This is a genomic window from Paenibacillus sp. JZ16 (assembly GCF_015326965.1).
GTDB lineage: Bacteria > Bacillota > Bacilli > Paenibacillales > Paenibacillaceae > Paenibacillus_AQ.
The window spans coordinates 6,621,029-6,736,371 of the sequence record NZ_CP017659.1 but is presented as its reverse complement, the minus strand read 5'-3'; the positions used below and the strand labels follow the sequence as shown (position 1 = coordinate 6,736,371).

General features: G+C 50.2%; 108 protein-coding genes, 4 tRNA genes and 1 other annotated feature (2 of these 113 running past the window's edge). Of the genes, 23 read left to right on the top strand and 89 right to left on the bottom strand.

What is annotated here, in order from left to right:
• The 16 genes from rsgA to BJP58_RS30015 all read right to left on the bottom strand — a co-directional run.
• Positions 1–766: the 5' portion of a ribosome small subunit-dependent GTPase A gene (rsgA, locus tag BJP58_RS30090; RefSeq protein ID WP_194545113.1), read on the bottom strand. 143 nt of this gene lie to the left of the window's left edge; the window shows 766 of its 909 coding nt (coding positions 1–766); its start codon is at positions 764–766; its stop codon lies off the left edge, out of view.
• A 51-nt stretch (positions 767–817) separates the two neighbouring features.
• Positions 818–2,965, bottom strand: a complete 2,148-nt coding sequence (gene pknB, locus BJP58_RS30085) for a Stk1 family PASTA domain-containing Ser/Thr kinase (RefSeq protein ID WP_194541755.1) — start codon at positions 2,963–2,965, stop codon at positions 818–820.
• Positions 2,962–3,738, bottom strand: coding sequence for a Stp1/IreP family PP2C-type Ser/Thr phosphatase (locus BJP58_RS30080; protein WP_071223703.1), 777 nt, complete (start codon positions 3,736–3,738; stop codon positions 2,962–2,964). Before BJP58_RS30080 ends, pknB begins: the two co-directional genes overlap by 4 nt.
• A 6-nt stretch (positions 3,739–3,744) precedes the next feature.
• Positions 3,745–4,785 carry a dual-specificity RNA methyltransferase RlmN gene (gene rlmN / locus BJP58_RS30075; RefSeq protein ID WP_194541754.1) on the bottom strand — a complete coding sequence of 347 codons (1,041 nt, stop codon included), beginning with the start codon at positions 4,783–4,785 and terminating at the stop codon, positions 3,745–3,747.
• A 180-nt stretch (positions 4,786–4,965) separates the two neighbouring features.
• Positions 4,966–6,294 carry a 16S rRNA (cytosine(967)-C(5))-methyltransferase RsmB gene (gene rsmB / locus BJP58_RS30070; RefSeq protein ID WP_233355173.1) on the bottom strand — a complete coding sequence of 443 codons (1,329 nt, stop codon included), beginning with the start codon at positions 6,292–6,294 and terminating at the stop codon, positions 4,966–4,968.
• Positions 6,295–6,344: 50 nt separating this feature from the next.
• Positions 6,345–7,286: a methionyl-tRNA formyltransferase gene (gene fmt, locus BJP58_RS30065; RefSeq protein WP_194541752.1), complete on the bottom strand. Its 942-nt coding sequence runs from the start codon at positions 7,284–7,286 to the stop codon at positions 6,345–6,347.
• Positions 7,283–7,777 (bottom strand): peptide deformylase, encoded by a 495-nt coding sequence (def, locus tag BJP58_RS30060; protein WP_194541751.1) that lies wholly within the window; start codon positions 7,775–7,777, stop codon positions 7,283–7,285. The genes fmt and def overlap by 4 nt, the downstream gene beginning before the upstream one ends.
• A gap of 43 nt (positions 7,778–7,820) precedes the next feature.
• A complete protein-coding gene (gene priA, locus BJP58_RS30055) occupies positions 7,821–10,349 on the bottom strand; it encodes a primosomal protein N' (RefSeq protein WP_194541750.1) in 2,529 nt (842 codons plus the stop codon).
• A complete protein-coding gene (gene coaBC, locus BJP58_RS30050; protein ID WP_194541749.1) occupies positions 10,349–11,602 on the bottom strand; it encodes a bifunctional phosphopantothenoylcysteine decarboxylase/phosphopantothenate--cysteine ligase CoaBC in 1,254 nt (417 codons plus the stop codon). The genes priA and coaBC overlap by 1 nt, the downstream gene beginning before the upstream one ends.
• A 123-nt stretch (positions 11,603–11,725) precedes the next feature.
• Positions 11,726–11,926: a DNA-directed RNA polymerase subunit omega gene (rpoZ, locus tag BJP58_RS30045; RefSeq protein ID WP_113057127.1), complete on the bottom strand. Its 201-nt coding sequence runs from the start codon at positions 11,924–11,926 to the stop codon at positions 11,726–11,728.
• A gap of 58 nt (positions 11,927–11,984) precedes the next feature.
• Positions 11,985–12,557 carry a guanylate kinase gene (gene gmk, locus BJP58_RS30040; protein ID WP_071223696.1) on the bottom strand — a complete coding sequence of 191 codons (573 nt, stop codon included), beginning with the start codon at positions 12,555–12,557 and terminating at the stop codon, positions 11,985–11,987.
• A gap of 13 nt (positions 12,558–12,570) precedes the next feature.
• Positions 12,571–12,831, bottom strand: coding sequence for an extracellular matrix/biofilm regulator RemA (gene remA / locus BJP58_RS30035; protein ID WP_006209218.1), 261 nt, complete (start codon positions 12,829–12,831; stop codon positions 12,571–12,573).
• A gap of 53 nt (positions 12,832–12,884) precedes the next feature.
• Positions 12,885–13,772, bottom strand: coding sequence for a YicC/YloC family endoribonuclease (locus tag BJP58_RS30030; protein ID WP_194541748.1), 888 nt, complete (start codon positions 13,770–13,772; stop codon positions 12,885–12,887).
• Positions 13,773–13,810: 38 nt separating this feature from the next.
• Positions 13,811–15,682 carry a bifunctional homocysteine S-methyltransferase/methylenetetrahydrofolate reductase gene (locus BJP58_RS30025; RefSeq protein WP_194541747.1) on the bottom strand — a complete coding sequence of 624 codons (1,872 nt, stop codon included), beginning with the start codon at positions 15,680–15,682 and terminating at the stop codon, positions 13,811–13,813.
• 182 nt (positions 15,683–15,864) lie between these two features.
• Positions 15,865–16,701 (bottom strand): diaminopimelate epimerase, encoded by an 837-nt coding sequence (dapF, locus tag BJP58_RS30020; RefSeq protein WP_194545112.1) that lies wholly within the window; start codon positions 16,699–16,701, stop codon positions 15,865–15,867.
• Between the two features lie 75 nt (positions 16,702–16,776).
• Positions 16,777–19,572, bottom strand: a complete 2,796-nt coding sequence (locus BJP58_RS30015; RefSeq protein ID WP_194541746.1) for a calcium-translocating P-type ATPase, SERCA-type — start codon at positions 19,570–19,572, stop codon at positions 16,777–16,779.
• Positions 19,573–19,750: 178 nt separating this feature from the next.
• On the opposite strand from BJP58_RS30015, the gene BJP58_RS30010 reads away from it, so the two are divergent.
• The gene (locus BJP58_RS30010; protein ID WP_194541745.1) at positions 19,751–21,508 is read left to right on the top strand and encodes an Rqc2 family fibronectin-binding protein; all 1,758 of its coding nucleotides are present in this window, start codon (positions 19,751–19,753) and stop codon (positions 21,506–21,508) included.
• Positions 21,509–21,680: 172 nt separating this feature from the next.
• Here BJP58_RS30010 and BJP58_RS30005 read toward each other — a convergent pair whose 3' ends face one another.
• From BJP58_RS30005 to BJP58_RS29965, 9 genes are all read right to left on the bottom strand, one after another.
• Entirely contained in the window at positions 21,681–22,547 is an 867-nt protein-coding gene (locus tag BJP58_RS30005) for a PHP domain-containing protein (RefSeq protein ID WP_442953974.1), read from the bottom strand.
• A 38-nt stretch (positions 22,548–22,585) separates the two neighbouring features.
• The gene (locus tag BJP58_RS30000) at positions 22,586–23,491 is read right to left on the bottom strand and encodes a selenium metabolism-associated LysR family transcriptional regulator (RefSeq protein WP_194541743.1); all 906 of its coding nucleotides are present in this window, start codon (positions 23,489–23,491) and stop codon (positions 22,586–22,588) included.
• Positions 23,492–23,608: 117 nt separating this feature from the next.
• Complete coding sequence (locus BJP58_RS29995; RefSeq protein ID WP_071223691.1) at positions 23,609–24,046, bottom strand: hypothetical protein; 438 nt, start codon at positions 24,044–24,046, stop codon at positions 23,609–23,611.
• A 408-nt stretch (positions 24,047–24,454) separates the two neighbouring features.
• Positions 24,455–24,718, bottom strand: coding sequence for a YlbG family protein (locus tag BJP58_RS29990; protein ID WP_006209210.1), 264 nt, complete (start codon positions 24,716–24,718; stop codon positions 24,455–24,457).
• A gap of 47 nt (positions 24,719–24,765) precedes the next feature.
• Positions 24,766–25,203, bottom strand: coding sequence for a YlbF/YmcA family competence regulator (locus BJP58_RS29985; RefSeq protein WP_071223946.1), 438 nt, complete (start codon positions 25,201–25,203; stop codon positions 24,766–24,768).
• 102 nt (positions 25,204–25,305) lie between these two features.
• Positions 25,306–27,027 (bottom strand): helicase-associated domain-containing protein, encoded by a 1,722-nt coding sequence (locus BJP58_RS29980; RefSeq protein ID WP_194541742.1) that lies wholly within the window; start codon positions 27,025–27,027, stop codon positions 25,306–25,308.
• Entirely contained in the window at positions 27,024–28,808 is a 1,785-nt protein-coding gene (locus tag BJP58_RS29975; RefSeq protein WP_194541741.1) for a DNA repair helicase XPB, read from the bottom strand. Before BJP58_RS29975 ends, BJP58_RS29980 begins: the two co-directional genes overlap by 4 nt.
• 141 nt (positions 28,809–28,949) lie before the next feature.
• Entirely contained in the window at positions 28,950–30,119 is a 1,170-nt protein-coding gene (locus BJP58_RS29970; protein WP_194541740.1) for a M20 family metallopeptidase, read from the bottom strand.
• A gap of 33 nt (positions 30,120–30,152) precedes the next feature.
• Entirely contained in the window at positions 30,153–30,662 is a 510-nt protein-coding gene (locus BJP58_RS29965; protein WP_194541739.1) for an NUDIX hydrolase, read from the bottom strand.
• A gap of 252 nt (positions 30,663–30,914) precedes the next feature.
• On the opposite strand from BJP58_RS29965, the gene BJP58_RS29960 reads away from it, so the two are divergent.
• Together BJP58_RS29960 and ftsW are read left to right on the top strand one after the other, a co-directional pair.
• Positions 30,915–31,262 carry a YugN family protein gene (locus BJP58_RS29960; RefSeq protein WP_009589628.1) on the top strand — a complete coding sequence of 116 codons (348 nt, stop codon included), beginning with the start codon at positions 30,915–30,917 and terminating at the stop codon, positions 31,260–31,262.
• A gap of 11 nt (positions 31,263–31,273) precedes the next feature.
• Positions 31,274–32,491 (top strand): putative lipid II flippase FtsW, encoded by a 1,218-nt coding sequence (ftsW, locus tag BJP58_RS29955; RefSeq protein ID WP_194541738.1) that lies wholly within the window; start codon positions 31,274–31,276, stop codon positions 32,489–32,491.
• A 53-nt stretch (positions 32,492–32,544) separates the two neighbouring features.
• Here the strand turns inward: ftsW and BJP58_RS29950 are convergent, their stop codons facing one another.
• Positions 32,545–32,931, bottom strand: a complete 387-nt coding sequence (locus tag BJP58_RS29950) for an Asp23/Gls24 family envelope stress response protein (protein ID WP_009589611.1) — start codon at positions 32,929–32,931, stop codon at positions 32,545–32,547.
• A gap of 187 nt (positions 32,932–33,118) precedes the next feature.
• On the opposite strand from BJP58_RS29950, the gene cax reads away from it, so the two are divergent.
• Positions 33,119–34,192 carry a calcium/proton exchanger gene (gene cax, locus BJP58_RS29945; RefSeq protein WP_194541737.1) on the top strand — a complete coding sequence of 358 codons (1,074 nt, stop codon included), beginning with the start codon at positions 33,119–33,121 and terminating at the stop codon, positions 34,190–34,192.
• Positions 34,193–34,320: 128 nt separating this feature from the next.
• On the opposite strand, the gene BJP58_RS29940 is transcribed toward cax, so the two are convergent.
• The 5 genes from BJP58_RS29940 to BJP58_RS29920 all read right to left on the bottom strand — a co-directional run bounded on the left by BJP58_RS29940 (position 34,321) and on the right by BJP58_RS29920 (position 39,269).
• Entirely contained in the window at positions 34,321–34,608 is a 288-nt protein-coding gene (locus BJP58_RS29940) for an Fpa/YlaN family protein (RefSeq protein WP_009589686.1), read from the bottom strand.
• 150 nt (positions 34,609–34,758) lie between these two features.
• Positions 34,759–35,004, bottom strand: coding sequence for an HPr family phosphocarrier protein (locus BJP58_RS29935; RefSeq protein ID WP_071223684.1), 246 nt, complete (start codon positions 35,002–35,004; stop codon positions 34,759–34,761).
• A gap of 95 nt (positions 35,005–35,099) precedes the next feature.
• Positions 35,100–36,215 (bottom strand): aminopeptidase, encoded by a 1,116-nt coding sequence (locus BJP58_RS29930; RefSeq protein WP_071223683.1) that lies wholly within the window; start codon positions 36,213–36,215, stop codon positions 35,100–35,102.
• 131 nt (positions 36,216–36,346) lie between these two features.
• Positions 36,347–37,174 carry a hypothetical protein gene (locus BJP58_RS29925; RefSeq protein WP_194541736.1) on the bottom strand — a complete coding sequence of 276 codons (828 nt, stop codon included), beginning with the start codon at positions 37,172–37,174 and terminating at the stop codon, positions 36,347–36,349.
• A gap of 103 nt (positions 37,175–37,277) precedes the next feature.
• Positions 37,278–39,269 (bottom strand): sensor domain-containing diguanylate cyclase, encoded by a 1,992-nt coding sequence (locus BJP58_RS29920; protein ID WP_194541735.1) that lies wholly within the window; start codon positions 39,267–39,269, stop codon positions 37,278–37,280.
• A 533-nt stretch (positions 39,270–39,802) separates the two neighbouring features.
• On the opposite strand from BJP58_RS29920, the gene rpsD reads away from it, so the two are divergent.
• Positions 39,803–40,405, top strand: coding sequence for a 30S ribosomal protein S4 (rpsD, locus tag BJP58_RS29915; RefSeq protein ID WP_071223680.1), 603 nt, complete (start codon positions 39,803–39,805; stop codon positions 40,403–40,405).
• An 85-nt stretch (positions 40,406–40,490) separates the two neighbouring features.
• Here the strand turns inward: rpsD and tyrS are convergent, their stop codons facing one another.
• Complete coding sequence (tyrS, locus tag BJP58_RS29910) at positions 40,491–41,744, bottom strand: tyrosine--tRNA ligase (protein WP_194541734.1); 1,254 nt, start codon at positions 41,742–41,744, stop codon at positions 40,491–40,493.
• Between the two features lie 51 nt (positions 41,745–41,795).
• Positions 41,796–42,053: a binding site (T-box leader), on the bottom strand.
• 144 nt (positions 42,054–42,197) lie between these two features.
• Between tyrS and BJP58_RS29905 the strand changes: the two genes are divergently transcribed.
• Positions 42,198–45,305 (top strand): transglycosylase domain-containing protein, encoded by a 3,108-nt coding sequence (locus BJP58_RS29905; protein WP_194541733.1) that lies wholly within the window; start codon positions 42,198–42,200, stop codon positions 45,303–45,305.
• A gap of 190 nt (positions 45,306–45,495) precedes the next feature.
• Here the strand turns inward: BJP58_RS29905 and acsA are convergent, their stop codons facing one another.
• A complete protein-coding gene (acsA, locus tag BJP58_RS29900) occupies positions 45,496–47,220 on the bottom strand; it encodes an acetate--CoA ligase (RefSeq protein ID WP_194541732.1) in 1,725 nt (574 codons plus the stop codon).
• Positions 47,221–47,505: 285 nt separating this feature from the next.
• Here acsA and BJP58_RS29895 point away from each other — a divergent pair, with 285 nt between their 5' ends.
• A complete protein-coding gene (locus BJP58_RS29895) occupies positions 47,506–48,138 on the top strand; it encodes a GNAT family N-acetyltransferase (RefSeq protein ID WP_194541731.1) in 633 nt (210 codons plus the stop codon).
• A gap of 111 nt (positions 48,139–48,249) precedes the next feature.
• On the opposite strand, the gene BJP58_RS29890 is transcribed toward BJP58_RS29895, so the two are convergent.
• The 5 genes from BJP58_RS29890 to BJP58_RS33795 all read right to left on the bottom strand — a co-directional run bounded on the left by BJP58_RS29890 (position 48,250) and on the right by BJP58_RS33795 (position 51,001).
• Positions 48,250–48,951 carry a 5'-methylthioadenosine/adenosylhomocysteine nucleosidase gene (locus BJP58_RS29890; protein WP_194541730.1) on the bottom strand — a complete coding sequence of 234 codons (702 nt, stop codon included), beginning with the start codon at positions 48,949–48,951 and terminating at the stop codon, positions 48,250–48,252.
• Between the two features lie 108 nt (positions 48,952–49,059).
• Positions 49,060–50,070, bottom strand: a complete 1,011-nt coding sequence (gene ccpA, locus BJP58_RS29885; RefSeq protein WP_071223674.1) for a catabolite control protein A — start codon at positions 50,068–50,070, stop codon at positions 49,060–49,062.
• A 93-nt stretch (positions 50,071–50,163) separates the two neighbouring features.
• Positions 50,164–50,511, bottom strand: coding sequence for a bacillithiol system redox-active protein YtxJ (gene ytxJ / locus BJP58_RS29880; protein ID WP_194541729.1), 348 nt, complete (start codon positions 50,509–50,511; stop codon positions 50,164–50,166).
• Positions 50,512–50,606: 95 nt separating this feature from the next.
• Positions 50,607–50,768, bottom strand: coding sequence for a hypothetical protein (locus tag BJP58_RS33800; RefSeq protein ID WP_233354805.1), 162 nt, complete (start codon positions 50,766–50,768; stop codon positions 50,607–50,609).
• A gap of 17 nt (positions 50,769–50,785) precedes the next feature.
• Positions 50,786–51,001 (bottom strand): hypothetical protein, encoded by a 216-nt coding sequence (locus tag BJP58_RS33795; protein WP_233354804.1) that lies wholly within the window; start codon positions 50,999–51,001, stop codon positions 50,786–50,788.
• Positions 51,002–51,310: 309 nt separating this feature from the next.
• Between BJP58_RS33795 and BJP58_RS29870 the strand changes: the two genes are divergently transcribed.
• A complete protein-coding gene (locus BJP58_RS29870) occupies positions 51,311–51,838 on the top strand; it encodes a type 1 glutamine amidotransferase domain-containing protein (protein WP_194541728.1) in 528 nt (175 codons plus the stop codon).
• A gap of 158 nt (positions 51,839–51,996) precedes the next feature.
• On the opposite strand, the gene ptsP is transcribed toward BJP58_RS29870, so the two are convergent.
• From ptsP to aroA, 4 genes are all read right to left on the bottom strand, one after another.
• A complete protein-coding gene (ptsP, locus tag BJP58_RS29865) occupies positions 51,997–53,760 on the bottom strand; it encodes a phosphoenolpyruvate--protein phosphotransferase (RefSeq protein WP_194541727.1) in 1,764 nt (587 codons plus the stop codon).
• Positions 53,757–55,640 carry a glucose PTS transporter subunit IIA gene (locus BJP58_RS29860; RefSeq protein WP_194541726.1) on the bottom strand — a complete coding sequence of 628 codons (1,884 nt, stop codon included), beginning with the start codon at positions 55,638–55,640 and terminating at the stop codon, positions 53,757–53,759. The genes ptsP and BJP58_RS29860 overlap by 4 nt, the downstream gene beginning before the upstream one ends.
• A 189-nt stretch (positions 55,641–55,829) precedes the next feature.
• Complete coding sequence (locus BJP58_RS29855; protein ID WP_071223669.1) at positions 55,830–56,252, bottom strand: CoA-binding protein; 423 nt, start codon at positions 56,250–56,252, stop codon at positions 55,830–55,832.
• A gap of 51 nt (positions 56,253–56,303) precedes the next feature.
• The gene (gene aroA, locus BJP58_RS29850) at positions 56,304–57,596 is read right to left on the bottom strand and encodes a 3-phosphoshikimate 1-carboxyvinyltransferase (protein WP_194541725.1); all 1,293 of its coding nucleotides are present in this window, start codon (positions 57,594–57,596) and stop codon (positions 56,304–56,306) included.
• 167 nt (positions 57,597–57,763) lie between these two features.
• Here aroA and BJP58_RS29845 point away from each other — a divergent pair, with 167 nt between their 5' ends.
• Positions 57,764–58,072, top strand: coding sequence for a rhodanese-like domain-containing protein (locus BJP58_RS29845; RefSeq protein ID WP_174819205.1), 309 nt, complete (start codon positions 57,764–57,766; stop codon positions 58,070–58,072).
• 131 nt (positions 58,073–58,203) lie between these two features.
• Here the strand turns inward: BJP58_RS29845 and BJP58_RS29840 are convergent, their stop codons facing one another.
• Entirely contained in the window at positions 58,204–58,716 is a 513-nt protein-coding gene (locus BJP58_RS29840; RefSeq protein ID WP_259445355.1) for a shikimate kinase, read from the bottom strand.
• 206 nt (positions 58,717–58,922) lie between these two features.
• Here BJP58_RS29840 and BJP58_RS34010 point away from each other — a divergent pair, with 206 nt between their 5' ends.
• Positions 58,923–59,051, top strand: a complete 129-nt coding sequence (locus BJP58_RS34010) for a hypothetical protein (protein WP_267907845.1) — start codon at positions 58,923–58,925, stop codon at positions 59,049–59,051.
• A gap of 300 nt (positions 59,052–59,351) precedes the next feature.
• On the opposite strand, the gene gndA is transcribed toward BJP58_RS34010, so the two are convergent.
• Both gndA and BJP58_RS29825 read right to left on the bottom strand, forming a co-directional pair.
• Positions 59,352–60,761: an NADP-dependent phosphogluconate dehydrogenase gene (gene gndA, locus BJP58_RS29830; protein ID WP_194541724.1), complete on the bottom strand. Its 1,410-nt coding sequence runs from the start codon at positions 60,759–60,761 to the stop codon at positions 59,352–59,354.
• A 192-nt stretch (positions 60,762–60,953) separates the two neighbouring features.
• On the bottom strand, positions 60,954–61,550 hold the full coding sequence (locus BJP58_RS29825; protein ID WP_100536070.1) for a hypothetical protein: 597 nt from the start codon (positions 61,548–61,550) through the stop codon (positions 60,954–60,956).
• A 264-nt stretch (positions 61,551–61,814) separates the two neighbouring features.
• On the opposite strand from BJP58_RS29825, the gene BJP58_RS29820 reads away from it, so the two are divergent.
• On the top strand, positions 61,815–62,438 hold the full coding sequence (locus BJP58_RS29820; protein WP_194541723.1) for a YktB family protein: 624 nt from the start codon (positions 61,815–61,817) through the stop codon (positions 62,436–62,438).
• 374 nt (positions 62,439–62,812) lie between these two features.
• Positions 62,813–64,288, top strand: coding sequence for an aminotransferase class I/II-fold pyridoxal phosphate-dependent enzyme (locus BJP58_RS29815; RefSeq protein ID WP_194541722.1), 1,476 nt, complete (start codon positions 62,813–62,815; stop codon positions 64,286–64,288).
• A gap of 66 nt (positions 64,289–64,354) precedes the next feature.
• On the opposite strand, the gene BJP58_RS29810 is transcribed toward BJP58_RS29815, so the two are convergent.
• Together BJP58_RS29810 and BJP58_RS29805 are read right to left on the bottom strand one after the other, a co-directional pair.
• Positions 64,355–64,678 carry a DUF1292 domain-containing protein gene (locus BJP58_RS29810; RefSeq protein ID WP_071223049.1) on the bottom strand — a complete coding sequence of 108 codons (324 nt, stop codon included), beginning with the start codon at positions 64,676–64,678 and terminating at the stop codon, positions 64,355–64,357.
• Between the two features lie 95 nt (positions 64,679–64,773).
• A complete protein-coding gene (locus tag BJP58_RS29805) occupies positions 64,774–65,328 on the bottom strand; it encodes a stalk domain-containing protein (protein ID WP_194541721.1) in 555 nt (184 codons plus the stop codon).
• Between the two features lie 250 nt (positions 65,329–65,578).
• Here BJP58_RS29805 and BJP58_RS29800 point away from each other — a divergent pair, with 250 nt between their 5' ends.
• Positions 65,579–66,316 (top strand): MBL fold metallo-hydrolase, encoded by a 738-nt coding sequence (locus tag BJP58_RS29800; protein WP_194541720.1) that lies wholly within the window; start codon positions 65,579–65,581, stop codon positions 66,314–66,316.
• Positions 66,317–66,378: 62 nt separating this feature from the next.
• Positions 66,379–66,612, top strand: coding sequence for a DUF3892 domain-containing protein (locus BJP58_RS29795; RefSeq protein ID WP_194541719.1), 234 nt, complete (start codon positions 66,379–66,381; stop codon positions 66,610–66,612).
• A gap of 88 nt (positions 66,613–66,700) precedes the next feature.
• Here BJP58_RS29795 and BJP58_RS29790 read toward each other — a convergent pair whose 3' ends face one another.
• Together BJP58_RS29790 and BJP58_RS29785 are read right to left on the bottom strand one after the other, a co-directional pair.
• Positions 66,701–67,144 (bottom strand): GNAT family N-acetyltransferase, encoded by a 444-nt coding sequence (locus tag BJP58_RS29790; protein ID WP_194541718.1) that lies wholly within the window; start codon positions 67,142–67,144, stop codon positions 66,701–66,703.
• Positions 67,145–67,495: 351 nt separating this feature from the next.
• Positions 67,496–67,759, bottom strand: coding sequence for a hypothetical protein (locus BJP58_RS29785; RefSeq protein ID WP_194541717.1), 264 nt, complete (start codon positions 67,757–67,759; stop codon positions 67,496–67,498).
• A 135-nt stretch (positions 67,760–67,894) separates the two neighbouring features.
• Here BJP58_RS29785 and BJP58_RS29780 point away from each other — a divergent pair.
• A tRNA-Val gene (locus tag BJP58_RS29780) sits at positions 67,895–67,967 on the top strand.
• 158 nt (positions 67,968–68,125) lie between these two features.
• On the opposite strand, the gene BJP58_RS29775 is transcribed toward BJP58_RS29780, so the two are convergent.
• From BJP58_RS29775 to BJP58_RS33790, 8 genes are all read right to left on the bottom strand, one after another.
• The gene (locus tag BJP58_RS29775; RefSeq protein WP_074961962.1) at positions 68,126–68,266 is read right to left on the bottom strand and encodes a cyclic lactone autoinducer peptide; all 141 of its coding nucleotides are present in this window, start codon (positions 68,264–68,266) and stop codon (positions 68,126–68,128) included.
• The gene (locus BJP58_RS29770) at positions 68,250–68,777 is read right to left on the bottom strand and encodes an accessory gene regulator ArgB-like protein (protein WP_233354803.1); all 528 of its coding nucleotides are present in this window, start codon (positions 68,775–68,777) and stop codon (positions 68,250–68,252) included. The genes BJP58_RS29775 and BJP58_RS29770 overlap by 17 nt, the downstream gene beginning before the upstream one ends.
• The gene (locus tag BJP58_RS29765) at positions 68,734–69,411 is read right to left on the bottom strand and encodes a hypothetical protein (protein ID WP_194541715.1); all 678 of its coding nucleotides are present in this window, start codon (positions 69,409–69,411) and stop codon (positions 68,734–68,736) included. Before BJP58_RS29765 ends, BJP58_RS29770 begins: the two co-directional genes overlap by 44 nt.
• A 985-nt stretch (positions 69,412–70,396) precedes the next feature.
• On the bottom strand, positions 70,397–72,031 hold the full coding sequence (locus tag BJP58_RS29760) for a hypothetical protein (RefSeq protein ID WP_194541714.1): 1,635 nt from the start codon (positions 72,029–72,031) through the stop codon (positions 70,397–70,399).
• 1 nt (position 72,032) lies between these two features.
• Entirely contained in the window at positions 72,033–72,818 is a 786-nt protein-coding gene (locus tag BJP58_RS29755) for an ABC transporter ATP-binding protein (RefSeq protein WP_194541713.1), read from the bottom strand.
• 63 nt (positions 72,819–72,881) lie between these two features.
• Positions 72,882–73,421 carry a GNAT family N-acetyltransferase gene (locus tag BJP58_RS29750; RefSeq protein WP_194541712.1) on the bottom strand — a complete coding sequence of 180 codons (540 nt, stop codon included), beginning with the start codon at positions 73,419–73,421 and terminating at the stop codon, positions 72,882–72,884.
• Positions 73,422–73,442: 21 nt separating this feature from the next.
• Positions 73,443–74,069, bottom strand: coding sequence for a TetR/AcrR family transcriptional regulator (locus BJP58_RS29745; RefSeq protein WP_194541711.1), 627 nt, complete (start codon positions 74,067–74,069; stop codon positions 73,443–73,445).
• A gap of 321 nt (positions 74,070–74,390) precedes the next feature.
• On the bottom strand, positions 74,391–74,600 hold the full coding sequence (locus tag BJP58_RS33790; RefSeq protein ID WP_233354802.1) for a hypothetical protein: 210 nt from the start codon (positions 74,598–74,600) through the stop codon (positions 74,391–74,393).
• On the opposite strand from BJP58_RS33790, the gene BJP58_RS29740 reads away from it, so the two are divergent.
• Complete coding sequence (locus BJP58_RS29740) at positions 74,505–74,858, top strand: L,D-transpeptidase (protein WP_253300999.1); 354 nt, start codon at positions 74,505–74,507, stop codon at positions 74,856–74,858. The genes BJP58_RS33790 and BJP58_RS29740 overlap by 96 nt on opposite strands.
• A 54-nt stretch (positions 74,859–74,912) precedes the next feature.
• On the opposite strand, the gene BJP58_RS29735 is transcribed toward BJP58_RS29740, so the two are convergent.
• Complete coding sequence (locus tag BJP58_RS29735) at positions 74,913–75,296, bottom strand: VOC family protein (RefSeq protein ID WP_194541710.1); 384 nt, start codon at positions 75,294–75,296, stop codon at positions 74,913–74,915.
• Positions 75,297–75,325: 29 nt separating this feature from the next.
• Positions 75,326–75,766, bottom strand: a complete 441-nt coding sequence (locus BJP58_RS29730; RefSeq protein ID WP_194541709.1) for a hypothetical protein — start codon at positions 75,764–75,766, stop codon at positions 75,326–75,328.
• A 104-nt stretch (positions 75,767–75,870) separates the two neighbouring features.
• Here BJP58_RS29730 and BJP58_RS29725 point away from each other — a divergent pair, with 104 nt between their 5' ends.
• Positions 75,871–76,032 (top strand): hypothetical protein, encoded by a 162-nt coding sequence (locus tag BJP58_RS29725; protein WP_194541708.1) that lies wholly within the window; start codon positions 75,871–75,873, stop codon positions 76,030–76,032.
• A 180-nt stretch (positions 76,033–76,212) separates the two neighbouring features.
• Here BJP58_RS29725 and BJP58_RS29720 read toward each other — a convergent pair whose 3' ends face one another.
• The 10 genes from BJP58_RS29720 to BJP58_RS29675 all read right to left on the bottom strand — a co-directional run bounded on the left by BJP58_RS29720 (position 76,213) and on the right by BJP58_RS29675 (position 95,843).
• The gene (locus BJP58_RS29720; protein WP_194541707.1) at positions 76,213–78,948 is read right to left on the bottom strand and encodes an alpha-mannosidase; all 2,736 of its coding nucleotides are present in this window, start codon (positions 78,946–78,948) and stop codon (positions 76,213–76,215) included.
• Positions 78,949–78,970: 22 nt separating this feature from the next.
• Positions 78,971–82,111 (bottom strand): alpha-amylase family protein, encoded by a 3,141-nt coding sequence (locus BJP58_RS29715; RefSeq protein WP_194541706.1) that lies wholly within the window; start codon positions 82,109–82,111, stop codon positions 78,971–78,973.
• Positions 82,108–83,427 carry a glycoside hydrolase family 125 protein gene (locus BJP58_RS29710; protein WP_194541705.1) on the bottom strand — a complete coding sequence of 440 codons (1,320 nt, stop codon included), beginning with the start codon at positions 83,425–83,427 and terminating at the stop codon, positions 82,108–82,110. The genes BJP58_RS29715 and BJP58_RS29710 overlap by 4 nt, the downstream gene beginning before the upstream one ends.
• Positions 83,428–83,447: 20 nt before the next feature.
• Entirely contained in the window at positions 83,448–86,561 is a 3,114-nt protein-coding gene (locus BJP58_RS29705) for an alpha-mannosidase (RefSeq protein WP_194541704.1), read from the bottom strand.
• A gap of 3 nt (positions 86,562–86,564) precedes the next feature.
• Positions 86,565–88,862 (bottom strand): glycoside hydrolase family 3 N-terminal domain-containing protein, encoded by a 2,298-nt coding sequence (locus tag BJP58_RS29700; protein WP_194541703.1) that lies wholly within the window; start codon positions 88,860–88,862, stop codon positions 86,565–86,567.
• 26 nt (positions 88,863–88,888) lie between these two features.
• Entirely contained in the window at positions 88,889–89,785 is an 897-nt protein-coding gene (locus tag BJP58_RS29695) for a carbohydrate ABC transporter permease (RefSeq protein WP_071223071.1), read from the bottom strand.
• 53 nt (positions 89,786–89,838) lie between these two features.
• The gene (locus tag BJP58_RS29690) at positions 89,839–90,768 is read right to left on the bottom strand and encodes an ABC transporter permease (RefSeq protein WP_175320733.1); all 930 of its coding nucleotides are present in this window, start codon (positions 90,766–90,768) and stop codon (positions 89,839–89,841) included.
• A 140-nt stretch (positions 90,769–90,908) separates the two neighbouring features.
• A complete protein-coding gene (locus BJP58_RS29685) occupies positions 90,909–92,387 on the bottom strand; it encodes an ABC transporter substrate-binding protein (protein WP_071223031.1) in 1,479 nt (492 codons plus the stop codon).
• 128 nt (positions 92,388–92,515) lie between these two features.
• Positions 92,516–94,027 carry a response regulator transcription factor gene (locus tag BJP58_RS29680; RefSeq protein ID WP_194541702.1) on the bottom strand — a complete coding sequence of 504 codons (1,512 nt, stop codon included), beginning with the start codon at positions 94,025–94,027 and terminating at the stop codon, positions 92,516–92,518.
• A complete protein-coding gene (locus tag BJP58_RS29675; RefSeq protein WP_194541701.1) occupies positions 94,020–95,843 on the bottom strand; it encodes a sensor histidine kinase in 1,824 nt (607 codons plus the stop codon). Before BJP58_RS29675 ends, BJP58_RS29680 begins: the two co-directional genes overlap by 8 nt.
• 184 nt (positions 95,844–96,027) lie before the next feature.
• Here BJP58_RS29675 and BJP58_RS29670 point away from each other — a divergent pair, with 184 nt between their 5' ends.
• Together BJP58_RS29670 and BJP58_RS29665 are read left to right on the top strand one after the other, a co-directional pair.
• Complete coding sequence (locus BJP58_RS29670; protein ID WP_194541700.1) at positions 96,028–96,366, top strand: L,D-transpeptidase; 339 nt, start codon at positions 96,028–96,030, stop codon at positions 96,364–96,366.
• 99 nt (positions 96,367–96,465) lie between these two features.
• Positions 96,466–97,542, top strand: coding sequence for an AI-2E family transporter (locus tag BJP58_RS29665; RefSeq protein ID WP_194541699.1), 1,077 nt, complete (start codon positions 96,466–96,468; stop codon positions 97,540–97,542).
• Between the two features lie 99 nt (positions 97,543–97,641).
• On the opposite strand, the gene BJP58_RS29660 is transcribed toward BJP58_RS29665, so the two are convergent.
• The 3 genes from BJP58_RS29660 to BJP58_RS29650 all read right to left on the bottom strand — a co-directional run bounded on the left by BJP58_RS29660 (position 97,642) and on the right by BJP58_RS29650 (position 99,034).
• Positions 97,642–98,064, bottom strand: a complete 423-nt coding sequence (locus BJP58_RS29660) for a hypothetical protein (RefSeq protein WP_233354801.1) — start codon at positions 98,062–98,064, stop codon at positions 97,642–97,644.
• Complete coding sequence (locus BJP58_RS29655) at positions 98,057–98,743, bottom strand: uracil-DNA glycosylase (protein ID WP_194541698.1); 687 nt, start codon at positions 98,741–98,743, stop codon at positions 98,057–98,059. Before BJP58_RS29655 ends, BJP58_RS29660 begins: the two co-directional genes overlap by 8 nt.
• A 205-nt stretch (positions 98,744–98,948) precedes the next feature.
• Positions 98,949–99,034, bottom strand: a tRNA-Leu gene (locus tag BJP58_RS29650).
• A 359-nt stretch (positions 99,035–99,393) separates the two neighbouring features.
• Here BJP58_RS29650 and BJP58_RS29645 point away from each other — a divergent pair.
• From BJP58_RS29645 to BJP58_RS29635, 3 genes are all read left to right on the top strand, one after another.
• On the top strand, positions 99,394–100,158 hold the full coding sequence (locus BJP58_RS29645; RefSeq protein ID WP_194541697.1) for a polysaccharide deacetylase family protein: 765 nt from the start codon (positions 99,394–99,396) through the stop codon (positions 100,156–100,158).
• A 197-nt stretch (positions 100,159–100,355) separates the two neighbouring features.
• A complete protein-coding gene (locus tag BJP58_RS29640; protein WP_194541696.1) occupies positions 100,356–100,955 on the top strand; it encodes a TetR/AcrR family transcriptional regulator in 600 nt (199 codons plus the stop codon).
• A gap of 121 nt (positions 100,956–101,076) precedes the next feature.
• Entirely contained in the window at positions 101,077–102,282 is a 1,206-nt protein-coding gene (locus tag BJP58_RS29635) for an MFS transporter (RefSeq protein ID WP_194541695.1), read from the top strand.
• A gap of 94 nt (positions 102,283–102,376) precedes the next feature.
• Here BJP58_RS29635 and BJP58_RS29630 read toward each other — a convergent pair whose 3' ends face one another.
• Positions 102,377–102,565 carry a hypothetical protein gene (locus tag BJP58_RS29630; protein WP_071223022.1) on the bottom strand — a complete coding sequence of 63 codons (189 nt, stop codon included), beginning with the start codon at positions 102,563–102,565 and terminating at the stop codon, positions 102,377–102,379.
• Between the two features lie 762 nt (positions 102,566–103,327).
• Positions 103,328–103,648 carry a DUF3139 domain-containing protein gene (locus BJP58_RS29625; protein ID WP_194541694.1) on the bottom strand — a complete coding sequence of 107 codons (321 nt, stop codon included), beginning with the start codon at positions 103,646–103,648 and terminating at the stop codon, positions 103,328–103,330.
• 312 nt (positions 103,649–103,960) lie between these two features.
• On the opposite strand from BJP58_RS29625, the gene BJP58_RS29620 reads away from it, so the two are divergent.
• A complete protein-coding gene (locus tag BJP58_RS29620) occupies positions 103,961–104,164 on the top strand; it encodes a hypothetical protein (RefSeq protein ID WP_194541693.1) in 204 nt (67 codons plus the stop codon).
• 131 nt (positions 104,165–104,295) lie between these two features.
• Here BJP58_RS29620 and BJP58_RS34005 read toward each other — a convergent pair whose 3' ends face one another.
• The 15 genes from BJP58_RS34005 to BJP58_RS29550 form a co-directional block, all read right to left on the bottom strand.
• Entirely contained in the window at positions 104,296–104,424 is a 129-nt protein-coding gene (locus BJP58_RS34005; RefSeq protein ID WP_267907844.1) for a hypothetical protein, read from the bottom strand.
• A gap of 60 nt (positions 104,425–104,484) precedes the next feature.
• A tRNA-Ile gene (locus tag BJP58_RS29615) sits at positions 104,485–104,558 on the bottom strand.
• A gap of 55 nt (positions 104,559–104,613) precedes the next feature.
• Positions 104,614–104,690, bottom strand: a tRNA-Met gene (locus BJP58_RS29610).
• A gap of 82 nt (positions 104,691–104,772) precedes the next feature.
• Positions 104,773–104,937, bottom strand: a complete 165-nt coding sequence (locus tag BJP58_RS29605; protein WP_164817394.1) for a hypothetical protein — start codon at positions 104,935–104,937, stop codon at positions 104,773–104,775.
• Between the two features lie 177 nt (positions 104,938–105,114).
• Entirely contained in the window at positions 105,115–105,387 is a 273-nt protein-coding gene (locus BJP58_RS29600; RefSeq protein ID WP_071223018.1) for a WXG100 family type VII secretion target, read from the bottom strand.
• A gap of 42 nt (positions 105,388–105,429) precedes the next feature.
• A complete protein-coding gene (locus tag BJP58_RS29595; RefSeq protein WP_194541692.1) occupies positions 105,430–105,699 on the bottom strand; it encodes a DUF4176 domain-containing protein in 270 nt (89 codons plus the stop codon).
• Positions 105,700–105,701: 2 nt separating this feature from the next.
• Positions 105,702–106,466 carry a hypothetical protein gene (locus tag BJP58_RS29590; protein WP_194541691.1) on the bottom strand — a complete coding sequence of 255 codons (765 nt, stop codon included), beginning with the start codon at positions 106,464–106,466 and terminating at the stop codon, positions 105,702–105,704.
• Positions 106,467–106,480: 14 nt separating this feature from the next.
• Entirely contained in the window at positions 106,481–107,554 is a 1,074-nt protein-coding gene (locus BJP58_RS29585) for a WXG100 family type VII secretion target (protein WP_194541690.1), read from the bottom strand.
• Between the two features lie 69 nt (positions 107,555–107,623).
• On the bottom strand, positions 107,624–108,409 hold the full coding sequence (locus tag BJP58_RS29580) for a hypothetical protein (RefSeq protein WP_194541689.1): 786 nt from the start codon (positions 108,407–108,409) through the stop codon (positions 107,624–107,626).
• A gap of 218 nt (positions 108,410–108,627) precedes the next feature.
• Positions 108,628–109,212 (bottom strand): TetR/AcrR family transcriptional regulator, encoded by a 585-nt coding sequence (locus BJP58_RS29575; RefSeq protein ID WP_194541688.1) that lies wholly within the window; start codon positions 109,210–109,212, stop codon positions 108,628–108,630.
• Between the two features lie 205 nt (positions 109,213–109,417).
• Entirely contained in the window at positions 109,418–110,059 is a 642-nt protein-coding gene (pyrE, locus tag BJP58_RS29570) for an orotate phosphoribosyltransferase (protein ID WP_194541687.1), read from the bottom strand.
• A complete protein-coding gene (pyrF, locus tag BJP58_RS29565; RefSeq protein WP_194541686.1) occupies positions 110,056–110,793 on the bottom strand; it encodes an orotidine-5'-phosphate decarboxylase in 738 nt (245 codons plus the stop codon). The genes pyrE and pyrF overlap by 4 nt, the downstream gene beginning before the upstream one ends.
• A 19-nt stretch (positions 110,794–110,812) precedes the next feature.
• The gene (gene carB, locus BJP58_RS29560; RefSeq protein WP_194541685.1) at positions 110,813–114,022 is read right to left on the bottom strand and encodes a carbamoyl-phosphate synthase large subunit; all 3,210 of its coding nucleotides are present in this window, start codon (positions 114,020–114,022) and stop codon (positions 110,813–110,815) included.
• A gap of 1 nt (position 114,023) precedes the next feature.
• Positions 114,024–115,160, bottom strand: coding sequence for a carbamoyl phosphate synthase small subunit (locus BJP58_RS29555; protein ID WP_194541684.1), 1,137 nt, complete (start codon positions 115,158–115,160; stop codon positions 114,024–114,026).
• Positions 115,161–115,220: 60 nt separating this feature from the next.
• Positions 115,221–115,343 carry the end of a dihydroorotase gene (locus BJP58_RS29550; protein WP_194541683.1) on the bottom strand. 1,179 nt of this gene lie beyond the right edge of the window, so the window shows 123 of its 1,302 coding nt (coding positions 1,180–1,302); the start codon falls outside the window, past its right edge; the stop codon is at positions 115,221–115,223.

Below are 115,343 nucleotides of genomic sequence, written 5' to 3'. Positions count from 1 at the left end.
ATTCGGCAGCATAAGGAGCAAATTCTCTGAAACAGGTCGATAACTCCTCGACACCCAGCTCCAGAAAATCCAGCTGGCTAAAACCGGGGGTATCGGCGACATACCCCCCGTTATCAAGCTCAATCAGCTCTACATGGCGTGTCGTATGCCGACCGCGGCCAAGACGCAGGCTGATTTCACTCGTCTCCAGCGAGAGGCCCGGCATTAACGCATTCAGCAGGGACGATTTTCCGACACCGGATTGACCGGAGAAGACACTGATTCGGCCGGCCAGCCGTTTCTTCACCTCTTCGGTCCCGACCCCTTGCAGAGAGCTGGTAATCAGCACTTCGTAACCAATCTCTTCATACTGGCGCTTCACCTGCTCCAGCACATCGTCGGAGGCGTCCACAAGATCCTGCTTTGTCAGACAGATCAATGCCTCAAGGCCCTCATGCTCTATATGTACCAGAAACTTGTCCAGCAGATGCAGGCTCAGATCCGGTTCTTTGACCGAAAACAACAGCACCGCCAAGTCGACGTTCGCGACAGGCGGGCGAATTAATTGGGAAGACCGTGGAAGAATTTCGTCCACGGTCCCTTCCCCATTTTCAGTCAATGAGTACATAACGTGATCTCCAACGAGCGGAGAGATGCCTTTCTTTTTGAAAATGCCGCGGGCTCTGCATTGAACCGCTGGGTCCTCCCCGGATATAATGTTGCCATCCTGCATGGGTTTGACATAATAATATCCGCTTAGTGCCTTCACGATCAGTCCCTCTAGCATATAATAGGCCTCACCTTTCTTGTTGAAATTTAGTGTTCTCACGACTTGTTTCTAATCGTTATCATTACCTTTGCCATTCCCCTTGCCGTTTCCATTGTTGCCATTGTTGCCATTGTCCCAATGGTAAGCAGCATCATCTTCCTCATTCGAATCTTCCTCGACATTTCCTTCATCCGGGTTAGTGTCTACCGGTACATCAGGTTCAACAGGCGGCTGTTCAAAGGTCGGCTGCGGCACGGTGCCGTTCTTGACATCGCTGTAACTTACGCTGTACGTATCCACCTGGCGACCGTCACGGAAAATCATGACCGTTGCATGCTTGTCGGGAGCCAGCAGCAGCTTAACAGGTACCATTTCCGAGGTCGTTATGGTCTTGTTCACGGCTTCCTGGTTTTCTCCCAGCGCATCGGTGAAAACGACCCGTATTTTGCTTTCTTGGCCTTCCACGCTTGGTGAGACCGGTACACTGTAATTATACTCAAGCGCATCCGAAGGATAGCCTGAGCTGACGAACAGCGTGATTTCGGAGCCTGGAGCAACCTGTTGATTGGCATCATGCGGCCATTGTTCCATGACCTCGCCCTTCTTCACTTCAAAGCTGGATTTCTCCTTTATCGCTCCAACCTTAAGGCCGAATGATTCGATGGTAGCAACCGCTTTGTCTTTGTCCATACCGATCAAGCTCGGCATATTGACCGTTTGTTTGCCCTTACTGATCGTGACCCGGACCTCCACCTGTTCAGGATTAATTTCGGTGTCCGCGGTAGGACTCTGATCAAATATCTGATCGGCAGGCACAGTATCATTGTTTTCAGACGACTGCTTTATAGCGTTTTCCTTAATGCCCATTTTTGTCAGGATCTCAACTGCCTGATCAAACGTCTTACCCGAGAGGTCCGGCATTTTTTCAAGCGGCTTCGCATCCCCAACCGACAATTGAACCGGAGCCCCCTCCCTCAGCATGCTCTCTGGTTCCTTGTCCTGGGCAAACACAATGCCCTCATCGACATTTGGTTTATATTCACGAATGACTTCCTCATCCACCGTCAAGCCTTTGGCCTCAAGCTCGCGGATCGCTTCCTCTTCCGTCATACCTACAACTTGGGGCACCTTAACCTCGGGTACCTCCAACATGTTGTTCACATACATGACAACACCAAACATAAGGCCGAGGAACAGGAGCACCGAACCGATGATGATGGTCGGCTTGACCCATTTTTTCTTCGGTTTGCCGGTCGACTTTGCCTCAAACTCCTCGTCATCCGAGTCGTCGTCATCGTCATGATGATGCTGACTGCTGCGCTGCATCGTTTTGAGCGCTGGCATGACCAGTGTAGAATCGGCATCGTCCTCAAACTCCATCTTCGGTTCGTTGAGTCGCATCGGCATCAAGCACGTCTCAAGATCGTCCATCATCTCTTCCGCGGACTGATAACGCTCCTCCGGGTTTTTGCGCATGGACTTCAGGATGATGTTCTCCACGCTTTGAGGAATGAGCGGGTTTACTTCTCTAGGCTCATCAAATTCCTCCTGGAGATGTTTCAGAGCAACACTAATCGGGCTCTCGCCCAGAAAAGGAAGACGGGCCGTGAGCATTTGATATAACACAATACCAAGGGAGTATAAATCCGATTTCTCGCCCGTAACGACACCCTTGGCGTGCTCCGGCGAGAAATAATGCACAGAGCCCACAACGGAGCCTGTCTGCGTAATGGTTGTCGACGTGACCGCCCTGGCAATGCCAAAGTCCGTTACTTTGACCCTCCCATTACGGCCAATCAGAATATTATGCGGTTTAATATCCCGGTGAATGATCTGGTTATGATGAGCGTGTCCCAGCGCATCGCAAATCTGGGTAGCAATCCGCACAGCTTCTTCCACCTGCAGCGGTGCCCGTTCTTTTATGATTTCATTCAAGTTCTGACCTTCGATATATTCCATGACGATGTAATGCACATCTTCCTCTTGGCCCACATCATAGATGCTGACCACGTTGGAATGCGACAACGAAGCCGCTGATTGTGCCTCACGCCGGAAACGGCGGATAAATTCCTCGTCGTGCACAAACTGCTGGCGCAGCACTTTGATCGCTACATTCCGGTTCAGCAAAATATCCTGAGCCTTGTAGACCAGCGCCATGCCACCGCCACCGATGCGTTCTATAATTTTATAACGACCAGCCAATTCATGTCCGATCATGAATCCCACCCCTTTATACGTTGCCCGACAACTTCTTCTTGATGTTCAAACATTGCGACCGTGATGTTGTCCTCACCGCCAGCAAGAAGTGCCAGTTGAAGCAGGCGATCCGCTCTTTCTTCCAGAGGAAGGTCAAGTGAACCGGAAATCTGTCCGATCAGCTCGCGGCTGACCCGGTTGCTGAGCCCGTCACTGCAGAGCAGCAGCACTTCGCCTTCTCCGATCGTAACCGGTGTAAGCTCAACCGTCACATCCACATCCGTTCCAAGTGCCCGGCTTAATACGTTTTTCCGAGGATGGGTTTCCAGTTGATCTTCCGTAATCTGACCACTCTTAAAAAGCTCATTAACCAATGTGTGATCATCTGTGAGTCGAATCACTTGTCCGGGAACGACTTTGTAAGCCCTGCTGTCCCCGATATGTCCGATATAGCCTTCGGAACCTCGCAGCAGCACCGCTACAATCGTCGTGCCCATATTGTGAAGCCGCTCATCAGCCGAGGCTTCCCGATAGATAACTGCATTGGCATGCAATATGGCATCACCAAGCGCAGCCCGAATACTTTCCATGGACATGTCCTCCTCCAAAGAGGACAAATCCTCGGCCACGGTATCTACCGCAAGCCTGCTGGCGGTGTCACCCGCAAGGTGACCTCCCATACCGTCAGCAACCACACCCAAGGTATAGCCATGCTCCAGTGTGCTAACAAATACCGAATCTTCATTAACAGGACGAACGCGTCCCACATGGCTTACATGAACCGTCTTGATCAAATCTTCTCACCTCAACTCCATATGCTTGGCCCGGAGCTGACCGCAAGCGGCAGCGATATCATGGCCTTGTTCACGACGGATGGTCACATTGACCCCCTTGTCTGCTAACGCACGTTGAAATTTGAAAATATCGTTACGCGATGTGCGAACATATTTCCGTTCCGGCACATGGTTAACCGGAATCAGATTGACGAAGCAGTTCATATCCTTAATGACGTCCGCAAGCTCCTCGGCATGCTCAACCTGATCATTTACGCCTCCGATCAAGGCGTATTCAAACGTAATGCGGCGTCCGGTTTTTGCTTGATAATAACGAAGCGACTCAATCACATCGTCAAACGGGAACCGACGGTTAACAGGCATTAGCTTGGAGCGCAGCTTATCGTTCGGTGCATGAATGGAGATGGCCAGATTAATCTGGGTATCCTCTTCCGTGAATTTATAGATGTTAGGCACAATGCCACTCGTCGAAACGGTAATGTGGCGCTGGCCGATATTCAATCCTTTTTCATGGATCATCGTGCGCAGGAACTTCATGGTCGCTTCATAATTCTCAAACGGTTCGCCTGAACCCATGATCACGATGCTGCTAACACGTTCTCCCGTCTTATCGAGAATCTTCTGCGCCTGAACCACTTGGGCAACAATCTCGCCGGAGGTCAGATTTCGCTTCAGACCACCCAGTGTGGATGCGCAAAACGTACATCCGATACGGCAGCCAACCTGCGTTGTAACGCAGATGCTGTTGCCGTAATTGTGCCTCATGATGACGGTCTCGATCGCATGGTCATCATGCAGGCCGAACAGAAACTTGACCGTTCCGTCCTTCGACTCCAGCTTGGTGATTTCCGTCAATGTAACGAAACTGAATTCCTGCTCCAGCTTGGTCCGAAGCTCCTTGGACAGATTCGTCATTTCCGCGAAGTCGTTCACCCGCTTCACGTACAGCCAGTCATAAATCTGGGTTCCCCGAAACGCGGGCTCCCCGTTCTCTTGAGCCCATGCTTGAAGCTCTTCCAGTGAATAATCATATATAAAAGGTTTCATTCTCACCACACCTGTCTAATTTAGAGGATGTCCAGCCAGTATTCTTCCGAACGCTCCCTATTACATTCATATGCATCTCTTTTTTCATTCTTCCTATTCTAACATAAATAAAAGAGACGGTAAAAGAGGAAAACCCGCCGGCATTGGCGGGATACGACTATAGTCATGTCAGCGGAGCCCTTAAGAGGGACGTCTGCCGAGTCTTGCAATGTAAAAGCCGTCACTATGGTAATGCTGGGGCAGAATTTGAATCCCGCCTCCCCGCTGAAGCGATTTCCCTTCCAGCCGGCTTAAGTCTCCAAGACCATCTTCCGCGATTCCAAACCCGGAATGGCTATCCAGAAAAGCAGATACAACCCCTTCATTCTCCAGCGGCTCAATCGTGCACGTGCTGTACACCAAAAGCCCTCCGGGACGAAGCAACGTGGAGACCGACTCCAGCAGCCTTAGCTGCAGCGCCGCTATTTCATGGATGTCCTCCTGTGACTTGCCCCACTTCAGATCGGGCTTGCGGCGGATGACGCCAAGGCCCGAACACGGAGCATCCAGCAATATTCGGTCAAAAGACGCAGGCTCGAAGCGGTCAACCAAATCCAGCGCGTCCCCGGTCACGATCGAAATGCTGTCCAGTCCCAAGCGGCCGGCCTGATCCGATATCAGCTTGCCTTTATGAGCATGAATGTCGTTGGCGACAATGCTGCCCTCATCCTTCATCAGCTCGCCCATGTGGGCGCTCTTTCCACCCGGGGCTGCGCAGCAATCCAGCACCCGCATTCCCGGCTCAGGCTTAACAGCTTCAGCGACCAGCATGGAGCTTTCATCCTGGATCGAGATCATTCCATCCCGGTACCAATCCGTCAAGGCCATATTGCCCGCTCCCCTTACAACAATCCCGTAGGGACTCAGGAGCGATGGGGCAGCTTCATAGTTCTGGCTGCTCATTAATTTCAGCATGTCGTCACGGCTGATCATCGTGGTGTTCACTCTCACGCTGACAGCCGGCGGTTCGTTGTTTGCGGCACAGATTGCCTCTGCCGTCTCGATCCCGTACTGCGATATCCAGCGCTCCACCAGCCACAACGGATGGGAATGCTGCAAGGAAATGCGCTGGGCCGGCGGCATATTCTCAGGGATCGCCAAGCTTTCCTTCTGACGCAGAATATTCCGAAGCACCCCGTTCACCATGCCGGAGATCCCTTGATGCCCGCGGCGCTTCGCCAGATTAACGGCCTCGCTGACAACCGCGTGATCCGGAATCCGATCCAGATATATGACCTGATACAGACTGATGCGAAGCAGTGCTCTTACCCACGGCTGAAGCTTCTGTACCCCTTTGTTGACAAAATTGTCCAAAAAATAATCGAGCGTGTTGAGCCTTGAGATCGTGCCATAGATCAGCTCTGTGGCAAGTCCCGCGTCGCTCTTTGCAAGCGAGGACCTCTGCAGAGCGGAGTTGAGCAGGAGATTGCTGTACGCCCCCTCCTGCTCAACCTGAGTCAATACGTCCATCGCCAGCTCCCGAGGAGAGTCCAGGCGTCCCTTCGGCCTGCGGTTCCCGCTCACGACAACACCGTCCCGACCGTCAGGCTCGTCCCGCGCACGAATTGCGCCGCATCCATTGCCTTTTTGCCGCTGGGCTGGACGGTTAACAGCGTTAGCGTGCCATCGCCTGTTTTGACAACAATCCCCTTCTCATGAAGCTCTAGCACGCTTCCTGGCTGTGCATCGTTAGATGGGGTCTGTGCACTGTCCGGCTTAGCCGCTGCCCATACTTTGAACACATCCCCGTTCCACAGCGTAAATCCGCCGGAGTAAGGAACCAGACCGCGAATTTGATTGTAAATTTCGCGGGAAGTGCGAGTCCAGTCGATTCTTTCATCATCCCGGGTCAGGTTCGGAGCATACGTTGCCTTTGTCTCATCCTGGGGCTCGGCATCCACCTTGCCCTTCACAAGCCGCGGCAGCTCCGATCGCAGCAGCTCCGCGCCGGCTTGGCTCAGCTTCTCAAACATGGTTCCGGCCGTATCGTCATCCTCAATGGGAACCTCGGTGCGGGCGATCATGTCGCCCGTGTCGAGCCCCTCCGCCATATACATCAACGTGATGCCTGTTACGGATTCTCCGTTGATGATACTGCGCTGAATCGGAGCTCCTCCCCGGTAAGCGGGGAGCAGCGAGCCGTGGACATTGAGACAGCCCAGTGACGGCATATCCAGCACCGATTTCGGCAGGATTTGACCATAGGCGGCGGTGACAATCATATCAGGCTTATACGCGGCCAGCTCGGCCACAGCTTCCGGATTCCGCAGGCGCTGAGGCTGCAGAACAGGAATGCCGTGACGAAGAGCGGCTTCCTTAACCGGCGTTGGGGTCAGCACCTTTTTACGCCCTTGCGGGCGGTCAGGCTGTGTAACGACGGCGACAATGGAATAACCTTCGCTAATCAACATTTCAAGACTGGGTACTGCAAAGGCCGGGGTGCCCATAAATACGATATTCATCGGTTCTCCAGCTCTTTTCTCGGCTGTTCCGGAACATACTCATACACCCGGTCAGCGATTTCCGTAAACAGCACCCCGTTCAGATGATCGATTTCATGCTGAAACGCTCGCGCAAGCAGCCCGGTACCTGTAATGACAACCTCATTGCCTTCGCGGTCAAGCCCCTTAACGGTCACTTTCTCCGCACGGCGCACATCTCCGTTCCATCCTGGAATGCTCAGGCAGCCTTCCGGCCCGAATTGCTCGCCTTCGCTCTCCACGATCTCCGGATTGATCATTTTGATCAAGCCGTGCTCATCACCGGCGTCGATCACGATCAAACGCTTCAGAATGCCGACCTGCGGCGCAGCCAGTCCGACGCCTTCCGCATCGTACATGGTATCCGCCATATCGTCCAGGAGCTTTTGTACGTTCGGCGTAATTTTGGTAACTTCCTTTGCCTTTTTATGAAGAACCTCATCCGGTTCTTTAACGATAATACGAATCGCCATGTCTATGACACCATCCTTGTGCTTTTCATCATTATATGCTGTATTACATTAACATTTGCGGATCTACGTCAATACTGATCTGGAGCTTGCTGTCCCGCGCCGAATCCTGCAGCTTCTCGGCAACCGAGCGCACCAGCGTGACAGCATCCATCGTTCCCCGCCATTTTATCATACATTGAAATCTGTATCTATTTTTTAGCCGCGGAATGGGAGAAGCTACCGGACCCAATATATCGAGCGCGCTTGCGTCGAATCGGTCCAGGCTCCCAAACCATCCCCGGCGGTCGGATTCGCTTTTGATGGTCGCGGCAAAATTTTCCGCCATTCTTACCAGCAGCGGCAGCTGCTCATGCGACAGCGTCACCAGGATCAGCCTGCAATACGGCGGATAATGGAGCGCTTTGCGGTGCTTCAGCTCGTCCTTAACGAAGGATAAATAATCATGGCTGCTTGCATGGATAATCGAATAGTGCTCCGGCGTATAGGATTGGATAACCACTTCACCCGGCAGCTGATGGCGGCCTGCTCTTCCGGCAACCTGAGTGAGCAGCTGAAACGTCTTCTCGGCCGCCCGGAAATCGGGCAGGTTCAACGCCGAATCGGCCGTAATGACGCCGACCAAGGTGACATCAGGGAAATCCAGGCCCTTGGCGACCATCTGGGTGCCTAGCAGCACGTCCCCTTTTTTATCCCGAAACTGCTTCAGCAGCTTCTCATGTGAGCCCTTCTCGGTCGTGGTATCCACGTCCATCCGAATGACGCGGATGCCGGGAAACAGCTTGGCCAATTCTTCCTCGACACGCTGTGTGCCAGTCCCGAAATAACGTATATGCTCGCTTCCGCAATCCGGGCAAACCTCCGGCGCCTGGGCGGCATAACCGCAATAGTGGCAGCGCAAATTATTCGATTTCTGATGATAGGTCAGCGAGATGTCGCATTCCGGACAGCCTGCCACATATCCGCAGCTCCGGCACATGACAAACGTGGAGTAGCCCCGCCGATTCAGCAGCAGCACCGTCTGTTCCCCGCGTTCCAGCCTTGCCGAAATCGCGGCATGCAGAGACCGGCTGAACATGGAGCGATTGCCTTCACGAAGCTCCTCCCGCATATCCACGACCTGGACCTCGGGCAGCTTGTTGCCCAGTGCACGGCTCGGCATCTCCAGCAGATGAGGCGCAAAATCATCCTGAGCTTGCGATCTCGCCGCATGGTAACTCTCCAGCGAAGGCGTTGCCGAACCCAGAATGACGGCTGCGCCGGTCAGCTGGGCGCGGTGAATCGCAACATCCCGGGCATGGTACTTCGGTGTCTCTTCCTGCTTATAAGAGCCTTCATGCTCTTCATCCATAATGATCAATCCCAGACGGTTAAACGGCGCGAATACCGCCGATCGAGCGCCCACGACAACGGACGCCCGGCCTTCTCTTATTTTCCGCCATTCATCGTAACGCTCTCCATCTGAAAGCCGGCTGTGCATAACAGCCACACGATCGCCAAAACGAGCTTTGAACCGTTCCACCATTTGCGGCGTCAGCGATATTTCGGGCACCAGCACAATCGCCTGACGTTCCTGTTCGAGGCATCGCTGAATCGTCTGCAGGTAAATCTCGGTCTTACCGCTGCCCGTCACCCCGTGCAGGAGAAACACGCCATGCTTGCGTTCATCCAGCTTGTGCACGATGCTGCGATACACCGCTTGCTGCTCCGGTGTGAGCGCCAATGGGGTGCTAGGCGTGAAATGCCGCCCTCGATACGGATCGCGGAACACTTCGATATCCTCGAGGGTAATCAGCCCTTTGTCAGCCAGTCCCTTCACGGTGCCTGCGGTGACACCCAGCGTCTGGAGCAGATCCTTCTGCGATATCGGCAGAAATGCTTCCATCTCCAAAATATATTGGAGCACTTCCTTCTGACGCTGAGCCTTGGCCGGGAATGAAGCCAGTGCCTGATGAGCTTCCTCGCTTGATACGGCAAGCTCTACCGCTTTTATCGTTTTTTTCTGCAGTTTATCCTTGATTTGCTGGAATTCGCTAAGCCGTCCTCGGCCGATCAGCGCTTTAATGGTCGCAGCGCCATCCGGAAATGCCCGCGTTAACTGCTGGAGCGAAACCTCGCCTTTCTGACTGACAAAGCGGATGATCTCCTGCTCCGACTCACTTTCGGGCAGGAGCGCAAATAATCCGTCGGTTTGATCCGTCTGCAACGTGTCTGAATCGCCAATGGAAATATACCGCTCCGCCTTCCCTTTCAGCGCCGTAGGCAGCATCGACTGCAGAACCGATATATATCGGCATGCGTAACGCTCCTTCATCCATTCGCCAAGCTCAATCAGCTCAGGCGAAAGCGGCGCCATCACATCGAGGACTTCCTGAATCGGCTTCATTTTGGCCGAATCCATCTCGGGCCGGGGATGCAGAGAGACCACGAATCCCTGGAGCGTACGGTGCCCGAACGGCACGCCGACCCGGCTGCCTACCTCGACCCAGGGCCGAAGTTCCTCAGGAATCAAATAATCAAAAGGCCGGTCCGTATCCTTGGACGGCACGTCCACAATCACTCGTGCCATTTCCATCAGGATGACCTCCCGGTTAACCGATCAGCCGCCAGCGTTAACAACCTCTGGGCCACTTCCTCCTTGGACATCACTGGAAGCTGCAGGACCAGCCCTTCTGCATCAAAGATATGAACGCTGTTCGTATCCGTGCCAAAGCCCGCTCCTGCCTGTGTAACATCGTTAGCAACGATCAGATCGCAATTTTTGCGTTTCAGCTTTTCTCTGGCGAACTGCTCCACTGTATCGGTCTCAGCTGCAAATCCGATTAAGAACTGGGAGGTTTTTTGGCGTCCCAGGCTCTCCAGAATGTCGGTTGTTTTGACAAGATCCAGCGTCATGGTCTCCCCACGCTTTTTGATCTTAGATGTCGCTACCTCAGCTGGGCGATAATCGGCAACAGCGGCCGCCTTGACCACGATATCACTATGCTCGAATACGCGTTGCACCGCATCGTACATATCCTGGGCCGATTCCACTCTTTCCACCTTGATTCCCTCTGGTGGAGCTTCATCGGTATGAGCGGCAATGAGGTGAACATCCGCTCCCAGCTGCTTGGCCGCTTTTGCGATCGCAAATCCCATTTTCCCGGAAGAATCATTCGTTATATACCGGACCGGATCAATGCGCTCAATGGTACCGCCGGCTGTGACAACCACCTTTTTGCCGTGCAATATGCCAGTGGAGCTGCTCGCTTTATCCTCATTCAACGCCACAGGTCGTGCCCCGCGATCTCGGAAAAAACGTTCAACCACGTCAACAATCGTATCAGGTTCTTCCATCCGTCCCTTTCCGACATATCCGCAAGCCAGAAGCCCCTCTCCGGGTTCAATCATGGACACCCCGCGGGAGACCAGCGTCTCCATATTGGCCATGACGGCCGGGTGCGTGTACATATGCACGTTCATTGCCGGCGAGATCATGACGGGAGCCGTCGTCGCGAGCAGCGTCGTGGTCAGCATGTCATCCGCCAGGCCATGTGCCATCTTGCCGATAACATTGGCTGTGGCCGGAGCGATCAATACCAAATCGGCCAGATCGGCCAAGTGAATATGCGAGACGACCGAGGGGTCCCGTTCATCAAAGGTATCGCTATAAACCGGGTTTTTGGTCAGCGTTTGAAGCGTTAATTCCGGAATGAACTGCTTCGCGGATTCCGTCATAATGACATGCACATCCGCTCCCCTCTGGACAAGCCTGCTGCATAAAGTCGCTGCTTTATACGCGGCAATGCCACCCGTAACGCCAAGCACAATGACTTTTCCGTTCAACATGACAATCCCCCGCTTTCCATTGTATAAAGGCTACATTCTCATATCTTCTCAAAAAAATAACAACCTTTCGGTTGTCACATTTTCGCGCGCTAACGCATGTTATTCAAATATTGAAAAAAAGCCTTAGTCCTGTCCCCGCTCGATTTTCACGTAATCGCCATAGATTTCTTCCAGAGCGACACCGACAAACTTATGGGATTTAGGATGTTTCAACTCGCTGACTCCGCCTTCACGCAATTGGCGTGCGCGGCGGGAAGCTGCAACCACAAGAGAATATTTACTGTCTACTTTATTCATCATTTCATCAATGGATGGATATAACATGGTCGAAGCACCTCTTCTTCTTTTACTTGAAAGTTAGCACCGTCTATGAAAAGACAGCTTACTTTCTCACCTTACAATGTTCGGCAATAATGATAGATTGTATTCTCTCACAAGCGAGATTGATTTCATCGTTCACTACCGCATAATCATAATGCTGCAGTAAATTGATTTCGTCAACCGCTACGGACATGCGGTGGTCGATGGTCGCTTGGCTCTCTGTTCCCCGGCCCTGGATCCGATCCTTCAGTTCATCCAGCGACGGCGGCATCAGAAACACAAAGATACCCTCGGGAAACTTCTCCTTGACCTTCAGTGCGCCCTGCACTTCGATCTCCAGTATAATATCCTTACCGGAGGCTAAAGTTTCTTCCACAAAATCACGCGGGGTTCCATAATAGTTCCCGACGTATTCCGCATATTCGAGAAGCTGGTCGTTCTCAATCATATCCATGAATTGTTCCCGACTTTTGAAAAAATAGTTCACACCATGTACCTCACCGAGCCGTGGCGAACGCGTCGTAGCTGACACCGAATACACCAGCTCCGGAACCCGGCTGCGAAGTGCCGTACAGACGGTTCCCTTACCCACCCCGGAAGGACCGGACAATACAATCAATAATCCTCTAGACATAGTACTCCTCATCTTATTCGTCGTTGTCGTCATCTTTGCTGGACAGACGGTGAGCCACCGTTTCTGGCTGCACAGCCGATAAAATCACGTGATCGCTATCCGTAATGATAACAGCCCGTGTCCTTCGGCCATATGTAGCATCAATCAGCATATGACGGTCCCGTGCTTCTTGAATGATCCTCTTGATCGGAGCCGATTCAGGACTCACGATTGAGATGATCCGATTGGCCGATACGATGTTTCCGAAGCCAATATTAATAAGTTTGATTGCCATAGTGCGGTTGCTCCCCCTATACATTTGACTCTTACATGCCGATGAAGCTGCGGTCATTCCACATTAGCGGCTTGTTCACGAATCTTCTCCAGTTCCGCTTTCATTTCGACAACACGGTTTACCAGAGTCAGATGATTGGCTTTCGATCCAATCGTATTGACTTCTCTGTTCATTTCCTGAATCAGAAAATCCAGTTTACGGCCTACAGGGCTTTTCTGATGAAGCAGCTCTCTGCATTGCTCCAAATGGCTGTGAAGGCGAATCAACTCCTCGTCCACATTGGAACGTTCAGCAAACAGAGCAACTTCCATTCCGAATATATGTTCATCAACAGCAAGCGACCCGTCATCAAGAGATTCAATGCGCTGCCTCAGACGCTTCCGGTACTCTTCCGGAACTTCAGGAGCAAGTTCGGTCATTTCTCGGTGAAGCAGCTGTAATCGGTCAAGCCTCTGCTCGATATCCTTCACGAGAAAAGAACCTTCCCTGCTGCGCATCTGGATCAGACCCTCCAGCGCTTGTTCAAGACCTTGAAGAAGCGCATCATTCCATAACTTCTGCTGCGCTTCATCCATGGGAAGTCCGCTCGGACTAACAAGAACATCTGGCAGCGACAAAATATCCCGCACCGCCAGATCTCCCTTGATTCCATATGACTTCAAATCCTCGGCTGCCTGTAAATACGCCTGAACCATGGTGTGGTTCAGCACGGCACCCTGGGACTCGCCGTTGTTTTCCTTGTTAATATAAACATCAATCCGTCCGCGTCCGATTCGGCTCTGTACCGTCCGTCGAAGTGAATCCTCGAAGCAGGCCCATTCACGGGGCATACGAAAGACGATTTCACAATACCGATGATTGACCGACTTCACTTCGAAAGAGATACTGTAACCTTGAAAATCGACAACGGATTGCCCATATCCGGTCATACTCAATGACATCGGAATCACATCCATTACACTATTGTAATTGATAATTATTAATGAAACAAGGGGGTCAATCGGCGGCCCGATTTCTCCCAGACATACTCCATTAATTGTACGCTCATTTCATAGAACATAAACGGCGTCATCAAATATATGCCGTTAAAATGCTCTGTTGCAACATCCAACAGCTCCTTGCCGATCTTGACACCCATTGCCCGGCCCGCTTCGCCTTCAAGCCCGGCCATGCGGCTGCGGACTTCATCCGAGAGCTGAATGCCCGGCACCTCGTTATGCAGATACTCCGCGTTCCGTCCGCTTGCCAGCGGCATGATGCCGATAAAGATCGGGATATCCAGATGTGCCGTCGCTTCTCTCAGCCTAACCATTAACTCGGGATCGTACACGGGCTGCGTCATCACATAATCCGCACCGGAGGCAATCTTCTTCTCCAAGCGAGCAACCGCCTTGTCAAGATGCCTTACATTGGGATTGAACGCTGCGCCGACAACGAATTTGGCCTTCTGCTTCAGCGGCTTTCCGGAAAAAGCAATACCTTCGTTCAGCTGTTTGATTATGCGGATGATTTCAAATGAGGTCATGTCGTAAACCGAGCTGGAATCCGGCAAATCCCCGAAGCGTGCCGGATCCCCGGTCACCGCAAGCACATGGTCGATGCCGAGCGCATCAAAGCCCATCATGTGCGACTGCGTGCCGATCAGGTTTCGGTCACGGCAAGCGATGTGGATCAGCGGCCGCAATCCTGTCCGTGCTTGTACAAGATGGCCGAGCGCCATGTTGCTCATGCGAGTTACGGCCAGCGAGTTATCCGCAAGGGTCAGCGCATCGGCTCCCGCTTTTTTCAAAGCTTCCGCACCTTTCATGAACTTGGTGATATCCAAATCCCTTGGAGGGTCCAGCTCCACGATAACGGTATGTCGCTCCTTCACGATATCGACAATCGTCGGCTCCCCGCTGCGTTCATAAAATTGCTCCTGGGCCGTCTCGTGAATCACGATCCGGTTGACTTCAGCCTCCTCGACGATCGGAAGCGGCGCAGGCACGTAACCGGATAACGCCGATGAAATTTCAGCAATATGCTCCGGCGTCGTTCCACAGCACCCGCCAACAATCCGGGCGCCACGATCCGCAAACTCCAGTGCCGTCTTTCCGAAATACTCGGGACTCGCACCATACCGGTATTCCCCGTCCACATAGTCGGCGATCCCTGCATTCGGATAGACCGAAGCCGGAAGATTCATAATACCGTTCAAGGTTTCCAGCGCGCGCATGATGCCGTTTGGACCTGTCCGGCAGTTAAAGCCGATTACGTCCGCGCCTTCTTGGCTCAGGATGCGGTAAGCATCCGGCATCGTGAAGCCGTCCAGCGTGCGGGCAATATCCTCCACCGCAAACTGGCAGATCACCGGCAAGTCGCTTAGCATTCGAGCCTGCGCCAAAGCCAATTGAATTTCATCCACGTCATAGAACGTTTCGAGCAGAATGCCGTCAACGCCTTCCGATATGAGAACCGTCAGCTGCTCTTCGAAGTAACGCTTGAGCTCGCTCGTGGAAATGTTGCTTCTTTTGCCCGCGCGAATGGAGCCTACCGCACCCACTACATATCCGTTATCGCCAGCGGCTTCACGCGCAATTCTTACGCCTGCGCGGTTGATCTCTCCTACCTTCGCCTCCAAGCCGTATTTGGACAGCTTGTCATAATTGGCAGAGAACGTGTTCGTCTCAATGACCTGCGCACCAGCCTCAACATACTGGCGATGAACGTTCCCGATGACCTCCGGGGAGGTTAAATTCAGTTCTTCATATGATATGCCCACAGGAAATCCTTTTTGATATAAATAAGTACCCATCGCGCCGTCACCGACCAGTACCTGATTCTCCCATGCCTGCCGAAGATTCGGTTTCATCGCGTTTCTCCTCCACCCGACGTTTATTTTCAACTAATGTATCATAAAACCTCTCTAAAGATAAAGAGACAAAAGGGAGGCCTTCAGAAGGCCTCCCTACCGTGTCCACCCCTACAGGACAAACTTTAGAACATACCGTTTTTTGCTTTTGCGGGTGGGGATTGTTATGGCTGCCGGATCCTCTAACAGGCGAGCGTTCCTGCGTACACGACCTCGGCCGGCCCTGTCATGTACACATGATTGTCGGACTCCTCCCACTCGATGAACAAGTCTCCGCCTTTAAGAGAAATTGTTGCGCTGCGATCTGTCAATCCGTTCAGCACCGAGGACACCAATGTTGCGCAGGCGCCGGTGCCGCAGGCCAAGGTCGGCCCTGCACCGCGCTCCCATACCCACATATCTACTTGCCCCCGTGAGTTCACCGTCGCAAACTCCACGTTAATCTTTCTCGGGAAGAGCGGATGAACCTCAAGTTTGGGCCCCCATGCGCCGAGGTCGAAGTTAATGGCATCGTCCACATAAATGACGCAGTGCGGATTCCCCATGGATACCGCGGTGAAGCGGAATTCCCGGCCGTCCACTTCAATGGGATGATTCACCACCGGATGGAGATCGATCAATGTAGGCACGCTCAGTCCATCCAGGACCGGTTCACCCATATCGACCCGCACGCTGCTAACTTGACCGTCCTGAACCGTAAGGCGCACTTGTTGTACTCCGGCGCCGATGGTTTCAATGGTAATCTTCTCTCGGTCAATATAACCGTGATCATACACATACTTCGCGACACAACGAATGGCGTTGCCGCATTGTTCGGCTTCGGAACCATCTGAGTTCATGATGCGCATCATAAAATCAGCCTTCGCGGAAGGCAAAATATATACAAGTCCGTCTGCACCGATGCCGAAAAAGCGATTGCACAGCTTCACGGCCCGTTCGGATGCATTGGATGGAAGTTCTTGTTCGCCGTATACGACAACGAAGTCGTTGCCAAGTCCATGCATTTTCGTAAATTCCATCATAAAACCCATCTCCTCTGCAATTGCTATGCTCGTGCTTAGCATATCGCAGAGGTGATGGGCTATCCATTCAATTTATGCCGAAATATTTGCACTCTTCGTCATCATGTTGCGGCGGTTCCGGTTGCGGTTCCGTCTGCCTCCCCACACGCTTCCCGCTCCCATCAGGAAGGTAGGAATGCCGGCGGCCACGAGTGTCAGTGCCCATTCTTTCAAATCCAATGGAACGGTCTTAAAGATCGGCTGAAACGCCTCGATGTACATGACGCCGAGCATCAGCAATACCGAGGACAGCACAGCAAGCACCAACGCTTTGTTCTGAAGCGGATTGCGGTGGAAAATCGAACGCGAGCTGCGGCAGTCAAACACATGGATCAGCTGCGCCATGACGAGTGTGGCAAAGGCAACGGACTGTGCTTTGGCCAACTGGTCCGGATCATTCGGCGCGATGCGAAGCGTAATCCAAAATGCGCCAAGTGTACACAGGCCGATCAATATGCCGCGGCTGATGATTTTCCAACCAAGCCGTCTGGCAAAAATATTTTCCTTGGCTCCGCGCGGCTTGTGCTCCATCAGATCCTTCTCCGGCTGATCCACCCCGAGCGCCATAGCCGGGAGCCCATCCGTAACAAGGTTCACCCACAGAATCTGGATCGGAACGAGCGGAAGCGGCAGACCCATCATCATCGCAAAAAACATCGTCAGAATTTCGCCGACATTGGAAGCCAGCAAATAGCGGATAAACTTGCGAATATTTTCATAGATGCTGCGCCCCTCCTCAATCGCCGAAACAATCGTGGAGAAATTATCGTCACTGAGCACCAGCGACGACGCTTCCTTCGTTACGTCTGTACCGGTAATCCCCATGGCTATTCCGATATCCGCCGCTTTAATGGCTGGGGCGTCGTTCACGCCATCCCCCGTCATGGCAACCACATGCCCCTTACGCTGAAGCGACTTCACGATGCGGAGCTTATGCTCAGGGGATACGCGGGCATAAACAAAGGTCTGATCCACTCTCGCATCCAGCTCCTTGTCATCCATCCGGGATAACTCCTGGCCTGATAACGACAGGCCGTTCCTTGGCAGGATGCCCAGCTGGGCGGCGATCGCTTCCGCCGTCGTCCGGTGGTCGCCCGTGATCATGACGGTCTTGATGCCCGCGCGGCGGCATGTTGCAATCGCTTCGCGCACTTCACGGCGCGGCGGATCGATCATCCCCGCCAGCCCGACAAAGATAAGCTGGCTCTCGGCCTCTTTCTCCGTTTCCGGCTTGTCATAGGAACGCAAATCCCGATAAGCCAAACCAAGCACGCGCAGCGCGTCAGAAGCCATGCCTTCATTGGCCGCAAGCACCTTTTGACGGAGCGTAGCGGTAAGCGGCACAACGTTTCCGTCCCACATGATATAAGTGCATGCATCCAGCAGGACATCCGGCGCGCCTTTCGTGCAGAGCAAGCGCCCGCCCTGATGGCTGACGATGACGGACATCAGCTTTCGCTCCGAATCAAACGGAAACTCCTTGTCTCTCTGATAGATGGAGTTCAGGCTTCCCTTTGTCAATCCCATCTTGGACGATAGCGTCAGCAGCGCTCCTTCCGTCGGGTCCCCTTTTAATTCCCAGGCAGCAGCTGCCGGTTCTTCCTTGCTCTTGCGCTTGCTGCGCGTTTCTTCCTGCACGTTCTCATAGATTTCGGCATTGTTGCACAGCCCGCTGATTTGCAGTAATCTGCGCAGTCCCTGGTCGGACCGAAGCTCGACGGGTTTGCCCCTTTGAAGGATCTGACCCGTTGGGTCATAGCCCTGCCCGGTCACTTCCAATGAGCGCCCTCCCAGCCAAACTTGGGTTACGGTCATTTTATTCTGCGTGAGCGTCCCGGTTTTGTCCGAACAGATTACGGATGCACAGCCCAGCGTCTCCACGGAAGGCAGCTTGCGTACGATCGCTTTGCGCTTAATCATGCGCTGCACGCCGAGGGCGAGTGCAATCGTAACGATGGCCGGAAGCCCCTCAGGAATGGCCGCAACCGCAAGGCTGACTCCAGCGAGGAACATGCCTGCGGCAGGCTGTCCATGCAGAATGCCTGCTACGACAACCAGAATCGTAAGCCCCAGTGAAACGGCGATCAGGATTTTACCCAGCTGTTCCAGGCGATGCTGCAGCGGCGTCTCCTGTGACTCCGTATTCTGGATCAAATCGGCGATCTTGCCCATCTCCGTATCCATGCCGGTTCGGATGACAACGCCTTTGCCCGTACCGCGGGCCACCATCGTGCCCATAAAGCCGATGTTCTTGCGGTCGCCCAGCGGAACATCCGCATCGCGAATCGGCTCGGCATGTTTGTTCACCGGCAGGGACTCGCCGGTCAAGGCCGACTCCTCGACGCTGCAGCTGTTGATCTCGAGCCAGCGAACATCAGCCGGAATGCGGTCTCCGCTCTCCACGAGCACGACATCGCCAGGTACGAGTTCTCTAGCAGCAACTTGTACCACTTTGCCGTCCCGGATGACCCTGGACGTCGGCGCGGACAGCTGCTTCAAAGCCCGAAGCGACCGTTCTGCCCTGAATTCCTGGACGAAACCGAGGATCCCATTGATCAGGATGATGGCCACAATCGTTACGGCATCCAGATACTCGCCCAGCAGACCGGATACCAGGGTGGCTCCAAGGAGGACCAGCACCATGAAATCCTTAAATTGATTCAAGAACAGAACAAATGGAGAAATTTTAACGCCCTCGGAGAGCTCATTATAGCCGCTTTTTTTTCGTCTCTCCCCGGCTTCCTCTTCCGTGAGGCCCTGCTCCGGATGCATTTGCAGCACTTGCTGCAACTCATCCGTATCCATCTGATGCCATTGCTTTTGTTCCATGCTTCCTTTCCCTCCCGGTTGTTTTGCTCCGGCGGATGACAGCTTTTCCACCCTTTCTACGTAAATGTATTCGGACAGGTCCTGAATTATCACAGAAGGGGCCTTAAGTTTTTGAGGGAAATATGGCATCATAGAGAAGTACGATAGGAAGGGTAACAGACAGATAGGAGAATGAAGGATGGCATTAGACGGCATTGTCACACGTGCGATCGTGCATGAGCTTCAATCATGCCGGGGCGCACGGATCAATAAAATATATCAACCGAACGATCGGGACATCGTGTTTCATATACGCACCCAGCAAGGAAACGCCAAGCTGCTGCTATCCGCAAACCCCACGTATCCCAGGGTGCATCTGACGCAGGAGACCTTTCTGAATCCGGCCGAAGCCCCTATGTTTTGCATGATTCTGCGCAAGCATTGCGAGAGCGGCATCATCGAGGACATCCAGCAGGTGGGGATGGAACGAATTATCCATATTACGATCCGGCAGCGTGACGAACTCGGGGATATTTCCTCCAAGAAAATCATCGTCGAGCTCATGGGCAGACACAGCAACATCATTCTGCTCGATCCCGCAAGCGGCACCATTCTGGACGGCATCAACCATGTGACGCCAGCCATCAGCAGCTACCGCGTGGTTATGCCGGGATTCTCCTATACGAATCCGCCGGAGCAGCACAAGCTGAATCCGCTCGAAACCTTGCAGGAAGCCTTCCGGGAATCCTGTCTGATGAACGAGGAGCAGACCGTTCCATGGCTGGTCGGCGCGTTCAGCGGCCTCAGTCCGCTCGCGGCCCAGGAAATTGCCAACCGCGCAGGGGAAGGGAGTCCAGACGGGCTTGAAGGGGAAAAAGATTGCGGAAGTCTGTGGAGCGCATTTGATGAGGTCATGGAACAAGTACGAAACCATCAATATACGCCGGTTACAGGCGTCAATGCCAAAGGAAAGTCGGTGTTCTCCGTCATTCCGCTGACCTTGCTGGTGGACGAGACTACAACCTACGAGTCGGTCAGTCGATGCATGGAGGATTATTACGGGGATAAGGCGCAGCGGGATACGGTAAAACAGAAGGTAAGCGACCTCCTCCGATTCCTGCAGAATGAACGGACGAAGAACATCAAGAAGCTGGATAATCTGAACAAGGACTTGGAAGAAGCCGGGGATGCCGACCGGTATCGTATCTTTGGCGAGCTGCTCTTCGCTTCGCTCCACCAGATTCAGAAGGGCGACCGTGAGGTCCAGCTGGTCAACTTCTATGATGAAGAGCAGGCGACCGTCACCATTCCGCTGGATCGGCTCCTGACTCCGTCGGACAATGCGCAGCGCTATTTCAAAAAATATAACAAATACAAGAACAGCCTTGCGGTCATCGACGAACAGTTAATCAAAACCCGCGAAGAGATCAACTATATCGAGAATCTTCTGCAGCAGCTGTCGCATGCTTCCTTGAGCGACATCGATGAAATCCGGGACGAGCTGATCCAGCAGGGGTATTTGAGAGACCGCAATCGTAAAGCGAAGAAAAAGAAGAAAAACGACAAGCCGACGCTGCATGTCTATACTTCATCCGAAGGCATCGAGCTTTATGTTGGAAAAAACAACCTTCAAAACGAATACGTAACCAACCGCCTCGCTTCCTCAAATGATACATGGCTGCATACCAAGGATATCCCGGGCTCTCACGTGGTCATCCGAAGCAGCGAGTACGGGGATGCAACGCTGCAGGAAGCGGCACAGCTGGCGGCTTATTACAGTCAGGCCAAAGAATCCAGCAGCGTGCCTGTCGACTACACGCTCATTCGCCATGTACGCAAGCCGAATGGAGCCAAACCCGGGTTTGTCATTTATGACAATCAAAAAACGCTGTTCGTCACGCCGGACGAGCAGCGGATCAAGGCGATGCCCAGTTCGGTAAAAAACAATCGCAATTAAGATGAGCAACGAACTCGATATATCGTTCGTTTAACCACAAAACGGGTATCCGAAAGGTCGTAGGACCAGCCGGAGTACCCGTTTTTTCTTACTGTCATGCCGCGATTTCCTATACGAATCCGCCGGAGCGCGCAAACGTATTCCGCTCGAAACCCGCGCCGTGTTGTCGATCTTAGCTCCTTGCCCGCGCCTGTTGAAGCTCATCCAACACCTGGATGGATACCTGGCGGCTGCCGATATCCCCATGGAACACCTGGCCCTGCCTCTCGCCATGGTAATCGGATCCGGCGGTCACAATCAAACCGTATGCCTCGGCCATCGCCAAATACCGTTTCTCCTCTGCTGCCCCATGGTCCGAATGATAGACTTCAATCCCCTTGAAAGCAGCCTCTTCAATGACCGCTCTCACCAATGCATCATCGCCGTAGAGTCCAGGGTGCGCAAGCACCGGCACGCCCCCGGCTTCGCGTATCCATTCGCAGGCTTCCTTGGGATGAATCCGCGGCTGCGGCACATATGCAGCTGCGCCCTGTGCGAGATACCGGTCAAAGGCATCCCTTAGATCGAGGGCATGACCCTTAAGAACCAAGGCATCCGCAATATGCGGGCGGCCGATGCTCTCATCGGGTTCGAGCGGCCGCCCCAAGCCTCCGATCACTTCCTCCATCGTCAGCTCGATGCCTAGCCCTCTCAGCTTCGCCATGATCTTCTCATTGCGCTCCCCTCTTGTACGACGGAGCTCTGCCAGCCGCTTCAGAAACACGGGGTCCTGGTAATCTATGTAATAGCCCAGGACGTGAATATCCGTCCCGCCTGCCATGGTGCTGATTTCTACGCCAGGGACCACGATCATGTTGAGGCGTTCTCCGGCTTGCAGCGCCTCCTCGACACCGGCCACCGTGTCATGGTCCGTTATAGCTAGAGCCCCAAGTCCCCGCTCGAAAGCAAGCTGCACGTTCTCCGAAGGTGTGTTCATCCCGTCCGAAGCCTGGGTGTGGGAATGAAGGTCGCAGCCTGTCCGATTCATCGATTTATCTATGTCAATCAATCCCCTTTCGTTGTAAGTTCGGGTGTGCTTTATCGCTGGTTTTGCTGACGTTCCTTTAAATAGGCCAAAAACGTCATCGCCGACATCGGCAGCAGCGCGGACCGCAACTGAATGGAATAAAAATTCCGTTTAAACGAAGCATCCGCAATATCAATCATTTTGACTAAACCGAGCGCGGTTTCATGCTTGACCGTTGAGGTCGACAGCATCGTAATGCCGAGCCCTTCCTCTACCGCCGATTTCACCGCTCCCGTACTCCCAAGCTCCATGACCGTTTGGATGCTTTCGGGATCATACCCCCGCATAAGCAGCACATCCTCCATCACCTTCCGTGTGCCAGACCCCTTCTCGCGAAGCACAAACGGATACTTCAGCACATCCTCCAAATATATCGCATCTTTCCTTATTGCTAAAGGATGGCCGGAAGGAACGATCAGTTTCAACTCATCCTCCATGACCGAATCGAGAACCATATCCGGATGCTCCACAGGTGCCTCAATCAGCCCGAAATTCAGTTGATAGCCGGCGATTTCCTCGAGGATCTGCGTGGTGTTCATCACTTTCAGCATAATGGATATATCCGGATACTCCCGGCCGAAGGGCCCCAGCAATCTGGGCAGCACGTATTCCCCGATGGTCAGGCTTGCCCCCAGCTGCAGCCTTCCCTGAAGCTTATTAGAGAAAGCCGCCATCGCCGCGTCCGTTTCCTGCGACAGCTCCAGGCTCTTGCGGGCAAAAGGAAGCAGCGTCCTCCCGGCTTCGGACAATTCCATGCGCTTGGTGGAACGAATGAGGAGCTTTGTTCCAAAATACTCCTCGAGCGATTGTACCTGCATCGTCACAGCAGGCTGGCTCATATGAAGCGCCTGGGCAGCAGCGGAAAAACTCCCGCGCTCTGCTACCGTGTAAAAAATATGTAGCTGATGAAAGTTCATAACATCGGTTCCCCTCTCGCTGCCGCTTTTGTATTTATCATTGTAACGGATCGCGGCGGAGCATACAAAAAAGACATCCGCGCTTACGCTCGCATGCCATATGAAAACTCTATTTCTTTATTTACGTTTACGGCTGTTCTTAATCAGTGTCATGCGACGTGAATGGCGAAGCCATGAGTAATAAGACTTCAGGTCTCGAAGCTCAATGGTTTCTGACATACGTCCCAAAAAAGTTACAATAATCATCCGATGCAGCGGGTTGCCAATCAGATCACGTTCATGCTCCAGCTCCGAGAACTCCGCCACAACAACGAGGTCGTCGTCAATCAGATAGACATCCTGCTCGTTGCGGTAATACGGCACGATCCGGTCCTGCTTCAGGCACTCCCACATCCATGTCCCGATTTCCTCATGGGACGTGTCGTTACCTTGAACCCGGTCCGTATAACGGCTCTTGGCATGATTGGTAATGACGATGTCGGCGACCTTTTTATCATTTAACGTAATATAAAACGGCTCATAGGTGCTCCACCGCTCAGTCCCTTTGTCGCGCATGGAATATCACTCTCCACCAAATGGGTCTTTGTATCTATGTATATATACCCAACATATTACATCATTCCACTGGCATTCACAAGATTGAAACCTCGCTTCTTGTGAACAATCACCGAAAATTTAGAAATATCTCTAGTTGTATCCTGTGCGTTGGGGCGCTGACGCCCGAATGGAATGATGGGTTTGATTAAAATGTAAATTGTACCTTACTTATACTATTTTATCAAACAAGATTCCGAATTATGCCAATCTATCGTCATCAATCCATAATAAACTTTATAAAGCCATGCCCACGCTCCAACTTTATACTTACCGATAGTTTAAAAAAAGCGGCCCTACGGGGGCCGCTTTACGCTCTTCTCACTAACTTATGCGATTTGCGTTAGATTCACGATCAGGCACATCATGCTAAGGTCCGTAAAACTTCGCTTTATCCGGTCCTTTGCTGCTGTACTCCGTCTTAATCTCATTCCGGTAGGAGCGCTCGATCTTACGAACGTAGGACAATCTCCGGATGTTCTTCATTGTTTCCTCGGCGCGGTCAGCATTGACGTACATGACAACATAATGCATGCGGCGTGATATATAGTGCACACTGCCGTATTTCTCCAAATTCCTTGCTGCCTTCACATCGCTGACCCATATAATAAAACCGGTCCGTTCAGCCAACATCCTAAGCTCCTCGCCTCGCTTTCGTCTCTATCTCTAGTCTTTGCCTATTATCCGCACGAACAAGCTCCGCCGCTGCCGCAACCCTTCTTGGGAAGAGGATCGTTGCCCGGAACCTTGATGCTCTCCGAAACCGAAAAAGCAATCTTCTCCGACATCGAATGCAGCAGATCGTCCAGATTCTTCTCCGCCTGCTTGAACCGGGCTACAGGCTCGAAAGCCTCAAGCTCCGCTTCCACCGCGGCTACTTCATCCTTTGCCGAATGGTAATTCGGGTGAAAGTGACCGAACCGCTGGGTCTCTTCAAACAGCTCTTTCTTGGACTCAAGCTTTTTGATTAAAGCCTGAATCATAGGATCACCCTCAACTGCCTGCTTCCAATATAGATAATCCGCCACTTCGACGGAAGCATTAATCATGTCGCCTATTTCATAGGCATAGGTGAGCACCTCGGCCATATCGACCGTATTTATTTCCGATACGCTCATGAACTCATCCCGCTTTTCTATTAGTTTGGCCCACGCTTTGTTTGTGGACTCTTTCATCATAGCATAACGCTCGTATCTTAAGAAGGGGGAATTCATACGCTTTTACGGAATCACAAGCCGCATTTCCTTCCATTCCCCTTCGCCTAACTGCACCACGGTTTCCGTCATTTCGGAATCAGATTCGGAGTCCGGATCGTATAACGCTCCCGAAATTTTCCATGGCTGCCGCTCGAGCTGAAATGGAATAAACTCCATCCGGCTGCCATCGACCGCAATCTCTAATTTAGCTGACAATTCAAGCGCCTGCTCCATCATTTGCTTGGCCGTCGAACCGTGATAAGAGCGCCAATCCCGTGTCCACATGATGGGAATCCGGTTCAAATCCGGAACGATTGACGTTATATCCGGAAGGCTGTGGTCCAATTCAAGAGCAAGCTCGCTGCGCGCAGGGCGAATCAAACTGCTGGATGGGCTGCCAGAATAACCCGGCATGACGTAACGGTTATCTTCTTCATCACAGGCCCCGGGTACCGCTTTATCTTTCGGAGCTGCGCCGATAAATCGTGAAAGCTCATCCTTGCCCGTTCTTTCAAGCTCTTTGCCCCACTGACATAAGGCAGCATGCACGTTCTCCGGAATTCCCGCCGCAGCATACTCCGTAAAAAATGCCTTGATCGCTTCCAGCCCCATTCCTGCCATCGCCGCCTGAGCCACCGAATCCCTGGTCAGACGATAGACCGTCATTACGTCATCCGAGATGCGCTCCGTGCACAGGGCAGCCGTAAACTTGACCGTGTAAGACGCGTCAGGCGGAATCAATATGTCAAAATCCGGCTGGATAAACAGCCCCGAAGATCCGGTGTTATCCTGGCTGCTTCCACTCAGCAAGGAGCAGGGATCCATACGCCACCGGAACAGGAATTGGCCATCGTGATCCATGCCAAGATCGGTGTAACCGCAGCCGGTTAATAAACGGAGCCATGAAGCTGCGTCCTCCGCGGACAATTCCTTTCCGCTACTTGGCTCCAAGTTCTGGGGCTCCTCGCCATATGCCAATGTGTGCTGAGCATAGTACCACATCCCACCGATCCGTGATGAGTGACAAATCCGCCATGTGAAATGCTGATACTCGGCCAAACTCGGAACATAGCGTTCCATCATGCGCAACAGAACCAATCGGTCCATCGCTTCGCGCGTGAGTGCAAGCCAATGGCGCAATGCGGTCATGTTCAGTCTAAGCTCCCCTTGCTCCAGGGCGACCAGATCAAACGAAAACAGCAAATCCAATACAACCGCAATATGTGGTGGGTAAACATCAGCGTGATCATATTGAAGTGCAAGCCCCTCAACATCGGATGGCGATAATTCCACCACGCTCCCCAGCTTCTGAATAAATTTTTTATGCAGAACCCCTTTAGCAGTCACAGCCACTCGGTTCTTAGCGACATATACGAGAACGTTGAACATATCGACTGCTATCCCGCTTCTTCCCTCCTGCTGGAGCTTCACGGCAGCTGCGGGAACGGAACCCGCCTTGAGATCGCCAAAGGCCTCCTGGAGAATCTGAAGCTTATCAAAAGGGATGAAATACATCCTCTCGCCCCAGCCCTGCTTCACCGCTTGAACCCATCGCTGCTGCCTCAAGGATAAGAAGGCGAGCTGCACTTCCACGCCGCTCAAGCGCCGAACGCGCAGCGAGCGAAGTTTGTCGTCATCAAATCGCTGCCCGGCAAAACGGCTCCAGATATGATGAAGGACCGACCGCTCCTTTGGAAGAAGCCGATCTAAGCTTATGACATCCGCCACGTCCTGCTGTTCCATCATCTCCACGAGGCCTCCTTCCCGTCAGGAATCTGCAGGCGATGCCTATGCCGCATCGATGACATGTCAAGGAAGGCTGGGTGCTTCGCTTGAATCGCGTGATATTCATACCCCTGCTCAATCAAGAACAGCTGACGCCGGATCGCAAACATCTCCTCCCGGCTCTCCTCCGTTACCAATACATAAAAATAAGCCCGGTTCTCCCCCTGCTTCGGCCGCAGCAAGCGTCCGAGACGCTGCGCCTCCTCCTGCCTTGAGCCGTAACTTCCCGAAACCTCGATCGCCACGGAGGCATCGGGCAGGTCAACGGCGAAGTTAGCCACTTTCGAAACGACAAGTACACGGACGGTTCCTTCCCGGAAAGCCTTATACCATTCATTGCGCTGATCCTGCGTCATCTGCCCCGTAATGAGAGGGGCCTGCAGCTCCTCGGCAATGGCATGAAGCTGATCCAGGTATTGCCCAATAATCAGCGTCTGTGCATCCTTGTGGAAATCCACGAGCTGCCGAATCACGCGGAGCTTGGACGGATTTTCGGCAGCCAGCCGATACTGATCCCTTTTGCCCGCCGTCTCGCAGGCTGCTCTGATCTCATCCGGCAGCGGCACCTTAATCTCCGTACAGTCCACCGAAGCAATCCAGCCCTGCTCCTCCAGCCTTTTCCACGGCATTTCATATCGTTTGGGGCCGATCAACGAGAATACGTCATGCTCCCTTCCATCCTCTCGAACCAGGGTGGCGGTCAGTCCGAGCCTGCGGGTCGCTTGAATATCAGCCGTCGCACGGAATACCGGTGCCGGAAGAAGATGAACCTCATCATAGATGATTAAGCCCCAGCGGCGTTCATTAAACAGCTTCATATGCTGCTGTTCATCCCCCTTGCCTTGTCGGTGGGTCAGGATGTGATAGGTGGCGACCGTTACCGGCCTCACCTCTTTGCGCTGACCGGAGTATTCACCGATCTCCTCCACGGACAGCGAGGTTTTCTGCAGCAGCTCGGCGATCCACTGCCGTACAGACGTTGTGTTGGAAGTGAGGATCAGAGTCTCGCACTGCAGATCGCGCATCGCAGCGATGCCAATGACCGTTTTCCCGGCACCGCAAGGCAGGACAAGGACCCCGTTGCCGCCTTCACCGCCGACATCCCTGAAGGAATCGGCAGCCTTCCGCTGATAGTCGCGGAGCTGAAAGCGCTGATCGTTGGATCCGCCGTTGGAGTCTTCAAGACCCCCACTGTCCGGCTTTTCACCACGCCAAAGAATGTTCAGATATTGCCCGTCCATATATCCCGCGTGGTCCAGCACAGGATAGCCGAGCCGGGTCAGCTCCTGCTTCAATAGGCCACGTCGGTCTGAAGGCACTTCTGCTTCCTTCGGCGAAATCAATCGAACGCCGATTTCCTTCAGGGAGCGATGGGATATCAGCTCCTGCATCAAGGCTTCCTCATGACTAGATAGCAGCAATGAGCGGTCAAGCGTGGGATGCGGGAGCAGCGACAGCTGTCCGTAACGCCCAACAAGTTGGCAAACCTCTTCGAGCAGAGCTGCCGGCACATCCCATCGTGACAGCGACCGAAGGCTCGAACAAATTGCCTCAGCCGTCATTCCCCCGGCAGCGGCGTTCCATAAGGATAACGGGGTGAGGCGATATGTATGAAAAGACGAAGGACTTTTGATCAAATCCGCATACTGGGCCAGTTGTACGCGTGCGATCTCAGCATCCGCATGAGCGGTTTCAAGCAATATGGTCCGATCCCGCTGGACGATGCATGGCTTGTTATGCACCCTATTCCCTCCTCGTAACGTTTGGTCATCTTAAAAAAAAAGAAGCCCACATCCATGTCCATGGATCTGAACTTCCCCTATGATCTATAGGATTTCCAAATTACGAGCGTTCATGCGCGATGATTGCGATTTTCTTAAAGTCTAGTCCCCGTTCTGATAGCTCGACACCATCTCGACCAGCAGCTTCGCCCCATAACGCATGGCATCTTCATCAAAGTCGAACATCGGATGGTGATGCGGATAGATTGCCGCCTTATCCGGGTTACCGGCTCCAACGAAAATGAAGCAGCCCGGAATTTCCTTCAAGTAGTATGCAAAATCCTCTGCCGGCATCAGTTTGGGTGACACCTTGACCTGATCCGCTTCGAATACCTTAGGGGCCGTACGGAAGAAGCGAGCGGTTTCGGTCTCATCATTCACCAAGGGTGGATACCCGACGAGATATCGAACCGCTGCTTTCGTGCCGTAGGTTTCCGAAACCGTCCGGGTCATATGCTCGATCCGCTCCCGTATTAGCGTCCGGGTAGGTTCGTCAAAGGTGCGTACCGTTCCCGTGATCCGGCAAGAGGAAGCAATGACGTTTTGCGCCGTTCCGGCTTGCATCGTTCCTACCGTAACCACGGCAGGCTGCAGCGGATCTACCGTGCGGCTTACAATGGTTTGAAGCTGCATGACCAGCGCTGCTCCCGCTACCAGGGCATCGGCTGTCACATGCGGCATACCGCCGTGTCCCCCGCGCCCCGTAATATCAATGAAGAACTCATCCGCCGCAGCCATCAGCGGACCTGGCGCGCTCGCTGCGGTTCCTACTGGAAACGGCGTCCATAAGTGGAGACCATAGACAACGTCGGCTCCGTCAAGCGCTCCATCCTTGATCATCTCTACCGCACCGCCGGGGCAGACTTCCTCCGCCGGTTGAAACATGAAACGAATCTCGCCCTGAACTTCTTCCGGGTACGTGCTGTAGTAAGCCGCAGCCCCCAGCAGCATGGATGCATGCCCGTCATGCCCGCAAGCATGCATCGCTCCTTGCACCCGCGATTTGTACTCGCAGCTCTTGCCGTCTTCAATCGGCAGCGCATCCATGTCGGAGCGCAGCACAACGGTCTTGCCGGGTTTATCTCCTCTTAGAATTCCTATCACTCCATGACCGCCTACGCCTGTCTTGACCTCCAGACCAAGCTCCTGCAGCCGGGTTGCTATAAATGTCGAAGTTTCCTTCTCCTGGAACGAAAGTTCCGGGTGCATATGTAAATGACGCCGCCATTCCACCATCCGTGGATACCATTGTTCCCAAAATGCTTCCTTCATCAAGTTCCATCATCCTTCCCCGCTATATGCGGCTCAATCGATCGCAAGAAATCCGTGAAGCTTGCTCAGCAGCAGCCCGTGCCCAACCATGGCATCCATTCGGCCGCTTTCCTTCATCTTGCGATACACATCCCTGAGCGGGACCCACATAGCTCTAACATCTTCGTCCTCATCTTGATTCGACTCGTGGCTAACGGACACCTTCAAATCGTCGGTGAAATAAAAATGAACGTTCCGGTTGGCTAGAGAAGCCATCGGATAAGCGCTGCCCATGTAGGACAAGTCCTTGCACAGTACACCTGCCTCTTCCTCAAGCTCCCGCTTCACGGCAAGCTTCCGTTCCTCACCGGGTCTCACCGTTCCGCCAGGAAGCTCCCAAGTGATCTCATCCACCGCTTCCCGGTGCTGGCATACCAGGAGCAGACATCCTTGATAAACGGCCACAACCGCTGTTGATTCCGGAATCCGGTCGATCACGACAATTTCCTTCTGCCCGTTCTCTTCCACTACATAATAATCCGTGCGGTAAACGACGCGGTTCATCGGCCATATCCACCCTTCGCTTGAATTGAAGTCCTATGAATATATAACCACCGGAATGGAAAGCGTACATTTCACAGCGTTTTCACTTGCTTTTATTTTAGCAGAAAAGAAGAATGCCTGTCGTTATCAAAAACTCATCTGGATAAAAGGTCTCAATTGAAGCGTGACGGGCGGTACAGGCTTGCACAAGTTCCTGAAACATACTATCATATTAAAGAACTTTGCAAGGACTATTAAGGGGGTTACGACCACATGATTTTCGAAAATACAGGCTTGGACGGATTGCACAGCGATTTAGCTTACCTCGATGAATGTGCCGAGAAAGTAGGCTTCATTCGTTGGCAGTGGGAATACTACCGCGCTACATATGACTTGAAAATCGAAGATAAAAAAAATCAGGCTGAATACTTCCTGCGCATTAACACCCGCGCTGTTGAAGGCAAGCTCGAAAAACCGGATACCATCCTCAAAATCGAAGCGGTATACCTGGGTAAAGCCACGTTCCCGCACGGACTCGAGTATGAATCCATGGCTCCACAGCCCGTTATGAATGTGGCCACCAAGAAGCTTCAAGAGCTCAAAGCTCTTCTGGAAGCGTAAGGTCGAACATTATGAATACGACCAAACCTCAGCCGAAGAGAGGGACGCCTGATTTTCAACTGCTGATCCTTACCTTGCTGTTGGTGGGATTCGGACTGATCATGGTGTTCAGTTCCAGCTCCAGCTTGGCCGTTTTCAATGAAAAATTCAATAACGATCCGCTGCATTTTACGAAGCGGCAAGTCGCGTTTGCCGTCCTTGGCACATTGGTTATGTTTGTTGCCATGAACATCAACTATAAAAAGTACAAAAAGCTATTCATACCGGTGTTTTTTCTAACCTTGATGCTGCTGATTCTTGTGGTGATCATCGGTTCCGCAACCAACGGAGCCACAAGCTGGTTTAACCTGGGGAAATTCGGCATCCAGCCGACAGAACTGGCCAAAATAGCGACCATTGTCTATCTGGCAGCGTTGATCACCAAAAAAGGGGAACGAATCCGTCAATGGAAGGGCGGTTTCTTCCCCGTACTCATTATTGTAGGGATCGTAGCGGGACTGATCATGCTTCAGCCGGACCTGGGCTCCTGTTTCATCCTTGTGGCTACCAGCGGACTGCTGATCTATGCCGGCGGCGCCAGCCTCAAGCATATCCTCGGATGTATCTCGCTTGTTGCGCTTGGCCTGGTGCTCACACTGGGAGTCGGATCGCTCTTTAACTCCGGCGGAGATCAGGAAGAGGCTTCCAAGAACTATAAGATGGGCCGGATTGAGGCCTTCATGGACCCGTTCCACGATGAGTCGGACACGGGCTACAATTTGGTTCAATCGCTGATCGCCATCGGTCAGGGCGGTGTCACCGGAGCCGGTTACGGGGAGAGCGTGCAGAAGCTGCATTATCTGCCGAATCCTTACAACGACTTTATCTTTTCGGTCATCGGCGAAGAATTCGGTTTTATCGGAACCGCGATATTCCTCCTGCTCTACTTATATTTTATCCTGCGAGGGATCATTGTTTCGCTTCGCTGTTCGGATCCCTTCGGTACCTTGACCGGCGTCGGCATCATGGGACTGATCGCCATTCAGGCCTTCATCAATATCGGCGGGGTGACCAATACCATCCCGATAACGGGCGTTACCCTCCCGTTCATCAGTTATGGCGGATCCTCGCTGCTGGTCATGATGCTGAGTATGGGAATCGTGCTTAGCATATCCAGGGACAGCAACCGTCCGATGAAAGAGGAGCAGGTTAAATCCGTAATTAAAAAAGACTACCGGGCAATCCGGTAGTCTTTTTTTCGATTTTTTTCATCATTAGCGGGGCACGATCCCCTATGGTCGTCTTATTTGGCTCGAAGCTGAATATCGTCGATTTCATCGTCTTTAAACGCTACGCCTTCGACCTTCACGTTGACCTCAACCACTCGAAGCCCTGTCATGCTCTCGACAGCTTCGCGGACATTCTGTTGAAGCATGCGGCACACTTCATGTATTGGTGTCTCATAGAGCACGATAATCCGCAGGTCGATCGCCGCTTCCAGCTGACCTACTTCCACGGTAACACCCTTTTGCACATTTTTGCCGCTCAGTCTCTTAGCCCAGCCCTCGGACAATCCACCGGACATGGCTGCAATACCTGGGGTTTCCAAGGCAGCCAATCCGGCAATTTTCGAGACGACATCATCCGATATTCGAATCAAACCGTTATCCAGTTGAAGTTGTTCCGTCATGCCATATCCTCCTTCACCTCATTATCCGTTATTGTAAATCGTAACGGACCCAAAAAGCAAATGCTCCCTTCAGAAAACAGGGATAATTTTTCGAAAAATTTGGGTATATTGTAGAAAGCGATGCGAGAATCGTCGTTTCCAATCGCAAGAACTCATCAGTACATAAACCATAAGGTAGGTGTCGGTTATGAAAAAATGGCTAAATCCCGCGCTTCTCATCTTCACTTTTTTACTGAGCGCGCTGGGACACTTTGCGAACTGGAACTTCACGCTCCAATTCATTTTGTCTTCGATCTCGGTTATTTTTGTCGCCGGTTTTCTAGGCAAAGCAACCGAAAGCGTTGCGCATTACGCGGGTCAACGACTCGGGGGATTCCTCAACGCCACCTTCGGTAACGCGGCAGAGCTGATCATCGCCATCCTGCTGATCAAGGAAGGCTTGTACGATATGGTGAAGGCAAGCATCACCGGCTCCATTATCGGCAACTTGCTGCTCGTTCTCGGGCTCAGCCTGTTTGCCGGGGGCCTCAAGTTTAAAATCCAAAAATACAATGTGACGCTGGCAGGTCTGAACGGATCCCTGATGACGCTGGCCATTATCGCGTTGTTCATCCCTGCAGTCTTTCTGAATACCCACTCCATTACGGAGAGTGAAACCAAGACGCTCAGCCTCATTGTAGCGGGAATTCTTATCGTGTCCTACATCGCATGGCTTGGATTCTCAATGATTACCCACAAAAATTATTTGGCGGATGTCAGCGACGATCACGACCAGGATGCGCTGCCGCACGAGCACGGCCCCACCTGGTCCAAGAAACGCTCGATTCTGTATCTTGTCGTCGCCACCGTCATGGTCGCGTTTGTCAGCGAATGGCTTGTCGGGGTCCTTGAGCCTATCAGTCACGAGTATGGCCTCAGCGAGCTGTTTATCGGGGCCTTCTTGGTAGCGATTATCGGTAACGCCGCCGAACATAGTGCAGCTATCATGCTGGCGATGAAGAACAAAATCGGCGCCGCCGTTGAAATTGCCGTTGGCAGCAGCCTGCAGATCGCCCTGTTCGTTGCTCCCGTGCTTGTGTTTATCAGCTTCTTTCTCGGAGATACGATGGATCTCGTGTTCACCACGCTGGAGCTGGTCGCCATCGGCGTCGCCGTATTCATTGCCAGATCCATCACGCAGGACGGTGCATCCAACTGGTATGAAGGCCTTCTGCTGCTCGCCGTATACGTCATACTGGGCGTCTCGTTCTTCCTCGTCTAAGCGTAGGAAACGGTCCACCCGCACAGCTGCATACATCGTGCGCGATGCCATCCTATCCACAAGAAAAAAACGCATGCCGCCTGAGTGCGACATGCGTTTCTCTATGTATGCGCCTGTACGAGTACAGGCTATTTGGATTGATTCATGGCTTCGTACAGGACCGCCAGATTGCGTTCAAGCTTGCTGATCAGCTGCTTTCCCGTACTTTCCGGAAGAAGCCCGGCCCGCACCGCGAAATCAACCTCTTTTGAAAAACCGTACATTTGGGTATCCAGCACTTCCTCATAGAGAGGGCAATAACGGGTCGCCAGATTCTCCATCTGTACTTCAATAAGCTTTAGGATTTTATCTGCATCTTCATGTAGAAGACTGATCGCTTTGAGATTCAGCTGTTCCTGTAAATCAGATGAAGTCATGATCTTCCCCCCTATGTCAAAAATCACAGCACAGTTACTATCTTTAATATTAGTCGAAATCGTTTCTCAATACAAGGACCTGAACAAAATAGACCCTTTCTCTACGAAAAAACACCCTTCCATTCTATGGAAGGGTGTTTTTGGCGACTGTTATTCAGCCACGACGGATACATTCAAACCATGCTTGGTGAATACGTCGATCATTGCCTTTTTAGCTGCATCAGCATCAGGTCCATGTACATGCAGTTCATAGCTTTGGCTGTTGACAAGCGTTGTGAACAGACCCAAGATGCTCTTAACATCAATGTACTTGTTCTCCGCCTGTAAAACGATGGAGGATGAGAACTGGCTGGCGGTTTGCGAAATTTCTACGATAGATTGATTGTTATTGGACATACGAATCCCTCCGTAACTTTAGGATCTGAATAAAGCTCATCACTGCACCTTCATGATACATTGAATCCGTTTTCTTATGCAACATTTTTTCCAATCTATTTAAGATTTTCCGGATTTAACGCTGCCAGTTCTGGAATAACAAATATACCATCCTTGCGAATGAGACGGTCATCAAAGTAGATTTCCCCGCCGCCGTACTCCGGACGCTGGATCAACACGAGGTCCCAGTGAATCGAGGAACGATTGCCGTTGTCTGTTACATCATATGCTTGACCTGGCGTAAAATGCAGGCTACCTGCGATTTTCTCGTCAAACAGAATATCTTTCATCGGTGTCAAAATGTACGGGTTGAAGCCGATGGCAAACTCGCCGATATATCTTGCACCTTCGTCCGCATCAAGGATCTCGTTCAGCCGCTTCGTGTCGCTGCCTGTTGCTTCGACGATTTTTCCGTTTTCAAAGCGGAATTTAATATTTTCGAAGGTGACGCCATTGTAAAGAGTCGGTGTATTGTAAGCGATCGTTCCGTTAACCGAATCACGAACAGGCGCTGTGTATACCTCGCCATCCGGAATGTTTTTCTGGCCGGAGCATTTCTCCGCGCCGATGTTCTTGATCGAGAAGCTGAGGTCCGTTCCCGGTCCCACGATGCGAACCTTGTCGGTATTCCTCATCAGCTCGGCCAAAGGATCCTGCGCGCGGTCCATTTTGGAATAGTCCAGATTGCACACATCGAAGTAGAAATCCTCAAACGCCTCCGTGCTGGTGTTGGCAAGCTGCGCCATGCTGGCGTTCGGATAGCGGAGAACCACCCATTTCGTACGCTTGACACGTTCTTCGCTATGTACGGGATGCGAGTAAAGCGCATTGTACAGCTTCATGTTTTCCTCAGGCACGTCAGCCATATCGTTGACGTTCTCGCCTGCGCGGATACCGATGTAACAATCCATTTTCTTCATGCGCTCAAGATCCAGCTCAGCCCACAGCTCAAGCTGCTCCTTGTTTGCGTTCTTCAGCATGGCCCGTTGAACCGTGCGATCTGTCAATTGCACGAACGGGCGGCCGCCTTGATTCGAAACCTCCTCAATGATGGCATTCAGCAGATCGCGCTCCGATCCGATCATTTCAATGAGCACATTTTCACCTGGCTGCATATCTACCGAATAGTTCACGAGATTTTGAGCCAGTTTTTGAATTCTGGGATCACGCATATGTCATATCCTCCTTATGATGACTGTTCCCCTACATATGAATTGAACAGCGGTAAATTTATAAATTATTGTAGCATGCAACCAACACGAAGTCAGCGTTCATCGTTAAAAAAATTTTCATGGCTGATCCTTCAATAACCGGTAAATGTAACATCGGACAGCAGCGTTTCCGTGCGGGTTCTGCCCTGCTCGTCAACAAAAAACAACGTTCGTTCCATAGTCAGTTTGGTAGGAAGCTGTTTTTTGTTGTTAATCGTAACATGAGAGACCGAAACGGCATCCGCCTTGCTGAGCATGTTCTTCATTTCATTATAGTCTCGCTGCCAGACGGCCTTCAGTCGTTTACGAACCTTAGGGTCTGCACTGTACAAAGGATCCCCTTTGCGTTCGATCCGCGCAGCCAGCGCCTTCATCTGCTCATCCAGCGATCCATAGACCATATTGGCTGCCGCCTCGGGTGACAGCTCGATGCGCAGCACCTTGGTTCCTCTTGCCGCCCCCAGCTCCTGGGTCACCGTCTTCTCCGACTTTCCGATATACTCCAGCAGTTCCAGCGGATTCAAGCGGGTGATCCACATTTCTTCGGCATGTTCCGATGACAGCGTGCTCCACTTGCCTTCTTTGCGCTTCAGTGCCACTGTAAGCCCATCTGATTTATATACCGAATCCGCTGATACCTTATCCTTCTGTATTGTTGTCCCTTTGTCCCTTGATGATAGTGTCAAATCCGTATGATGCTGCAGATTGCCTTCAAATGCCAAACTTTGCTGAAACGGTCCGTTTTCTCCGGTCCGAATCGCTGCTTCTCCCCGAAAAGAGAAATTATCAACGCCCGACAGCCCCGACAGGGCACGGTTAAACGACTCTTCGGCCGACAACTGCTCCTGCCAGGCACATCCGGTTAGGCAAAAGACAAACAAAACCATTCCGATGACGCTCCGTGATCTTCTCATTCTCATAATCATCAGCCTCTCGTTGATCTTGCTCTTAGGCTATCCGCGGCCCCTTACATTATGCAGATTACAGAAAAAACCCTGCAGCCACTAAATAGCTGCAGGGTTTTTAATCCAGTCCGATTTCAGCTTCCGCCCTCTCCACGACAATCCGGTTGCGGCCGCCATTCTTCGCTTCGTAAAGGGCCATATCCGCTCGATAGAAGAGAGACTCTACGCTGATCTTGTCATTGGTCCAGTTCCATTCGGAAATTCCGCAGGACACCGTTACGCGGGGATCGGTCTCTTCCGATACCCTTATGCGAATCCGTTCGGCGACCTGCATCGCCTGTTGAATGCCGAGTCCCGGCAAATACACGGCAAGCTCTTCACCGCCCCAGCGGGCTGGAATATCGCTGTGCCGTATCGTTGTCTTCACGATGCTGCTGACCTGCTTCAGAATTTTGTCCCCCCGCTGGTGACCGAACGTATCATTGACCTGCTTGAATTCATCGATATCCACAACGATGAGAGAACCGCAAAAATCACGGTTCTGACATTCATGGATCATTTCGTCAAGATAATGTCTCGCATACAGTTCAGTCAGCATATCCCGGTTAGCCATTCTCCTCACTTCCGCATGCAGAAAAGCATTGCCGATAGCCAGACCAATATGGCTGGTCAGAGCTTGAAGCAGCCGATAGCTGTCATAGGAAAAATAATGCGGCTTCGCATGGGTGAGAAGAACAACGCCCCGTACCTCACCGTTAACGGTTAGCGGAGTAGCAATCATCGAGCTGGAATGGGTGCTCTCCATAAGCCTGGATTCCGCCGGACGTTCTTCGTGATAGTCTGACAGGATGAGGGGCTCCTTCGAATGATAGACTAGGCCGCCCAAACCATAATCCTTCTCAAAGACCTCCTTGGCAAGCCACTCGGCGTTGCAGGATACCACTTCAAGACCGCCAAGCTCCTCGTTATAAATCAAAATGCAGCAGTAATCGGCTTCAAGAATCTTTAGCAGCTCATGGTTGGCAAACTGAAATATCTCCGCCAAATGCAGGCTTTTGTTCAACCGCTGTGTCAGTTCATTAATCATACGGAGCTCATGAATCATCAGATTGGACTGCTCGTACAATTTGGCATTCTCAAACGCGGTGCCGGCAGCGTCGGCCATCATCCCGAGCAGCTCCAGATCCATATCGGGCAGCTCGGACTTGTCCACTTCCACATGGAGTACGCCATAAACGCCCTGCTTGCCTCCCATGGGAATCCCGATTTCCACGATCGAATCGGATTCCTCATGTTCATCAATCGTGAGGGTACCCTCCATAAATGTCCGCACATAAACCTCTTTCTGCCAATGATGAAGCAGCAGAGGACGTACAAGCGGATGTCCACTCTCATGGTCCTGAGACATAAACAATTCGACTTTGGCCTTGGGATACAGCGCCAGGACACTGTCGATAGCCTCCACCAGCACGCTGTCCACATCAATCTGGATATGCATCCGTTTGACATACTGAAACATGATGGAACGCCTGTGCACCTCACGCTCAGCTTGGGTGTGGACTTTCTCCAGATCATCAGCAAACACGTACTCCAGCTTCCGATAGAAGCAGGAACGAAACAATAAGGCGTATGTTTCTGTCAGCATAAGTGATTGTTCCGGCTCCATTGCCTGTGAGGAAACACTGACCATCACCGCAAATACATCACCATGAATGCGAGTGAAGAGCGGGACAGCGCACAGCACGCTTCCCTCAAACGAACCCTTTCCCATTCCTTGCGCCGCTTCCTTGGTGTTCAAAGCAAGCGATAATGTCTCATCTTCACTTACATTAAGGTATTCCGTTATATCGGAAGCCCCTGTCAGCCAAGCTCCCTCATGAGAAAGAAGGGCCCAGCTGAATTTCTTCATCGCCTGTGTGCCTGCGCTTTCTCTTAGCCACTCCAGATAGCTGTCTGATATGAGAGGCTGAATATAAGGGAAATCATGAGGTGTAATATCCAAGCTCTGAAGCCAAAAGCAAGGCTCGTTTCCAGGAATTGGCCCGGCATCATGAAACATAACTGCAGAGCCGGGAGAGCTTTCATACACTTTCCGTTGATCTTCTGACATATTGGGCGCTCCTTTGCACCATTATAAAAGGCCTATCCAAGACTGGCGTTCCGATTCATAATGTAAGGATCCATTTGGCTGCCGCATGAATGGCGGTAACCCAGCTGTTCAACATGTTGGGAGGGTGCTGCATAAACACCAGATAGATGTTACAATATGTAACTAGATAAATGAGACTACTTAATCCAATATCATCTTACTCTTTTCTACCCATTTTTGCATTAAAATTTATGCGTTTTTCACAATATTTTTAGGTCCATGGACCTATCGACAAAATTAGACAAAATCCAAGTTATAGTAAGTTGCAGGTTGAACTTGACTTTATATCATTACTTCATATAATATTTATTGTTGAGTAAGAATGCAATGCATTCCATGAATTTGGGCGGGTTGTGTCACCCTCACGTTATTTGTTACTGACAGGACAGCGGCTGAACTTTCCTGGCAGATCTTCCGGCGATTTCGGTAGAGCAAACAAATACGGCGCAAATAGAGCCCTAATGAAACTTTAATTAAAAAGGAGTCTATATAACATGGCACGTTACACCGGTCCTAAATTTAAATTAAGCCGTCGTCTGGGAATCTCCCTGAGCGGTACAGGTAAAGAATTGGCTAAACGCCCTTTCCCTCCAGGTCAGCATGGTCCTAACCAACGGAGAAAAGTCAGCAACTATGGTATGCAGCTTCAAGAAAAGCAAAAGCTGCGTCATATGTACGGCTTGGGCGAGAAGCAATTTAAAACCCTGTTTAACAAAGCAACTGGCATGAAAGGTATCGCTGGTGAGAACTTTATGTTCCTGCTTGAGAGCCGTCTGGACAACCTGGTTTACCGTCTTGGCTTCAGCAATTCCCGTGCGGGTGCTCGCCAATTGGTAGCTCACGGTCACGTGACTGTGAACGGCAAGAAAGTCGATATCGCTTCTTACGCTGTAAGCACTGGCGATGTAATCGGTCTTCGTGAAAGAAGCCGCGGCCTTTCCTCCATCAAGGAAGCTTTGGCTAACCGTGTACATCTTCCAGCTTACCTCGAATTTGATGAAGCAGCAATGGAAGGGAAATACATCCGTCTTCCAGAACGTTCCGAACTTTCCCAAGATATCGATGAGAAACAAATCGTCGAATTCTACAACCGTTAAGATGAACTCGGAATCTAAAAACCCTGAAGGCCTTGGCCTTCAGGGTTTTTGCTGTCTAATTGAATCCTCTTCAGGTTCAATAAGCTTAAGAAAGCCTCAGTCTGGCAAATTTACGCCTGCCCACTTGAACCACATCCCCATCCTGAGGCACGATCTCACCGTAAATGTCGCTGCATTTCTCCCCATTCCATTTTACGGCCCCCTGCTGAATGCTCCGTCTAGCCTCGCCATTGGAAGCGGCAAAACCGAGCAGTGTCAGTAGATTGATAAGCATAATCTTTCCTTCCTTCAATTCTCCTTCGGGTACCATGTAAACCTCAATGTCTTCAGGAAGTGCCTTCTGCTGGAATACCGTCACAAAATGCTGCTGTGCAGCATCCGCAGCCTCCCGCCCATGATACATGCGAACGAGTCTGTGCCCCAAACTCATCTTGGCATCCCGGGGATGGACAACTCCGTCCCGGAGCCCCTTCTCCAAGCTGGTTACCTCCTCACTTGCCATATCCGTGGCCAAGCTGAAGTATTTGAGCATGAGCTCATCCGGAACGGACATGGACTTACCGTACATCTCATTCGGCTCTTCATCGATACCGATGTAATTGCCCAAGCTCTTACTCATCTTCTGTACGCCGTCGAGCCCTTCAATAAGCGGCATCGTGATTGCAACCTGAGGCTCTGAGCCATACTCCTTCTGCAGGGTGCGTCCCATCAGCAAGTTAAACTTCTGATCCGTCCCACCAAGCTCGACATCGGTCTTAAGCGCCACAGAATCCAACCCCTGCATCAACGGGTAAAAAAATTCATGGATGCTGATCGGAAGCCCGCTCTGATACCGTTTTGTAAAATCATCGCGCTCGAGCATCCGTGCCACCGTCACCTTTGCCGATAAGCTGACCACATCGGCAAAAGTCATCGGCGCAAGCCACTCGGAGTTGTAATATACCTTCGTTTTTTCAGGATCCAATACCTTGTATATTTGTTTTTTGTACGTTTCCGCATGCCGTCTAACATCTTCTTCCGACAGCTGCTTACGCGTATCGGATTTGCCTGTCGGATCTCCGATTCTGCCGGTAAAGTCCCCAATGATGAGCTGTACTTCATGTCCGAGTTCCTGGAACTGACGCAGCTTCTGCAGCACGACGGTATGCCCGACGTGAAGATCGGGCGCTGACGGGTCCATTCCCAGCTTCACGCGCAGCGGCTCGCCGGTTACAACCGATTTCATCACCTTCTGCCTCATCGCTTCTTCCGGGATGATCTCCACTGCTCCACGGGAGATCACCTCCATCTGCCGTTCCACCTCTTGCTGCTGAACGTTCGATATACCATCCCATTTCATGTTTCCGCAAGCCTCCCTCTATTTATGAACGCAAAAAAGCTCCTACTCATCCCAAGGGACGAGTAGGAGCGCTCGCGTTACCACCCTAATTAGAATCCGTTACCACAAGGAACGGATTCTCACTTCATTGCCATAACGGGTTGTCATCCCGGAACCGGACTACTGTAACAGCCGCACAGGGTACGGCTCCTTTTCCCCCGGTCAGCTCCGGACGGTAATTCAAAGGGGCTCGTTATCGGTTTGCACCACCCACCGACTCTTTGGAAACGAAAGGCTCCGCCTTCTACTGGGGTCCTTCAAAGCTTTTCACGATATGAACTTTGCATTATTTGTATCATATGCTTTCCGAAAAAGTCAATCTTCCTCAAAAAAGGACACGCTATATAGGGACACATGATTCAAAACCTTCGATTTATGCTATAATAGGTGCGTTAAAAGGAGGAGTATACATTCATGGTTGAGGAGAAAAAACAAGAGCCTGAAAAACAGAAGAAACCGCGTAAACGGTCCTTTCTGCGGGTGCTCGGATCCGTCATCGGATGGCTCTTTGTGGTGGGTCTGATGGGCGTTTTGTTCGCCGGAGGAGCCGTAGCTGGCTACGTGACCTCTATTGTTGAGAATGAGCCGGTAAGATCCAGGGCTCTCATCGAGAATACGGTGAACGACAATGCCATAACGGGCTTCGCCTACTTCGCGGATGGCTCACCGATCGGGCAGCTTAGAACCGAAGAAGACAGACGACCTGTGGAATTCAAGGATATTCCCCAGCTTGTTAAGGATGCCGTCGTATCCATAGAAGACAACCGTTTTTATACACATAAGGGTGTTGACATAAAAGGTACCGCTCGCGCCGTAAAAGAACGCGTGCTGAACGAACCGGTTCAAACCGGCGGCAGCACGTTGACGCAACAGCTGGCCAGGCTCACTTTTTTAAGTCGCGACAAAACCGATAACCGCAAGGTAAAAGAAATGCTGCTTGCCATGCGGATGGAACGCTTTTTGAGTAAAGACCAAATCTTAACAGCCTACTTGAACAAGGTTCCTTACGGGAATGGTTCCAGCGGATACCAGCTGTTCGGGATCAAGGCTGCCGCAAAAGGAATATTCAACATCAACAAGCTGGATGATCTGAACGTGGCTCAAGCTGCATATTTGGCGGGTCTGCCGCAGCTTCCATCCTCCTACTCGGCCTTCAACGGCAAAGGAGAATTTGACGAGAAAGCATTTAAACGGGCAGTAAACCGGCAGCACCGCGTGCTGGCAAGCATGCTGGAAGAAGGCAAAATAACGCAAGCCGAGTATGAAGAGGCCAAGGCATTCGATATCAAAAAATCGCTTGCTCCTCGGACACAGAAGGCCTATGTGATTTATCCTTATCTCATGATGGAAGTAGAACGCCAAGCATCGAATATCCTGATGCAGCTGGGCGAGGAAGCCGAAAAAAACGCAAAAGGCACGCAAGCGAACTCCGATCTGATGGATGCTTCCAAAGCTCAACTAAGCACCGGCGGTTACCGTGTTTACACCACCATCGACCGGACACTATACAAGACCATGCGATCCATCGCGGAGGATGACAGCAACTACTTGCCTGACAGCCAGGAAAAAGGAATGGAGCAAACCGCCGCGATGATGATCGACAACAAAACCGGCGCCATTCTCAGTATGATTGAGGGCAGGGATTTTAACACAGAACAAATGAACTACGCGACACAAATGAAACGACAACCTGGATCTGCCATGAAACCTATTGCCGCCTATTTACCGGCACTCGATTCGGGAGCGATTCAGCCTGCCAGCGTGGTCGACGATTCACCGATCATCTTAAAGGACTACAGCAAAGTGTTCCATATTCCTAAAAACTCGTACAGCGGGTACAGAGGGTTGATGACGGCACGACAGGCACTGAACGATTCGACCAATACGGTGGCGCTCAAGCTGTTTAACAACACGGTCGGCATTGAGAAGGCTTGGGAGTTTTCCAAGAAGCTGGGTATCACTACCTTGGAGGACGGCGATTATAATGCTTCAACAGGTGTACTCGGCGGGCTTCATTACGGCGTAACCGTAGAAGAACTCACCAATGCATACAGTTCCATCGGCAATCAAGGCAAATTCACGGATGCTTTCATGATTGAGAAAATCGTGGATTCCAAAGGTAATATTGTTTATAAACATGAAGTAAAACCAGAGCAGGTATTCTCCGAACAAACCGCGTATCTCATGACCGATATGCTCCGTACCGTCATCACGAACGGAACTGGCAGTAAGGTCAGAGACACGTACAAGAAATTCAATGAGGTTCCGGTCGTTGGTAAAACCGGATCTACCCAGAACTACGGGGATGTCTGGTTCATGGGATACTCGCCTGATGTGACGCTTGGCGTATGGGTCGGATATAAAGAACAAAAAAATACACTCGTTGGAGACCAGCGCAAGCACGCCCAGGCCATTTGGGCAAGAATCATGAACGAAGCAACCGACGTTAAGCCGGATCTGTTCCCAACCAAAACGTTTGAGAAGCCTGAAGGCATAACCTCCAAAACGGTTTCGGCGTACAGCGGCAAACTGCCGACCGCCTTAACGGACAGATTCGTAACGGATCTGTTTAATGTGAAGTTTGTGCCTACCGAAAGCGATGATGGCATCGCAAAAGCGAAATATATCACCTATCGGGGTGTAAATTACATTCCACATGAAGCAACGCCTCTGGATATGTTGAGAGAACAAATCGTAATCAAGCGCGAGAAACCCATCGATGAGCTGATTATAGAGCTGCAGAACGCCCTGAAGGTCATGAAAGGTGAAAAGAGATCACTGGAATCTTATCTGCCGCAGGACGCGAAGAAAGGGATGCCAAGCAGGCTCGACCCTAGAACGGATGATGGCAAAGCCCCTACTCCACCGAAAAACGTTCATTATTCGATGGGCAGCGGCTCGATCAGCTTTAATGCCAGCGGATCTCCTGATGTAGTCGGATACCGGCTCTTTAAGTCCGTTAACGGAAGTCCGTATACACATCAAGGGCAGGTCGTGCTTGGCGATGAGAGTCTTGTCTTCTCGGGACTTGGAGCTGACGGAATGTTTACTTCCTATTACGTTGTCGCCGTTGACGTTGCCGGCAAAGTATCTGAGCCAAGCGCCATTGTGGGCGGCACAGCGCCTGGATTCGAAGTACCGGGCGACAACGATGCGAATCCGGATGACGACATCGATAATCCGGATGATGGCTTGACTGAGGGAGATCCCAATATCGACCTGGAACTTGGGGATGAAGGTGCTGCTACCGTACCGTCTGCACCAGGTCAGCCGACCCTTGTAGCTACCCCTGAGGGCTTTCAGGCCACCTGGAGCGGCAATGCTCCAGAGGAAGAGGTTATGGTCTACAACATCTACATCAGTCCAAATAGTGACGGCAATTACCAGATTCTTGGCTCAAGTAAGAGCACGGAGTTCTATTACTCCTCTGGTAACCCAATCGGCGGTACCTTTAGAATAACTGCCGTAAATCCAATCGGTGAATCTGCTGCTTCACCGGCCGTATATTTTGAGAAAAAATAGATTGAAATAGTAAAAAGCCAGCCCCTCTACAGAGATCATCTGTTGGAAGGGCTGGTTTTATTTTGGCTTAAATAGAAACTTCTAGTCTAGTTCATTCTTTTGGTAAAAGGAAAAGCGCCTGTCTCAAAAAAACTGACAATGAAAATGGTGGTCCACCATCTTCATTGTCAGCCTTGTCTTGATCACGCTTTTAATCTTCAATCGTGGACAGATCCCCTGTCGGAAGATCCAGCTCCCACGCTTTTAGTACGCGGCGCATAATCTTACCGGAGCGTGTCTTCGGAAGTTTATCCTTAAACTCAATTTCACGAGGCGCGGCATGGGCGGAGAGTCCTTCCTTCACAAAACGGTAAATTTCATCCTTGAGCTCCTGAGTAGGTGTATACCCCTCACGTAAAGAGATAAAGGCTTTAATGATCTCGCCACGGGTAACATCAGGCTTACCGATCACGCCTGCTTCAGCAACAGCCGGATGTTCAACCAGCTTGCTCTCGACTTCGAACGGTCCGATTCGCTCACCGGACGAATTAATCACATCGTCGATTCTGCCCTGGAACCAGAAGTATCCTTCTTCATCCATATATGCCGAATCACCTGAAATGTACCAGCCCGGAATTCGGAAGTATTCTTCATACTTCGCCTCGTTATTCCAAATTTTTCTCATCATGGACGGCCAAGGTGTCTTGATTGCCAAGTTCCCCATCGTGTACGGAGCCACTTCTTTCCCCTGATCGTCCAGGATAGCCGCTGTAATGCCCGGCACTGGGCGTCCCATGGATCCTGGCTTGATCGCCATGCCCGGGTAATTACAGATCAACTGTCCGCCAGTCTCTGTCATCCACCATGTGTCATGGATACGCTGCTTGTAAGCCTTGTGTCCCCAACGCACCACCTCGGGATTAAGCGGCTCGCCAACGGATAAAATATGCCGTACATGGCTCAGATCATATTGGTCGATAAGCTCGGAGCCGGCACCCATTAACATGCGGAAGGCGGTGGGAGCACTGTACCATACCGTTACCTTATTGTTCACCAAAGTGCTGTACCAATCCTGCGGACTGAAACGGCCTCCGCGAATGACATTGGTAACTCCGTTCAACCACGGTGCAAAAATGCCGTAGGACGTACCGGTAACCCAGCCCGGATCCGCCGTGCACCAATATATATCATCTTCCCTTAAATCCAAAACAACCTTGCCCGTATAATAATGCTGAATCATGGCATTCTGCACGTGATACACGCCCTTCGGTTTCCCGGTAGAGCCTGACGTATAGTGCATGATCAATCCATCTTCCCGTTCAAGCCATTCAATCTCCAGCTCACTTGATGCTGCTTCAACTTCCTCGTGGTAGCTTACTAGCCGCGGGTCCTCCTCTTCAATCTCGCCCACGACAAAAATATGCTTCAGTTCAGGCAATTCGTCTCGCTTCACACGTGACAACAGTGCAGGCGTCGTAATCAGTGCAATCGCTCCACTGTCCTCCAGGCGGTCCTTTACAGCCGTCTCCATAAACGCCTCGAACAATGGGCCGACCACGGCGCCAACCTTCAGAATGCCCAGCAAACCGGCATAGAGCTCAGGACCGCGCGGCATAAAGATAAATACCCGATCACCTTTGCCAACACCATATTTACGGAGTACATTACCGAACTTGTCGGATTTTTCTTTCAACGTCGCATAAGTAATAGATTCCTCACGATTGGCGTCACTATACAAGAGAGCTACCTTATCTCCTCGCCCCTCTGCCACATGACGATCTATAGCTTCATAGGCCATATTCACTTTGCCCGTCTCATACCAAGTAAAATGTCTCTCGATTTCGTCCCATGAAAACTCGGAGCGTGCCTGCTCGTAACTCTTCATATTGGAATGTGAAACTTCACTTGGCAATATTTCGCTATGCGTTTGATTCATGATAACATCCTCCTCATTCTCAAATCGGTCTCCTCATAGTGGACAGCGCTTACAAAATGATTGAATGAAACATACATTTTACACATTGCGGTGGGTCGTCACGTTGTCGCAGTCATCGAGTCATTAACCCCTGAATTCGCAAGGAAACATATCGTTAAGTACGACACAAATGTGAAGATTTTATGTCGAAAAGATTATATCATAGCTCTCGTTTGCCTGTCATTGCTTTTCATTTTTTTATTTTTTTGCTATAAGTAGGGTATGGAATTGAAAGGAGCGTAACGGATGGAACACTGCAAGGTATACCAGTCTCATGTTTTGTTCCCTGAAGACCGCCGCCTGATCATCGAAGGACCTGTACCTCCCGAGCAACTATTCGAGCTAACCATGCACCCTGATCTCAAGGCATTTCGTCGTCCTGCGGAGCAGCATGAGGCATTGGTGGAAATTGCAGGCCTGCCCGAAGGCAGAATCATCATCACGAGAGACCAAGATATGATCGTTGGATATGTAACGTTTCATCACCCGGATGAGCAGGAACGCTGGTCTGAGGGCAATATGGAAGATTTGATTGAACTTGGTGCCATCGAGGTAGCGAAAGATTACCGTTCTCTGGGACTTGGGCAGCAGATGATAAAGACTGCATTTGAAGAAGAACAGATGGAGCGTTACATCGTGTTTACGACCGAGTACTACTGGCATTGGGATCTTAAAGGAAGCGGCCTTAACGTATGGGATTACCGCAAAATGATGGAGCGGTTAATGAAAATTGTAGATATGGAGTGGTACGCAACCGACGATCCGGAAATCTGCTCCCATCCTGCCAACTGTCTCATGGTCAGAATCGGACGGCACGTACCGCTTTCATCACAAGAACAATTCGATCGTATCCGTTTCAGACAGCGGTTTATGTATTAAGTCGATACCCAATAAATAAAAAAACAAACTCCCCAAGGGCTTGCCCTCGGGGAGTTTGTCTGTAGAGATGCATACTGGATATGTATGCCTACCACTCACACAAAGTTTTTACTAGAGTTTGCCCAGCATGTAGTTCACGATTTCGTGTGAACGCTTGGAAGCTTTCACGGTAAACTCAGGAAAGTTGACATGGGCAGAACCGTCAGCCTTATCCGACATGGATCTGATTACCACATAAGGCACACCGTTCATATAACATACCTGGGCAACGGCAGAGCCTTCCATTTCCGCGCAAACCCCGTTCAGATCCTCGTGAAGCGTCCGTACTGTATCACGACTGGCAATGAACTGATCGCCCGAAAGAACCTTTCCGATGACGTAATGATTCGCCGCCTGCTCTTTGCACGCTTCCTCTGCCAGCTCGATCAACGAGGGATCAGCAGGAAAATCAGACACTGCCTGATACGGAATCACGCCGCGCGCAAAGCCGAGCGGCGTCACGTCCATATCGTGCTGCATGCAGGAGGAAGAGATGACGATATCGCCAATGTTCAGCTCCGGATGCAGCGCGCCCGCCACGCCGGTAAACAATATTTTGGAAACGCCATAAGTATCAATCAAGATTTGCGTAGTAACCGCGGCATTCACCTTACCCACTCCGCTCTTGCATACAACGACGCGCTTGCCATGAATCGTTCCCGAAGCATATGTAACCCCTGCACGAACTGCCGTTTCTTTATTCTCCAGTTGACTAAACAGCATTTCCACTTCTTCGTCCATGGCCCCGATTAGGCCAATAACCTGTGTTGTCATACCGATATCCCTCCTGAATTCAAGACCACAAAATAATCCCACCAGAAAAAAGCCCCTTTAAAACCAGGAGCTTTCTTCAAAATGGTAAATTGCTTTCATTCACACTTCTTACTCGTTCACATGACTAACCGAAAGCCGAAGAATCGTTTCATGCGGCAGAATCACGCGAGGATTCTCCACGTTCTCCTTCTTCATCAGCTTGGTAAGCAAGCGCATAGCTACGGCTCCCAAATCATACATCGGTTGAGCTACCGTTGTCAGCTGTGGACGAACCATCGAAGCCATCCGAATATTATCTACGCTGATAATAGAGAAATCATCCGGCACTTTGTAGCCTTCATCCTGAATGCTATGAATAGCGCCAATTGCCATCTCATCGGTAGCAGCAAAAATAGCCGTCGGTTTCTTCTTAAGTCCCAGGAAGTATTTCATCGCTTCCACGCCGGACTCATAGCGATAGTTACCAATACGCACCAGATCCTCTTGATACTCGATGCCGGCAGTTTCCAGCGCCTTCTTGTAGCCTTGGAAACGTGCATAACCGTTCGCCGGATCCTGAAGCGTGCCGCTGATCATGGCAATCTCACGGTGCCCGTGCCGGATCAGAGTGTTTACCGCATCAAACGCAGCCTGTTCATGATCAATGTCAACAGAAGGGTAAGAACCTCTCTCGTCACTTGTCGCACAAAGAACAATCGGCACAGCCGATGTCTGGAACGCCTGGATATGCTCGTCCGTCACCGTTCCACCCATAAACAACAAACCGTCCACTTGCTTCTCAAGCAATGTGTTGATAACGCGGATTTCTTTTTCCTTACGTTTGTCGGCATTACACAAAATTATATTATAGTGGTACATGTTAGCAATATCCTCAATACCACGGGCAATCTCCGCAAAGATCGAGTTCGAAATGTCAGGGATCACAACGCCGACGGTTGTGGTCTTCTTGCTGGCCAGACCTCTGGCTACCGCATTCGGACGATACCCTAAACGTTCAATCGCTTCGTATACTTTTTTCCGGGTCTGAGGCTTAACGTTCGGGTTATTGTTTACAACCCGTGATACCGTCGCCATGGAAACGCCTGCTTCGCGCGCAACATCGTAAATGGTTACCGTCAAATTCCTTCTCTCCATTGCCAATAGATTTTCATTCGTTCAATACCAATTGAATTTATGATACGACAAATTACTGCTTTGTGCAACGACACGGCATTAGATGCCGTCCAATTGAGCCTTCAGCGCTTCAGCCGTAATATGGGAATGGGATGTATGCCAGACTGGCGCTCCTTCTTTTACAAGAATAACTTGTGGCGATTCGTGCTGTATGCTTAGAGTTTCCGCAGCTTGACTCGACACCGGACGGTCGGCAATGACATCAATCCATACATAGTCGATCCGCTCGTTCGGCTGGTCCTCCAGGTAAGCTTGCACTTCCTTATAGGCTCCGGCACTAATTGGGCATCTGGTACTATGTTTGAATATCAGCAAGGGCCTCTGCTCCGAAGATTCAAGGGTGCTGCGCAACTCTTCTATAGTAGTCATTTTCGTCAACGTCGCCATAGGATATACATTCCCTTCATTGTATTGAAGTTCCTATCCTCTATCCTAACAAAAAGTGCGTGAAAAATCCAACAACCGCGAAAATTTTCTGAAAATTATCTTGCATAATTTCCCGAATTTTCAGGAACGAGAGATTTAATCGTGCTTAACTGCTCGAGCCGCCCCTCAATTTGTCTCATCCAGTCACCGTCGCCCAAGCTCTGGGCATAACGAAATAGATCCAACAGCATATTGATCCGCTCATCAAAAACTTCCATACAGCGTGTCTGCCATTCTACCGACGAATCATCATCGTATGTACGGAACACTTCTCGAAGTACGTATGCAGACTCATTAACATCTGCGAACGAAACGTGTATTCGTCCAGTCTCATTGCTAATCGATGCGAGATAGCGAAGTAAATCCGGTTTAATAAGAGGCAGAAGCTCATACTTCTTGCAAGCCTGACAGGCATAAACAGGAACATGATATATTCGAGTCTTTCTTTCATGAATCAGCTTTCTTAATTCCAACTTCATCCATTGTCCACAGTTGCAGGTTTTGAACAAAATGCCCACCCCAAATCCTATCACGTAATCTAATTCCAACAGCCTATGTCACAAATCTGTCACCTAAACTAGTTCTATTCGACTATCATACCAAAGAATCCTGCTAATTTGTGATAATGCTTTATTTACCAGATATGTTTCCAAATGTTTGTTCTTTGCTCGTTCCTATGAAACTGCCCTCCATATTTGTTACAATAAGAACAGTCATACGGATACATGAGGAAATCTGCGAGAAAGGGGTTATATCAATCATGAGATTGGCTGGAAAAAAGGTAATAGCGCTTGTAGACGAAGAATTTGAGGATCTGGAACTATGGTATCCCGTTTACCGGGTCCGTGAGGAAGGGGCGGAAGTCCATCTTGCCGGGTTGGAAAAAGGAAAAACTTACACGGGCAAATATGGTGTTCCCGCTCAAGCCGAATATTCATTTGAAGAGCTGAACAGCAAGGATTATGATGGAATTCTCGTTCCGGGCGGCTGGGCGCCGGACAAGCTGCGCCGTTATGATAAAGTCCTTCAACTGGTTAAAGAAATGAATGCGGACAAAAAACCGATCGGACAGATCTGCCACGCCGGATGGGTACTCATCTCTGCCAAAATCCTGGACGGCGTTACGGTTACTTCCACACCGGGGATCCGCGACGATATGGAAAATGCCGGTGCAATCTGGAAGGATGAAGCCGTCGTGACTGACGGTCATGTTATTTCCGCCCGCCGTCCACCGGATCTGGCGCCGTACGGCAAAGCTTTTTGCGATGCTCTGGCACAGCAAGGCTGAAAGCTCCCCTGCACCACACAAAAACAGCCGCTCATTTCACCAAGAAGGACTCCTGGTGAGATAGGCAGCTGTTTTTTCATGTGGGTATAGCTTAGCTTGTCCACTCAAAAAAGAAACATGAAAATTGTAACGACATCCTTCTTCTTGAGGTTGGCTTTTTAAGAGGCCGTGCTGTCCGTACCGTTAGTTCCGTTCAGATAACTGCTGCGTTCGGCAAACGCGCTTAGACGCTCTTCGACAGCGGAGCTGGTACGCAATTTGAAGCAAGCCGCTGCCTCCCCCTTCGCTTCTGCCGCATTGGTATTCAAGATCCGATGCTTCACGCGAAGCAAGGACTGCGGCGACATGCTTAGATCCTTAACGCCAAGCTCCAGCCATATCGGAATCGCCCGCTCGTCCCCAGCCATTTCTCCGCACACGCTGACCGGTATGCCTGCCGCATGCGCAGCCTCCACCGTCGTCCGAAGCATGCGCAAGACCGCAGGATGAAATGGATGGTACATATGCGCGATCTGCTCGTTCATCCGATCTACCGCCAGCACATACTGAACCAAATCGTTCGTCCCGATGCTGAAGAAATCGGCTTCCTCTGCCAACAGATCCGAGATGGTAACTGCCGCGGGCACCTCAATCATGATGCCGACCTTAATGTTGGGATCGTATGCGATGCCGCGTTGGTCCAAATCGGCCATCGCACGCCGCAGCACGGCATTAGCCTGCTTGACTTCCTCTATCGAGGATATCATCGGATACATGATTTTGACGTTACCAAAAGCGCTGGCCCTCAGAATGGCGGACAGCTGGGTCTGGAACGGCTCTGTGCGATCCAGGCTGATACGAATGGCGCGATAACCCAGGAAAGGGTTCTCTTCTTCCGGCAGCCCGAAGTAATCCAGCTGTTTATCGCCGCCAATGTCCAGCGTACGGATCACGACCGAGGACTCACCTGCGTTCTCGGCAACCAGTTTATACACTTCAAATTGCTCTTCTTCCGAAGGAAAGTTGTGGCGATCCATATATAAAAATTCCGTCCGGAACAATCCGACTCCCTGTGCGCCGTTCTTCAGCGCAATCTCCATTTCTTTAACGGAGTTCATATTCGCGGCCAGATTGAAATATGTTCCATCCTTCGTAACCGCATCAACGGTTGCCAGGAGCTGCAACTGCTCTTTCTTTTTCCGTTGCTGCTCTCGGATCCCTTCGTAACGCTCTACAACCAGCGTGTCGGGCTCCAAATACAGCAAGCCTTCATCCCCATCCACAACCAGATGCTGTCCGGTCTGGATCGGATGATCCAGCTTGTTCTCAATCCCGGATACAAGCGGTATGCCGAGAGCGCGGGCCATAATTGCCGAGTGAGAGGTCTTGCCACCCGTCATCGTCACGATGCCAAGAACGTGGGAAGGGTTAAGATGCACGAGCTGAGACGGAGAAAGTTCCTTCGCAACCAAAATATAAGGCTGCGTATCAGCCGGAAGCTTGACTTCCGGAGCACCGAGAAGATGCTTGAGCAGCCGATTACCAACATCCTTAATATCCAGTGCCCGCTCCTTCATATACTCGTCGTCCAGCAAATCGAACATGGATACGAAATGATCGATCGCCTCTTTAACTGCTACTTCGGCAGCCTTGTACTGGCGCTCGATGATCCCTTGAATTTCGTTCATGAATACGGGATCCTCCAGTATGGCCAGATGCGCATCAAAGATCTGCGACTCCTCGTGCCCCACCATTTCCTTGAATTCGTTCTTGATATATTCAATTTCATTCTTGGAGGTTCGTATGCCTTCATATAAGCGCTCGAACTCTTTGGCTAAATCGACAGCATCCATTTCGGAATCCGGAAGGTCCAGCTCCCAATGCGGCAGTACGAAAGCCTTACCGATCGCTACGCCTGTTGCTGCGCCAATGCCTTGTATCATGATTCTCTACCCCCAGCATTACTCTCATTTAATACGACGGACATGACAGATGACTGTCCTCTCTTAACGGACTTGAATGGAGCAAAGCTCCAAGATCTTACTTTATCGGGATTGGTGATCACCATCGGTGTGGCCAGTGATGCGGCATGTGTCTTTAAATATGCCAGATCGAACTTGACCAGCAATTGCCCCGGCTCGACAGTATCCCCTTCGCTTACCACAGCTGTAAACGGTCCTTTCAGTTGAGAAGTATCGATCCCGATATGAATCAACACCTCGAGTCCATCCGGCGTTGAAATGCCAATGGCATGCATCGTCGGATAGACATGCATCACGGTTCCGTACACCGGGGATACAAGCTCCCCTTTTTCCGGAATGAACGCCACGCCGTTGCCGACAAGCTTGGCGGCAAAAATATCATCCGGTACTTCATCAATCGGAAGCATGCGTCCCTGTACGGGCGCGCTGAACAGAACGCGCGGTAAATCTTGCTGCATCAGCTTATTTATCTCTTCGCGGATGAGCTCGGAATACGTCCCGAATACCACCTGGACATTCCCGCCGCCCAGCTTGATGATGCCGGCTGAACCGAGCAATTTCAGTGCGTCCGAATCAATCTGGCGGTCATTGTATACGGTCAGTCGAAGACGCGTCATGCAGGATTGGACCTGAACGATGTTGTCTTTCCCACCAAGCGCCTCCAGAATAAGCGGTGCCTGATAGGGGATGTCTCCTGCCCGGCCTTCCAGCGCCGAGCCTTCTTCACGTCCGGGTGTCGGGATTTCGAAGGTGCGAATGGCCCAGCGAAACAAAAAATAGTAAACGATGCCGTATACGGCCCCGATCGGTATGATGATCCAGGCGTTCTGCGACAAGTGAAAATTGAGTACGTAATCGATAAATCCAGCCGAGTATGAAAACCCGTGGTGGATATCAAACGCATAGGTAAGCACCATCGCGAAACCGGCCATCAGGGCGTGGAGCACATACAGATAAGGAGACGCGAATAAGAATGCGAATTCGATCTGCTCCGATACCCCGGTCAAAAAACAGACAAGCGCGGACCGCATAAACGTTTTTTTCACCTTCGGCTTCAAATCTTCCCGCGCCTCTTGAATAATGGCAAATGCAATCGCCGGCAGGGCAAACATCATAATCGGGAACAACCCGGCCATGAAGTCGCCCGCTGTCGGATCACCCGCGAAGAATCGGGGCAAATCCCCCTGAACGACGGTACCGTCTTCCGTCTCGTACGAGCCCAGCTGAAACCAATAGACGTTATTCAACAAGTGATGCAGACCAAATGCCGTTAGTACCCTGTACAAAATTCCGTAGAGAAATAATCCGAATGCCCCCATATGTACGGTCAGATCATAAAAAGCATCTAATCCGCGCTGTACCATGGGAGCCATCCCCAGCATCATCCATGCAAATATCGTGGAGAACAGTCCCATGAACAAAAGCACAAATCGGGAGCCCCCAAAAAACTGTATAGCTTCTGGAAGCTTAATATGTTTGAACCGGTTATAAACGTAACCGGACATTACCCCAAAAATAATACCAATCAAGGTCGAGGGCTGTACACTCCCGTCTCCGAGACGGGATATAACCTGATCGTAAATGAACATGCCAGCCAGAGCGGCAAGCCCTGCGGGTCCTCCCTGGTTCGAGAGCCCCCATGCGACACCGATGGCAAATAAATACGGCATATAATAAAACACGCCGTGCCCCGCTGCCTGGGCAATCTCGCCCAAGGTTCCGAAGCCCCACGCCGACCATGGCAGACTCCCCACGCTAAGCAGGAGAGCTGCCGCCGGAAGCGCCATTGTAGGGAGCATAACTGCTCTGCCCAGCTGTTGTAATGATCCCAACCAATTCAAGGCGAGCCCTCCTTTCTATCCTTGATGGTAAGCGCTGCGCCTGTTTTTGTCAAAAAGAAATCAGGGCAAATGCCACATAGAAAAGCAAGCCTCACGAGCAGTGCCTCGGCAGGCCCGGATCGTGTCCAGTCTGCCAGCGGCTGCTTCAACATAAGGCTTGCTCCTAATTCCAATTCACCAACTCAAAACTTAACGCCCGCCCAAAGCGATGGAATCCTCCACCTTGATGCAGCGGTCCATGATGGCAATCATGCCGCTCTTCTCCGCGATGGCCGCCGCCTCTTCACTGATAATGCCCTGCTGAAGCCAGAGCACCTTAGCTCCAATCTCGGCAGCTTCCCGCGCCACATCGGCACAATATTCACTGCGTCTGAACACATTGACGATATGGATCGGCTCCGGAATGTCCTTCAGGGATGGATAACTCTTCTCCCCAAGTATTTCTGTTGCACCAGGATTAACCGGGATAATCCGGTATCCGCGCATTTGCATCGCAGCCGAAACCATATGGGATGTACGATCCGGCCGGTCAGACAGACCGACAACAGCGATATTGCCTGCGTTTCGCAATATATCCGCGATTTCTTCGCGCGTAGGATTTTCAAATGCCATGCTTTATGACCACCTTTCCATTCGTAATAGACGAGCCGCTTGGCTATTCCTTTATTTTACCCATTCTACATTGGCTCCAAGCGCCTTCATGTGATCAAAATATTGCGGGTACGACTTGGCCACATGATGCGCATCCTTAATCCGGATCGGCTGATGTGCGCGAAGTCCGACCACGGTCAGGGCCATAATGACCCGATGATCATAATGGGCATTGATCTCCACGCCGCCCTCGACGCCTTCCGGACGGCCGTGAACGATGATCTCGGCCTGGCGTTCCTCAACGTTCGCTCCGGCTTTGCGCAATTCGTTCAAATAATCCGTAATCCGGTCGCATTCCTTATAGCGGAGATTCTCCACATTGTAGAATCGGGAGGTTCCTTCCGCAAACACAGCTGCCGCAACCATCGCTAGTACCGCATCCGTCGCTGCATCTCCATCGAATTCCAAAGCCTTCAGGGTTCGGTTGCCCTGGACATAGACATTTCCCTCCTTGTGCGTGAGGGGAACCTCCATCATTCGCAGGACGTCAATAATAGCCCGCTCTCCCTGCTTGCTGTCCTCTGACAGATTGCGGATGGTTACATCCGACTGCGTGACCGCAGCCGCCGCCAGAACGGCAGCAGAACCCGGATAATCGCCTTGAACGGTATAGGTCTTCGCTTCGTAGGATTGACCGCCAGGAACCCGGAAGAATGTATAATCATCCGCTGCGTGAATCGTAATGCCCGCTTGCTCCAGCACTTCCAGGGTCTGACCGATAACGACCTTGGATTTCAAATCACCGGTAACGGTAATCTCGCTGTCCTCGGCAAGCAGCGGCGTTAAGAACAACAGTGCGCTTAAGTACTGCGAACTCACTTCGCCAGATACGGTGAGCTTTCCGCCTTTCGGCTGACCGCCACGAATCGTGATCGGCAGTTTGCCTTCATTATGCTCCACTTCCACGCCCAATTGACCAAGCGTCTCAATGAGATCATCATGAGGACGTTTGCCCAGTGATTCCGGATAGGTATTGACAAAGGTAACCTCTTTAGACAACGCCGTGACGCCCATGAGGAAGCGCAAAACGGCGCCGGCGTTACCGACGTTCAGTTCCTTCACATCCCGTGGCGATTTGCCAAAGCCCGTAATGACCGCCTTCTCCTCATCCTCCTCGATCACGGCCCCGAGATCCCGGATACAGCGTCTCATGGCGTCGCTATCCTCGCTATGAGCTGGGTAATAGATCGTGCTCGTTCCTTCGGCAAGTGCAGCTACCAGCAAGTAACGAGTTGTATAGTTCTTGGAGGATAACGCTCCAATCTCTCCGTTTAATATAGGCGTAGGCTTGACGATTACATCCATCGTATGTATCTCTCCTTGTATATATTAGGTTATGATGAACCAACCTTGAAATCTCCCTTAGTATAAATTGACAGGGAAAGAACCGCTTGGTTATCATAGTTCATGTGAACTGGAAAATCAGATCGTTACGATCTTAATCATTTATTATCAGAAAAGAGGTCTATATGATGAAACCGATCCCTCAAATGGAAACATCGGAGCTTAGAAGCCGGCTTCAAAACGGCGAAAATGTGTACATGATTGATGTCCGCGAGGATGAAGAAGTTGCAGCCGGCATGATCAGCGGTGCCAAGCATATCCCTATGGGCGAGATTCCGAATCGTCTGGACGAAATTCCGCGCGATCAGGAGGTCGTCTTCATCTGCCGCAGCGGTGGTCGCAGTCAACACGTATGCGAATTTTTGAATCACCAGGGCTTGACTAATGTAATCAACATGAAAGGCGGCATGCTTCAGTGGCATGACGATGAAGAATAGACAGGCCATGAAGAAGGTGCGGGATGATCGTGATTCCCGCCTTTTTTTGCATGATCCGACCCAAGTACAATTACAGAGTCACCCATAGAAACTGATTCATGCTCATCGCCTCAGGCCGTTCGCTGGCCATCTTAGCCGCGGTAATGCGTTAAAATGTCAGTCGCTACTTCCCCCGCGGATCGGCCAACCGTATCCACTATGACATCCGCAAACAGGTATTTGTCCTTTCGTTCATCCAGGATACGCCGAACTCTATCTTCGACATCCCCCGCAAGCAGCGGCCGATTGGCATCACCACGTACCCGTTCAACAATGCTGGCAGCATCCGCTGTAAGAGCAACGACCCAGCCACCACGTTTCATTACATCACAGTTCTCGGAACGAAGCACGGCTCCTCCGCCGGACGCTACGACAATGCCTTTCCGTTCTAAAACGCTGCGCAGTGCAACAGATTCTGCCTCACGGAAGTACGGCTCTCCATCCGCTTCAAACATCTCGGAAATCGTTCTGCCTTCCATCCTCTCAATTTCCGCATCCAGATCGATCAGGGTGTAGCCGAGCGTGTCTGCCAGGAGACGCCCTACGGTTGACTTGCCCGTACCCATCATCCCGATCAGAATGATGTTCCTACCTATCTTATCCAATTTGACACCCCATTTGCTGCTTCACTGTAAAGGTTGCTCATATCATACCACAGCCCCAAATCTTTCGACAATGGACCTGACTCTCTAAATTGTTCTTATGCGAGTAACCCCCAAGTAAAGCTCCAATTTTATCGAGTCTATCTGGTTCCCTATTGTCATATACTAATTACAAGAATACAAGATTAGAAGAAAGGAGTGAATATATTATGTCTTTTCGTCCAACCGGTCTCTCTTCCGCTGCCAAGCGCATCCGCCGGATTCTCGACCCCGCCTACCCGTTATGCCGCGAAGATGTGATCTGGGTGCTTCATTTTGTCCAAAAAAAGTGGCTCTGAAGGATCCTGCACTGCTGGATCTTTCAAAGCCACGTTTGCTGCAAAATTTCAACAGTTACTGCGAAGCCGCGCTGCTCTTGCTCGGAAGCGGAAACCACATCCATACAAAGAACCACGACATCCGCACCTGTCTCTTAGAAGCCATGCACGGACTTCCTGAGCTGGCGGAGGCGCACTCCACTCCTCAAGCCCGTACAGTTGAATCTCTGATCTCTCCCCCGGCGAACGGAAATCATTCTAGCTCCCCAGAGTGAAATGGCTCCATCAGGGATGGCATTCATGCTGCTAGAAAAAGCAGAATTAATCCATCCAGTTATAGTGGAAGGTTCCTTCTTTGTCCACGCGTTTAAACGTGTGAGCTCCAAAGTAGTCACGCTGAGCCTGCAGCAGATTTGCCGGCAGGTTTGCGGTGCGATAGCTATCGTAGTATGCAAGCGCGCTGGAGAACCCAGGAACCGGGATGCCCAAGGATACCGCGGAAGCAACAACCTTACGCCATGCATCTTGATAGGATTCAATAATATCGGTAAAGAACGGATCCAGCAGCAGGTTCTTCAGCTCAGGATTATTCTCATAAGCATCCGTGATGTTCTGCAAGAAACGGGAACGGATAATGCAGCCGCCGCGCCAAATTTTAGCGAGGTTGCCGTATTGCAGGTTCCAGCCGTACTCGTCGGATGCTACGCGAAGCTGTGCAAAGCCTTGGGCATAGGATACGATTTTGCTTGCAAACAGCGCTTTGCGCACATTTTCAATGAATTCGGCTTTGTCGCCGTCAAATGCAGTTGCTTTTGGACCATTCAGGATTTTGCTTGCTGCCACACGCTCTTCTTTCATTGCGGACAAGAAACGGGAGAATACGGATTCGGTGATCATGGACAGCGGCACGCCCAGATCCAGGGAGCTTTGGCTTGTCCATTTACCTGTTCCTTTTTGGCCCGCCGTATCCAGAATCACGTCAACCATCGGCTTGCCGGTTTCTTCGTCATATTTGGAGAAAATGTCAGCCGTAATCTCGATCAAGTAGCTATCGAGTTCGCCTTGGTTCCACTCTGTGAAGATTCCGTGCAGATCCTTCGCATCGAGGCCGAGTACGTCCTTCAGCAATTGGTAAGCTTCGCAAATAAGCTGCATATCGCCATACTCGATACCGTTGTGAACCATTTTTACATAATGGCCGGCACCGTCTGGTCCGATATATGTACAGCAAGGCTCTTCGTTAACTTTAGCGGAAATAGCCGTCAAAATAGGCTCAACCAGCTTGTAGGCACTTTCTTGTCCGCCAGGCATGATCGATGGACCTTTCAATGCGCCTTCTTCGCCGCCGGAAACCCCAGCACCGATAAAATTAAAGCCTTTTTCAGCCAGTTCTTTGCTGCGGCGCTGTGTATCAGGGAAATAAGCGTTACCGCCGTCGATGATGATATCGCCTTTGTCCAAATGTGGAATCAGCTGTTCAATCGTAGCATCCGTAGCTTGTCCCGCTTGTACCATGATCAGGATTTTACGAGGAGTTTCAAGGGAATCCACGAATTCTTCGATCGAGAACGTCCCCTTCACTTGCTTGCCTTCGGTTTCCTTCAGCATATCTTCCGTTTTTTGCGGAGAGCGGTTATATACGGAAACGGTGAAGCCTTTGCTTTCGATGTTCAGGGCCAGGTTTTTTCCCATTACAGCAAGGCCAATCACACCGATTTGTTGTTTTGACATCTGGTTCTCCATCCTTTGCTCCAATATATTTTTAAACAACCCATCCCTATCCGAGATGATTTGCAATAATCTTATATTAACGTTTTTCATTTGACAAGTGAACCCCTGTCACAAAATCAGAACACGCGCGAAAACACCCCTTCTGTTTCGGAGTGTTGTTCGTGCTTTAAACTTGTATCCGGGTTGAAGTCATTACCACTCCAGCCTCATCAGCTCCAAGGAAAGCTCACGGAGTCTTTGCTTGCAAGCCGAAATTTTGTCTTCGTCTCCCTCTTGCAGCGCCGCATGGAGCTTCTCAAGCTCATCATCGGTTTCCAGTCTCGACAGCAGCAATCGCTGTTCCCCTACATCCGATTCAAACAGCCGCAGCATTTCCTGCTCCGTCATCGGCGTCCCCTTCTGAAACAGCACCCGCTGCCGGTAACCGGATATTTCCACAAGCCTTATGACCTCACCAAACAAAATATTCTCGATCAAAATTTGCCGGTCCTTGAAACGTTTGACGACAGCATGGCCACGGGTATTCTCGATCAATTTCTCCATCCATTCCGCGAGTTTGGGATCACGAATCATATAATCGCCTACCAGTTTAAAACCGCTTCCTGTTCGTTGAAACCGCAGCTTTACCAGCTTGCGACCTGTTCGGATTGAAATGACAAACTGCGTATCATTCTCGCTCCAATAAAGCGAATATCCTTCCTGGATCAATTCCTTGATTAGGTCCTGGATATGCCGGCGATCAAACCGGAGCTCCAGGTTGCAATACTCCACTTCCTCGCTCTTATTCACGGCACTCCCTCCTCCGGTTTACTACCGATCATTAAACGGCGGTGAAGATTTCCCCCATGGCTGCTTTTGATGTTGTCTTATCTATATCTTATACTCCATCTTATGTAACGGTAACTTGGTTTATTGACTATTTTTAACCCGCATGAACATACGGTGAAGCTTTTCTGGGCAATGCGTGATGTCCATTCGCCTTATGGTATAATAAGTTATCCAAAAACCGAGTTTAGTAAATATATCATCAACAACAGGGAGGCCATCACATCCATGACGGTTACCGGATTTACAGATCAAGACTTCGACGTATTCTCCGTTCCCGGGCTTGAAGCCCGTATGGAGGTTCTCATTGAACGGGTAAGACCCAAGCTGGAGGCGTTAGGGGCTGAGTTGGCACCTTATGTATCGGCATTGGCTGGGGAAGAAATGTTTGTGCATGTGGCGAAGCATGCAAGACGCACTGTCAATCCTCCCATTGACACCTGGGTCGCTTGGGCTGCCAGCAAACGCGGCTACAAAGCACTGCCTCATTTTGAGGTGGGCATGTTCGGAACCCATCTGTTTGTCATCTTCGCGATTATTTACGAAAGCCCCAACAAGACCGTGTTTGCCGGCAACCTGGAAGCCAAGCTGAAGAAAACAGCGAAGGCACTGCCTAAAAATTTTTACTGGTCCATGGATCACATGAACCCGTCTGGCACCCCTCATCAGGATATGAGCGAGGAGGATTTCACGCGCCTGATTGAGAAACTGAAGCAGGTGAAAAAGGCTGAGGTCATGTGCGGACTGCGCATCCCGCGCGAGGAAGCCGTCAAGCTTGAAGGGGACAAGCTGGTGCAAAAAGTGCAGGAGACGTTTGAGGCGCTGCTGCCGCTTTATAAAATGGCGTTTTAATGAGCATGATATATTGATGTAAAGGGCTGCTGTTGCAGCTCTTTTTTTAAGATTATAGAATTTATAAATTTTCTGCGAAGCTGAACAATTCCATAATCGGAAGAAAAACTTCCTTTAACCGCGATCTGTCTTCTGAGAAAGTACGTCGATAGACGTTTTTTTTATGGATGATATTTTAATGAAGGAACGATGAAGATCTTTGTTGCTCCTCCTTAATATGTCTAAAGTTTGAAGCGTTATGGGACATAGCAAAAAAAGCCGTTTAATCTCCTTGCATTCCCCCCCTATTTTGCTATACTCAATTTTGTTTATATAAAAACAGAAATCAACAAATCATAACAAAATAAACATAAGGAAAGGTTGTGACAACGTCCATGGACCATAGTCGTACACCGCTCTTCACCGCACTTAAAGAACATGCGGCCAAAAACCCCGTGCAATTTCACATTCCGGGACATAAGAAGGGCCTCGGCACCGACGCCGAATTTCGGGAATTTATAGGGGATAACGCCTTTTCTATAGATTTGATTAATATTGCGCCGCTGGATGATTTGCATCAGCCTACAGGCGTCATCGAGGAAGCCCAAAAGCTGGCCGCCGACGCATTCGGTGCCGATCACACCTACTTCAGTGTCCAAGGGACAAGCGGAGCGATCATGACCATGATCATGTCGGTATGTTCGCCTGGCGATAAAATCATCGTACCGCGCAACGTCCATAAATCCGTGCTCTCCGCCATCATTTTCACCGGGGCCAAGCCTGTATTCGTATCGCCTGCCCAGGATTCCAATGTGGGAATCGATCACGGAATCACCATCAGCTCGGTTCGGAAGGCATTAAAACGTCACCCTGACGCCAAAGCCGTACTGGTCATTAACCCGACATATTTCGGGGTAAGCGCCAATCTGAAGGAAATCGTGGATTTGGCTCACAGCTACAATGTGCCCGTTCTCGTGGATGAGGCGCACGGTGTATTGATCCATTTTCATGAAGAGCTCCCGATGTCGGCCATGGAAGCGGGGGCCGATATGGCTGCGACCAGCGTCCACAAACTCGGCGGCTCGATGACGCAGAGTTCCGTGCTGAACGTGAATACCAAGAACGGATACATCAATCCTTATCGCGTACAGACGATTATCAGCATGCTGACCACAACCTCCACCTCTTACATCCTGCTGGCATCGCTTGATACTTCACGCCGCAGTTTGGCGCTCCATGGACGCGAAATGGCTGCAAGGACGATTGAGTTGGCCCAATATGCACGTGATGAAGTCAACAAAATCGAAGGTTTGTACAGCTTTGGAAAAGAAATATTAGGCGGGGAGGCGACGCACTCCTATGATCCAACCAAATTGACGATCCATGTGCGCCACCTCGGCATTACGGGATATGAAACCGAGAACTGGCTGCGGGATCACTACAATATTGAGGTGGAGCTCAGTGATATGTACAATATTCTGTGCCTCATTACACCGGGGGACAATCGGGAGACCATCGATATTTTGCTGACAGCGCTCCGCGAGCTTTCCAATCAATACATGCATGTGAATGAGATTAACGAGCTGGTTGTGAAAACTCCGGAAATTCCGCAGTTGTCGCTGATCCCTCGCGATGCATTTTACGGAGATACGGAAGTTGTGCCTTTCAAGGAATCGGCAGGACGCATTATTGCCGAATTCATCTATGTCTACCCGCCAGGGATTCCGATCCTGCTTCCGGGCGAAGTCATTTCCCAGGAAAACATCGATTACATTATCGATCATGTCGAGGTAGGCCTTCCGGTTAAAGGCCCCGAGGATCGCAGCATCCAAAATGTTAAAGTCATCGTGGAAACGGACCCTATATTCTAAAATGTCAGCTGTAAACACAATAAACCCGGTGCGAGAGGTTCGCACCGGGTTTATTGCTTTGGAGTCTTATTCCTGGTTTGCAGCAGCGACCAGTTCGTTGTAAACCGCCTCTACTTCATTCCATTCTTCTTCGTCCTCAATATTGTAAAGAACCATTTCCTCGTTCTCTTCTTCCATACGTAGAATGACGCCGTCCGCTTCCGGATTTTCGCGTTCAAGCAAAAGCGCGTAAAGTTTCTCGCCGACATCAAATGTCTCCACAAGAACCATCTCTACTTCTTTTCCTTCTTCATCCGTCAATGTCAGCACAAACTCTTCGTGTTCGTGGTCGTGGTCATGATCGTGACCGCAGCCGCAAGCATCTCCGTGTTCATGTTTGTGTTCACTCATTGAAAAAACCTCACTTCGGTTAAATTATCATACTTTCGTATCGTATCACGGATAGCTTCCTCAGGTCAATTTCTACCAGGGCGCCAAAAGGCCTGTCAATTGAGCGTTGTAATGACCTTTTCGGCAATTTTCACAAAATCCGAATCCGCTTTTACTTTCACGTAAAAACCAACCGAATACTTACCTGTTGTTTTAAAATCGTACGTGAAATCATAGGTTCGGAACCAAAAATTATCCTTACGGTCCTTCACAACCTCGGATTGAATATCCTTGATATTGCCCGAGGGATCCTCAATCGCTACTTTCACTGAATGAATTTCGGTGTTTAAGCTGTCGACCTGGCTAAAAACATTGAATTTCAACTTCCCCTTGTTCACGTTGCCGAATACAGTATCTCCTTTAAACAGAAAAATATGCACGTTCGGCTTGATGACTTGAACTTGTCCATTCGCGGGATTCCAATCCACAGCCCCATCAAATTCCCGAACCGGTACATACGTTTTGCCATCAATTAAATATCCGCCATCCTTCAATTCATGACCGTTCAGCCAAACACGGACACGTTCATTGACGGAATCTGCAAACAAAAGGGTGCTGCCACCCATTAAAGAGAGCACTAGCATACATGCCATCACTTTTTTCCATTTCATAATAATCATTTCCCTCCATTGGCTCATCTTGTTGTTATATGTGTATACTACATGTCAAAAAACAAGTTGCGGACAATTTTGCACTTTGTGGTAAAATTTTTTCCCCTTGCTTTAAGCTGGGCTTATCACAAATTATACTGCATTCCAGGCCCGATTCGATCATATAATCCGTGTAAATCGACATGGAATTCGTTAAAATATACATTAGCATACGGGGACTACACATCATATCATCAGGAGGTTTCATCCATTGACACTAAAATTGCAAATGCTTGGCACCGGCAGTGCGTTTGCCAAGAACTACTATAACAATAACGCACTGATCCATGACGGAAATTTCACACTTCTCATCGACTGCGGCATTACAGCTCCTCTAGCGCTTCATCAGCTGAATAAGACGTTTAACGATATGGATGCTGTGCTTATCACTCACATTCATGCTGACCATGTAGGCGGACTTGAGGAGCTGGCTTTTATTATGAAAATGAAATACAACCGTAAGCTCCCACTCTATATTGCCGAGACGCTGGTGGAACCGATATGGGAGCACACCCTCAAAGGCGGCTTATATCAACAGGGACATATCTCCTCCCTGCATGATGTATTTGACGTACACCCTCTGAAACCGGGAGTGAAGACCAATATTTCATCCGGCATCTCGGTAGAACTGATTCATACGCAGCATATTCCCGGCAAGGACAGCTATTCGCTTTATCTAAATGATCGGATTTTTTACAGTGCTGACATGGTATTCGACCCTATACTGCTCAACCAATTGGTGAATGAGCGGGATTGTGAAGTGATTCTGCATGAATGTCAGCTACAAGGTCCCGGCGAGGTTCATACGACACTGGATGAGCTGCTTAGCCTCCCACAAGAAATTCAGGAGCGCACCTATCTCATGCATTACAGCGATGAGGTCGAAGCTTTCATTGGCAAGACCGGCATCATGGAATTTGTGGAGCAGCAGCGGGTATACGAATTGTAGTTCAGTATAGATGAATAGTTTATGAGGTTTCCCGGGAACACTAATGCCGGGAGGCGATTCATATGGATAATACACAACAAGAAGTCATAGGCGTCCGTAAAAACGGAGATGGCGACATCATCGAACTTAAGCTGGATAACGGCAGTGTCGTTGACTACAAGACAGCACAACAAATGGCCAAGAATAAAGAAATCAAAAACTTGAACGTATTCCGAGGGCGTGACGGTGACGAACATCTTCGCTCCAATGCGGATGGCGATCCCAGCAACAACCTGGACAATTTGCCAAACTTTTAAAATCATGACTAAAAAGACCTCGAGTTTATTCTCGGGGTCTCTTCTTTTTAAACAGTGCGGATCATTGGCACCATATATGGTAAGAAGCCTACAGTTCTTTTTTCATACGAACGTGGGGAATGCCCGCATCATCAAACGGCTCGTCCGAAATGGTCTCATACCCAAGCTTGCGATAAAATGCCTCCGCTTGAACCTGTGCATCCAGTACAGAATACTGCAGCTTCAATTCACGCGCCTGCGCTTCCAATGCCATCATCAGCACGCGGCCAATCCCTTTGGAACGGAAGGGCTTACGAACCGCAATTCGCTGCATTTTGGCGGAATCTTTATTGTAATAGGTGATACGTCCGGTTGCCGCGTACTGTCCCTCCGATTTGATCAGGACATGAAACGCATCGGAGTCCAGACGATCGTACTCATCAATCTCCAGGTCAATCGGCACCTTCTGTTCAAGCACGAAAACATCCTTCCGGATATCCAACGCCTGCTGCAATTGCTCTTCGGTTGATACATTTATGATTTCTGCTGCCATTTCAACACCTCTTTATGTAGAATCAATTCCTAAGTGATATCGCAGATCGAGATATTATACAAAATAATCGTTTTCCTGTATAGTATAAACTAACGTTTTCTTGAAAGGAGCATGGCCTTTATGGGCATGGGAGCCACGATATTTTGGGCTATTATCATCTCAGCCGTTATCATCTACCCTATCTTTTGGGCGATTAAAAAAGGTTATTCCCGCAAATGGGATGAGGAATAACATCGGCCGTTTTACAGCAAACCGCCAGCCTGCCAGCCGACGGTTTGCACTGCTCGTTGTTCGAGCAGTGGATACAGACATTCTTAGGACTGATCTGATACGGATCGTTGCTGCACCCCCTTATGGTTGGAGATCACGTAATGTGTCCACCGAATCCATCGGCGGAACCGGCTCCAGTGCCCCGCTTCCCTGCTTGGAATACACATCCTGATCTACAGAACGGCCGTAAACATCGAGCATTACGGGCGCTGCTGATCCATGGAGCGGCTCCAGCTGCACCGACGTTCTCTCCGGGATACTGCAACCGCTGCCCAGTACAGTTACCCCCAGCAACGAGAGCACCAGTCCGGCTCGTTTGAAATGAAGGGATTTCCCACCTGCCATACCATTCACGCTCCTCCACTAGCAAAATCATGCTGTATTTAGTCTGAACCGGAATGTGATTTTTTATAACGAGAAAACCATTGACAGTCGCATTGTCTGCTGGTAATATATGAATTACCTTTTTAAATATTTCATGATCTGTTAGCTCAGCTGGGAGAGCACTATCTTGACAGGGTAGGGGTCAGTGGTTCGAGCCCACTACAGATCATAACCGAAAACCCTTGATGCCATTGGCATCAAGGGTTTTTTCTTTTTTCCTTCTTTAGACTAGCTAGCTGAATTTCACCGGAAACCATAACCTACATATTCATCTTTATTTATACCATCATTTTTAAGTACCCCAGTCCCCTTTCGAAGGATCAAGACTTACTTTAACAGTTCTTCCGGCGTCTCTCCGCTATATACAAAAACGGGACTTGCAGTATTAACTACAAAAACAGCTACCAACGTCAGAGCAGATGCGATAAACGAAAACAACCGATGTCTAATCCTATGGATCCATAACATGAGCTTGTCCTCCTTTCCAGCGTATTAAACTGATAGCCTGGACCAAAAATATGACAGCCAATGTTGGGGACTGGAGTCCAAAGTTAAACATAACGATGAAACAGCTAATCAAGCGAAGTTTTACGTAATGTTTCCTCGGTATACGGGACTGCTTCTCAATTCGGCTGGGAGCGAACAGCATCACCAGCAACAGACTGAGAGCAGTAATTACGAGAATGCTTGCATTCCCCATATCCGCAAAAGACACCAGAGTGAATAGCGCTGTCGTGAATGCAATACAGCCTGCCCCCGTCTTAAGATGATATCCTCCGGAAAATTGCCTTAGTACCGCAAAACCCACCAAGGCTATCACAGCCTGCTTCATGTTACCTGTAAAAATAGAGATAAGCAGCGTGAAGACCACAATACATAATACGTTTAAAATGATGGTGATCGCATGTTTCAGAACAGAAACAGAGGACTTATGGTCAGGTACCTGGCGTTTGATCCCCTCCGCTATCCACTTTGACAAGCCTTCTATGATCATAAGATTCCCGCTCCTCTGTATTGATGGCATAATACAAGAAGATTCCAAATGTTATTCCAAAGAAGAGAAGGTGCAGCCATAAACGATTAAGGTAAAATAGAATTGCAATTAATATCAACACCACGATAATCAACGTGATCAATAGAACATGTTCAAATTTAATGCGCAGCTTTTCCAGATCGTACTTAAACCCAATACCAAACCTGTACATAACCCAGGATATCAATAGTCCTGTCGCACCTGAGAGGATTTGAAGAATATAACCATTGGCATGATCGGTCTGAATGGAGTCGATTGATCCGAATATCGTTGTCAGATATGCCGTTTGAATTAACGCATAAAACATATAACCCAGAATGGTGCAGATCGCCGACCAGATAACCGGGATCTTAATAATGGCTGAGAATAAGAAAACGAAGATTAACACGGTAATGAGAGGGGCTAGAAAATCCAATTGAAGTTCGTTGCGCATGATGAAACTTTGTAAGTTGGCAAGGATCATGACAATCAACGCCTGCCATATGTACTCTGTCGTCTTGAATCTAAGCAATGTCATGATTAGCGAATAAATAGCCAGTGTTTCAAATGTTGAAAACAACATAAACCAAATAACTTCCATTCAAAGATTTCCTCCCTACACCATAAGAAATGGTTAAAATGTGTACTACGCCAATTCTCGATTTATCCTGATTACATTGATGGTTATAACGTCCATAAATAAACGGTATACCGACAACAGACCCTCAGTTTCTATCGAGTCGTCCTAAATGATGCGTGTTCTTGAGGTCAATTCCGATGGCGCCTGCCACTTCTTATATGTCTGGAAACTGTGATGGAAAATGCAAAAACATTAACGTCGTGTATGTCTCCGGATTGGCCCAAAAATTCTAAAAAAGAACAGCTTAGAACTTCTTATACACCAATACGAAATTAAATCGCTGCACCGTCCAATCCATATACCAAACGAAAATCAAGCACTAGTTATCAAGAATCCACGACCTTGCGAAAATGACTAAGCCAGAATACTCAGTTCCTCTATATTAACATCCTGACATCATCTAAGTTGATTATATAAGGCCCGGAAGGCATAACAACAGGTAATTAAATACATAAGTGGGGGAATCCATCATGGATCTATGAAGTGAAGAGTGAATTAGGAAGTTAATTTGCTATATCTCTATTATATACGAACCTACGTTCCTGTTCAAGCATTTACAATCTAAAAAATGAAAGAAGAGGCATCCATCTCGGGTGCCTTTCCTAAGGAGAATATAACATTGCGAAACAAGACTTTATTATGCCTAATCGTTCTTTTACTAACATTCGGACCACATACAACCTACGGGGAAGACAACAGCTCGCTCAACCAAGAAACAATAAATCGATTACGGGAAACCTATAATTTGGAAGCACCCGGGCCTCCATCCATGCTATCCGGGTGGAGCGAAGGAGACTGGGGAATTAGTCTTGATCCTTCCTCTCTGCCCGATCTAATTCACATAACCCTGCACCCGGTATGGTTCTTTACCCGGCAGCTGGTCCATATTTTATCCTCTTAGCGTAATCCGCTTCATCTTCCCCTCCTCTTCCTGTCATTCCCCGATTCACTTATACAGCTTGGTCCATGCCAATCCATTCGCAACGAGCAGCATGAGGATATATGCTAACATGCCATAGGGAAGCATGCTGCTTGCATAATGCAAACCGCATAATCCGCCCACTACAATGAAGAAAAGCAGCACCCACCAGCCGTCTTTCTGCTGAGCCATATTAAACGCCTGAGAGAACGGTGGAGTGCGCAGAATTGCCTTGGCTGATAAAGGAATCAACACCAAGCCGGTAAGGAATACGATGAGAACATCCGGGATAATCCGGCTTCCGAACAGAATCAGGAATATGACCGCGTTCACAGTGAAGAGCGGCAGGAACATTCTGACCGCAAAAGCCTTTAACGCCCCTTGGTATAATGGATTCATGCTTGGCATCGGGGCTGCGCCAAATAGCCAGAAGGCTTTGGGCTTGCCGGAGAATTTCAGCATCATAACGACCGTTACAATCATAATAAGCATCGTGTGCAGTACATAGTACGACGATCCCTGGCTGATTTCGGTCAATGAGGAGTTGCGGATTGTGGAGACAAAAAATAAATAAGGCAGTAACACGGACAATCCGAGTGTTGGATACACTTTAAACTTAAATTCTCTCTCATTCTTCAGCATGCTGGAAGATAATCGGAAACAAGCCTGCTCCGTGCGCGACCGGCATACCAATTTGGCCAAGAATCTGTCCAATCGCCCGCGCTCCCGCCCTTTTCCCGCATCGCTGTGAGCCAGCTTCTCCAGATGCTGCTCGAAAGAAGGAATATAACGGACATAAACGATCATAAGCACAATCGGTACCAGTACAGCCAGCAACGAGAGAACGGTCAGCCACCCGCTCCCCTCGCCAAACAGCCACTCATATGGAGCCGCAAACCACACCGGCGGAAGCAGAATCTGCCACCAGGCCGGCGTAAATACCAAATTGAAATCAATCAGATCAAAGGAACGGATCACAAACTGATAGCCAATGGCCAGCGCGGCGGAAAGTCCAATCTGTACATAATTGATCAGATCCTTCAGTTTCTCTCCATCCCAATACTTAAGCAGCAACAGATAAACCAAGGAAGTGCTCACCAGAATGAGCATATTCATCAGAATTAACTCCAGGATATAGATCAGAAAGAACAGCACGCCATGCTTGATCAATCCTACGACCAGTGAGCCTGCTGAGAGCGCCCCGGTAAGCAGCAGCAAGTAAATTCCAGCATGAATCGATCTCGCCAACCCGACCGTACGACCGTCGATCGGCTTTGTCATCAAAATGCTGCGGTCGCGCACATCAAGGAGCACGGAAGAGAAATCTGAAATCATGGAGCTCATGATCAAGAACATTAGGATCGCAGACAGGATGCTCATCGGCATTAAATATTCCGGATCGCTCCAGAACACAAACGGCGTCAGGACAAGCCCGATTAAGCCGTACAGCCAGAGGGAGCTGACAAACAGGTTCTTGTCCTGCTCTTCTTCTTTCTTCCTGTTGCTTGAAGATAATATGACAGGTGCACGCCTCGAATCCATCAGCAATTTGACATGGAGGATCCTGCGCAGGGTTGCATAGTCGACACCCATTCTCGAAATAATTCCCTGAAAGCGATCCAGTATCTTCAGCATTCGAAACGATGATTCCAATCCCCCCATATCAACTTCCCTCCCGAATGATCGATACGAACCGTTCCGCAATACGGGCATGGTCATGGAACCCCGTCAGCTGATTAAACACTTCTTCCAGGGACCCCTCATGGGAATGCTGTTGTAATTCTTTGAACGTTCCGTCTGCCACTACCCGGCTGTCAGCAAGCAGGATGATCCGGCTGCTGATTTTCTCAACGACGTCCATAATATGTGAGGAATAAAAAATCGTCTTGCCCTGGGCCGAGAGTTGAGCCAAAACTTCCTTGACCACCATCACGCTGTTCGCATCCAGCCCGCTTAAGGGCTCATCCAGAAACAATAGATCAGGGTCATGCAGCAGGCTCGAGATCAGCAGCACCTTTTGCCGCATTCCTTTTGAAAACGTAGCGATCCGCGAGTGATAGGCCTTTTCCATGTCCAAACATTCCATCAATTGCTTCGCCTTATCATCCGCTGCATCATATGTAAGTCCGTACAACTCGCCTATAAAGGTCAAATACTCGGCAGCCGTTAACTGATCGTACAATTCGGCCACCTCGGGGACATATCCGATTCTCCGTTTGTAATCGATATTCCCATCGGAAATATCCTGACCGAATATGCGGACTGTCCCCGTGTACCCCTCAACCAGCCCGAGCATGATCTTGACCGTCGTGCTTTTCCCCGCTCCGTTCGGACCGATATATCCAATCATCTCGCCGCGGCGTACCTCCAAGTCGATACCGTTCAGCACATAACGATTATCATATTTCATGCGCAGGTCTTGAATCCATAACACTTCATTTTCGGACATGATATGATTCTCCATTCCCTCATTGACTTCACATACCTACCTTATTATGGAAGTAGGGGAAAATCAACCTTTTGACGCATACTCACTCTGCAGTATCCCCATATGCACGATGTCATGCCAGACGCCATTCCGGTACAAGCTCTGCCTGGAGCTGCCCTCGTGGACAAATCCGATTTTTTCATACAGCTTGATCGCTTTATGGTTGAAGGAAAATACTCGCAAGCTTACCCTGTGCAGATTCAGTTCCAAAAAAGCATAATCGAGCAAAAGCGTCATCGCTTCAAAGCCGTACCCTTTGCCCCAAAAAGTCTTTTCGCCAATGTCGATGATGCACTCCGCATTCCGGTTCTTGGTATCGATATGAACCAATGACATGATGCCGATCGGTCTGCCGGTATCCTTCAACAGGATCAGATAGCTCTTCGAGGAGGAAGAGCCCAGGATCACATGCTGAACGAAGTCCTTTGTTTCCTCCAGTTGATAAGCATCCAGGCAAGGACTGGTGGATTGCATCACTTCGAGATCATTACGCCAGGTATGATAAAGCTCCGCGTCATTCATCGTCATTTTTCGACATGTCAATCTAGCAGAATTAAATAGCATCAACAAGCACCCTTTCCATAATCATGTTTCTATTGATATCGGATCTAACATTACGCAGAGAGATTGGATGAACGTTTCCAGCTGCTCCGGTACGCAAGTCATCGTCGGTCCGAGCTGGAAGGTATCCAGCATAAGTCCGTTCAGAAACGAGATCATATATCGCGCGATGGCTTCCGGTTCCAATCGGGGCCGAAACTCCCCTTGCTCCTGACCTTTCCGAAAGACCCGTCCCATGGCCTCAACAGTCAGTTGATATCGTTCGGTTATATAGGGATAATCCTTCCTGGCATGAACATAAGAGGAAGACAGGAAAAATTCTGCCCTGGCCAATACAAGCGAATGCCGGATTAGCGATAGATCACCCTGCTGTTTCTGAACCCAGTCCATCAACTGATTCCATATCGGATATTGCGGATCCGGTTCAAAAAAACGGAGCGTCTCTTGGTCGTCAAAACGGAGGACCTCTATAAATACATGCTCCACATTATCAAAATACGCATACACGGCTCCGCGGGACATGCCCGCTTCATCCATAATGTCCTGCATCACGGTGCGGGCATAGCCCTTTCTGATAAAAACGCGCCTGGCCGCCCTCAATATTTCATGCTTCTTCTCCTGTTTGTATTCCTCACTAACCCGTGGACACATGAGTCATCACTCTCCCGCCCTTTAACATGAATAGCGATTCCACGAACTTCACCTTTGCATAAACGACATCAGTGTCGTTTTAAACTTATTTTATCATAAACGACACTGGTGTCGTTTTCAAGCGGCATCTGTGTTCAACACGAAAAGCCTCTTGAAGAAATCCCCTCTCCTCCTTATATTTCTCTTTGAAAACAACTTGTTCTATTTTTCCGCTTATGCACATTTCCGTCAACATTCGCGAATAGCTGCATATATATGGGGGAGAACGAAAAGAGGTGATCGGACATCATTAAGGGCATCAGCCGCATACTGATCTTCACCTTACTGCTGGTTTTCTTTTTCCCCGTCGTATCCCATGGCGCTTCCGGACAGAAGCTGGACAGTAAGTACAGCAAGTACGCACAGTTTATCGTTATTGATAAATCCACCAACAAACTGACGTATTATGAAAAAGGCAAGGTCATTAAAACGTTTCCCGTCGCTACAGGCAAAAAGCCCTCCTATACGCCAGAAGGCCTGTTCAAAATCCACGAAAAAGTGAAAAACAGACCTTACTACAAGGAAGGCATCAAGGGAGGAGACCCCCGCAATCCGCTAGGGGATCGCTGGCTCGGCATTAATGTGAAAGTAAACGGCAGAGTCAGCTACGCTTATGCCATTCATGGAAACAACAACGCCAACTCGATCGGAAAATACGTATCGGCAGGTTGTATACGGATGCATAATAAAGACGTACGCTGGCTCTACGACAAAGTGAAAATGAATACCCCCGTCCTCATCCAAAAATAAGAGCGCAAAAAAGCCAAACACATTCATGTGTCTGGCTTTTTTAAAATTTAGCGTTTACGATCCATACTCCGCTCCGAATTCAATGATATTGCGGTCTGGATCCAGCACGAAAATCTGGGCAAAGCCGGCAACGCTGTCGGGATTAGCCACATACTCGACATTCATTCGGTCCAGCCATTCCTTCGTCTCGCGGTAGCTTTTCACCCAGATCGAGAAATGCCCGTCCGTCGTATCGATTCCGCGCTCCCGCAGCGTATCACTGATGGGATGCTCCAGCAGATGAAGCTGCTGGTCTCCGACAGCGTACCAGACACCCTTGGAGGCAAACGGCGGTCGCGGCAGCTCCTGAAACCTCAGCACCTCCGAGTAAAACACCTTCGCTGTCTCCAAATTTCGTACGGCCAAGCTGACATGGTGCAGTCTTTCAAATTGAATCATGATTCACACCCACCCATAAACGGAATCGATCATCGTTCATATTGTCTGACAGCTTTATAATATTGTCCATCCATTTCAACCAAGAGCACCTTCTCAGCAGGCGCCCCAGCCAACTGATAGATGGCCGTTCCGACAGGTAAACTGCTATCTCCATCTTCCAACCGTACTCCCTCTGGAGCACGATGATCCGCAACGTCCGCATGATCGATCTCGCGGCTCACTTCTCCAAGCTTGGTTCCGGCTTTAAAAGAAGGAAGCACGGCATGCTTCAATACTTTGTAAGAGTTTCCACCACTCCATACAACAAATCCCTCGCTCCATTGCGCAGGCTTACTATTTGCTGCTTTTTCCTCGGGTTGTATTTGTTCCGATGAGCCAGTTACATTAACCTCACTCTTCTCCACGACTGCTGTGGAATTCAAAGTCATCGAAACGACCATTGCAGTGACAATCATCAAAAAGTATTTCATTCCAAGACTCTCCTTCCATTTCTTTGAATAAAGGTATGTAACCATCTTGTATAGGATAACTTATACATTATATTTGAATCAACCATCTAAGGGGGGAGTTAACCATGGACATCCATTCGGAGGAATATAAAATTGCCTCACTCAATGGGAATGAAGGTACCTTGAAAGCGATTGAAGATGCTGAGACCAAAATTGCCGAGCTTACGGGCAAAGATATCACCCTGATTGCTTACGAGAAAGACCATACCCAAGAGAAGAATCAATAATCATGCCGAGTAAAATAAAGAGCTGCCCTCCAACCGTCCATGGGGACTGACCCCCATTAAGGCCTAGGGAGAGCAGCTTTTTATTTTCATTATGCAAGACAGTAAGGCCCGATCCTTGTAACTCGGAATCGGGCCTTGCTGGACCGGGATGTCATGTTCCCAGCCGTATCTAATAAATGTTTACTTGACCGTAACTTTAACGCCGAGCGTCACGATTTCGTGAGGCTTAACCGGCAGCGTGAAGCTTTCTTGATTATCAAAGCTTTGAACCGTACCCTCTACTTCCAGAATAGAGCTCTTATAAACGCCCCGGGAAGGTAGAGAAGATTTCAGCTTCAGCTCTGTATCCGTGCCCGCCATATTGAACCAGCGCAGCATCAGATCCCCGGTCTTCGGATTCACTTTCAGGGAAGAGAACGCAAGCTCTTCATGGCTCCATTCAAGCGGTGCGGAAGTCGATGCGACGGCGCCGGCATGGACTCCGGTCTGTGCAACCGTCCATGGAATTTGGAACTGGTAAGCCTCAGCGTATGCGCCTGACTTCATGCCGTCTCCCTGATGCGGAATGACCTCCATACGTACGGTATGAACGCCGATGCACTGAGCCTCAGGTGTAGGGAAGTACCCCCAATCACCGAGCTCGCCTACGGAACGAAGCAATGTAACGGCGATGGTATTCCGGCCGTCACGCAGGACTTCATATTCATTCAATCCCTGGTTAGCTACCGTCAACCCTGCAGTAGCCGTCGTAACGTCAACGAAAGCCTGTTGGTGAGCCGTATAACTCGGGTTCTCCCATTCGGCAGCAGGTTCGTTATCCCGCGTTGCCACCTCAAACATGGAATCCACGTTGTGTGACGATGCCTGCAGATCCGTTGGGAACAATGCACGCACCCGATGATCCTTCGCCTGATTATCCATCGTCGCTTCAATCTCCACGCCTTTGCCGCTGCGGTTCAGACTGACCACGGTACGAATGCGCATGGGCACCATCTCGCTCGATCTTTGCGCTTTGCGGTTTGGATAATATACAAGCTCATGCTGCTCTTCATCCAGCTTGCTGTCGGCCATAGCCGGAATGGACCAGTTATGAACGATTTCAATGGATGCGCGGTAAGGCGTATCTTCCAGAACCGAAATTTGGGCGGTTTGGCCTTTCGTGGTCAATGCCGCTTCGCCATCCGGCTGTTTGTACATATATTCGTTACCGATATCTCCGGTGTTTTCATAGACGCCCAGATCGCGGTATACTTGTCCGTTCTTTTTATCCGTCAAGGCGAAGGAACCGTCCCCTTGGATCTCAACCTTGATCAGCTCATTCTCCATCACATTGGCATTGCTGATTAAGGATTCAACCTCGGCAGGCTTCACTTCACTCTTCACCCAAGCATAAGAAGTCAATCCCATTGCCGGAATTGCGCTTGCCTCGAAGGTGAGTCTCACACGACGGCACATATACGGCTGGCGGAAACGGTCGTCCGGCAGATCGTACCCGAACTGAAGACCCAGATCCTCAACGGTGCAAGGCACAGCTTGTCCTTGAGCGTTAACCAGCACGCGGCCGGACAAGTCGATTTCCTTCATCCGGCGGCTGGTTTCCTCCAAGGAGTAACCTTCCCGGAAATAGAGCCGTTTCGCGTCCAGCTCGATGCTGACCGTACCGCTGCGGCTCCAACCCGTCGTATTGAATACAACAAGCGGCAGCGGATCGGATCCCCACTGCTCGAAGGCGCTCGTGTCAACGGCATCTGCAATGACGCGAACACTGTCGTCCACGATATTTTCAGCCACATGTGCGCTTTTCTCAAAGCGGGTAACCATTTCGCGGTGAACTTCGTCCACGCTGCAGCCGCAGATGCTGTCATGCGGATGATTCTGCATCAAGGTCTTCCATGCGTAGGTGAACAGATGATGCGGATACTCCTTGCCCAGCAGGCTCGCGTAGGATGCAAGCGGTTCGGCCACTTTTTCGAGTAAGGTCTGGCCGCGCTGGTTCATCTGCTTCAGGTACACACGTGCCGAAGCGGTATTCACGAGCGTTCCCCATCCATCGGTACGCTGACTGCGCAGCTCTCCTTTTACGGAGGAAAGATCCTGCGGCAGCTTCTCCCGAACGGCTGTCAGATAATCGTCAAAATTGGAATGAATAAACTCCGTATCCGGATACAGCTTCTTCGCTGTACGGATGCCTTCCGGAAGATCAGTCTGTATCGGCTGATGGTCACACCCGTTCATATAGAGCAGCTCAGGCGTGGAAGCATACTTCTCGGCATCCGCCAGCTTGCGGTCCCAGAATGCCTTCGCTTCCGCTTCATCAACGGGAACCTCGTTACCGTTACTGTACCAGTTGGCAAACAGGATGCCCAGCACCTTGGAGCCGTCCGGACCTTCCCACATCAGCTCTGAGAATGAGGACTCATAGCCGCTGTCGGAGACGGTATTGTTAAAGCCCGTTGGCTTCACGCCCCGGCCGAAAAAGGCATTATCGATGCCGGACTGCAGCATCAACTGCGGTATTTGGCCTGTAAGTCCAAATGTATCGGGAAAATAACCGATTTTGGCAACTGTGCCGTATCGCTCGGCATCCTGGTGTCCGATCTGCATATTTCTCACGTTGGCTTCACTGCTTGTCAGGTAGGCATCCTGCAGAATGTACCATGGACCGATCATAATGCGACCATCCGTGATCAGCTTCTCCAGCTGCTCCTTCTTCTCGGGTCTCACCTGCAAATAATCTTCGATAATAATCGTCTGGCCATCAAGGAAAAAGCTGCGGTACTCCGAGTCCTTCTCCATCGTCTCAAGCAAGCTGTCCATGAGCTCGATCAGCCGCACATGGTGCTTTTCATACGGTAAATACCACTCGCGGTCCCAGTGAGTATGCGAAATAATATGTGCTTTTCTGGATTGATCCATCGTTTGCTTAGTCCCCCTTATGTTAGCCCTTCGATACCGTGATTTCGACCTCATCCGGACGGTACAGCGATAACAGGTCACCGCTCGCATCAACTGCAAACAAGACCGAACGATCCGCTTCCAGCACGAATGAATAGATGAGGCCTGTGGAAGGATCCTTTACCTCAACGTTCGTGTCCCACGATTGCTCCGAGCCGAATACGAAGAGAGCTCCTTCTTCAAACGTTACCTTGCGTCCATATACGCCGGAATGTTCTCCGCCTTGATGCCAGATCAGTCCAGTGTCTGCAGCGGACAGCTCCAATGCATACCGATATAAAGCCGAAATGGTGTCGATTCGATCATTCATTTCTACGGGAAGCGGGCTCCAGAGAAGACGCCCTGCTCCAAGCTTCACGTCCACGATAGAGTCGCCGGCCAGATCAGCCGGTTTCGCTCCGCTGCCTGCCGGAATTTCTTTGCTCAGCTCGGCAATCTTCCGATGGCCATACGATGCAGACCATGTAGTATCCCCAATGCGCAAGCTTTCTTCCCGGCGCACATTCGCCAGCTTTCTCTCGCCCAGCTCCTCGGTCATTCGATCGACCTGATGCCAATATGCATCCAGACTGATAGGACCTGTCAGAAGCAGCGTAGCTCCCGTTTCCTTCACGATATCCATCAACTCGGCAAACGCCTGGTCATCTACATTGTGCGCGCTCGGCAGAATGACGAACTTCACTGGATGGTTACGCAGCGAGCTTAAATCATATTCCCCGACAGCGCGGAATGGCACGTTCAGCTCGTAAGCAAGTGCGCGCGTCGCCTTGGTCGTTGCTTCAAAAGCGAGCTTACGGTTCGAGAAATCGTTCGAATAAGGGAAGATGACCGCGGTCTCTTCCAGCTTCCGGCCTTTAAACATATCCCGGATGCCTTCCATGAAAGCGCCGAAATCATACGACACATCCGCTTCCGGTTTCTCCGTACCGTCAGCGCGGACAGCTCCGATATGCGATTCATTGGCATTGTCCATGTAGAAATTCGTGTTCCAGATCCAATGAATGGCTCCTGCGCCCCCTGTTGAGAAGGCGTAAGCATACTTGCGCTCCAGCAAATTCCGCAGCTCGGCTTCGCTTCGCTTCGCCCGGCCATCCGGTGTCTCCACGTACATGATGCCCGTTTCCTGAATCAGGTTCGGTTTATCCGGCGTTTTGGCAAAGATGCCGTCCCAGATCAAATAGTCGTTGAACCACCAGGAGTGGACCGTCGTATAGTCTACGGCTTCGGCATAGAAGAACGGAGATGGACGCTGTGCGCCAAGCGCCTCGTCCTGTCCAACGGTAACCATATGATCCGGGCATACTTCTTTAATATCGTCATATAATTCCTTGGCCCAACGGTTATGCATGTCCATGGAGAACAGTGCGTAATCAAGCCATTGGGTGCCTTTTTTCCCTTGATGCATGTCTTGAACGTCAAAATTAATGACTTGAGGCTCCGGTGGAACCACGGAGTCAAAACCCGGCAGCTGATCGGCTGTCATATTCCAGCGTTCCTGCAGACGTTCAATCGAACCATGGCGCTTCTTCAGCCAGTCGATATAAGCTTGTTTCTCGAATGGATCCTTCGCGGAACGCGGTCCGTCCGAGAATATCTGCGGCGGATCAAACATGGATGGCTCGTTAATCAGATCCCAGTCCACATTCTTCGTATCTTTATGTCTACTAATGATGGAACGTATGAAACGCTTCTGCGCTTCCACACTTCGCGGATCGAGGTAAGGATTTTGACCTTCCCAAGTCTCCGGGGTGAAGGAGAAGAACGTGAATGTCACCTGCAAATCATGCTTCTTCGCCGTTAACAGGAAGGCGTCAATCGAACGCAAAACCTCTTCGGATGCATGACCGTCCACCTGCATAATATTGCGGTATGCGGTCCAGATACCGGTACGAATCCAGTTGATGCCCGCATTACGCATCTGTGCCATATCGCGGTCCCATACATCCGTGTTCGGAAGGAACAGGAACTTACGCGCTACATCGGAGGTCATGTAAGTCATCCCGACAACAGGCAGCGGGCGGCCATCCTTGATGAAGTAATCCCGATTGCAGGTTACAGGCGTTCCCGCCTGCAAAAGCTCGGAATCTGTTCCCCAGAACCCTTGTCTCAGCACGCGGATTTCTCCATCCGGTCCTTCAGCTTCACATACGACCCGATAGGATCCAGGCTTGATATCCAGCATAACCGGAATGCGCTGCACATGAAATTGTCCGGTCACATCCACCGTCTCGGAATGATGCCATGATAAGGACTCATCTTGGTCGTGCTTGACGGAGATGCGGAATGTCCAGCTCTGCGGCTCTTGTACGGGTAAGCTCCGGCCAAGACGTTGTGCCTGCAGGGTCAGAATCGCGCGCTCGCCGGACTCGTAGGCCGCATAATTCGGCTTGATCCACAGCTCGGTGATGCCCTTTGCGCAGAATGCCGCCCAGCGCCGTACCTCATCTCCTCCATCCTGTTCCCAGAAAGAGGTTGAGAGAGGCTGATTCACAAACATCCAGCGTCCGCCCAAGAAAGGTCCGCCGACGTTTTCCCACAAAACGGCAGGAGCCGCGACTTCTCGTCCCTTCGCCGTGGTCCCCTTAAGAAGCGGATAAATCCGTGTATCCATCGGCCCGGCCGATCCCATCTGATGCGGCAGGTCACTGCTTTTGGTGACATGCGGAACCAGGTTCCACGTATCGCGGACGGATAACCGCTCATGGCAGCTCTCCATAACCGGAATAACGTCACTTGCAGTTAAATGGTCGACGCGTCCGCTGTCTACTGGCAGCACCTCGTGAATGTGGAGCTGCTGGTGGTATGCCGTCTGTTCATGCTCCACCACCCAAGCGCCATCCTCCATACGGACAGGGCGTTTGAAGGGGGCACCGCCTACGCTGACAAGACCGCCGCCATTTCTCAGAAAGCCCAGGATCGCTCTCCAGGCGCTTTTCGGGAAGTAAGGCGCATGCAAATTGACAAAGCTTGCGCCCTGTCCACCTGCAGATTCCAGCGCTTCAGCCAAATCCTCAGCACGACACACGACATCGAATGCATGCAGGGCCGCCGCGCTAGCCGGCAAACCGGCAGCTTCTGCTGCCGGAAAGGACGGATCGTAGAATACAATCAGACGCCCGCTCATAGAATACCTGCTTTCATCGCCTGATACACCAATTGCGAGAAGAGGCTGTTGGACCAGGCAAACCAAGATCTAGTAAAGACTTTTGGATCGTCGGCATGGAAGCCTTCATGCATAAAGCCGGTATCGGCATCGGTCGCTTCCAGCAGCGCAATCATCTCCAGCTTCTCTTCGGCCGTCTGTGCCGTAATTCCCTGCATCGACAATGCCATATGCCAGATGTAATCCGGCGGTGTATGCGGACTGCCAATTCCTTTGGCAACAGCGCCCTCGTAGTAGAAAGGATTCTCTTTGCTTAGCGCAAACCGTCTGGTGTTTTGATAGATCGGATCATCTGCAGAGCAATACCCCAGATAAGGGATGGACATGAGTCCAGGGGTTCCCGCATCATCCATCAAGCAGTAATTCCCGTAACCGTCTGTTTCATAGGCGTAGATGGGTCCAAACTCCGGATGGCGGTAGATGCCGTACAACTGAATCCCGTGATCCACGTCGGCTTCGAGTCGTTTCAGCTCATCGAGCAGCTTCATGTCCCGGAATACCCATTCCGCGAATTCCTGCATTTGACGCAAGGCGACAACGGCGAACATGTTGCCCGGAATATTGTAGTGGAAGTCGCAAGCGTCATCGCTTGAACGGAAGCCGGACCAGATCATGCCCGTATAATTCACCGGCATGCCGAGCCCGTTATTGCGCAACGAATCCGTTGGAATTCCGTTATCCCGCGTGAAACGGTAAGGCGATTTCTCGAAATGGTGCTGCTCGGTTTTAAACAGCTCGATGATCTTGATCATAGCCGACTTGAAGTTGGCGTCGAACACATCCGTAAGTCCGGTTTCCTTCCAGTACAGGTAGGCCAAACGAACGGAGAAGCATAGCGAATCAATCTCAAACTTGCGCTCCCATACCCATGGGGACATTTCGGTTTCGTCGGTTGTATTCCAATGCCAGTCATTCGCCGATTCATTAAAGGCATTGGCATAAGGATCGATATGAATATATTGAAAATGGCGTTTGATCAATCCGCTTAAAATCCGCTGCAGCTGCGGATCATTCTTCGCAAACGGAATGTAATGGATCACCTGTTCTACCGAATCGCGCAGCCACATGGCCGGAATATCACCGGTAATCACAAATGTCGTGCCATCCTCCATCAGTTTGGTTGTTGTCTCCAGCGTGTTCGGGAAAGTGTTCTTGAACAGCTGAAGCAGCTTTGGACGGTGCGCAAGCTTTTCTTCAGCCTCTTGCAGAACCGCCTGAATCGATTGCGGCAGCTCAAGCTCCGGCATTGGTATTTTGGGGAGTCTGAATTGTTCCATGGTTGTTCTGGCTCCTTTGATTAAGTATGATGTGTAGTCAATTTGATGGTTTTGATCTCATACGGCAAGAATTGAAGGGCTAACCTTCCTTCCGCAGTATCCAGTAGTTCGAGTTCTTCTTCCAGGGCGTTGGATACATGGACGCTTTCATAAGGATAAGGCCAGCTGAGCACTGCTTCGTCTCGGCCTCCCGCGGATTCATACATCCGAAGAATATACCCTGAACCGTCTTCTGCTGGTTTAACAGTATCCAGGATCACATGATCGCTCTCGAATGGAATAAACGAATGAACAGCAGCCCGAGGCCCCTTGTTCGAGCTTGTTCTTACGTATGGAAGCTCATGATTGAGCTCGGCAGCTTTGCGGACGATTCCAGCGCTTCTCCAGTCTCCTTCATGCGGGTATAGGGAATATGTGAACTCATGCTCACCCAAGTCTGCCGTGACATCGGGCCACTTCGGCGCGCGCAGCAGGGACAACCGGATGGTGCTATCCTGAATGTCATACCCGTACTTGCAGTCGTTGATGAGGCTGACGCCGTATCCATGCTCCGACACATCCGCAAAACGGTGGCCGCAGACTTCATATTGCGCCTGCTCCCAGCTTGTATTGCGATGGGTCGGTCTCTCGATGGTTCCGAACGGAATCTCATAAGTAGCCTTATCGGCAACGACCCCGATCGGGAAGCCGACTTTCAGCAGTTTATGTGATTCATTCCAACTGACAAACGTCTTGAAGTCGATCCGCCGGTCATGATGATAAAAAATCATGTCCTGCATGATCTCCGAGTTATGGATGCGCCAGCGGAAACGCAGCACATCCTGTACCTCACCCGCATGCACCAGCTTCTTCTCGATCAGCTCCGCCTCTCCGGCTAATTGCTCCTCGTAACGGGTATCGATATCCCATGCGTCCCACAGCGTCGGACGGTCATGGAAGAAGTGGAAGCGGTTCGCGGCTTCGCCCGGCTTGACCACTTCCCGTTGAGCCTCTTTATCCCACAGGCTCGTGATTTCGCCGCGCTCATTAAAGCTGACCTTATAATGATCCGTTTCCCATGAATCTGCGAACACTGTAGTAGATTTCTCCGCCACCACCTGGTTTCCTGCTGGCGGCTTCAACCAAATGGTCTTGTATCCCAAAGCCGGGATGCCTTGAACATGAACATTCAAGCGGTGAGAGGTTTTACCGTTCTCATCGGTTTGGACATCGTATTGCAGCAGCGCTCCATCCGAATCATACGGCGCAAGGCCCTGCTCTCCTTCAATCGAAATGACCGCATCTCTGCTCCATCCAAGTCCGTTGAAGATGACATACGGAATGCCTTCCCCTTCTGTATCGGCCTGATCCGCCAATACCTGAAGTCCAAGACGGAGGCTGTGATTTCCTTTTTCGAATACCTCTTCGTATTCCTTCTCGGAGGTGACGTAAGACTCCGTAATGGCAGACCCCGGAATAATATCATGAAATTGATTCAGCAAAATCAACTTCCAGCCGTCATGCAGCTCGCTCGTAATTGCCTGCTTCTGCTCGTTGTCCATCGACGAAAATGCCACCGAATTCCAGAGCTCCGCCTCGCGGTACAGAATTTCCGCCTTCCGGTTATGACGCTTGTTCCGCGCATGCGTTGTATAGGTGCCGCGATGAAGCTCAAGATACAAATCCCCGCGCCATTTCGGCAGCTTCGGCTGTGTTTCCTCGATCCCGCTGAAAAACTCGGCAGCCGTACTGTACTTGCTGGCCGGTTGCCCCACCATAAGCCCGGCGCGGTCGATATATTCCAACATTTCGCGGGTTACGCCGCCTCCGCCGTCACCATGTCCATACAGCAGCATCTGCTCCGGATGAACGGCTCTTTGGCGGTATGACTGCCAGTGCTCATGAACATCTTTGGGCAGCGTGTTCTCATTCACGCCGTGATTGAGATAGGATAACATCGGGGTTCCATCGATCCCGACCCAATGGAACAGGTCGTAAGGGAACACATTCGTATCGTTCCAGCCAAGTTTTGTTGTCATGAAATAACGAATGCCGCCATGCTTCAGGATCTGAGGCAGCGATGCACAATAACCGAATGTATCCGGCAGCCACTCAATATGAGATGTCAGACCAAACTCTTCTTGATAGAAGCGCTGCCCGTACAGCATTTGACGCATGAGGGACTCCCCGCTCGGAATGTTCAGGTCCGGTTCGACCCACATCCCGCCGACCAGCTCCCATCGTCCTTCCTTGATTCTGGCCTTCACTCTCTCGTACAGCTCAGGATCGTGATCCTTCAGGAATTGGTACAGCAAAGGCTGGCTCTGCGCGTACTTAAATTCGGGATATTCATTCATTAGCGCATCCATGGTGGAGAAGGTCCGGCTTGTTTTTCGCACGGTTTCCCTGACGGGCCACAGCCAGGCGATATCGATATGCGATTGGCCTACCATATGCTCGGTGCCTTCAGCGTGGCCGCCAATGGCAGTAACCGCCTGTTTCAGATCATGCTCAATCCCGGTTACCTGAGCGCCATCCCGAATGGCGGCATCCTCCAGGCTGACAAAGCGGTCCATCGCCTGATACAGCGCCTCCATTAAGCGAATTCGCCGCATATCGCTATCCGGCAACAGGATAAGCGAATCGCGGATCACGGTCGCGGTGTACATCAGGCTCTGAACGGGTACGTTCACGTTGACTAGCAAGCTTTGCACCCTAGTAATCGGAGGCTGGATGACAGCCTGCTGATTCAGCGGGTCTACCGGCTCCGGAATCGGATCGTACAACTCGATCTCAAGCTCCATGTTCAAGCCGGTGCGTTTCGGATCAAGCTTGACGAAAGTATGATTGCGGTCCAAGCCCTGATAAGATACTCCGTTTATGCGCAATAATCCCTCGCCCCCGGAGTGGAATACAAGTCCGATCGCTCCATCCACCCAGTGGGTGGGCAATTCAAGGTTCCTCCGAAAGAAATAGGTTGTTCCCTGCGTGCTCGGAAACCTGTTGAAGTCATGCCCCTCTGTATAAGGAGCCGTATCCTCATACACGCCCGGAACCATGTAAGTGGTTCGGGTAATGTCCCACTCTCTAAGCTCCGTCGACTCGAGCCACTGCCGCTCCGACAGTTCGCGTATAAAGCGTCGAATGCGTTCCATTCATTAACCCTCCTGTACAGTCAAATCTGCACTCAGCGTATCGTTCACATGTTTGCCTACCATCACACGGAACAAGCCAGGCTCAACCACCTGCTTGTAATCTTGACCGATATATTGAAGCTGTTCCGGTCCGACGGTAAATTCCACCTTGCACTGCTCTCCAGGCTGCAGAGAGATCTTGCGGAAGCCCTTCAGCTCACGGGCCGGTCTTGTATATTTGCTGGCCACATCGCTCACATACAATTGTACAACCTCGGACCCTTCCCGGTCTCCACTATTTGTAACATTCACAGAGACAACGGCGGATTCGCCTGTTCCGATCACTTCTGGCGTAACTTGAATATCCGAATAACGGAACTCGGTATAGCTAAGCCCGTATCCAAACGGATAACGCGGCTGAGAATCCTCTTCGAGGTAACGCTTACCGCGCGACCGCTTGCCGTTATAGTAAACCGGAAGCTGTCCGACATGCTTCGGTATCGACATCGTCAGCTTGCCGGACGGATTCACATCGCCGAACAAAATGTCCGCTACCGCATGTCCGCCCTCCTGACCCGGATACCATGCTTCCAGAATGGCATCGGAATGCTCGTCGATCCACGGCTCCGCAATCGGCCGGCCGTTGATATACACAACGATCATCCGTTTGCCAAGCTTATGAATCTCCTGGGCCAATTCCAATTGAACGCCGGATAACTGCAGCGTCATCCGGTCGATGCCCTCGCCGCAATCCATGTCGCTTAAAGCGTCATCCGTGACCTTCGATGCCCCTGTCCGCAGATCGATCGTGCCTTCGCCAAAGTCGCGTGCGCTGGAACCGCCAAGTACCATGACCACGGTATCGGCCTGATTCGCGCAAGTTAACGCGAATTCAAAACCTTCCCTGGATTCGTCCTTAATGCGACAGCCCGGTGCATACAATACACGATTCGCTTCATCACCCAGTTTTGCGCGGACTCCATCCAGTACGGTGGTCACGCTTGCAGGCGGCTGAGGAGACGTATAATCCCCAAGCTGATTGTAGCCCTGATCGGCGTTAGGTCCAATGACGGCAATCACGCCGCTTTCTTTGGATAACGGCAGGGCCTTGTTTTCATTTTTGAGCAGAACGATGCCTTCCGCCGCAAGCTGTCTGGCAAGTTCGACGTGATGCTGGCTGCCGATAACCTCCTCGGCTACCTGGGGATCCACGTAAGGATTCTCGAACAATCCAAGCTTGAATTTTAACGTCAATACACGGCGTACGGCCTCGTCCAATACGGAGACTTCCAGCTTGTTAGACTCGACAGCCTTCACAAGATGCTTACCGAACATCTCGCCCGACATCTCCATATCGATACCGGCACGAAGTGCCTGAACAGCGGCGTCCATCCCGTCTTCAGCGGTATCATGGCCGCTGGCCAGCATATCAATGGCGCCGCAGTCGGTGATTACCATGCCGTCAAAGCCCCACTCCTTGCGAAGAATCCCGTCAAGCAGCTCCGTATTAACGGTGCACGGCACGCCGTCAATCTCGTTATAAGCCGGCATAATGGATGCAGCTCCTGCCTCCACGGCTTTCTTGAACGGCAGCATGTCCACTTCCATCAATTCACGTGTTCCCATATGCACGGGCCCCGCATTTCTCCCGCCCTCGGAACTGCCATAACCTACAAAATGCTTCAACGTCGCCGCAACACTGCTCGGGCTGTCCAATGAATCACCTTGAAGGCCCTCTACCGATGCAACCGCATATTCGCTGATCAGGTATGGATCTTCGCCAAAGCATTCCTCGGTACGGCCCCATCTTGGGTCGCGCACGACGTCTAGAACTGGGGAATAAGTGACGGCACCGCCTTGGCTGCGCGTTTCGAGCGCCACGGCACGGCACATATCCCGGTACAAATCCACGTTCCATGTGCTCCCGATGGACAGCGGCACCGGAAAGACCGTCCCGCCGATAGCCATATGCCCATGCGAGCATTCCTCCCCGATCAGGATCGGGATGCCCAGACGCGATTCCTCAATGGCGTAGCGCTGGATATAGTTAACGGCTTCTGCTCCTTCACGCGGAGAAAGACCGGTCTCAAGTGTTACACCGGTCCATGGATCGGCGCGAAGGGTCCCGTAAAGGGATCCGACGCCGCCATTTTTCACTTGCTCTTTAAATGAATCCGTTAATGAAACCCGACCTTCATTTACTTCATAGGTCTTCCAGCCGAACGGCTGGGTTAGCTGCCCAACCTTTTCCTTCAGGTTCATCAGGCCAAGAAGATGTTCAACTCTTTCCGTAATGGGTTTACTGGAATCTTTATAAGTCATCTCATACCCTCCGGTACATGAAGAATTTATTCTTTAACCGCGCCGATGGTCAGACCTTGAATGAAATAGCGCTGGAAGAACGGATAAGCCAGAATAATCGGCCCCGTTGCCAGAACGACCATCGCCATCCGCGACGTATCCTGCGGCATGCTCTGCAGAGCGGCCATGCTAAGGGATGAATTCTGAGAGTTCTGCAGGATGAACTGCATGCTGGTCTCAATCCGCATGAGCATGGATTGCAGCGGAACCAGGTTCGGATCATCAATGTAGAGCAATGCGTTGAACCAGTCGTTCCAATATCCCAGGGTGCTGAATAACCCGATGGTTGCCAGACCCGGCAGGGATAGCGGCAATACCAGCTTGTAGAAAATTTTAAACTCGCTTGCACCGTCGATTTTACCGGATTCAATGATGGCATCCGGAACGCTGGTGCTGTAGAACGTTCGAAGAATCATAATATAGAAGGCGTTGAGCGCCAATGGCAGGATCAATGCCCAGATGGAATCTTTCAGACCAAGCAATTGCGTGGCAACGATATAAGTCGGTACCAGACCCCCGTTAAACAGCATCGTGAAAAATGCAAAGAACGCGAAGAAATTCCGATATCTGAAACCCTTTCGAGAGATTGCATAGGCATATAACGAGATGATAAACAAACTGATCAACGTTCCCACTACCGTTACAAAGATCGTAACACCATAAGAACGAAGTAGCGTATCGCCTGTCTGGAATACATATTTGTAAGCTTCAAGACTCCATTTCTCCGGCCAGATTTGGTAACCGTTGCGGGCCAGTGAGCCTTCATCTGTAAATGAAATGATCATGACGAACAGGAACGGAAATACACATAAGAACGAGAAAATACCGGCAATCAGGTTGAATACGACATTCCACCCGGATGAAAGCTGATGAAAATCTTTCATCTTGCTTTTAGATTTGAACACATCACATACCCCCTTCTTGGTAGATTGATCGATTAGAACAATGCATTATCCTTGTCATATTTACGAACGATATAGTTCGATACCATGACCAGAATAAATCCGACTACCGACTGGTACAGACCCGCAGCGGTACTCATTCCGATCTCGCCCGTTGTCTTCAGACCACGATATACATAGGTATCAATGACGTTCGTTACGGAATACAAGGTTCCCGAATCCCTTGGCACTTGATAGAAGAGACCAAAGTCAGCGTAGAAGATTTTACCGATCGCAAGAAGAGTCAAAATAGTCATCAGCGGTTTGAGCATCGGAAGCGTAATGGCTTTAATCTGCTGCCATTTGTTCGCTCCGTCAATCATGGCCGCTTCGTACAAGGATTTATCGATCCCCATAATCGCCGCCAAATAAACGACGCTGTTATAACCAACGGATTTCCACAAACTGATTAACGTCAGGAATATTGGCCAATACTTGGCCTCGGAGTACCATTGAACCGGCTCCATGCCAAACCAGCCCAGAATCTGATTCAGCATCCCTTTATCCATGCTCAGGAAACTGAATGCGAAGTAACCTACGATAACCCAGGACAGGAAATACGGCAGGAACATACCGGTTTGATAGACTTTCGCCAATTTCTTGTTCACGATTTCAGACAATACGATAGCCAGTGCTACGGATAGAATGAGACCTAAAATGATGAACACGAAATTATATAGAACGGTGTTGCGCGTAATGATGTAAGCATCGTTGGTACTGAACAGGAACTTAAAGTTCTGGAATCCTACCCATTCACTATTAACGATACTTGCCCAGAACCCGTCACGGCTAAAGCGGTATTCCTTGAATGCAATAATGGTCCCGAACATGGGCAAATATGAGAATAAGAGAAACCATAGGGTCCCCGGCAAAACCATGAACAGCATGGCCTTATTCGTCATAATATTTTTGAAAAACTGTCCGATCGCTCTCACGCTTACCCCTCCTCGTGATGTGCATGAAATGAACAAAAGAAGGGCGGGTGAACATCCGCCGCCCCGTCCTTGTTCATGCTGCAGCGGTACTGCTGTCCCTTAGGACAGGCAGGCCGCTTCATGCATTGTTATTACTTGCTTGCTTTCCAAGCATCAATTTGGCTTTGTGCTTCAGCGATGATCTTGTCCAGACCAGCAGCTTTCAGCTTTTCATTCGCTTTTGGCAGGAACTCCTCAGGATTCACGGTACCTGTCATCAGCGGCGCCCAGAACTCTTCTTTTACGTTGTTGACTGCTGCGAGCTCTGTGGATACTTTGGTTGGATCGAAGTTGAAACCGAGAAGCGGAGCAGGCTGGCCGGACTCGTTAAACTTCTTGAACTCTTCCCATTTGTTCTCAGGGTCCTCAGGGTTCAAGTAAGTCAGCATGACATTACCAAGCGCGAAGGTAGGCATGTCGTAGTTTTTCGATTCAGGCAAGTTTTCCATTACGTTCTCGCTAAGCTTTTTGTAGTGCACGCCTTCGATACCGGAGTCAACCAGGTTACGAAGATATACGTCAGTGTTCAGGAGATTCAAGAACTCCATGGCTTTCTCAGGGTATTTCGAGTTAGCAGAAATCGCTTGCATCGAACCCATTACCGACCAGTTGAAGATCGTTGCGTCGCCAGCCGGAGTGGAAACGACCGGATAGCCGTAGCTTTGGCTCCACAGATTGTCTGCGAACGGCTGCGTTGCCGCACGGTCCGTGAACCAGTTGCCGGATGTCATCAAATCTTGCGTCGAAGTTGTTGTCGCTGCTTCTGGGGAAATGTATCCCGCTTTGTAGTACTTGTTCATCAATTTAAGCATGTCCATCGTTTCCGGCATTTCGAGGAAGTTCACAACTTTCAGCTCTTCCTTGTCATCCAGGTAAACGGCCATTGGCATTTTTTCGATGATGTAGTCAAATGGAAGCAACGGACCGAAGTCTTTGCTGATAGCCAAAGGAACGACATTCGGTTCTTTTTCCTTAATCGTTTTAAGCAGTGGCTCCAAACTTTCCATCGATTTCACGTTCGAAATATCGAGGTTGTATTTATCAAGCAGCGTTTTGTTAAAGCGCCATGCTTCTTGAGCAGGAAGCTCTTTGTTTGCCGGAATTGCATAGTTGTGACCGTCAACCTTGGAACCTTCCAGGAACGCAGGGTCAATCGCGTCTTTAATGCCTTTTCCATGGCTTTCAATCAGCTCGTCCAATTCCATGAATGCGCCTTTACGTGCATTTTGCACATAGTCAAACGCCCATGAGCTGGTGAACAGGATATCCATCGGTTCGCCGGAAGCTGCCATAACTTGCATCTTCTGGTTGTAATCACCGAAGTCGATCATTTTCATGTCAACGGTTACACCAATCTTCTCAGCAGTGTATTTATTGATTTCTTCTTCAACCTTGTCGACATCCTTTTGAGGTGTTCCGATGGTGTACCAGATCAGCTCAACCGGTTTCTCGGCAGTTCCCCCACCGTTTCCTGCACTCTCTTCTTTGTTGCCTCCGCATGCCGACAACAGCATGGATGCAGACAATAGCAGCGTTAGCGGCAGGAGCCATTTCTTTTTCGATTTACTCATGTTTATCCTCCCTTTTGAATCCTTTGTGTCTCTACACTTATAAGGTTATCCCATGAAAGCAGTTTCACATAGGCGAAAAATTAAAGGTATTATGGTGAAAATAAAGAAAAAAACTCTGATTAAATTAATCAGAGCATTCCTCGAAAATCCCTCGGCGATACGCCGACGAATTTTTTGAACTGTTTATAGAAATAACCGGTTTCCCAATAACCTACATTTTTTGCAATATCCTGCACTTTCGTCGAAGTGTTTCGGAGCAGCTCCTTGGCACGTTCAATCCGGTATCGGTTAATATACTCCGTAAAGTTCTCTCCTGTCTCTTTATGGAACAGATGCCCCAGGTAGACGGGATGAATATGATATTGGGCGCCTAACACCTTCAGTGACAAATCCTCGTTATAATGGTGCTGGATATGATGCAGAATCTGCTGGATGACAGGACTCTTCACGTCATTGTTGAGCGAATCGACCAGCCCGCCAACTCCTTCCTTCACGGCCGTAATCAGATCGTCGATCGATACGGAATCCATAATATCGGTAATCGTATTTTTCACAAAATCAGGGGCTGCCGTGTATTGGATATCGTTCAGCTCCAGCTTCAGGCGAATGACCATCTCGACCGCGATGCTCTTGAGTGTCGTTGGGATCATCCCCTGCGTATGACGAAGCCGATCAAAATCACTGTCAATCAAATCAAACAGCACCTGTTTATCCCTTCCGGCGATGCCTTTGGCATATTCGGGCCACTGTACGGAATAGGATTCCGCCGCTTCTCCCTTCTTGGCCTGAACATCAACATAATCCACGTAGGAGGGCTGCTCCAGAACGAGATAGTATTCCTGTGCCTCCTTGGCGTGAAGATAACTGTCCTTATAATTACCGCCGAGGCTTTCCACGCTGCCAAGCGAGATGGACAACTCTTCTTCATAGCAGTACTCGCGCACCTGCTGCAGGAGCCGGATGGCTCTCGCTTTTTCCGTGTCCGGGTCTTTCATCATAAAAATCACCACGTGATCGCCGTCGTTGTCCCGGAAATACAGAACACCCGGCTCCTGATCCATTAATTGATACAGACAGCTCTCCAGCGGCGTGAAATCGGCTCTCAGAATAGACGCCATGACGTAAGGCAAATTCAGATTCAGCCCCAGAAGGGTCGCCCGCTCCTCCAGCTCCTCCGGCTCAATCCGGTCCGTGATCCAGCGATACAGAATATTGCTCCGCAAAATGTTGATGTCGTACTCGTCCAGTCTCATTTCCCTTCTGGATTTGTTCATTTTATCCGTTGTGCTGGCAATCGTTTCTTCCAGTTCCTTCAGATTGATTGGCTTGAGCAAATAATTCTCGATCCCCAGACGCATGCCTTCCTTCAAATAGGCAAAATCGTCGAAACCGCTCAGGATGATCACCTTCAGATTACGGTTCAATTTACGTGCGCCTTCAATCAATTCAAGTCCCGTCATGACAGGCATCGATATATCCGTAATGAGAATATCAACAGGAATGACCGCCATCTTCTCCAGCGCCTTGCGCCCATTCTCCGCATGACCGACCACCTCGATGCCATACTTCGACCAATCCACGACGTCATATAATCCCTCTATAATGAACGGCTCATCGTCCACGATAAACACTTTATACATCGTTATTCAGCTTCCCTTCTGCCACCGGAAATTTGACTGTCACCGTCGTACCGTTACCCGGCTCACTCTGGATGTCCATTCCGTACGAACTTCCAAACGTCAGCTTTAACCGCTCATTCACACTCCGCAGACCAAACGATTCTTCACTCGACTCGGCCATCTCCAGCCGGGATTTGATCTCCTCTAGCTGCTCCGGCTCGATCCCTTTCCCGTTATCCTTAATCTCGATCACGACATCCCCATCCTGCTGCGCCGCGTTTATCGTCAGCCAGTTATCATCCTGGTCGCTGCGCAGCCCATGAACGATGTAATTCTCAATCAGTGGCTGCAGTGACATTTTCATCATCGGCACATGCTTGATTTGTTCCTCACAGTGCATTTTGTAAATATACTTGTCCTTATAGCGAATGCGAAACAGTTCCAGATAGAGCCTGCACGCCTCCAGCTCATCCTTCAGCGTATAGTGGGACTTGTGCTGAACGATATTCTTGAACAGCATCGATAAGCTGTAGATCATATCGCCAACATCCTGCGCCCCTTGCGAGAGAGCTCTCATTCGAATCACTTCGAGCGTATTATAAAGAAAATGCGGATTAATTCTGGCTTGCAATGCAGACAGCTCCGCGTTCTTCTGGTTAATTTCCGCCTTGTACACCTTGTCGATATACCGGGAAAGCTCGTCCAGCATTTCATTAAAGCTGCCCGCAATTTGCCCCAGCTGATCATCCTTGGTATCCTGCATCCGCGCCACGAACTCTCCCTTCTCAACCTTACGCATAAAACGGATAATGTTATCTGTCCGCTTGGAGTAATTCACGATCATCAGCGAAGGAATGGACACAGCAATCACGATGCACAGCAGGGCAGCAATCATGATGGTGCTCTGCACGCCATGGAAAGATTCAGCGATCTCACGTTTAGGCGTAATGCCAACCACCGTATAACCTGCCTGATTGTGCGCTGCCGTTGTAATATACGATTCTTCATCGAGGTTCACGGTTTCCTTGGAATTCAGCAGCCGGTCGGCATACGGGTATTTCTCGCCGTAATATTTGCCTGAGGAATCAAACATCACGCGGCCGTCGCCGGATAAAACCATTACGGATCCCTTCAATGGATCTTCGCCACTGTTCAGGACGGCATCCAGTGCTTCCGTTCGATATAAAATAACCAGCTGCCCCAGATTCTTGTAGGTGGTCATATCATTAATCGGGCTCCGGATCGAGAATAACGGTAATGTCACGTCTCCGGCCAGCTTACGCACCCATAGATTCGGCAATGTGACACTCTGGCTTTCGAGGGCCATCACGTCGGGGATGTAAGAATGCGTCGCATTCGCCTGATAGAGCCTTGTCATGCTGCCCTGCTTGTAAACATACACATACTGCTTCTCGGCACTGTACAGCATAATATTCTCAATATCCGGATCATCGTCCAGCCTCTGCTTAAAGTAAGCGACCACGCTATCTGAATTGGACTGCCCTCCGCCCGCAATCCGGTTCATTCGCTTCGCCATGTACTCATTAAACGAGTTCATGAGAAAATAGGAAGTGTCAATGCCTAGAGAGGTGTTGCGATACAGCTCATTCACATAGGACTGCGCATTCACATATTTTTGATTCACATGCCGTTCCACCCGCTCAACCGCGCTTCGCTGAATGTCCAGTTCACTGCGAACGGCCGATTGAAACAAGAAATAATACATAAGAAAAGATAAGGTGACAATGGTAACCACCGCAATCAGGGAGATTAACAGCAGCATCTTGGTAAACATATTATTTTTGATATATTTTTGATAAAACCTAGCAGGAGACATCGGTTTCCCCTTCCTGATGCAAACGTTGTTACTGCGTAACATATTAAATATAACATCGGCAGACCGTCACCATTGGATGAAATTTCTACCAAGTTATGAAGGTGTAATTTGCCTATTTTAGATCAATTTAGGGGCCGGTATTCCCCCTGGTTCATAGCATGAATCAGGAAGGAGAGGGTTTACAATGCCCCAATACCGCATTATTGTCGATTTATCCGATTATCAGCTGCACCTGCTGGATGGCAACATCGTGGTACGTACGTTCCCGGTTGCCATCGGCAAAATGGCTACACAGACGCCGCCAGGCAATTACACCATCATCAACAAGCAGCCAAATCCCGGGGGACCGTTCGGAGCCTATTGGTTAGGGTTGTCCAAACCCCATTACGGCATCCATGGAACGAACGACCCTTCATCCATCGGACGCTCCGTTTCCCTTGGATGTATTCGGATGTACAACGAGGATGTGACGGAGCTGGCTTCCCTCGTGCCCATCCATACCCGGGTCACCATACGAAACTGATAACATAAACTGGTGATTTCAAATCCCTCCAAATTGGTTAAATACAAATGTTACATAGTACCTATGTATTTACTAATCGTTGTATGGAGGGATTTGCCCATGATGCAGAGCAAATATTTCAGGACATGCTTTGGCATAATCGCACTGCTCTTGATCATTTATCTCGGTTCCGAAATCAGCTTTTTGTTCCGGCCAATCGTCTCCATGTTCAATATGCTGATCGTTCCCGTCGCGATGGCCGGCTTCTTCTATTATCTGCTCAGGCCGATCGTAGACTACCTGGAGCGGCGGAAAATCAAACGATCCATTGGCGTCCTGATGCTGTATTTCGTGTTTGCCGGTCTCTGCGCCATCTTCGGCATTGTGGTGTGGCCGACACTGCGCGAACAAATCGAAAATTTTATCAGCAATACCCCCTTTTTGGTAGAGGGCGTGCAGGAACAGATTGACCAGCTGCAGCAGAATCGATTCTGGTCACGCTATATACCAACGGAATCCGAGCTGTCCACCTCACTGACGGAGTATATGAATCGGATCATTACCTGGATCAGCAACTCCATCAACAACCTGATTACCGTTGTATCGAGCGTTGTCGTTATTATTGCTACGATTCCGATCATTCTGTACTACATGCTGAAGGAAGGCGGCAAGCTTCCGCCCAGGCTGCTTAGTGTCCTGCCAAGACGATACCGCCGCGATGGCCAGGAGGTGCTAGGTGAGATCGATACGGCACTCAGCAATTTTATTATCGGCAAAGTGATCCTGAATCTTATACTTAGCATGATGATTTATATCGGATTTCTGATCATCGGGCTTCCCTATTCTTTGCTCTTGACGGTCATTTCCTTCTTCTTGAATTTCATCCCGTATATCGGAGCGCTGCTGGCGACCATTCCCGCCGTCATTATCGGATTTATCGAATCTCCTTCCATTGCGATATGGTCCGTTGTCGTTATTGTCATCGCACAGCAGATCCAAGATAATATTCTGACACCGGTCATCTACGGGAAACAGCTTGATATTCACCCGTTGACCACGATTGCCCTCATCCTTGTAGGCGGCGATTTCTTCGGGCTGCTGGGCATCCTGCTCGCCATTCCGGCTTACATGATCATCAAAATTATCGTGGTACGGATTTACGAACTGTTCCTTGCCGAAAAAGTAGAAGACGCATAAAGAACTCGGCTTACTGGAGACATACATTTCCATTTGCACAAAAAAGGACGTCCCCGCCAACTTCACGATGGCTGCTGGGGACATCCTTTATTTAAAGAATCACGCATTGCCGCGCAAGGATCGAACCACAAAATAATGCTCGTCCTTGCGCAATATCATGCCATTTGACAGGGTAACGGTATCCTCATCGTGAGAAGTCAGGATGGCCTGTGATGACACCAGTCGGTTGCCCCTCCATATCATGACGGAAGATCCGAAATAGACGGCATTATCGAATTGAATGGTATGGTTCACGACATAACCGATGGAGTTCAAGGCCGGGTATGCGTTTCTCGGCATAATTCTATGAATGGCACGAAACGGTATAACAAGCTCACCCGGCCCAAGAATCACTTTTTCCTGAACGGGGTCCCATCCTTTCAACACACCTTCAACCGTGCTTTTTGCCCCGTCTAAACGCTGAATGACAACATGACGACCAATCCAATGTTTCATGAAGGTCACCTCTCGCGGATTATTCATCTCCATCGCCCGGCGTGTTCGGAATGTCCCAATTCACCGGATCCATACCCTTTTGCATTAAAAAAGCATTAGATGCTGAAAATGGACGACTACCGAAGAATCCTTTATGCGCTGCAAACGGACTCGGATGACTGGACTCAAGCACCTTATGCCGGCTTCGGTCTATGAAGGAGCCTTTCTTCTGTGCGTAACTTCCCCATAATATAAAAACCATCGGCTGATCGCGTTCATTCAGTTTCGTAATGACCGTATCGGTGAATTTCTCCCACCCGATCCCTTTGTGTGAGTTCGGCTCGCCTTCGCGAACCGTAAGTACGGCGTTAAGCAGCAGCACCCCTTGATCCGCCCACGATTGCAAGGAACCGTGATTGGGAATCGAGATTCCCAGATCCGAAGCAAGCTCCTTATGTATATTTCGTAAAGATGGAGGAATCGCAACCCCGGGCGAGACAGAAAAGCTCAGCCCCTGCGCCTGTCTTCGACCGTGATAAGGGTCTTGTCCCAAAATAACGACTTTCGCCGATTGGTACGATGTTTGCTGAAGAGCCCGAAATATATCTTCCTTGGGGGGATACACCGTGCAGCGCCGGTATTCCTCGTCCACCCGTTCCATCAACGCTTGAAAATAAGGCTTATCCATTTCTCCCTGCAGAATAAGGTCCCAATCATTGTTAAACATCCGCATGTCTCCTCTCTCCTCCTCACACAGGCCAGCATGGAATCATAAAAGAATGCGATTTCTATAATCGGAACACCAACATCTTCCGTTCAATTTGAATCAAATAACAACACGCATCATGAGTTGACCTTGTGTCGATTTAAAAAATAAGCCGGCACCCATACGGGGGCCGACTTATTTTGCATCTTACCAGACGCTGTTATAATGCCGAGGACGGGGGTCGAACCCGTACGGTAGTCACCTACCGCAGGATTTTAAGTCCTGTGCGTCTGCCAATTCCGCCACCCCGGCATATTTATCCGCGCATGTTCCTAGCGTCGTTCACGTTCACTTACATAACCGAAGGTACGCGTGGAATTCGCAATATTTTGCGATCTCATTCCGATATCTAGGTGTGCACATTTCGTCTTAGCGACAAAATTGATAATACCATGTCCAACCATATGATGTCAATATATGAAACTCATAATTTTTCGCATCACCCTATCCAAAGCCTCATGCTCGATAGCTTCAAGCCTCCGCGCTAACCCATCCGTTCGAATCCTTCCGCTTTCCGTAAAGAATAATTTTACCGTAATCACCAAATGATAAATATGCTTGCACTGTCATTTGCGAAGACTAGAACAACAGAGAAAAGGATACCGCTCACCATGAAAAAACTCTCAACCGTCATATGGATCGCTCTCTCCATCTCCCTTTGCCATCAACATGTTGTCAACGCCAGCCATGCGCCATCCGCTTCCAAGGGCAGGGGTTATTATGAGGAACGAGGCGAGATAGTATGGGAAGTCCCCACTCACAATAAAGTAATTGCTCTTACCTTTGACGATGGTCCGGACGCGCAGAACACCGTTCAAATTCTGGATCTGCTAAAGCAATATGACGCAAAAGCCACCTTCTTCGTTGTTGGCAGCCGGGTGGAGAAGCACCCCGAGATCGTAGCGCGGGAGCTGCAGGAAGGCCATGAAATCGGCAATCACTCTTACTCCCATCCTCCTTTTCACAATATTAATGTCAGCAAGTTAACAAGCGAGTTAAACCAGACGCAAGATGCGATCTTTCAGGCAACCGGCATTCGAACCGTCCTGTTTCGTCCACCGGGAGGCAGCTATAATGAAGCAATTGTCCGCACGAGCAAGGATTTCGGTATGCTGACCGTATTATGGTCATGGCATCAGGATACGCTCGACTGGCGAAAGCCCGGCGTTAACCGGATCGTTAAAAAAGTGCTGGATAATGCCCATAATGGAGACATCGTACTGATGCACGACTTTGTGCCAAGCAGTACACAGACGGTAGAGGCTCTCAAAGTGATTTTACCGGAGCTGCAAAAGAGGGGCTACGAGTTTGTGACCGTTTCGGAGCTGCTCTCCTATCACGAGAAAACGCGTAAGTTCATTGAAGTAAACCATTAAGGGAATGGATGACCTACAACGTTCTAGAATAACCGCTGCCTTCTGATGGTAACGGTTATTTTTTCGAAGTCGGTTGGATCGGAAAAACACAGAGTCTAATTTCCTCTTGAATATATCAATTCCATTTGATAAGATACAGAACGAACGTTCAGTATATAAATTTCGAATAGCTTTCAAGGCTATAAGGGGGTGCATGCGTGAATAAAAAACAACAACAAACCGAAGATACCAAGCGACGAATAGCGGAAGCCGCCAAGGCTCTTTTTATGCAGAAGGGTTACAAATCAACGTCAATAGAGGAAATCGTTGAAGCCACAGGCAGCAGCAAAGGGAATATCTATTATCATTTCAAGAGCAAGGAAGGGCTGTTTCTGTATCTGGTTGAGGAATGGGACCTCGAGTGGGAACAGAAATGGAACAGCAAAGAGCAGCATTACACCACCACCGTTGACAAGCTGTATGGAATAGCCGATCAATTGGTGTTTGATGATCTGAACCACCCCTTCTCTAAGGCGCTTGATGAATTTATAAACAGCAATGGTGATGTTAGCGAAGAAGTAGAACAAAGAGTCGTCCAGATTATTAGGAGCCATTTGGAATTCAATCAGAAAGTGCTGCAGCAAGGGATGGATCGCGGGGAGTTTGAGAATCATAATGTGGAGCAGCTGTCCGTTATCTTTGAGAGCCTCATTGTTGGCTTAAGCCAGATGTCGCGTATAACGAAGGTTGAAAATGCGCTTGCCCTTTATCATGCCGCCATCAAAGTATTTCTGCATGGCATTGAGAAGAAATCATGAAAAATAAATACTTTTTTTCATGCACTATCACAAACCGAACGTTCAGTATATAAGTAACCGAATTACAATCATTTCATCATATGTCTTTATTAAATCGTCTTTTATTTTTGGAGGAATCATCATGTCATTACTCATGCGAAACAATGGAGCCATTCTGCTCCTCATGTTCAATATATTTCTAGTCTTCACCGGGATCGGGCTTGTCATACCTATTATGCCAACCTATATGACGGAACTGCATATCAGCGGCAGCACGGTCGGTATGCTCGTTGCCGCTTTTTCATTAACACAGCTGTTATTCTCCCCACTTGCGGGAAGATTGTCAGACACCATGGGTCGTAAAAAAATCATAATCTCCGGCATGATGGTGTTCGCCGTATCGGAATGGTTGTTCGGAGCTGCCAGCACACCGCCGCTCCTGTTTGCCTCAAGAATGCTGGGCGGTATCGGCGCTGCACTCATTATGCCCGCTGTTATGGCCTACACGGCTGACGTGACCTCGAATGAGGAACGCGCCAGAGGCATGGGGTTCATTAATGCTGCGATTACGACAGGCTTCATCATCGGACCGGGTATCGGAGGATTTATCGCCGAGTTTGGCATTCGCGTGCCTTTCTACGCCGCGGCCGTTGCGGGAGGTATTGCCGCGCTGGTAACGCTGCTGCTGCTACCGGAATCATCCGCCAAGCAGGAAGCACCTACCGTGCTGGGACGGAAGAAGGAGAGCCTGGCCGTTCAGCTGGTGCGATCTTTCAAGGAACCGTACTTCCTAAGTTTGATCATTGTATTTGTGCTCTCGTTCGGGCTTGCCAATTATGAAACGGTGTTCGGCCTGTTTGTGGATCATAAATTCGGGTTCACCCCTAAAGATATTGCCATGATCATCACGTTTGGGTCGATTGCGGGTGCCGTCGTCCAAGCAACGATATTCGGTTGGATCCTGAACCGCTTCGGTGAGAAACGAGTCATTACGCTCAGTTTGCTTACCGCGGGAATCTGTATCCTGTTAACCCTGTTCGTGCATAAATACTGGCTCATATTCCTTGTAACCTTCTTGGTATTCCTGTCGATCGACATCTTGCGTCCCGCTATCGGAACGCAAATGTCTAAGCTGGCGAAGGATCAGCAAGGCTACGTGGCCGGCCTGAACTCGGCGTACACCAGTCTGGGAAATATTGCGGGGCCGCTGGTTGCAGGATATCTGTTTGATTTGGACATCAACTTTCCTTATATCTCCGCGTCCATCGTTCTCATCCTCTGCTTCTTCCTGGCCATGCGTGCAGGCAGAGCCTGGACCGCTACAGAGGCCGTCATGAATGAACGGTGACGAAAGGTAACGACTTCCTGACCGTTTACAGCTAATCATTGAACAAGACCCCGCCGGTAGCTTCTGGCGGGGTCCTGTTTTTGATTATGTATTTTTAATAGGCCACCAGGACAATCATCGCCAATAAAGCCACCAGGGCAAACAATAGAGACCATCCCAATTCAAACCGTCTTTTTTCTTTATATGCCTTGAAAGCCTTCCTTGATTCAAATACAAATACGATCACCAAGAAGGCGAGCAACACCGGAAGTCCCCAGGATTGATTTAATACCCACTCTGACACCTTCATCCCCCATCCTATATGCTAAAATGAGCTGCATCCAACCAGCAGCAGCCGTATAAATAAGTCTGTTCCCCTACGACTCCATTAAAATGTACCGTAAGTCGCCCCCGATTACAAATCTCGCTTGGCCGAATCATCAATCTCCCGGAGGCAAATCGTTGAATTCAAAATTATCTCGACCATATAGTAAAGTAATTTGATTAGTCAAGACAAACGAATAAGAGGAGGAACAGCATGTCAGCTACTAATAAAATCAGTTGTCCGATAAATTGGAGAGAAATCTCCTGCTTGCTGTATCTTGCACTCGTCTGTAGAAATAAGGGTGTAGTAGTCCTGGATCTTGTTCCATTGGGTGTTGAATATTTGGTATAATCCTTCCGAGGTGAAAATGATGAACGGAAAGAAGTTTGTTATTATCATGGTTCTTATCTTGCTGATAATTGGCGCTTGTTCTTTAGTCCTAGCGCAAGTCTTGAATTCAATCGGGCGCCCAGATTTATAGAGATCTGATAGACTGGAAAATAATACATTGAAGGGGCGGAATCATTGAGGATATTTTTGATTATATTGGTCTTACGGCCCCACTATAAACCAGAACGCCAAAAAGAACCCCCTCTGCCTAAAGCCAGCAGGGTTCTTTCCCACGTTAACTCTCATAAGTAAGTGGAGACAAGTAAAGTTCAACAGGGAGAAGCATCACTCAATTTGACTATAGCCTCTAAATGGTGATTTATACATTTTTCATAACAGCAAGATTTTCATCTAGTCACGCTGACCAGATAATCTTATTGGCTTTTTAGGATCAAGTTGGCGCCATATGGGTGTATCAGCATTTCCATCTGTAAAGATATAATCTGTATTTGGATCATCTGCAAACCTAACATAAACGGGATATGTAGGCATTTTACTAAGTTTTGCTTTAATACTGATAATATCTGAATCAGAGTATCCCTCAACATTAATCAGATGATTTCTCAAACTTCTTTCAAGAGAATTGTATTTCACTTGAAGGTAAGTATAAAAAACACCGACAATAATCAGCACAAGTAACAGAAAAACAATCAAAATCTTTTTCTGTTTCATAAATAGATAGTCCCTCCAATCTAGTTGATATTCTAACATATCTCAATATGTTATTAATGCCCTTTTAGGGCCTACTCCAAATCAAACATTAACACTAATTGATCCTGTATGTTTTTAATACACATAGTCGCCCTCTTGTAACGGGTGAGGACAAACTTTTGAATATTTGAATCCGACAATCCGACAATCCGGGGGCGGTTAAATTTTGAAAATGGACGACGTCAGGGATGTTTCGGACGATATTTAATAAAATATAAAGACAGTTGTTCTACTGCTTGAAGTATAATTGTCTTAAATAAGAGGTGACTACTGATGAAAAAAGCAATACTTCGATGGGTTATGGTTCTTTCGGCTTTATACTGTATGGGGCATATCTTATTTGATTTCAAAGAAACACATTTAATGCGGATTTTTACTGGTGCAGTTGAAATATCTTTCTTTGGGAGCATTCTTCTCTATATAAATTTGAAAACGAAAGAGGGAAAAAGCAATCATTCAACGGCGCCAAAGAAATGACCCTTAGGTTAAAAGTATTTTTTTAACGATAGAAAGGGTGTCATTTTCGCAGCATTCCTTAGTATTCAAGAACACCTTACTTAAGTGCTATTCTTGGATTTGGAGATAGAGCAGGGATCAACTCATCACTGTTACTTAGGAACACCAAATTTCGGTAACGCTGCTTTAAATGGAAAAGTCATTTTAATCTCTGGATCCTGTGGATAAATAGCTGCCGTTAGCAAATCAAAGTTCCCTACTTCTTCACCAGAGTTTTTCATGCAACTAAACAGCCCTATAAACAGCAAAAAACCCTTGCATCGCAAGGGTTTTCGATAAAGTGGGCCCTGAGGGACTCGAACCCCCGACCAGTCGGTTATGAGCCGACCGCTCTAACCAACTGAGCTAAGGGCCCTGAACATACATGTACACATAAACATAAGGACGTCATACATACATCGTTTAAAAATTGGTTGCGGGGGCAGGATTTGAACCTGCGGCCTTCGGGTTATGAGCCCGACGAGCTACCGAACTGCTCCACCCCGCGTCAATGCTGTATCAAACAGCGACAAGAATAAATATACACCATAACCCTACATCAAGTCAAGTACTGTTTTAATGGAATTTCCTCAAGGCATAAACCGCACGCCATAACGGCCCTTTTTGGAACGGTAAACCTCCACCATCCGCGGATCATGATACCCGAACAGCCAGCCATCCTGCTCCAAACGTTTCGCAAAGCACCCTGCCTGAAATTTGCTTGTATACAGCTTTCCGTAATATACCCAATTCATCCTATGCGACTCCTTACCCGAATGATAATGTAATGCTGTCATATTATGTCCATTCTTCCACAAAAAAAACACAGATCAACAAACTTCTTCGCGATCTCCCGATAAAAAAACAATCAGCCATACCCTTACCACATCGTGATACGGATACGATTGATTGTCACCTTAGGTAAACCGCGCCTATTGGCCGTCAGCCTCCGCAAATCGGGCGGCAATGCTCATAAGCTCCTGCTCCATCGAATTCATCATCTGGATGAAATTCATCAGCTGCGCCTTTGTCTCCTCGGCCTCCGTACGAAACCGCTGCTGGGAAACACCCTCCCATTCGGCATTCAACGTTTCAATGACCTGGGACAATCGGGCGACCAATTCTCCGCCGTAGTCACTCCCGCTTCGAATGTCTGCCGCAGCGCGGCGCAGCTCCTCGGGGGATACCTCTATGCGTCCTGACATGGATCTACCTCACTCCTCCCTTTATAGATATCTTCTCGTTTGTTATGTAGGCTTCGTCTCAGCCAGTACGATCTGAAACTGTTCTTCCTCTTCGTCCTGGTAACCGGTAAATATAATCTCCTGGATATCCTCATGATTAAAGACGTAGGCAAACTCCGGGCTGACATAACCTTCCGGATATGGACAAGCTAAATAGTCGAACATTTGCGGCTGATCAAGCGCCAGAATTTGCTTTCGACCATAGATCACGAGCTTCTTCTCGCCTTCTTTCAAAATGACTATCGATCCGTTTGGCAGCAGCTGCTGCGTCATAACTACCCTCTCCTTTTCTTGCTCTTCCGGTGCGGTGCCGCAGGCGTACGGCCCTGATTCATTTTATTCAGAAACGCGGCGTTCCGCTGCTCCTTCGGCAATCCCAATACGGGATAATGAGCTTTTAGCTTATCCATGTTGTTCTGGATGAACATATACCGATGAATGAAAACAACGGCCATGTACAGACCGAGAATCAACAACACGGAAAAAGCCGCCATGCCCATTACAAATCCGCCGAGATCGCCGGTTACCGCCACCACGACGTAATAAGCCGTATAACCTATAGCCGCAAACAGTAAGGCCGCTTTGCCCGCTTTACCGACGCTGCCATTGCGCTCCATAGACTGGTAGGTGCCTTGCTGCAGCGCTCTAAAATGCAGCACATAAAACACAAGGAGAAGCAGAAGCATCACCGCTGCCGAACTAAGCCCATACAGAATCGATTCAACTCCGGCCATGTCATACATCATTTTGAGGATAGCGATCTGACAAGTGACCGCCAGAGCCAGTCCGTATATTCCCAAATACAGCACAAAACCGACTTCAGACCGGTACGGATTTGCACTCAGGCCAATTCCCCATAGCAGCATAACCACCCACACCGCCGCAGCCACATACATATATACCGACATCATCGGCGCTGCTAGCGTGACCAGCGCAGGGATCAGCATAATGAATAAAAAACAAACGATGCCGCCCCGTATCTGCTCGGCCGGGATCAGCCGGAAATGAAACTGTTCTTCCTCTGAAATCTTTGCGCTCATCCATGACACTCCCTTTATTTGAACCATCCGGCAATCGTTGAACCTATCTTCTCCGCCCCCATTTTCAATCCTTCGGTTACGGTATCTTTCTTCCCGTCCCCGTCAAAATCCGTAAACTTGATGCCGTCCATAACATAGGAAGCACCCACCGATACGCCAAAACCGATGGCCGCACCCGCAAGGGTGCCAATCGGACCGCCCACTGCTGTCCCAATCAGCGCGCCTGCCTTAGCGCCAGCCGCAGCGGATGCTACGACGGTACCCACACCGACACCCACATCAACTACAGCATCTCCGGCTATCTTTGCCCCGCTCTTGTTCTCGTTGATATTCGTCACCAGATTTCCCACCGTTTGCATGGCGATGCCTGCATAACCAAGTTTACCGCCCTTCCAGCTTAGCGAGTCTTTAACAGCCGCGCCGGGTAGGACGTATTTCGGGATTCGGGGGTGATTCCGCCAGTTGTATTCGGCATAGGATTTTTTGCGGATATTAGCCAGCATCCCGTTCGTCACATTGGCTCGCATATTGCCGCGCTTGTCTTTTTCAAGCCACACGCCAAAGCCGTTCCGGTACATATCCCAGTATTTGTACATCGTACCCGATGCCGTTGCCGTTCCGAACAATACCCCTGCGGCCGCTAGCGGATTACTCTTCCATTGATCCGCCGTTCCGCCGAAAGGCGCAAGCGCATTGAATTCAACCCCCGCTGCCGTCACGGGCGGATGCGTGTTCTTGTTCCCGTTCTGTGCCAGACTCGCCTGAAGCAGCAGATGCGGACTAACCTGGGCAACCGATTGCTTGCCGAAGTTGAGATTGCTGCCGAGCGATTGATCCGTCTGCGAAAAATCACCCGCCTTTTTCACCAGTTGCCCTCGATTTTGCTCCAGACGGCTAACCACCGACTGGCAAGCGGCCCTGCATTGGGCCAGGCGCTGTTCGACCTGGGCACGATGACGCGTCTCCCAGGACATGCTCTGGATACGCTGCTGCATGCGCTCCTGAAGCTGCTGAACTTCTCGTGCAATATCAGATACCGCTGCTCCTTGCTGGTTCAGCATGTCAGGTACCACACGTATTTTAGTCATAACTAATCCTCCATATCGTTGATCGAGAAGGTATAACTTGAAAGTACAGGATCATGATGCAGCCCTTTCTCACTTAATGCGCTCAATGACCGCGCCAAGCTCCCGAATAATTTCCGTTACCGATGCGCCCCAAATTTGATCCTCTTCGCCTTCATTGCGAATCAGCCAGTTGGAATGCTGTCCTCTCAACAGTTCGATTCCCTGTATTCTACAGTTCAGATCCGGGCAATAGTACGCTGTGAAGGTTGCATATCTCTCTGGATGGCTGACGCTTTCGGCCAAGGCGGAAACGACCGATTCCGGGTAGCCTTGTGCAAGCAAATACTTCCGAGGCTCCTGCTCCCCTTGCTCGGCACTCATCCATTGCTGGAACCAGCCTTTAGGCATAGCCAATGGAGCTGTATCCCGGTTCTTCCTATCCTCCAGCTGCAGGTGACTGATGATTTTAAGCCAAGCCTCCGAAGGGGTTCCCAGCGCTTCCAGCACATAGACTCTCGCTCCGTCAGGCCCGCTTTCAATATCAGCCTTTACAACCAGACTTGAACTGTAATAAATGAAACACTCCTTCTGCGCTTCGTCGGAACCGGACACCCTCATATGTATCGTTAACAGGGTCCGGCTGCATACTTCTATGTATTCCAGCAGTTCCTGCACAAGAACCGGCTCGTTACCCGCCGTATCGATCAATCCTTTCTCCTGCAGCTCCTGCTCAATCTTGGCCACCTCTACAGGCATCTCCTCGGCCAGCGTTCCGCGAAAAGGGTCCTCTAACCCAATGACAGCCCGCGCACCGACGATGCCGGTTAGTACAAAGAATTGTTTGCCGGTCAGTTTGATCCTGGATGAAACTTCCAAAGATCTCTCCTCCTTACGGTCAGTCCCGCCTATTTTGTGTTTAAATCTGAGGTTATCATTACTATTATAGGTGAGACGTCTCCTTCCCCTCTACCAAGTCGTGGCCCTAAATTTATAGGAACATATACCCAAATCAGCCGATCTTCAAACGATTCATCAATAAAATTTTATAAAAAAAACATTCCCGGATCGAAATCACCTCTGGAATGTTCTTATACTCATATTAGATTAGTCGAATCTTCCTGCTGGATAATTCCATGATATAGAATCGTCATCAGCTGTTCACTAACCGCGTTCAAACTTCCCAAACCATGGTACCATTCGGTCCGTGCCGTAAATTCCTTGATGAAAGTCAGGAATGCGACCAGTACCTGGGGAGAGATGTCTTTCCGTATCTGTCCAAGCTGCTGGCCTTTAAAGATCAGCATTTCGAATTCCGGAACAACGAATTTCTGGTTGAATTGAAGCAGCTTGTCCATCTGCTCCGGGAATTTGGCCAGATCCGCCACAAATTTCTGGGATACCAACGCCGAAAATTTGTCCTGATCCCTGTAAAAGACCTTTAACGCCTCAAGCGGATCTTTTGCCTGATCCATAATATCACGGTATAGCGCCATGAGCTCCTCGACCATCCGGTCCACCACATGCTCCAATAAGCCCTCTTTGCTCTGATAGTAGTTATAAATCGTCATTTTGGAAACGGGGACCGCTTCGGCAATCTGCTCCATGCTCGTCTGCAAAATCCCTTGCTCCATGAACAACCGCTTCCCGGCTTCAAGCACTGCTTCTTTCTTTGCATTCATCTGTTAGACTAAATCCCTTCTATATAAGCATAAGGACACCGATAGCTGGCTGCAGCCGCGTACAGTCCTAATGTAACGATCCAGCCATCCGCTGTCAACCCGGCATCCTCCGGGGATTATCTTTGGCTTTGGAATATAAAAAAGCTGCCGCTCTGCGATAACTCACAAAGGCGACAGCCGGATTATCCTAGCTTGTATACGTTGTTTACACACCAAAGGAAGCAGGATTCGATCTCCAGGATTGAAGAAGCTCCACATCCTGTTCCTGAATCCGATTCTCGGATAGCGCAACTTCAATCAGCGCTCCGTAGTTGGACAAGCTCTGCAGCGGAATCCCAGCTTCGGCGAAGGCTTGCACTGCTTTATCCAGCTGGTAGCTGAAAATAGCCAATACCGCCAGCGGCTCCGCTCCTGCATCCTTGACCGCTTGCGCCGCTTTTAGCGAGCTGCCGCCCGTGGAGATCAGATCCTCGATCACAACCACCTTTTGACCGGGCTTGATCAAGCCTTCGATCAGGTTTTCCTTGCCATGCCCCTTTGCTTTGTCCCGAATATAAGACATTGGCAGATTCATCTTCTGGGATACAAAGGCCGCATGCGGAATCCCGGCTGTGGCCGTACCGGCAATGGCCTCGGCCTCCGGATATTGCTCCCGGATGACGGCTGCGAACGATTCAGCAATGTAGTCGCGAATCTCGGGAAAAGACATCGTCAAGCGATTATCACAGTAGATCGGGGACTTAATTCCCGACGTCCATGTAAACGGCTGATGGGGCCTAAGGGAAACGGCCTCAATCTTCAGCAAATAAGATGCGATCTGATGTGGAATATTCGCGAGTGTACTCATGCTTGAATCATCTCCTCAATAATCTGTTCTGCTGCTTGTCTCGGGTTCGGGGATTCCGTAATCGGGCGGCCGACAACCAGATAATGACTGCCCTTGCGGATGGCTTCCCCTGGTGTAAGAACCCGTGCCTGGTCTCCGATATCCGCACCGGCCGGACGAATACCTGGTATAACGGTCTTAAACGCTTGTCCGCATGCGGATGTTATGGCCTCCACTTCAAGCGATGAAGCGACGACGCCATGCAGCCCGGCTTGCTGAGCCAGCTTCGCATATCGTACGACCGCATCTTCTACCAAACCCGGGATACCGATTTCGTTATTCATGACATCCTGACTCGTACTAGTCAACTGGGTTACCGCAATGATGGTAGGCATGGCAAGACCCGGGGTGTCCGCCACTGCGGCCTCCGCCCCGGCTTTTGCCGCCTGCATCATGAGAGCGCCGCCGCCGGCATGGACATTAAACATGTCCACACCCAGCCGCGTTACGCTGTTCGCCCCGCCTTTTACCGTGTTCGGAATATCATGCATCTTCACATCCAAAAATACGGAATAACCTTTTGCTTTCAATTCCTTGACAAAATCCGGACCGGCTGCGTAGAACAGCTGCATGCCGACCTTCATATAACACGGGATGCCCTCCAGCTGCTGCACCAATGCTTTTGCGCGCTGGGCATCCGGGTAATCCAGGGCCACCATCAGGCGGCCCGCCATTTCATTGTAGCTGGCGCTCATCTATACCCCTCCTTCTCGATTAAACAACCGGCATTGCTTCAGAGGAGAAGTTGATGGTCTCCAGCATCGTCAGAAGCTCACGAACCGTATCGAGCGAGGTCATACATACCACACCGTTTTCAACCGCTTCACGGCGAATTCGGAATCCGTCACGCTGCGGCGTTTTACCTTTGGTCAATGTGTTAAAGACGAAGTTGGCTTCACCTGTGCGGATCATATCCAGAATGTTCGGCGTTCCCTCGGACAGCTTATGAATGGTGGTCACATCAAGGCCCGCTTCCTTCAATGCTGCTGCCGTGCCGCCTGTTGCGATGATTTTATAGCCAAGCTTATGGAAGCCTTTCAGCAGTGCTGCAGCTTCGGCTTTATCCTTATCTGCGATGGTAGCGATGATCGCTCCTGTTGAAGGAATTTTCATGCCTGCACCGATCAGACCTTTGTACAGCGCTTTGGCATACTTCACGTCTCGGCCCATAACCTCACCGGTAGACTTCATTTCCGGTCCAAGGGTAGGCTCAACGCGGCGAAGTTTAGCAAAGGAGAACACCGGTACTTTAACCGATACATGTTCGCTTTCCGGCCACATGCCTTCCTCGTATCCAAGCTCCTTCAGCTTGCCGCCCATGATCGCCTGTGTTGCCAGGTTGGCCATCGGGATGCCTGTGACCTTGCTCAGGAACGGAACCGTCCGGGAAGAACGCGGATTTACTTCGATTACGTACACTTCATTTTTATAGATAACGAACTGGATGTTAACAAGTCCGCGTGTATTCAGCTCTTTGGCAATCTTGATCGTAATTTCCGCAATCTTGTCCTTCAGATCCTGGGACAAGTACTGAGGAGGATATACCGCAATCGAGTCGCCGGAGTGAACGCCTGCGCGTTCTACATGCTCCATGATGCCTGGAATCAGCACCGTCTCGCCATCACAGATCGCGTCTACTTCCACTTCTTTACCCATCATGTAACGGTCGATCAGAACCGGATGATCCGGGTTGATCTTAACCGCCTCTTTCATGTAACTCAGCAGTTCGCTGTCGGAGTATACAATCTCCATGGCGCGTCCACCGAGTACATAAGATGGTCTTACCAAAACAGGATATCCCAGCGATTGCGCGGTTTCTACAGCATCATCAACCGAAGTTACCGTTTTTCCTTTCGGTTGAGCAATCTCCAGTCTGGACAGAAGCGCTTCGAATTTTTTACGGTCCTCGGCTTCGTCAATGCTTTCCAAGCTGGTACCCAGAATCTTCACGCCCGCCTTGCTCAGCGGCTCAGCGAGGTTAATAGCTGTCTGCCCGCCAAACTGTACGATGACACCGATCGGTTTCTCCTGCTCAATGACGTTCATGACATCTTCGAGGAAGAGCGGTTCGAAGTAGAGTCGGTCCGACGTATTAAAGTCAGTGGAGACGGTCTCCGGGTTGTTGTTAATGATAACTGCTTCGTATCCCGCCTTCTGGATCGCCCATACAGCGTGCACCGTGGAGTAGTCGAACTCGATTCCCTGACCGATCCGGATCGGTCCGGAGCCCAGTACGATGACCTTCTCCTTGGCGGATTCGATCACTTCATTCTCGGTTTCGTACGTCGAGTAGTAGTACGGTGTCGTTGCTTCAAACTCCGCCGCGCAAGTATCGACCATTTTGTAAACCGGGCGCAATCCATGCTCGCGACGCAGGAATCCGATCGACTCCTCGGTTGTGTGCGTGCTGGCATTGCCTTCCGCGCGCAGCTCAGCTATAGCGCGATCCGTAAAACCGAGCCGCTTCGCTTCGTACAGCGTTTCGTATGTCAGTGCCGCTTCGCTGCGAATGTGCTCTTCATACTTAATCAGGCGTTCGATTTTGTCCAGGAACCACCAGTCGATCTTCGTCAGGTCCTGAATCTGCTGAAGTCCATACCCCCGGCGGAATGCTTCCGCGATCAAGAACATCCGCTCATCGTCGGCTTTAATCAGACGCTGCTGGAGCACTTCATCACTCAGCTCGTTCGCGCCTTTCAAGTAGAGTCGGTGCACGCCGATCTCCAGAGAGCGAACCGCTTTATGGATCGATTCTTCGAAAGTACGGCCAATCGCCATCACCTCGCCGGTGGCCTTCATCTGAGTTCCCAGCTTCCGGTTAGCATGGATGAACTTGTCGAATGGCCAGCGTGGAATTTTGCTGACGATATAGTCCAGCGTAGGCTCAAAACAAGCATAGGTCTGTCCCGTTACCGGGTTGACGATCTCGTCCAGGGTGTAACCCATCGCGATTTTTGCTGCCATCTTCGCGATCGGGTAACCCGTTGCCTTGGAAGCAAGGGCAGAAGAGCGGCTGACGCGAGGGTTTACCTCGATGACATAATATTGATAGCTGTTTGGATCCAGCGCGAATTGCACGTTACATCCGCCCTCGATGTTCAGGGCACGGATGATTTTCAGCGATGCCGATCTGAGCATTTGATACTCGCGATCGGACAGCGTTTGGCTTGGCGCCACGACGATGCTGTCGCCGGTATGAACGCCGACCGGATCAAAGTTCTCCATGTTACATACCACGATGCAGTTATCGTTTGCGTCGCGCATTACCTCATACTCGACTTCTTTCATTCCCGCGATGCTCTTCTCGATCAAACATTGTGTGATCGGGCTGTAGCGAAGTCCGGAGCTGACCGTTTCGCGCAGTTCCTCTTCGGTTGCGCAAATCCCCCCGCCAGTGCCTCCGAGCGTGTATGCCGGACGCACGATCACCGGATAACCGATCTCATTCGCGAAATCAAGCGCTTCTTCCAGAGTCGTTACGATGGTGCTTTCCGGTACGGGCTGATCGAGTTCGCGCATCAGATCACGGAACAGATCGCGGTCTTCGGCTTTCTCGATGGACTCCAGCTGCGTTCCGAGCAGCTTCACATTCTCCTGCTCCAGAATACCGGCGCGTGCAAGCTCAACTGCCATGTTCAAGCCCGTTTGCCCTCCAAGCGTCGGGAGCAAACCGTCCGGACGCTCTTGACGGATGATCTGTGTAACAAAGTCGAGCGTAATCGGCTCGATATATACTTTATCCGCCATGTTTGTGTCGGTCATGATGGTCGCCGGGTTGCTGTTGATCAGCACAACCTCGATACCTTCTTCTTTCAATGCTTGGCAAGCCTGTGTTCCAGCGTAGTCGAATTCCGCTGCTTGCCCGATGACAATCGGACCGGAGCCGATGACGAGAATTTTTTTCAATGTATCATTTTTAGGCATATTAATGAGCTCCTTTCACGGCTGCGGCCAGAACCGCCTGGCGCGGTTTCCGGATTTCATTCTGTTTATGGTCTCTTATCATCTCAAGGAATTGATCGAACAGATAGCTGCTGTCGTGCGGACCAGGTGCAGCTTCAGGATGATATTGCACGGAGAAGGCCGGGAATTTCGTGTGTTTCAAGCCTTCGATCGTTTTATCGTTATTGTTAATATGCGTAACTTCCAGATCCGTCCCTTTGATGGATTCTTCGTTTACGGTATATCCATGATTTTGGGAAGTGATGTAGCAGCGTCCGCTGGCAAGCTCTTTTACCGGATGGTTCCCGCCGCGGTGGCCGAATTTCAGCTTCTCGGTATCGGCGCCCGCAGCCAGCGCAAACAATTGGTGGCCAAGGCAGATGCCGAAAATCGGATATTCGCCAAGCAGTTCTTTAACCATGTCGACCGCGTACGGAACGTCTTTTGGGTCCCCAGGGCCGTTGGACAACTGAATGCCGTCCGGGTGAAGTCTGCGGATTTCATCAGCCGTCGTGTCATGTGGAACGACCATCACATCGCATCCGCGGGAAGTCAGTTCGCGCAGAATTCCGCTTTTTGCACCGAAGTCAACCAGAACGATCCGCTCCTTGGAGCCCGGACTTGTAAACATTTGCGGCGTAGAGGTTTTCGCCACCTGGTTGCGGAGTTCAGCGATCGTCGTATCGCCGAGCATTTCCTTGAGCTCTTCCACCGGTTTGTTTGAAGTGGTCAGAATCCCTTTCATCGTACCGTAGTGACGAATAATCCGGGTCAGCATCCGCGTATCAATCTCGCTGATCCCTGGGATACCGTATTCCTTTAATAAGCTGTCAACACTGTACTCTGCACGCCAGTTGCTAGGAACAGGCTCATGACGACGAACAACGAATCCGTGGACAAATGGTCGAATGGATTCAAAGTCATCCCGCGTGATGCCGTAGTTCCCGATCAAAGGGTACGTCATGGTCACGATCTGTCCGCAGTAAGACGGGTCGCTCAGCACCTCTTGATATCCTGTAATCCCTGTATTGAAAACAACCTCTCCGGTCATTTCAGCATCCGCGCCGAAGGATTTTCCGCTGAACAGCGTTCCGTCCTCCAGTAACAATCTTGCCTGCATCCCGATCACTCCTGTCATCTATGTGTAATTTATTTTATTAGTCAATTGCCTAAGTGTTACTTAGAACCCGCTCTTTTCAGACCATTTCACTTCGCCATCCACCCAAGTCATCACGGGCCAGCCTTTCAGCTTCCAGCCAGTAAACGGCGTGTTGCGGCCTTTCGTTGCGAACTCTCCCGGGTT

Bases quoted from the DNA above. Each gene is read 5' to 3' on its own strand.
- pknB (WP_194541755.1), bottom strand. From the start codon at position 2,965: ATGATCGGACATGAATTGGCTGGTCGTTATAAAATTATAGAACGCATC.
- rlmN (WP_194541754.1), bottom strand. From the start codon at position 4,785: ATGAAACCTTTTATATATGATTATTCACTGGAAGAGCTTCAAGCATGG.
- rsmB (WP_233355173.1), bottom strand. From the start codon at position 6,294: ATGGACGTATTGACTCAGGTTGAGCAGGAGGGGGCGTACAGCAATCTC.
- fmt (WP_194541752.1), bottom strand. From the start codon at position 7,286: ATGAATATCGTATTTATGGGCACCCCGGCCTTTGCAGTACCCAGTCTT.
- def (WP_194541751.1), bottom strand. From the start codon at position 7,777: ATGGCGATTCGTATTATCGTTAAAGAACCGGATGAGGTTCTTCATAAA.
- priA (WP_194541750.1), bottom strand. From the start codon at position 10,349: ATGGAAATGGCACGAGTGATTGTGGACGTGCCGTCCAAGGATACGGAC.
- coaBC (WP_194541749.1), bottom strand. From the start codon at position 11,602: ATGTTGAACGGAAAAGTCATTGTGCTTGGCGTTACGGGTGGCATTGCC.
- rpoZ (WP_113057127.1), bottom strand. From the start codon at position 11,926: ATGTTATATCCATCCATTGATGAAATGATGAATAAAGTAGACAGTAAA.
- gmk (WP_071223696.1), bottom strand. From the start codon at position 12,557: ATGTCTAGAGGATTATTGATTGTATTGTCCGGTCCTTCCGGGGTGGGT.
- remA (WP_006209218.1), bottom strand. From the start codon at position 12,831: ATGGCAATCAAACTTATTAATATTGGCTTCGGAAACATCGTATCGGCC.
- BJP58_RS30030 (WP_194541748.1), bottom strand. From the start codon at position 13,772: ATGTCATTGAGTATGACCGGATATGGGCAATCCGTTGTCGATTTTCAA.
- BJP58_RS30025 (WP_194541747.1), bottom strand. From the start codon at position 15,682: ATGAAACCGAATCTTCGGCAGGCATGGGAGAATCAGGTACTGGTCGGT.
- dapF (WP_194545112.1), bottom strand. From the start codon at position 16,701: ATGGAATTTACGAAAATGCATGGACTTGGCAACGACTTCGTTGTCGTA.
- BJP58_RS30015 (WP_194541746.1), bottom strand. From the start codon at position 19,572: ATGGAACAAAAGCAATGGCATCAGATGGATACGGATGAGTTGCAGCAA.
- BJP58_RS30010 (WP_194541745.1), top strand. From the start codon at position 19,751: ATGGCATTAGACGGCATTGTCACACGTGCGATCGTGCATGAGCTTCAA.
- BJP58_RS30000 (WP_194541743.1), bottom strand. From the start codon at position 23,491: ATGAACTTTCATCAGCTACATATTTTTTACACGGTAGCAGAGCGCGGG.
- BJP58_RS29995 (WP_071223691.1), bottom strand. From the start codon at position 24,046: ATGCGCGACAAAGGGACTGAGCGGTGGAGCACCTATGAGCCGTTTTAT.
- BJP58_RS29990 (WP_006209210.1), bottom strand. From the start codon at position 24,718: ATGTTGGCTGAACGGACCGGTTTTATTATATGGGTCAGCGATGTGAAG.
- BJP58_RS29985 (WP_071223946.1), bottom strand. From the start codon at position 25,203: ATGAGCGTATCGGAAATAAATACGGTCGATATGGCCGAGGTGCTCACC.
- BJP58_RS29980 (WP_194541742.1), bottom strand. From the start codon at position 27,027: ATGATGGAACAGCAGGACGTGGCGGATGTCATAAGCTTAGATCGGCTT.
- BJP58_RS29970 (WP_194541740.1), bottom strand. From the start codon at position 30,119: ATGAAGGAAGCATTTTGGGAACAATGGTATCCACGGATGGTGGAATGG.
- BJP58_RS29965 (WP_194541739.1), bottom strand. From the start codon at position 30,662: ATGAACCGCGTCGTTTACCGCACGGATTATTATGTAGTGGAAGAGAAC.
- BJP58_RS29960 (WP_009589628.1), top strand. From the start codon at position 30,915: ATGATTTTCGAAAATACAGGCTTGGACGGATTGCACAGCGATTTAGCT.
- ftsW (WP_194541738.1), top strand. From the start codon at position 31,274: ATGAATACGACCAAACCTCAGCCGAAGAGAGGGACGCCTGATTTTCAA.
- BJP58_RS29950 (WP_009589611.1), bottom strand. From the start codon at position 32,931: ATGACGGAACAACTTCAACTGGATAACGGTTTGATTCGAATATCGGAT.
- cax (WP_194541737.1), top strand. From the start codon at position 33,119: ATGAAAAAATGGCTAAATCCCGCGCTTCTCATCTTCACTTTTTTACTG.
- BJP58_RS29940 (WP_009589686.1), bottom strand. From the start codon at position 34,608: ATGACTTCATCTGATTTACAGGAACAGCTGAATCTCAAAGCGATCAGT.
- BJP58_RS29935 (WP_071223684.1), bottom strand. From the start codon at position 35,004: ATGTCCAATAACAATCAATCTATCGTAGAAATTTCGCAAACCGCCAGC.
- BJP58_RS29930 (WP_071223683.1), bottom strand. From the start codon at position 36,215: ATGCGTGATCCCAGAATTCAAAAACTGGCTCAAAATCTCGTGAACTAT.
- BJP58_RS29925 (WP_194541736.1), bottom strand. From the start codon at position 37,174: ATGAGAATGAGAAGATCACGGAGCGTCATCGGAATGGTTTTGTTTGTC.
- BJP58_RS29920 (WP_194541735.1), bottom strand. From the start codon at position 39,269: ATGTCAGAAGATCAACGGAAAGTGTATGAAAGCTCTCCCGGCTCTGCA.
- rpsD (WP_071223680.1), top strand. From the start codon at position 39,803: ATGGCACGTTACACCGGTCCTAAATTTAAATTAAGCCGTCGTCTGGGA.
- tyrS (WP_194541734.1), bottom strand. From the start codon at position 41,744: ATGAAATGGGATGGTATATCGAACGTTCAGCAGCAAGAGGTGGAACGG.
- BJP58_RS29905 (WP_194541733.1), top strand. From the start codon at position 42,198: ATGGTTGAGGAGAAAAAACAAGAGCCTGAAAAACAGAAGAAACCGCGT.
- acsA (WP_194541732.1), bottom strand. From the start codon at position 47,220: ATGAATCAAACGCATAGCGAAATATTGCCAAGTGAAGTTTCACATTCC.
- BJP58_RS29895 (WP_194541731.1), top strand. From the start codon at position 47,506: ATGGAACACTGCAAGGTATACCAGTCTCATGTTTTGTTCCCTGAAGAC.
- BJP58_RS29890 (WP_194541730.1), bottom strand. From the start codon at position 48,951: ATGACAACACAGGTTATTGGCCTAATCGGGGCCATGGACGAAGAAGTG.
- ytxJ (WP_194541729.1), bottom strand. From the start codon at position 50,511: ATGGCGACGTTGACGAAAATGACTACTATAGAAGAGTTGCGCAGCACC.
- BJP58_RS33800 (WP_233354805.1), bottom strand. From the start codon at position 50,768: ATGGAAGTTTTTGATGAGCGGATCAATATGCTGTTGGATCTATTTCGT.
- BJP58_RS33795 (WP_233354804.1), bottom strand. From the start codon at position 51,001: ATGAAAGAAAGACTCGAATATATCATGTTCCTGTTTATGCCTGTCAGG.
- BJP58_RS29870 (WP_194541728.1), top strand. From the start codon at position 51,311: ATGAGATTGGCTGGAAAAAAGGTAATAGCGCTTGTAGACGAAGAATTT.
- ptsP (WP_194541727.1), bottom strand. From the start codon at position 53,760: ATGATACAAGGCATTGGCGCAGCAACAGGCGTAGCGATCGGTAAGGCT.
- BJP58_RS29855 (WP_071223669.1), bottom strand. From the start codon at position 56,252: ATGGCATTTGAAAATCCTACGCGCGAAGAAATCGCGGATATATTGCGA.
- aroA (WP_194541725.1), bottom strand. From the start codon at position 57,596: ATGGATGTAATCGTCAAGCCTACGCCTATATTAAACGGAGAGATTGGA.
- BJP58_RS29845 (WP_174819205.1), top strand. From the start codon at position 57,764: ATGAAACCGATCCCTCAAATGGAAACATCGGAGCTTAGAAGCCGGCTT.
- BJP58_RS34010 (WP_267907845.1), top strand. From the start codon at position 58,923: ATGTCTTTTCGTCCAACCGGTCTCTCTTCCGCTGCCAAGCGCATCCGC.
- gndA (WP_194541724.1), bottom strand. From the start codon at position 60,761: ATGTCAAAACAACAAATCGGTGTGATTGGCCTTGCTGTAATGGGAAAA.
- BJP58_RS29820 (WP_194541723.1), top strand. From the start codon at position 61,815: ATGACGGTTACCGGATTTACAGATCAAGACTTCGACGTATTCTCCGTT.
- BJP58_RS29815 (WP_194541722.1), top strand. From the start codon at position 62,813: ATGGACCATAGTCGTACACCGCTCTTCACCGCACTTAAAGAACATGCG.
- BJP58_RS29810 (WP_071223049.1), bottom strand. From the start codon at position 64,678: ATGAGTGAACACAAACATGAACACGGAGATGCTTGCGGCTGCGGTCAC.
- BJP58_RS29805 (WP_194541721.1), bottom strand. From the start codon at position 65,328: ATGAAATGGAAAAAAGTGATGGCATGTATGCTAGTGCTCTCTTTAATG.
- BJP58_RS29795 (WP_194541719.1), top strand. From the start codon at position 66,379: ATGGATAATACACAACAAGAAGTCATAGGCGTCCGTAAAAACGGAGAT.
- BJP58_RS29790 (WP_194541718.1), bottom strand. From the start codon at position 67,144: ATGGCAGCAGAAATCATAAATGTATCAACCGAAGAGCAATTGCAGCAG.
- BJP58_RS29785 (WP_194541717.1), bottom strand. From the start codon at position 67,759: ATGGCAGGTGGGAAATCCCTTCATTTCAAACGAGCCGGACTGGTGCTC.
- BJP58_RS29775 (WP_074961962.1), bottom strand. From the start codon at position 68,266: ATGTTATGGATCCATAGGATTAGACATCGGTTGTTTTCGTTTATCGCA.
- BJP58_RS29765 (WP_194541715.1), bottom strand. From the start codon at position 69,411: ATGGAAGTTATTTGGTTTATGTTGTTTTCAACATTTGAAACACTGGCT.
- BJP58_RS29760 (WP_194541714.1), bottom strand. From the start codon at position 72,031: ATGGGGGGATTGGAATCATCGTTTCGAATGCTGAAGATACTGGATCGC.
- BJP58_RS29755 (WP_194541713.1), bottom strand. From the start codon at position 72,818: ATGTCCGAAAATGAAGTGTTATGGATTCAAGACCTGCGCATGAAATAT.
- BJP58_RS29750 (WP_194541712.1), bottom strand. From the start codon at position 73,421: ATGCTATTTAATTCTGCTAGATTGACATGTCGAAAAATGACGATGAAT.
- BJP58_RS29745 (WP_194541711.1), bottom strand. From the start codon at position 74,069: ATGTGTCCACGGGTTAGTGAGGAATACAAACAGGAGAAGAAGCATGAA.
- BJP58_RS29735 (WP_194541710.1), bottom strand. From the start codon at position 75,296: ATGATTCAATTTGAAAGACTGCACCATGTCAGCTTGGCCGTACGAAAT.
- BJP58_RS29730 (WP_194541709.1), bottom strand. From the start codon at position 75,766: ATGAAATACTTTTTGATGATTGTCACTGCAATGGTCGTTTCGATGACT.
- BJP58_RS29725 (WP_194541708.1), top strand. From the start codon at position 75,871: ATGGACATCCATTCGGAGGAATATAAAATTGCCTCACTCAATGGGAAT.
- BJP58_RS29720 (WP_194541707.1), bottom strand. From the start codon at position 78,948: ATGGATCAATCCAGAAAAGCACATATTATTTCGCATACTCACTGGGAC.
- BJP58_RS29715 (WP_194541706.1), bottom strand. From the start codon at position 82,111: ATGAGCGGGCGTCTGATTGTATTCTACGATCCGTCCTTTCCGGCAGCA.
- BJP58_RS29710 (WP_194541705.1), bottom strand. From the start codon at position 83,427: ATGGAACAATTCAGACTCCCCAAAATACCAATGCCGGAGCTTGAGCTG.
- BJP58_RS29705 (WP_194541704.1), bottom strand. From the start codon at position 86,561: ATGGAACGCATTCGACGCTTTATACGCGAACTGTCGGAGCGGCAGTGG.
- BJP58_RS29700 (WP_194541703.1), bottom strand. From the start codon at position 88,862: ATGACTTATAAAGATTCCAGTAAACCCATTACGGAAAGAGTTGAACAT.
- BJP58_RS29695 (WP_071223071.1), bottom strand. From the start codon at position 89,785: ATGAAAGATTTTCATCAGCTTTCATCCGGGTGGAATGTCGTATTCAAC.
- BJP58_RS29685 (WP_071223031.1), bottom strand. From the start codon at position 92,387: ATGAGTAAATCGAAAAAGAAATGGCTCCTGCCGCTAACGCTGCTATTG.
- BJP58_RS29680 (WP_194541702.1), bottom strand. From the start codon at position 94,027: ATGTATAAAGTGTTTATCGTGGACGATGAGCCGTTCATTATAGAGGGA.
- BJP58_RS29675 (WP_194541701.1), bottom strand. From the start codon at position 95,843: ATGTCTCCTGCTAGGTTTTATCAAAAATATATCAAAAATAATATGTTT.
- BJP58_RS29670 (WP_194541700.1), top strand. From the start codon at position 96,028: ATGCCCCAATACCGCATTATTGTCGATTTATCCGATTATCAGCTGCAC.
- BJP58_RS29665 (WP_194541699.1), top strand. From the start codon at position 96,466: ATGATGCAGAGCAAATATTTCAGGACATGCTTTGGCATAATCGCACTG.
- BJP58_RS29660 (WP_233354801.1), bottom strand. From the start codon at position 98,064: ATGAATAATCCGCGAGAGGTGACCTTCATGAAACATTGGATTGGTCGT.
- BJP58_RS29655 (WP_194541698.1), bottom strand. From the start codon at position 98,743: ATGTTTAACAATGATTGGGACCTTATTCTGCAGGGAGAAATGGATAAG.
- BJP58_RS29645 (WP_194541697.1), top strand. From the start codon at position 99,394: ATGAAAAAACTCTCAACCGTCATATGGATCGCTCTCTCCATCTCCCTT.
- BJP58_RS29635 (WP_194541695.1), top strand. From the start codon at position 101,077: ATGTCATTACTCATGCGAAACAATGGAGCCATTCTGCTCCTCATGTTC.
- BJP58_RS29625 (WP_194541694.1), bottom strand. From the start codon at position 103,648: ATGAAACAGAAAAAGATTTTGATTGTTTTTCTGTTACTTGTGCTGATT.
- BJP58_RS29620 (WP_194541693.1), top strand. From the start codon at position 103,961: ATGAAAAAAGCAATACTTCGATGGGTTATGGTTCTTTCGGCTTTATAC.
- BJP58_RS34005 (WP_267907844.1), bottom strand. From the start codon at position 104,424: ATGAAAAACTCTGGTGAAGAAGTAGGGAACTTTGATTTGCTAACGGCA.
- BJP58_RS29605 (WP_164817394.1), bottom strand. From the start codon at position 104,937: ATGAATTGGGTATATTACGGAAAGCTGTATACAAGCAAATTTCAGGCA.
- BJP58_RS29600 (WP_071223018.1), bottom strand. From the start codon at position 105,387: ATGTCAGGACGCATAGAGGTATCCCCCGAGGAGCTGCGCCGCGCTGCG.
- BJP58_RS29595 (WP_194541692.1), bottom strand. From the start codon at position 105,699: ATGACGCAGCAGCTGCTGCCAAACGGATCGATAGTCATTTTGAAAGAA.
- BJP58_RS29590 (WP_194541691.1), bottom strand. From the start codon at position 106,466: ATGAGCGCAAAGATTTCAGAGGAAGAACAGTTTCATTTCCGGCTGATC.
- BJP58_RS29585 (WP_194541690.1), bottom strand. From the start codon at position 107,554: ATGACTAAAATACGTGTGGTACCTGACATGCTGAACCAGCAAGGAGCA.
- BJP58_RS29575 (WP_194541688.1), bottom strand. From the start codon at position 109,212: ATGAATGCAAAGAAAGAAGCAGTGCTTGAAGCCGGGAAGCGGTTGTTC.
- pyrE (WP_194541687.1), bottom strand. From the start codon at position 110,059: ATGAGTACACTCGCGAATATTCCACATCAGATCGCATCTTATTTGCTG.
- pyrF (WP_194541686.1), bottom strand. From the start codon at position 110,793: ATGAGCGCCAGCTACAATGAAATGGCGGGCCGCCTGATGGTGGCCCTG.
- carB (WP_194541685.1), bottom strand. From the start codon at position 114,022: ATGCCTAAAAATGATACATTGAAAAAAATTCTCGTCATCGGCTCCGGT.
- BJP58_RS29555 (WP_194541684.1), bottom strand. From the start codon at position 115,160: ATGCAGGCAAGATTGTTACTGGAGGACGGAACGCTGTTCAGCGGAAAA.